This is a genomic window from Pseudomonas sp. AB39(2026), from assembly GCF_059831485.1.
In genome coordinates, this window is the sequence record NZ_CP195212.1 from 115344 (window position 1) to 225738 (window position 110395).

Sequence of the window (110395 nt, forward strand, 5' to 3'; positions counted from 1 at the left end):
CGCCTAGGGACCAGTTCAGGCATTGCCATTGTGACCGGTGCGCAGGGCGGTAGCGGTTACTGAGCCGAGGTTCCTGGCCTTCGCCTTTGGCTATGTCCGGTCCAACAGGCAACGCGTAGGCCTGTAGGAGTTCGCGCAGCGGACGAACCCGATCAGGCGCCACACCTCGGCAATCTGTTCCCGGCCTCCGCCTTCGGCTACGACCGGTCCCACAGGAAGGTGGCGGCTTGCCCTGGCAGAGCCGGGGAACAGGCGGCGTTAGTCCTTCTTCATCAGCCCCGCCAGTGCGGCGAAGGGATTGTGGGTGGCTTTGGCCACTTTCGGTGTGCTGAGCGAGCCTTCGCCGAAATACTGCTGGTCGGTATAGCGGGCGTGTTCGTTGTCATGGCAATACAGGCACAGCAGCTCCCAGTTGGAGCCGTCTTGAGGGTTGTTGTCATGGTTGTGGTCGCGATGGTGCACCGTCAACTCGCTCAGGCGTTTACCGGCGAACTCACGGGCGCAGCGGCCGCACACGTGGGGGTACATCTTGAGCGCTTTGTCGCGGTAGCCGCTTTCGCGCTCGCGCTGGGTTTCGGCGAGGATTCGGTCGAGTTTGGACGTATCGGTGGCCATGGTGCACCCGTAGGGTAGAAGACCCCGCTATCTTATAGCCAATAGCGCTACAAAAAGTAGGGCCGGGTGAGCCCTACTTTTTTTTCTTGCCCTTCATGGCTTTCATCCGTTCATGGGCGCGCTTGACCACGGCGGCCTTGTCGGGGCGCTTGAGGCTTTTCCAGCTTTTGATCTCCTCCTTGGAGCGACCGCAACCTCGGCAGACACCGTCACTGAGTTTGCAATTGGAGGTACAGGGGTTTTCGACGTCTTTAGCCAAAGGGGCCTCGCTGAGGCAATGGGGGAATAGCCTGAACGGGCCCTGTCACAGATGCCCGTTCAGGCAAGGTGTTACTGCGTGCGAGTAACCCGCCAGATGATACCGGCCAAGTCATCGGCCACAATCAGGGCACCACGTGGGTCGACGGTCACGCCCACCGGGCGGCCACGGGTCTTGCCATCCTGGCCGCGGAAGCCCGTGGCGAAATCAACCGCGTCGCCCGATGGCTTGCCATTGGTAAAGGGCACAAAGACCACCTTATAGCCCACCGGGTTGTCCCGGTTCCAGCTGCCGTGTTCGCCTACAAATACACCGCTGCCGTATTTATCACCCATGGCGGGTAACGAGAAGTCCAGCCCCAATGCCGCCACGTGGGAGCCCAGGCTGTAGTCCGGCTTCACGGCCGAAGCCACTTTTTCAGGGTTCTGAGGCTGGGCACGGGTGTCCACGTTCTGGCCCCAATAGCTGTACGGCCAGCCGTAGAAAGCCCCTTCGCGGATGGAGGTCAGGTAATCAGGTACCAGGTCCGGGCCCAACTCATCCCGTTCGTTGGCCACGGCCCACAGTTGTTCGGTACCGGGCTGGATTTTGAGGGCGGTGGGGTTGCGCGTGCCTGTGGCGTAGGGCCTGTGCGCGCCGGTAGTGGCGTCGATCTGCCAGATCTGTGCACGGTCGATTTCCACTTCCATGCCGCGCTCGGTCACATTGCTGTTGGAGCCTATGCCCACATACAAGAAGCGACCGTCCGGGCTGGCTGCCAGGGACTTGGTCCAGTGGTGGTTGATCTCCGAGGGCAGGTCCGTGACCTTGGTGGGCGCGCTGGCTGCCTTGGTCTGGCCGTCGGTGTAATCAAAGCTCACCAAGGCGTCCTGATTGGCCACGTACACCTTGCCATTGGCAAACGCCAGGCCGTAGGGCGCATTCAGATTTTCCGCAAACACCGTGTTCATTTCATACACGCCATCGCCGTCGGCATCCCGCAGCAGGGTCAGGCGGTTGCCACCTTTGACCTTGGTGTTGCCCTGGGCCTTGATGTAGCTGGCGATCACGTCCTTGGGCTTGAGCTTGGCGGCACTGCCACCCTTGCCTTCGGCCACCAGAATGTCGCCATTGGGCAGCACCAGGGTCTGGCGCGGCACCTTCAGGTCGGTGGCGATGGCTGACACCTTAAAGCCGTCTGGGACCGTGGGCTTCTGGTCACCCCAGGCCACGGGTTCGGCGATTTTCATGCTGGGCAGCAAGCCCCGTTGAGCTTCGGGCATCTTTGGGTCTGCCCCGTGGGACTGGACGCTGTCCGCTTCACCCCCGCAGGCGCTCAACAAAAGGGCCATGCTCAACGCCGTCAATGCGTGTGTCTGTTTCATGCTTCACCCTCCGACCGCAGGTTGCTCATGCCGACCCAGGTGGCGATGCACGCCAGTACTGTGACAACGACTGAAAGGATCAGGCCCGAGGGCATGACAGCCCAGGCATCCTTGGCATGCTCGAAGGCGTTCACCAGCCCCAGTACCCATGTGACCACCAGCAACAGCAGATACGCCACCGGGCGCCCGGCTTTGTGCCGAGCACGCACCAGGTTGCCCAGTGCAAACAGCACGGCCAGGCCGCAGAACAGCAGGCCCCCGGCAATCAACCAGGCGGCGAAGTTGCTCCACTGGATCTGGTAGCTGTTGTAGTAGGCGATATCGCTCAGCAGGCCGCCCAGAAACAGCGGCACTGTGCCGGCGAGCAGGGTCCCGTGAAGCGGGCCCGGCGTGTGCCGGAAGGCAAGGTGAGGGGACGTGGTCATGGCAGCTCCTTGACGGTCAGCACACCGGCTGGCCTGTGAGGTTCTTGTTCAATGCGCACAAGGAAGGATTGCCATACCTAAACGTTAGTTCACCTTTATTTCATGCCCAAGGCGCGGAACCCTGCGCGCCGTCTTGCGCCAGCCCGGTGCAACCCAGGGGAGGCCGCACTGGCTTGGCGCTGCGTTGCCCAGTCAGAACAAGGTACCTGGCCGGGGCATAGCAGTTGACTACTTGGTCAGCTTCTTGCTTTAAATTCACTACAGTTCAACCAATATTCAGGACGACCATGCAAAACCTCACTGTGGTAATCGCCGGCGCCGGCATGGGCGGGTTGTGTGCAGCTATCGCCTTGCGCCAGGCAGGGCATCAGGTGCACCTGTATGAACGCGCAACCACCCTGGCGCCGGTAGGCGCAGCCATTTCCATCTGGCCCAATGGCATGAAGGTGCTACACGCCTTGGGCGTGGGTGCAGCAGCCGAGGCGGTGGCTGGGGACATGCGGGCCATGAGCTATTTCAGCCATACCGGCGGGCTGCTGACGCGGTTCAGCCTGGCGCCGCTGTACCAGCAGGTGCAGCAGCGCGCCTGCCCCATTGCCAGGGCCGCCTTGCAGCAGCTGCTGCTGGAGGCCGTGGGTGAGGAGGCAGTTACCCTGGGCGTAGGGTGCGAAAGCTATACCGAAACCGCCGAGGGTGTTTGCGTGCACTTGTCCAACGGCGAGGCCGTTACCGCCGACCTATTGGTGGCGGCTAATGGCACGCACTCCACCCTACGCAGTGCTGTGGCCGGTGAGGCCATCGACCGGCACTACTGCGGGTATGTGAACTGGAACGGCCGTATACGCATGGATGCGGCGCTGGGTGATCCCTACGAATGGGCGCAGTTCGTGGGTGAGCACAAGCGGGTCTCGCTCATGCCCATGGGCACTGACGAATTCTATTTCTTTTTCGACGTCCCTCTGCCTGCAGGTACGCCCAATGTGCGTGAGCAGTATCGCGCCGAACTGCAAAAGCATTTCGAGGAATGGGCCACACCGGTGCAACAGTTGATCGAACAGCTGGACCCCGCTGCCGTGGCACGGGTAGAAATCCACGACACCCGTCGCGTACCCCGCCTAGTGACGGGCCGAGTGGCGTTGTTGGGCGATGCCGCCCACGCTATGACACCCAACATCGGCCAGGGCGGTTGCCAGGCCATGGAAGACGCCTGGGTACTGGCACGCTGCCTTGAACGCGCCGATACACTTAACACCGGCTTGACTGCCTATGAACATGAGCGCGCTGACCGTGTGGCTGGGCTGGTGCTCAAAGCGCGCGAGCGTGCGGCAATCATCCATGGGGAGGACCCAGCCGCCACTCAAGCCTGGTACCGGGAGCTGCCTGGGAGCGAGCGCGACATTCTGGGCGGGCTGATTAAAACCGCCCAGGGAGGGCCACTGTAGGCGCTCCCCGCGAGGCTATCGATGGGTCAGGGGATAAGCTTGCGCGCTCGCATGCCTTCCAGATGAGCGATAAAAGCGTCATCGGAGCGTAGCACCATGTTCGAAAAGCCGGCCTGGCGGGCCTTGGTCACATCGAAGATAGCGTCCGTTTCCACATGGAAGATAAAGTCCCCGAAAGCGCCTAGGGCAATGCGGTCAATGTCCGTTTCGGCAAGGCCTTCACGGGCCGCCAGCTGCTGCCAGACCGGCCGCATGGCTTCGATTCGCTGAGCCAGTGAAATGGGCTGCGGTTCGCCGACCTCCACACCAAACCAGGCCGCCAGCTTGGGCCATACGTGACTCCAACGGAACACGTCACCGTTGGTGATGTTATAGGCACCGTCTGCCTTGTTTTCCACGGCCCACAGGGCCGCCTCACCAATCAGCTCGGCCGAGGTCACATTCACCAGGGCGTTGCGGTAGGCCCGTTCGGGGCCGGGGAACTGCATGGCAGTACCCGTCTCCCGGCAGAGTGCCCCGTACAACCCGATCAGGTTGCCCAGGTTCATGGCCGAACCCAGCGAGTGCCCCACCACAATGTCTGGGCGCAGGGCGGTCCAAGGAATACCTTCAGCTTCCAGGGCGCGGGCGAAATCCTCATGGCGGAAGTAGAGGTTGGGCGGGAAGTGGCGGCTGTCGTCTTCACGGGCGGGGGTCTTGTATACCCCCAGGTGAGCGCCATACACCTTGCCACCCTGCACGAAGGTGATGCGCTCCAGCTTCGCACCCGCCGTACGCAAGGCGTTCACCAGGTGTTCGAACATGGCGGCGTTTTCATTGGCTTCGGTCGCCGGGTCCGGATCAGGCTTGAGCGCGCTGTAGAACAGGTGCGTCACGCTGGCCAGGGCTTGGGTATGACGGGCCAGGCTGGCCGGGTCTGCCAGGTCCGCCGAGAGGTGGGGCTGGGCACTGGGTGGCGTGGTAGAGCGGCTCACCGTGCTGGTTTTCCAGCCAGCCGCCACGAAGGCGTCCAGTACAGCTTGGCCGATCACGCCACTGGCGCCGGCAATGAGTATGTGGTTGGTCATGGGGATACTCCGTCTGCGCGGTAAACGCGCACTGCCGTGAAGGGCCGTGCGTCTGTAACAGCGTGGACAGACGAGGGCTGGGTAAATTCGATCCCTTTCAGGCATCACGTTTTTTTGACAAACCACGCTTTACCCTTCGCTTCGCTTTGGGGAGTAGCCTGTACCTGGCGTGAGCGCCTGGTGCGTTCGTATCAACATTCTCGGCAGCCGCCGTGGTACGAACACCGCTTTGGTTGGCGAGACCAACGACCTGTCGTGGCCAGTCGGGCCTGCGGTGAGTCGTTGTCTTCGTTGCCCGGCCGGAGCGGTTGCGTTGAATCCCATTTCCCTGTTTTTTCTAGCCATGGCCATGTCCACCGACGCCTTTGCGGCCGCTGTTGCCAAAGGCTCGGCGCTGCATAAGCCGCGTTTTTCCCAAGCGTTGCGTACAGGCGTGATCTTCGGCGCCATCGAAGCGATCACGCCGGTGATCGGCTGGCTGCTTGGGCGCGCCGCTTCCAGTTTTGTGGAAAGCTGGGACCACTGGATCGCGTTCACGCTATTGCTGTTGCTGGGCGCCCACATGATCTACAACGGGCTGCAGGGGGATCACGAGGAAGAAGAAAAAGCCTCGCACCATTCCTTCTTCATGCTGGCAACCACGGCGGTAGCCACCAGTATCGATGCACTGGCGGTAGGTGTAGGGCTGGCGTTCATCAACGTGAATATCCTGGTGGCAGCGGCGGCCATTGGCGTGGCGACCACCGTGATGGTCACGGTTGGCACCCTGTTGGGACGCGTGCTAGGCACCTTGGCCGGGCGCCGTGCAGAAATGGCGGGTGGGGTGATGCTGATCCTGATTGGCGCGACCATTTTGTACGAACACTTGTCGGCAGCATGAAGCTTGGAGGCGTTAGCGCAACGGCAGTGGCGAAAGCCTGCAATATCCCGTAAAAAGCGAAGGCGGGTGGCGTGGCTTCAGGCGCTGCGCGGCCACTTGAGCACCCACGTGTTCATAGGCCGTTTCGTTCCTCCTGCATACCTGATTAGGCCGACCTGGTGATGTCTCATACGTTCTTATCTGGCGGCGGCGATATGGCTGCCCTGATCGAAGCCAAGGACTGGGCGGCTACCCCATTGGGGCCGATCGATCAATGGCCACAAAGCCTGCGTACGGCCGTCAGCCTGTGCCTGGCCGCCGATGCCCCCATCAGCATCACCTGGGGAGACGAGAATACTCAGCTTTACAACGACCGCTACCGCGCACTGTGTGGCGAGCGACACCCCCAGGCGCTCGGCGAGGCGTATCACGTCACTTGGGCCAGTGCCTGGGAGGCCACCCGTGATCTCTTTGCCAGGGCCAAGGCCGGGCAGGCTGTACACTTGGAACCGCAACACATAGGTGTTGAGCGCGCCGCGCACGGGGGAGGCGCCTCCTTTACCGTGTCCACCTCACCCATCCGCGACGAAAGCGGGGGCGTTGGCGGGTTGTTTCACCTGGTGACAGACACCACTGCTACCGCGCTCGCCGGTGCCGCTCAGCACGAGTGGCTGGCCACGCTGCGGGACAGCGAAACACGGTTGCGCCTGGCTGTAGAGGCCGGCCAGATAGGCGAGTGGGAACTGGACGTGCTCACCAACACCTCGGTGCGTGCCCTGCGGCACGATCAGATTTTCGGCCACCCTGAGCCTGTGGCGGAGTGGGGGTTCCCCACCTTCCTGAGCCATGTACTGCCCGAAGACCGCGATGCGGTGGAATCAGCTTACCGACAGGCGGCTGAACACGGCACGGGCTGGAACTTCGAATGCCGCATTCAGCGCGCGGACGACCATGCTGTGCGCTGGATACGCGCCCATAGCACCTCTCAGGTGAATGCCATGGGCCAAGTGGTGAAAATGTTCGGGCTGGTGCAGGACATCACGGATCAGAAACTGCTCGAAATTGGCATGGCCGAACTGAACAGTACGCTGGAGCAGCGTATTTGCGAGGCGGTGGAGGAACGCGCCAAGGCTGAAGACCAGCTTCGCCAGGCCCAGAAACTGGAGGCCCTGGGCCAGCTCACGGGCGGCGTCGCCCATGACTTCAACAACCTGTTGACCGTGGTGCGCTCTTCGGTGGACCTGCTCAAACGCCCGAACCTGCCTGAGGAGCGCCGCAGCCGTTACATGTCCGCCATCTCCGACGCGGTGAACCGCGCCACCCGCATTACTTCCCAACTGTTGGCCTTTTCCCGACGGCAAAGCTTGAAGCCCGAAACGTTCGATGTCTCGCAAAGCGTGCGCAACCTTGTAGAAATGATCGAAACCCTCACAGGGTCGGGCATCGAGACCACGCTCGCTCTCAGCGTGCCGGCCTGTTTCGCCCATGCCGACACGGCTCAGTTCGATGCGGCACTGATCAACCTGGCCGTTAATGCCCGTGACGCCATGAATGGCAAAGGTCAGCTGAGGCTTTCGGTGCAGGTGGTGGCGGATATACCAGAAGTGGGCGGCCAACCGGCCGTGGCAGGCCCCTTCGTGGCCATTTCCATGAAAGACACCGGCAGCGGCATTGCTCCCGACCATGTGGACCGTATTTTCGAGCCGTTTTTCACCACCAAAAGCGTTGGGCACGGCACCGGCCTGGGCTTGAGCCAAGTGTTCGGCTTTGCCAAGCAGTCTGGGGGTGATGTACGGGTGTTCACCACGCCGGGGGCGGGCGCCGAGTTCGTGCTCTACCTTCCCCGGACCCTGGCATGCCTTACCAGTGACCAAGGCCCAGTGAATGATCACCCCGCCAGCCCCAGCCGTCCCTTGCGAGTGCTGGTGGTCGAGGACAACGCGGACGTAGGCACCTTTGCAACCCAGGCACTGTTGGAACTGGGCTACAAGACCACATGGGCCGGCCATGCCGAACAGGCCCTGACTGAACTGCGTGAGCACCCTGAGGCTTTCGATGTGGTGTTCTCCGATGTGATGATGCCAGGCATGGACGGTATCGCACTGGGCCGGGAGATACGCCGCCTGTACCCTGGGCTGCCTGTGGTACTCACCAGTGGCTATAGCCAGGTGATCGCCCAGGAGGGCACCCACGGTTTCGAGTTGCTGGACAAGCCCTATTCGGTAGAGCAGTTGCTGCAGGTATTGCACGCCGCGGTACAGTGCCCGACAGTGACCTAAGAGTAGGGCTAGCAGCATTTGACAGTTCCAGTCACGACGTTTACGTTAACGTAAACCTTGAGGCGAGTGATGCTGTGAACCAGACCTACACCATTTCCGACCTGGCCCGCGCCCTGGACGTAACCCCGCGTACCATTCGTTTCTACGAAGAGCAGGGCATGCTGGCGCCAGAACGTCGCGGCCAGGAACGCATCTTTTATCCGCGGGACCTGGTGACGCTCAAGTTGATCCTGCGCGGAAAACGCCTTGGTTTCTCCCTGGCCGAATGCAAGGAACTGATCGACCTCTACGACCCGGCAGGCAACCGCAAGCAGCTGGCCCGGTTCCTGGAGAAAATCGAAGAGCGCCGTCACCAGCTCCGGCAGCAGATGCTGGATATCGAGCAGATGAACCTGGAACTGGATACCGCCGAAGACCGCTGCCGCGCGGCCCTTGAACAGGTGGCCGACCTTTCCTGACGCTTCCTCACGCTCACGCAACAGCCGCTCATACAACAGACGCTCATACAACAATGACAAGAGTGCCCAGTGATGACCCCGACCCTCGGCTTGAATTTTTTTCTTGGTGAAGACATCGACATGCTCCGCGATTCGGTCGCGGGGTTTGTGGCCAAGGAGGTTGCACCCCTGGCTCAGGAGGCCGACCGCACCGACCAGTTCCCCATGCCCCTATGGCGCAGGTTCGGCGACATGGGCTTGTTGGGGCTCACCGTGCCAGAAGCCTATGGCGGTGCCGGCATGGGCTACCTGGCCCACATGGTGGCCATGGAAGAAGTCTCCCGTGGCGCAGGGGGCATTGGCCTGTCTTATGGCGCGCATTCCAACTTGTGCGTGAACCAGATCAACCGCAACGGCACCCACGAACAGAAGCAGCGCTTTCTGCCGCGGCTGATCTCCGGTGAACACATAGGCGCCCTGGCCATGAGCGAGCCCAACGCAGGGTCGGATGTGGTATCCATGCGCCTGAAGGCCGAGCGGGTAGGGGACGGCTATCGCCTCAACGGCACCAAGATGTGGATCACCAACGGCCCGGACTGCAACGTGTTGGTGGTCTATGCCAAGACAGACCCAGGGGCCGGGGCCAAAGGCATCACGGCGTTCATTCTCGAGACCGACACCCCTGGTTTCTCCGTGGCGCAGAAGCTGGACAAGCTGGGCATGCGCGGCTCGCACACCGGCGAACTGGTATTCGATAACGTGCTGGTGCCTTTGGAAAATGTGTTGGGTGAGGTCAACCAGGGCACGAAGGTGCTCATGAGCGGCCTCGACTACGAACGCGCCGTGCTGTCAGGCGGGCCTCTGGGCCTGATGCAAGCTGCCATGGACGCTGTGGTGCCCTACCTCCATGACCGCAAGCAGTTTGGGCAAAGCATCGGCGAGTTCCAGCTGATTCAGGGCAAGGTGGCGGACATGTACACCACCCAGCAAGCCTGCCGAGCCTACCTCTATGCCGTGGGCCGGCAACTGGACGCGCTGGGCGAAGGCCATGCGCGCCAAGTGCGCAAGGATTGCGCCGGGGTGATTCTCTACGCAGCGGAAAAGGCCACTTGGCTGGCCGGGGAGGCCATCCAGATCCTGGGGGGCAATGGCTACATCAATGAGTTCTCCGTAGGGCGGATCTGGCGTGACGCCAAGCTCTACGAGATCGGTGCGGGCACCAGCGAGATCCGGCGCATGTTGATCGGCCGTGAACTGTTTAACGAAACCCGTTAAGCCCTGGCAAAGGAGTGACAGATGACGATCTTGAACACGGGCCTTGATGTTCGGTCCCCGGCCTACTTGGCCAACCGTGACGCCTTGCTGGCCCAGGTGAACCATGTGTACGAATTGCTGGCGCAGGTGCGGCAGGGTGGTGGGGCAGCGGCCCAGGCTCGCCATACCGGCAAGGGCAAGTTATTGCCCCGCGAGCGCATCAACCTGTTGCTGGACCCCGGTTCTCCCTTCTTGGAAATCGCACCGCTGGCGGCCCATGAGGTGTATGACGAGCAGGTGCCGGCGGCTGGGCTGGTTACCGGCATTGGCCGTGTGGAAGGCATCGAATGCATGGTGATCGCCAACGATGCCACGGTCAAAGGCGGCAGTTATTACCCGCTGACAGTAAAAAAGCACCTGCGCGCCCAGGCTATCGCACGGCAGAACCGTTTGCCCTGTCTTTACCTGGTGGATTCGGGCGGGGCCAACCTGCCACGTCAGGATGAGGTGTTCCCGGACCGCGAACACTTTGGCCGCATTTTCTTCAACCAGGCCACCCTCAGCGCCGAGGGCATTGCACAGATCGCCGTGGTGATGGGCTCCTGCACGGCGGGCGGTGCCTATGTACCGGCCATGAGCGACGAAACCATCATGGTGCGCGAGCAGGCCACGATCTTCCTCGCGGGCCCACCCTTGGTGAAGGCCGCGACCGGGGAGGTAGTGACCGCTGAAGACCTGGGGGGCGCCGATGTACACTGCCGCACTTCTGGCGTGGCGGACCACTATGCCGAAAACGATACCCATGCCCTGGCCATTGCCCGCCGCTGTGTCGCCAACCTGAACCTGCAACCGGCTGCCAGCCTGCAACCCGCTGCGCCTATAACCCCACGTTACCCCGCAGACGAACTGTATGGCGTCGTCCCGGCAGACCCGCGCCAACCCCTGGCGGTGCGTGAAGTGATCGCTCGGGTGGTGGATGATTCACGCCTGGATGAATTCAAGGCGTTGTTCGGCACTACGCTGGTGTGCGGGTTTGCCCGCATCGGTGGCTACCCGGTCGCGGTACTGGCCAACGAGGGCATTCTCTTTGCGGAGGCCGCCCAAAAAGGCGCGCACTTCATCGAGCTGGCATGCCAGCGCAAGATCCCGTTGCTGTTCCTGCAGAACATCACCGGCTTCATGGTGGGGCAGAAATACGAAGCCGGTGGCATCGCCAAGCACGGCGCCAAGCTGGTCACCGCCGTGGCCTGTGCCCAGGTGCCCAAGTTCACCGTGATCATAGGCGGCAGTTTTGGCGCGGGTAACTACGGCATGTGCGGCCGTGCCTACGATCCGAATTTTCTGTGGATGTGGCCCAACGCGAAAATCGGTGTGATGGGCGCCGCCCAGGCGGCTGACGTGCTTGCACAGGTCAAGCAGGAGCAGGCTGCACGCAGCGGTCAGGCCTTTACTGAACACGATATCGAGGCCGTGAGGCGGCCGCTGGTGGACCAGTACGAGCACCAGGCAACCGCCCTGTACTCCACCGCCCGGTTATGGGACGACGGCATCATCGACCCGGCACAGACCCGGGACGTGCTGAGCCTGGCGCTGGCCGTTGCAGCCAATGCTCCTATCGCCGACACCCGTTTTGGTGTGTTCCGCATGTAACCCGCGCCGCTTGCCAAGAGGCTTTGCCATGACACGCTTTTCTACCCTTGAACTGCTCACTGATGACGGCGGCGCAGCTACCCTGTGGCTCAACCGGCCGGCGGTCAATAACGCCTTCAACGCCCAGATGATCGAAGAACTGCATGACGCGTTGGCGCAAGTGGAAATTGATAGCCAGGTGCGCCTGCTGGTGCTGCGCGGCCGTGGCCGCCACTTCAGTGCAGGCGCCGACCTGCAATGGATGCAGGCCAGCGCTCAATTGGGCCTGGAGGCCAACCTGGCTGAAGCCCGGCGGCTTAGTGACCTGATGCATAGGCTGTACACCTTGCCGTGTCCTACCCTGGCGGTGGTGCAAGGTGCAGCGTTTGCAGGGGCCCTTGGGCTGTTGAGCTGCTGCGACATGGCCATTGCCGCAGAGGATGCACGCTTTTGCCTGTCCGAAGTGCGCCTGGGCCTGGCACCGGCTGTCATCAGCCCCTATGTGGCCCAAGCATTGGGCAGCCGAGCCACGCGACGCTATACCCTGACGGGTGACCTGTTCACGGCAACCGAGGGGTTGGCCCTGGGTTTGTTGGCGGAAGTCTGCGTGCCCGCAGCATTGGATGACTACGCAGCACGCTGGGTACGCAACCTGCTGCGCAACGGGCCGCAGGCCATGCGGGCCAGCAAGGCGTTACTGCTGGAAGTGGGCGAAGGCGGCCTCAGCGAACCGCTGCGTCGGCGCACTGAACAGGTGATTGCCCAGCTGCGTGCCAGCCCTGAAGGCCAGGAGGGCATTTGCGCCTTTCTGGGGAAACGCGCGCCCGCCTGGCAGCCCGCCTGGCAGGAGATGCAGCCATGAGCACGTTTGACACCGTATTGATCGCCAACCGTGGCGAAATCGCCTGTCGCATCCTACGCACGGCCAAGGCCATGGGCTTTCGGTGCGTGGCGGTGTACAGCGACGTGGACCGCCACGCGCGCCATGTGCGCGAAGCCGATCAAGCGATCGCCCTAGGCGGCGAAACACCGGGGGAGAGTTACCTGGCCATGGACAAGGTCCTGGCTGCCGTAGAGGCCAGCGGTGCCCAGGCCGTGCACCCTGGGTACGGCTTTCTGTCCGAGAACCCCGCCTTTGCACGGGCCCTTGAAGCCCGAGGGGTGACGTTCATTGGCCCGCCTGCCAGTGCCATCGAAGCCATGGGCAGCAAAGCGGCGGCCAAGGCCTTGATGGCTGCGGCTGGGGTACCGCTGGTACCGGGCTACCATGGTGAAGACCAGGCCGATGAGTGCTTCCGCACTGCTGCGCGGGAGATAGGCTACCCCGTGCTGCTCAAGCCCAGCGCTGGGGGTGGGGGCAAAGGCATGAAGGTGGTGGAAGACGACGCTGCGCTGGCCGAAGGGTTGGCGTCCGCGCGGCGCGAAGCCCTGTCGGCGTTTGGCGATGCGCGGTTATTGGTGGAAAAATACGTGCTAGCGCCCCGCCATGTGGAAATCCAGGTGTTTGCTGATCAGCAGGGCAACGGGCTCTACCTGCATGAGCGCGACTGTTCCATCCAGCGGCGGCACCAGAAAGTGATCGAAGAGGCGCCTGCGCCCGGCTTGCCTATGGCACTGCGACAGGCCATGGGTGAGGCGGCGGTACGAGCAGCCAACGCCATCGGTTACACCGGTGCCGGGACGGTGGAGTTTCTGCTCGATGCCCGGGGCACGTTCTATTTCATGGAAATGAACACCCGGCTTCAGGTGGAACACCCGGTCACAGAAGCCATCACCGGCCTTGACCTCGTGGCCTGGCAACTGCGAGTAGCCAGCGGTGAGCCCCTGCCCATCGGCCAGGCTGACGTGCCCTTGCACGGCCATGCCATCGAAGCACGGTTGTATGCTGAAGACACAGACCAGGATTTTCTTCCCGCCAGCGGCCGGTTGGCCGTGTACCAGGAACCACCGCCCGGCGAGGGGCGCCGGGTGGACAGTGGCGTACAGGAGGGGGATGAGGTCTCACCGTTCTACGACCCCATGCTGGCTAAGCTGATTGCCTGGGGGGAGAATCGCGAAGAGGCCCGGCGGCGCCTGCTGGCCATGCTTGAACAGACCACGGTAGAGGGCGTGAAGACCAACCGCAGGTTTGTGCAGCGTGTGCTGGCCCATGACGACTTTGCCCAGGCTCGGTTGGACACGGGGTTCATTGCGCGGCACCAGGCACAGCTGTGTCCCCCAGCCCCGGCGCTGACTGAGGTGTTCTGGCAACAGGCCGCACAGCTTTACCTAGCGACCTTTGAACCACCTACCAACGGCTCGCCCTGGGCCCGGCGTGAGGGTTGGCGTAGTGCCGGGCCAGCCGAAGTAGTGCTGCACCTGCGGTGTGGCGAGCAACAGCAACGGGTGGTGCTCTTGCCGGATACACCCGTACAGGCCACAGGCGTACGCCGGGGCGATGTGCTGTACCTGCAGTGGCAGGGCAGGCACTACGAGGTGCAGGCGGTGGACCCGCTGGCCCTGGTAGGGCGGCACCATGCCGCGTCAGGCAGCCTGGCGGCGCCCATGAATGGCCGCGTGGTCAGCGTGCTGGTTGACGTAGGCCAGGTTGTGGAGGCAGGCGCCCCGCTGGTGGTGCTTGAGGCCATGAAAATGGAACACACGGTGAAAGCTCCGGCAGCGGGTACGGTAAGCACCGTGCTGTGCGCCCAGGGGGACAAGGTGAGCGAAGGCACTGTGCTCGTCGCCGTGGAGGACACCGCCCATGCGCCTGCCTGACGCCGTACGAATTGTGGAAGTGGGACCACGGGACGGCCTGCAAAACGAAGCCGGCCACGTGTCGACCCAGGCGAAGGTGGAGCTGATCGATGGCCTGGCGAACGCTGGGCTGGCGTATATCGAAGCCGGTAGTTTCGTGGCCCCGGCCTGGGTACCACAGATGGCGGACACCGCTGCGGTGTGGGCAGCCATGCGCCAGGCGCCCGGCGTGACCTATGGGGCCCTGGTCCCCAACCTGCGCGGGCTCGAAAACGCCCTGGCGTGTGGTGTGCGCGAGGTGGCCGTCTTTGCCTCGGCGTCCGAAGGGTTTTCCCAGCACAACATCAACTGTTCCATTGCCCAAAGCCTGGCCCGTTTCGAGCCTGTGCTGGCGCGGGCGTTGAGTGAAGGGGTCAGGGTGCGGGGCTATGTCTCCTGTGTGATGGGCTGCCCTTACGACGGCAAGGTCACACCGGAGCAGGTACGCCCTGTGGCCTTGGCGTTGTTGGAAATGGGGTGCTATGAGGTCTCCCTGGGCGACACCCTCGGAGTTGGCACGGCCACCCAGACCCGGCGGTTGATCGACGTAGTGGGCCAGGCTGTACCACGCGCGCAACTGGCCGGGCACTATCACAATACCTATGGCCAGGCCTTGGCCAATGTCTACGCCAGTTTGCTGGAAGGCATCAGCGTATTCGACAGCGCCTTGGGTGGCCTTGGGGGCTGCCCCTATGCCAAGGGCGCCAGCGGCAACCTCGCTACTGAGGACCTGGTGTACCTGTTGCAGGGGCTGGGGATTGAAACGGGTGTGGCCTTAGACACCTTGATAACCCTGAGCTGGACCTTTAACCGCGTGCTGGGCCGCGTCCCGGACGCCAAGGTAAGCCTGGCACGGCCAGCATCGGGTGTAGGGCCCTAGGGCAAAGGCCGCTTAGCCGGTGCTGCGGCCCAGTTGATCGGCAATGGCGGCTTTATCGATGACCGACCACACGCGCCGGATCTTGCCTCGTTCGTAGGCGTAGAACACGTTCTCGGTGAATTGCACGCGTTGGCCGTTGACGGGCAGGCCAAACAGCTCGCCTTTAGGGGTGCAGTCAAAATGCAGCCGACAAGCGATGTTGGGCGGCTCAGTAACCAGAAACACCCGGCGAAATGCTAGGTCGGGAATGGCCTCGAAATCCCGCTCCAGCATGGCGCGGTAACCTACCAGGCCTATGGGCGTACCGTTGTATTCCACATTTTCCGCTACCAACTCTGCCAAGCCAGCCAGGTTGCGCGTGTTCAGGCAATTCAGGTACGCATCGTAAAGGGTTGGCAGTTCGTGCAAAGGCATCGCGATTCCCGGTCAGTATCGAACATCCACATGAATGGCCTGCCCATCGGCCTGCCGCTCTACGTAACAGACTACACGCTTGCCAATGCGTTGGAAGGTCAGGTCCACGCTGGCTTGCCCAAAGCCCAGGTGGCGCACGTCCAACCGGGCAATGCCAAACGGCAGCTGGGGGCGGGTGATGGTGATCTTGTTGCGTTGCGCGTCGATGGCGATCCCCAGGCACGCCTGGAGCAACATGAAGACCGAACCGGCTGCCCAGGCTTGGGGCAGGCAGGCGACCGGGTAGGCAATGGGCGTTTCGCCGGGCGCCCGCTCAAAACCACAGAACAGCTCTGGCAGGCGCATGTCGAAATGGCTCGCCGCTTCGAATACGCCCCCCAGCAGCCTGACCACACCGTCGTGTTGGCCATACCGGCCAATACCCAAGGCACAGAGCGCCACATCGTGGGGCCATACCGAGCCATTGTGGTACGACATGGGGTTGTAGCGCACGGCTTCCCGCGCCAGGGTGCGCACGCCCCAGCCATTGTGAAACGCACTGCCTAGAAGCTGTTTGGCCACAATACGCCCACGTTCTGGAGACGGCAGGCCGCTGGCCAGAAGGTGGCCTGCATTGGAACCACGTACCTTGCAGGGGCGCTGTGCCCCGTCCAGTGCAACGGCATAAAACTGTTGGTCATCCAGCCAGAAATGACGCTCCACCGCCTGCTGCATGCGCTGCGCCTGCTGTGCCCAATGCAGGGCAAGGGCGGGATCCCCGCGGCCTTCAGCCATATAGGCCAGGCTGTGATAAGCCTCGTAGGCATACCCTTGCACCTCCACCAAGGCAATGGGGCCCTCCGGGTTATCGCCGTTCTGATGGAAGATGGAATCATGGCTGTCCTTCCAGCCCTGGTTGGCCAGCCCTGTGGCTTCGCCTCGGGCATAGCTGATAAAGCCCTTAGGGTTACGTTGAGCATTCTGGGCCAGCCAGCCAGCAGCAGCTTCCAGGTGGGGCCACAGCGAATCGATAAAAGCCCAGTCGTCTACCCGGCGCACGTAGGCACCGGCCAGGGCGATAAACAACGGCGTGGTGTCGACCCCTCCGTAGTAGCGCCCAAAGGGCAGCTCATTGAGCCGGGACATCTCACCCTGCCGTGTCTCGTGCATGATCTTGCCCGGTTCGGCATCACGGAACGCCGAGGTTTCCTGCGCCTGATGGGCCGCCAGGTAACGCAGTACACCCCGCGCCAACCCAGGGTCTAGCCACAGTAATTGGCGCGCGGTGATGATGGCGTCCCGGCCAAAAGGTGTGGAGTACCAAGGAATACCAGCATACGGGTAAGGCCCGGTGGGAAACTCGGCAGTCAGCAAGGCAACGTCTGCACGGGACTTGTCTATCCAGTGCTGGAACAGCCGGCCTGAAGCTACCAACCGGGCACCTTGGCGCTGTTTCCTGCGCATGGCCATCCGCGCACGTGCGGCACAGGCGCGAAAGTACCCGCGGCCTGGTGCCTGGCTGCCTGGCCCTACAAGTACATACAGTTCGCTGTTGGCATGGGGAGGTAACGCTACCCTGAATTCGGCCACCGTATCGCTGAGCGTTTCGGGCGTATGGGAAAACCGGATCACGCTGTTTCGCACATAAGCGTCTAGGCCTGTATACCGCATGGCGACGCGGTCACTGCCCACTACCGCAGGTTCCAGGGTGCCACGGTGTGCCCGTGGCGCACCTCGCACCTCGAACATGTCACGAAAGTCGCCAGCGAAGTGCAGGGCCAGAGCAAGGTCGGCAGGCGCATCGCTGTAATTGGTGATCACGATGCATTCGTGCATGCTGCCGTCCCACAGAAAGCGCCGTCGCTCGATGTGCAGTACCCCTTGAGGGGCTGAGGTTTCCCCGATGACCGGCAAGGGGTGGTTGGTGAAATGTGAAGTGGAGTACACGTTGTCCTGGCTCACCGACGCCGACAACAGGCAGGGTTGCTGGCCAGCGACGCTCAGGCGGTAATCGGAGAGCACCCGGGTGTCCTGATAAAACAGGCCATCGGCGCTTCCGGTGATGTCACCGAAGGCATTGGTGACCAAAAACATGTCGCCTTCCACCAAGACATAGTCTTTCTGGCTGCTTGTACTGTTCATGGCGATCTACCTGTATCACGCATCAAAGCGCGGTAAGCCCAAGGCTGGTCAGCGAGTGTTCGGAAGGTGCGGGCATCAGGGCATGGGGCATGCCGTCTACCAAGTGGCCTGTCAGCCGCTCGGTACATAGCCTTGCATATAAGGCGGCGTATTGTCGGGCCATGGTCTGAGACGAAAAGCGTTGTTCAAATGCGGCTCGGACAGCCTTGCGGTCCAGCGCCCCCACCGCTTGGATCGCCTGTATCGCCTGGTCTATGGACTCCACGATATAACCGGTGCGGCCGTGTTCGACCACTTCGGGCACTGCCCCGTGGTTCCAGGCAATCACGGGGGTACCGCAGGCCATAGCCTCGATCATGACCAGCCCGAAGGGCTCTGGCCAGTCGATGGGAAACAGCAATGCACGCGCATTGCCCAGGAAGGCACTTTTTTCGTGGTCGCTGATTTCGCCTAGAAACTCGATCAGCGGATGCGCCAGCAGAGGCTGTATCACCTGATGGAAGTAGGCACGGTCAGCACTATCGACCTTGGCGGCTATCTTGAGGGGGATGCCTGTGGCGATGGCAAGTCGAATGGCGCGCTCAGGCCCTTTTTCCTCGGAAATGCGCCCCAGGAACGCCAAGTAGCCTTCGGGCTGCGCGCTGAAGGGGTAATGGGTATCCGCTAGCCCATGGTGGATCATGCCATACCAGTTGGCAGTGGGCAGTGGGCGGCGCTGGTCGTGAGAAATGGACACCAGTGGGTAAGCCTGCCACAGATGATAAGCCAGCGGCAGGTCGATAATGTCCAAGCGCCCGTGCAGGGTGGTCAGGGTTTTGGACGCTTGTGTTTCAAAGAAAGGGAAATGCAACAGGTCGATGTGGAAATGCAAGATGTCGAAGTTATCGGCCTGTTCTCGAACTCGGTGCAGCATGCTTAGGTGGCTGGCGTGGTCTGATTTAAGCGGGGCGCTGTCCAGGCGCAGAGCCTGAGCGCGGCAATCCACCTCCGTGGCACGTGTCTGTGCTCCCGCCGCTGAGAACAGTGTGACTTCATGGCCCAGTTCGACCAGGGCATCCGTGAGGTGGGCAACCACGCGTTCGGTACCGCCATACAACTGCGGAGGTACTGATTCATACAAAGGTGCGATCTGAGCAATCTTCATACCTGTCTCCGACGAGCAAGGGGTGCACGTCGGTGCAAGGCGCTGAAATCCAGGAAACACTGCAGGCAGCGCTGTTTGCAGGTGACGTAAAAAGTGGACTGGCCCCAGGCGCTTATCGTTCAGGTACTTCGGATCAAAGGCGGGCTTCAGCCCTCGGGACCAGGTTCTACCGTTGCGTCACGTCGGGCGCGACGCTGCCGTGAGCTGCCGGGCACAGACGCATCAGGCAGCGCTGTGGAAGGGTACTCGGCCTCCCACACGGCCTCCCCCCACACGGCCTCTTCAGGCAGTGGTTCGGGGGAGGGCTGTGCGCTGGGTGGCGCACGGCGATGTCGAAACTCGCCGAACAACGCCATGCACCCGAAAACGGCCAGCATGATAACGGCCACCATACCACCGCCTACCTTGTAACCGCGGTGGCGCGTGTGGGGGCTGCCCCGTTCCTTGTCATCGGCCGTCGCCTGCCCGGCGAGCGCCAGTATCCCGAGCACGATCAGCCCGCGCCGGGTCATCACTTGTCTGTTCATACGTGAGTGTTCATCAAGGCTTGTTTAGTGCGCCGAGGGTTTGTACGAAAAGGCGGCATGCTACCGCCCCTGAATACACTTGTATGCATCGTCGGACGAATCACCCCATGCGCAAGGCAGCACCGCCGTCACGCGACCTTGGGTTCGCGGGCCAATAGCAACCTGCTACCCTTTGGCGACTTTGCTGCTGATGCCTACCTTCACAAGGACGCCCCGCCCGATGCCTGCCGTAGACGGTCTTGCACGCCCACAGTTGATCCCTGCCGTTATTGCCGTCTGCCTGGCCGTGGGCATGGCGACCCTGGATACCGCCATCATCAATACTGCTTTGCCGACCGTAGCGGCCGGTATCGGCGCCACGTCGGCGTCCGTGATCTGGGTGGTAAACGCCTATCAATTGGCGATGATCGCCACCTTGTTGCCCTTTGCCGCCTTGGGGGAAGTGCTGGGGCCACGGCAAGTCTACCTGGGTGGCCTGCTGGTGTTTGTGCTGGCGTCCCTGTTCTGTGGGTTGGCCTGGAACCTGCCAAGCCTGGCCATAGCACGTGTGGTCCAGGGCTTGGGCGCTGCGGCCTTGATGAGCGTGAACGCGGTACTGCTCAAGCATATCTACCCTGCTGCCCGGCTGGGCCGTGGCATGGGGATCAACTCCTTGGTAGTGGGCCTGGCCTTTACACTCGGCCCAACCTTGGCCTCGGCGATTCTCTCGATCACCAGCTGGCACTGGCTGTTCCTGATCAATGTGCCCCTTGGGTTGATGGCCATGTGGATGGCCAGCCGCAACCTGCCGATGATCACACCGGCGACCCATCCTTATGACCGTGTGGCAGCCGTGCTGTGTTCGGGGTTGTTCGGGTTCTTGGTGCTGGCGCTCAGTTCCGCTGCCCAAGGCACCCACAGCGCCGTGATTGGCACGGAGCTGGTTGTGGCGCTGGTGTGCGGCGTGTGGCTGAGCCGCCGGCAGGCTGGCCACCATGCACCCATGTTGGCTGTGGACCTGTACCGTATTCCCCTGTTCGCCTTGTCTTCACTGACCGCTGTGTGTGCCTTCTGCACCCAAGGGCTGGCCTTTGTGGCACTGCCGTTTCTGCTGCAGGAGCAGCTCGGCCATAGCCAGGTGGCCACGGGGTACCTGATTACCCCCTGGCCTGCAGTGGTCGCGCTGATGGCGCTGGTGGCGGGCCGGCTGTCTGACCGGTTCGCACCTGGGCTGCTAGGGGGGCTGGGCCTACTGGTGTTGGGGATGGGCATGGGGGCATTGGCGCTGTTGTCTCCCGGCGCCAGCGCGCTGGATATCGGCTGGCGCATGGCGCTGTGTGGCGCCGGCTTCGGGTTTTTCCAGTCGCCCAACCTCAAGGCGCTGATGACCAGTGCGCCGGCGTCCCGTAGCAGCGGTGCCAGTGGTGTTGTGGCAACCTCGCGGCTTGTGGGGCAAACCCTGGGTGCGGCGCTGGTGGCGCTGTGTTTCCACCTGTTTACCACAGCGGGCGCGCAGCTGTGCCTATGGCTGGGGTGTGGCTTTGCGCTCGCAGGGGCCTGTGCCAGTGCGGCGCGGTTGTACGCCGCAGGGCCAAGCCCTGCCAGGCGATAATGGCAGGGCCGTAGATGAAAGAATAGTTACACAGGTTTGAATCCCTGCCAGCCACGGTAATCAAAAAAAGGGTCTTATAGTCAACGAGTGCTGTGCGCATGGACCTTCCCGAAGCGGTTGTCGAAGACCTCGAGGCCATGGTTGCCTACCTGATGGCGAACAAACTTTATCTGGCCACGGCCGAGTCCTGCACAGCAGGGCTGATAGCCGCCGCATTAGGGTCGGTACCCGGCGGTGGCAAGGTCATGGAAAGCGGCTACGTGGTGTATTCCCCTACAGCCAAGCAGCGCCTGCTAGGCGTATCACTGGCCACGATCAATCAGTTTGGCCTTACCAGCGAAGAAGTCGCCCGGGAGATGGCCAAAGGCGCATTGGAGGACAGCGAAGCCAATGTCGCAGTGGCTACCACCGGTGTGGCCGGGCCGGACCCTATGGACGACATTGTCCCCGGTACGGTCTGTTTTTCCTGGGCGTTTACCGTCCAGGGGCAGACCAGGCTGTTTTCCTTGACCCATCGGTTCAAAGGCGATCGCCAGCAGGTGATACGCCAGGCGACCTGGCATGCACTGGGTGAACTCAAGCGGTTCCATCAGCAAGTACTGTGCAAGTGACCTTACCTGCGTGCATCAATGACGAACCCCTGCCAAGGGACAGGGGTTCAGGGGTCGTGCGAAGGTTAGCGTTGCGGGCTTACAACGGTTTAGGTGCGCCCAGTTTGCCCAAGTCCGCGCCGGTCATCGGGTCCGCTTCAGGGTTGGAGGCGGTGCGCAGCTTCATGGCTTCTACCACTTCCAGGTCCTGGGAAGGCAGGTCCACAGTAGCCAGGCCATCACCGCCATCCACGGCAGGCGTGGCTTCGCGAATTTCCCATGTGCCTACGGGGTTATCACCTGTGTTCCACGGGCCGGTCATGTCATTACCCTGGGACATGTTGTAGTACACCGAGGCAAATTCAGGCTTGCCGGGCAGTTTGCCCTGCGGGAAGTTTGGCTGAATGGCATGCAGTGCCTTTTCAAACGACATCTGGTGGGCGATTTCGCGGGTCATGAGGAAGCCCAAAGCGTCTTTGATACCCGGATCATCGGTGACATTGATCAAACGCTCATACACGATCTTTGCCCGGGCTTCTGCGGCAATGTTAGAGCGCAGGTCCGAAGTAGGTTCACCGATGGTGTCGATATAGCTGGAGGTCCATGGCACGCCACCGGAATTCACCAACGCAGCACCGCCTCCGTACAACAGGCTGGTGATGTGTGAATCGTTGCCAGCACCGGTCAATGAACGGTACAGCTCGCCTTCTTGCTGCACACCCTCTGCCAGCTGGCCACGACCGCCTTTATTCAGCATCACGATAATCGAGCCGATGATCTCCAAGTGGCTCAGTTCTTCCGTGGCAATGTCGTAAAGCATGTCTTTACGGCCAGCGTCTTCCTCGGTCACTGCTTGAGTGAAATAACGCATAGCTGCGGACAGTTCACCTTGGGCGCCGCCGAACTGTTCAAGCATCAGGTTGGCCAGGCCTGGGTTAGGTGCCGCAACGCGTACGGTATATTGGAGACGCTTGTTATGTACGAACATGCTTTTTTCCTCATTATCACGGAGTTAAAGGGTGTCGAAGTACAGGTGTTACCTGCTTCGCCCTTTTGCACCCACTGCTCATGACAGTGGCTTGTGCTGTGTGAGGCCACGCTATTGAAACTTACTTAAATTCCAATCTTTAGCGTGCCAGTGTTTCCTCATCTTAAACAGTTCTCAGCGTCTAGGATGCTGGTCACAGGAATATAGTGAGGCTGACACGCCGATCGTTCATTTAAATTGGGCGTAATATTTTTTGAACATAACCAAACGCGCTTCAAGTTCGTGTAATGCTTGAATTAAGGACAAAAAAAACCTGTCCGAAGACAGGCTAAAGTAATGTCCAATTATTGGTCCGCTAAACGTTAGCCCTTCTTGGGCGTATGTTCTACAGCCAGTTTGTAAAAGGTAGCGGCACCGCCTTCTGTGGCGTAACCGGTGTTGTCTTGGGTGTACACGCCTGCCTTGAAGTACAGGTCTTCGGAGGCCCAACTGCTGGCGACCTTGGCGCCCCACTGGAACCCGGCTGCATTGACCGTCAATGCACCCGATGGCGTGAGGTGAATGGTGTACGTGAAGCGCTGGTTCATCGGGACCTTCTCGGCCACGGTGATCACTGCAGGCTCCGAGTCTGGGGTGACGCGGAATTTGGCGACAATGTTGCCAAGGCGCTTGGCGTCTTTCCATTGGTACTCAAGCTTGAGCATGGGCTCTGTGCTCTGGAAGCAATGGATCTGCCCAATCACGATCTTGCCGGAGGAGGGCACCTGGTTCACGGCAACTGCTGCCCGCAGCATGTTGTCTGCCGCGCTGTATTTCCAGTTGTACAAGCTGCCATCGGCTTTGGTCTCACGCAGCTCGGTACGTGGGTACTTGGCACTTTTGGTGACCGAACCTGTGACGGGTGCCCAGAAGAACAGGGTGTCGCCCGATTTGAAGAAACCGTCCTTGTAGCCAGTGGCCAATTTAGGGGTGTCGATGGTGATGGCCGGGCTTCCAACAGGAATGCTCAGGTTCCAAGTGTCGAGGTCGATCATGGTGAACTCCAGGTAACTGTATTCGTGGGTGCCGGCAAGCTGTTGCTCACCATCTCGTTGATTGTTGTTTCGGCACCTGTTGAAAAGCCTGAAGCCCCCTGAATTTGGGGGGTTCGCCAGAAAAGCGACTTTATTGGAGGGTTGATGGCTCCTTGATATTATTGCTCGGAATCGAGCTTTTTGACGCCAAGCCAGCAACGGCGCGGTCGCCATGGTTTTATATTGGCGCCATATTATTGGCTATTCACCCCGGCGAACCTGTTTCAAGCCCCAAAACAAAGGCCGGACACCAGACGAACGGTCATTAAATTGAGTAATGAAATCACATCTTTCGGAATGTTATTACCGGAAAACTACGGGAAACTGGCGGTGTGCTATCATTCGGACTGCTCAGGTAAGTTCAGCCCTGATGTAATAAAGCCGACGAACGGTAATCAGGTGTAATCGCTTGTACACCAAGGGTTGCAGTGCTGTGCCAATGTGCAGGCGTCAAAGCTATGGCGTGCCATCATATTCAAAAAGGGCTCGCCCCTATATAAAACCCGCCGCTCCTGCTTAGCTCCGAACGGTGCTAGGTCTTATCCGCTAACGGCGCGCGCTAACGGTTAGGCCCGCCGCATCACTGGTAACGCCTGTCATGATCGATCTCTCCACATGGAACCTCAGCGTCCCGGTTGGCTCGCCTGCAAAAATCATCGAAACCCCAACCTTGGTGAAGGGTTACAAGGACAAGTACTTTCGCAAGGACGGCAGCCGCCTGTACTTCTGGGCGCCCGTTACAGGGTCCACCACTGAAAGCGCTAAGTACCCACGCAGTGAATTGCGCGAAACCTATGCCGACGGCTCACTGCGGAATTGGAAATACACCGAGGCGGACAATTACCTGCGCGCCAAGCTGAAAGTGACCGAGGTGCCCTCCAGTGGCCGGGTAGTGATCGGGCAGATTCACCAGTACAACAGCAATGACCCTTTGCTAAAGGTCGAGTACCAGTTCATGGACAAGGAGCGGCAAGGCAACATTGTCGCAAAGCTGCGCAAGACGCCTGGCCAGGATGATCCCACCGTCATCACCGTTGCTCAGAACGTGCCGTTGAATAAACCTTTTTCTTACGTGATCACCCTCATGAAAAGCGGAAAGCTGGCGATAAAGGCAGCTGACTACGGTTGGAATACCGAGCTGAGCTCAAGCTGGAAACAGAAGCCGCTGTACTTCAAGGCGGGGGTGTATACCCAGGATCACACCGGCTATACCAGTGAAGGCGGGCGGGTGGTGTTTGAAAACCTCTCGGTTTCCCACAAGCACAAGAGCTGAGGGGGGACTGAAAGGCTGGTGAAAGGTTCACGAAAGTTTTGAGATTTAACCTTGCCGCATGTTGGCGCAATGCCAGCTGTGATGCCTCTGTCGATCAGGTGGCCATGGGTTGAGACCCCCATGGCCTCATTAATGTGGAAGTAGATATGTTGAAAAAAGCAAGCGGTGCGCTACTTGCCCTGGCTGTATCGGTCGCCAGCGGCTCTGCCCTGGCTGCCGAAACGAAACGGGTTGATGTGTTGCTCATCGGCGGCGGCATCATGAGTTCTACGCTGGGTGTCTGGCTCAACGAGCTGGAACCAAGCTGGTCCATGGAGATGATCGAGCGCCTTGACGGCGTGGCCGAGGAAAGCTCCAACGGCTGGAACAATGCGGGCACGGGTCACTCGGCTTTGGCCGAACTGAACTACACCCCGGAAAACAAGGACGGCAAGGTTGAGATCCCTAAAGCGGTCGAGATCAACGAAGCCTTCCAGGTCACTCGGCAGTTCCTGTCGTGGCAGGTGCGCAACGATGTGCTGAAAAACCCGCACTCGTTCATCAACTCCACGCCGCACATGAGCTTTGTGTGGGGCGACGAAAACAGGGCCTTCCTCAAGAAGCGCTATGAAGCCCTCAAGGCCAGCCCCCTGTTTGCAGGCATGCAGTATTCCGAAGACCCTGAGCAGATCAAGAAATGGGTGCCGCTGATGATGGAAGGCCGGGACCCGGCCCAGAAAATCGCTGCCACTTGGTCACCGCTGGGCACTGACGTGAACTGGGGCGAAGTCACTCGCCAGTACGTCAGCCACTTGCAGACACAGCCTGGTTTCGATTTGAAGCTGTCCACCGAAGTGGAAGACATCAAGCGTAACGAAGACGGCAGCTGGCACGTTGAGTACAAGCACTTGAAAGACGGCACCACATCGGCTACTGATGCCCGTTTGGTATTCATTGGCGCAGGCGGCGGGGCGCTGCACTTGCTGCAGAAGTCCGGCATTCCTGAAGCCAAGGACTATGCCGGCTTCCCGGTGGGTGGTTCGTTCCTGGTCACCGATAACCCCACCATTGCCGAGCAGCACCTGGCCAAGGCCTATGGCAAGGCGTCGGTAGGTTCGCCACCCATGTCCGTGCCGCATCTGGACACCCGCATGCTGGACGGCAAGCGCGTGATCCTGTTTGGGCCATTCGCGACCTTCTCCACCAAGTTCCTGAAGAACGGCTCGTACTTCGATTTGCTGACCAGCACCACGCCACACAACATCTGGCCCATGACCAAGGTCGGCATTGCCGAATACCCCTTGGTGGAATACCTGGCTGGCCAGCTGATGCTGTCTGACGAAGACCGCATGAATGCACTGCGCGAGTACTTCCCCAACGCCAAGAAAGAAGACTGGCGCCTGTGGCAGGCCGGTCAGCGCGTACAGATCATCAAGCGTGACGCCGACAAAGGCGGTGTGTTGAAGCTGGGGACCGAAGTGGTCACCTCTGCAGACGGCACCATGTCCGGCCTGCTGGGTGCTTCACCAGGTGCCTCGACTGCAGCCCCAATCATGCTGAACGTGCTGGAAAAGGTGTTCAAGGACAAAGTGGCCACCCCGGCCTGGCAGGAGAAGATCCGCCAGATCGTGCCTAGCTACGGCACTCACCTGAACGACAACCCTCAGCGCGTTGCCGAGGAGTGGGCCTACACAGCCAAGACCTTGCAACTGGACACCCCACCCCCAGTGGGCCCGGCTGTGACCCCTGCTGCGGCCACGCCTGCCAGCCCGGCTGCGCCTGCCGCACCGGCCCATGACATGGCGCTTTGATCTTGCAGTAGCTCGCAGTAGCTTGCAGTAGCCCGCAATAAACTTGCCCGCTACCCCTTCGGGGTGTGGCGGGCAACCAGCGATTCCCCAATCCCGTAGAACTGACCACCCGCCACGTAGTGAATACTGCGCAGCTGCGGGTCCGCGTCCTCGAATTTCCAGTGCCCGTTCTCGAATACCCGGCGGTCTGCCCAGGCCCCTGTCACTTGGGCGATAAACAGGTCGTAGGTGTGCTGGATGTGCGGCTCGGGTATCACTTCGCAGGTTAGCCAGGCACAGCAACCTTCTACAAAGGGCTGGTCATGCCCATCGAACGCCAACAGGGACACACCACACTGGGCCAGCTTGTTCGGGTCATCGGCCAGCGAACGGTTGCCCACCTCATAGGTGAGTTGCACCTGCGCCGCCGTTGGCACCTGAATCACGAACGTGCCAGCGCGCTCGATCAGCGCGCGGGTGCGCGTGCTTTTGTCCAAGACCACGCTCAGCCGAGGGGGTGAAAAGTCCAGTGCGCATGCCCAGGCGGCAGCCATCACGTCCTGCTCCTCTCCATAGCGCGCCGACACCAGTACGGTGGGGCCATGATTGAGTAGCCGGTAGGCTTTCTCCAGGTCTACTGGGTGGATGTTGTCATTCATGCGCGAAGGTCCGGTCTAATTTTACGTGACCTTCAGACCCTTGGGGCACTGATTCTATCCAGTGTCGTTACGCCCTATACCACCTTGTGCTTAATGTTTTAGAACTGGGGCAGCTTCATTGCCTCTATATCTTTCACACCCGTTCTGCAAATGCACCGATCAGGAGGTTTTCATGGATAACTATCACATCACTAAAGTGAACGACCATTGGGAGCTTAAGAAGCAGGGCGCTACTCGGGCCTCCCACACTGCACCTACTAAAGATGAAATAGTGGAAAAAACCCATACCTTCCTGGAGGGAAAAACCGCTTCGGTAAAGATTCATAAACTTGATGGCACGCTTCAAGAAGAGCGCACATATCCGCGCAGTGCTGACCCAAGCCGTAGTAAGGGTTAATGCGCCAACGTTAATTGCCATCTGTCCGGGTTCTGTGAGGTAGATGCAGTCACCCGTATAGAGAATGGTCTAGCAAATGGCTATAGGGATAGGAATGCGCTGATTACCCAGTGCGTTCAACACTTGGAGAACACGAACATGGCATCGGTACATGACAATTTGCTCGACTGGTTGAGGGACGCACACGCCATGGAGCAGCAAGCTGAAAAAATGCTGACAGCCCAAGCCGAGCGGCTAGAGCATTACCCTGATCTTAAGCAACGCATTCAGCAACACATTGAAGAAACCCGGTGGCAGCAGAGCGTAGTAGACGACGCTATCCATCGCCTGGGTGGCAGCCCGTCGACCTTGAAGGACATGGGCGGGAAACTGATGGCCTGTGGGCAAGCCATGGCGGGTATGACCATGCCTGATGAAGTGATCAAAGGCTCCATGAGCGGGTATGTGTTCGAGAACCTTGAGATTGCCACGTACACCGTGATTATTGCCGCCGCAAAGGCTGCCGGCGATACCCAGACGGCAGAGGCGTGTGAGCAGATCCTGGCCCAGGAAAAAGCCATGGCTCAGTGGATACTGGAGCACTTGGCGCCTACCACACAGCAGTTCCTGGGGCGTTCGGCTCATCCGGACCTTGAGGCCAAACGCTAAATAGCCATCCATCTTACATGGCCGCGCGCACGGCCTTGCATTGGGCGCAGCTGCACCGCTTGGCACTCCGACGTTTGAAGTAGAAGCTGCTGGCTACAGCAGCTTCTAGCGCCTGGTCAGCCTCCGAAACTGCATCAGGCTCATTAGGGCGTACGAGCTGAGCCATTACGCTGTCGCTTAACAGGTTCATCAGGCTTTTGTGCGCCTCGGTGTATGAACCTACATGGTTGCTGTGTTCCATTGCGCGCCCTCCGGCAGTAGCGTTGAGACCTGTGGCCGCCTGACAGGCGGCTTTTTGCACTGGGCTCGTTAACGCTATCGGCACAAGGCCCATCCGGCTTGAGTGTGTTCTGCAACCATTGAGCTATTGTCTTCCTGCTTGTGGTTCTGACGCTCCTTGGCCTGTGCTTGCGGCGTCACGTATGCTGGTGCAGTATCCTTGCTGACAGGCCCCTATGCCGTACCCCATCGAGAAAAAACTGGTAATTGGCGTTGCTTCCAGCGCTTTGTTCGACTTGTCCGAGTCCAACGAGGTCTACCTGAACGAGGGGGTAGAGGCCTATCGGCTGCACCAGCAACGCAACGCTGATCAGCCCTTCGACAGAGGGGTGGCGTTTCCCTTCATTCGCCGCTTCCTGAGCCTCAATACAGGTTTTTCAGCGGAGCCCCCGGTGGAAGTGGTGCTGCTCTCCCGGAACTCGCCAGAAACGGGTGTGCGCGTGTTCAGGTCCATCCGGCATTATGGGCTGGACATCAGCCGCGCGGCATTCATGACTGGCCGCTCTCCTCATGAATACATACCGGCATTCAACGCCTCATTGTTTCTCAGCGCCAATGAGGGCGACGTGCAGCGGGCCATCGATGCAGACTACCCGGCGGGCGTGGTATTGCCTTCCCGGGTGTACGACGACGAGATCGATACCGAGTTGAGGGTAGCGTTCGACTTCGACGGTGTGATCGCAGACGATGAAGCTGAAACGGTCTTCAAGCGCAACCTGGACCTTGCCGAATTTCAGACTTATGAAAGCGAGCACCAGGCCATTGCTCACCAGCCTGGGCCGCTGGCCGACCTGTTTCGCAAGCTGGCCTTTCTGCAACAGCTTGAAGCACAGCGGCTGAGCGAAGACCCTACCTATAGCAAGATCCTGCGGATCGCCATCGTAACGGCTCGCAACGCGCCCTCCCATGAACGGGTGGTCACAACACTCAAGGCGTGGGGGGTATCGCCCGACGAGGCGTTTTTCCTGGGCGGCATGGAAAAGAGCAGGGTGCTGTCGGTGCTCAAGCCACATATGTTCTTCGATGACCAGCGCAGCCACCTGGCCTCAGCTGCAGGAAATATCCCCATGGTGCATGTGCCGTTTGGCATTGCCAATCGGCCTGTAAACCCTACCCCGTGAGGCGAGGGCCTAACCGCAATGCTTTGCCTGAGGGTCGGGCTTGGGTTGGTCGGAAGGGGTATACAGGAAGGCCCGCAGCCAGTCGCGCACCTGGGTAATGGACGCCGGCGAACGCTCCACACCAAACAGGCTGCGCGCAGTGGCCTGGTCCAGTTCGAAATAGGCAGCTACCGCCTCCCAGCCTTTCACCAGCCGGGCATGGGTACGGGCAGTGCCTGGGAGCCGAGTGCAGGGTTCCAGGCCATCCAGGTAAAGCCCTTCGAAGCGCTCATCCAGGCAGGCAAAGCCAATGGCACAGGCGGCGTGGCCTAGCGGATCGTCCATTGGCGTCACCCACACGTCTGGCAAAAACGAGGGTCGCCTGTGTCCGGACCCGGCGTAGCCTTTGCGGCTCACTTGCCAACGGCCCGCCGCAAGTTCTTCAAGCATCTGGAGCATGAACTCCAATCGTTTCCTGTGCACCTCGAACCCCTTCGGCACCCTGGCGCCAAGACCCATTGACCCGTTTCGGACTCAATAGTGGCATTCTGGTTCCGCTTGGGGCCAGCGCAATAGGGCCTTTAGGGGCTGCATAGGTAGCCCGACATGCGATTTTGTGACGGCTATCACAGCGAAGCGGGCCCTGTGGCCTGTGCCTGTTTGCGTATGTATTAATACACGCGACACGCGCAGGCAGCATTTACCCTGCTCGGCCACCCAAGGTAGCATCGGCGCTGATCTATACCTGTATGCCCCCTCATAATAATCAGACCGCACACCCGCTATGGCCTGTGGTCCATAGCCGCGTGCCCGACCTTGCATCGGGTTGTCCCGTTTTACCGTTCTGCGCCAGTGCCTGCTGGCCGAGCCCCTGATTCAGAGTGAGTAGCATGAGTTCACAAGCACCATCGAGCCCCGAAAGCTGGCTGGGCGTCATCGCCCTGGCGTTGGGCGCCTTTATTTTCAATACCACCGAGTTCGTTCCGGTGGGGCTGTTGTCTTCCATTGGGGACAGTTTCGCCATGACCACGGCTCAGGTAGGGCTGATGCTGACCGTGTATGCCTGGATCGTGACCCTGATTTCACTGCCCATCATGCTGCTGACCCGCAACATGGAACGCCGAAAGCTGCTGGTGATCATTTTTGGCTTGTTTGTGGGGTGCCACCTGTTGTCCGCGTTCGCCAACAGTTTTGCCATGCTGCTGGCCTGCCGCATCGGCATTGCCTTCGCCCATTCAGTGTTCTGGTCCATCACCGCCTCGCTGGCGGTGCGGGTAGCCCCACCCGGCCGACAAGTGCAGGCCCTGGGGCTGCTGGCCACTGGCACATCGCTGGCCATGGTGCTGGGTATTCCGCTGGGCCGGGTACTGGGCGAAGCGTTCGGTTGGCGGACCACCTTCGGGGTGATTGGGCTGGCGGCCTGCGCCACCCTGGTGGTGCTGGTGCGTGCCTTGCCGTCGCTGCCAAGCCAGAATTCAGGCTCCTTGCGCAGCCTGCCCATTCTGTTCAAGCGGCCAGCCTTGATGCTGCAGTATGTGTTGACTGCCTTAGTGGTGACCGCACACTTCACGGCCTATACCTACATCGAGCCCTTCGTGGCCACGGTGGCCAAGCTTCGGGGCGAAACCACCACGGGCCTGCTGCTGGTGTTCGGCGGCGCAGGTATCCTGGGTTCCTTCGTGTTCAGCCGCTACAACAATCGCTACCCACGTAGCCTGCTGTTGACCGCAATCGCAGGCCTGACCCTGTGTCTGCTGCTGATGACCCCGGTAGCCAACGTGCTGCCTGCCTTGACGCTGCAAAGTGCGTTGTGGGGGATCTTCATCATGTGCTTTGGCCTGGTGTTGCAAGCCCGTGTGCTGAACCTGGCACCCGATGCCACGGACGTGGCCATGGCACTGCATTCAGGCATTTACAACATTGGCATTGGTGGCGGTGCCTTGCTGGGGAGCGTGGTTACCAGCCAGTTGGGTGTGGGCCATGTGGGGCTGGTGGGCGGCCTGCTGGCCCTGGGTGGCCTGGTGCTGTGCGCGTGGTCCACGCGGCGTTATGGCGTGCCTGAGCCTCAGGCAGGCGCGGCGCCTGTGGCCATGCACTGAACAGGAGAATACCTGGGCCACTGGCGCCTTAACGCAGCCTCGCTACGCTGTAACGCTACCTCTTCGTCAAGGAGCGTTCCATGCAACTACACGGCAAAACTGCACTCGTCACCGGCTCCACCAGCGGTATTGGCTTGGGTATCGCCACCGTGCTGGCCCAGGCAGGCGCCAACCTGGTGCTTAACGGGCTCGGCGACCCGGCGCCTGCCCTCCGAGCCGTGCAGGCCCACGGCGTGCAGGCTATCCACCACCCGGCGGATGTGGGCCAGCCAGGCGAAATTGCAGCCATGGTGGCCTTGGCCGAAGCCACCTTTGGTGCGGTGGACATTCTGGTCAACAACGCCGGCATTCAGCATGTGGCCAGCGTGGAGCATTTTCCGGTGGAGCGTTGGGACGCCATCATCGCCATCAACCTGTCGTCGGTCTTCCATGGCACGCGCCTCTGCCTACCAGGGATGAAGGCGCGTGGGTGGGGGCGCATCGTCAATATCGCCTCCGCTCATGGCCTGGTGGGGTCGGTGGGAAAGGCGGCCTATGTGGCGGCCAAGCATGGGGTGGTGGGGCTTACCAAGGTGGTTGCCCTGGAAACAGCCGAGCTGAACATTACCTGCAATGCCCTTTGCCCCGGCTTTGTGCTCACGCCGCTGGTGCAGCAGCAGATCGACACTCGGATCGCACAGGGCCTTTCCCCTGAAGCGGCCAAACAGGCCTTGCTGGCGGACAAGCAGCCTTCGCTGGAGTTCGTCACGCCTGAACAGTTGGGCGAGCTGGTAGGGTTCCTGTGTAGTGACGCGGCACGCCAGGTAAGGGGCGCGGCCTGGAGCATGGATGGCGGCTGGACCGCTGGCTAACCCTGGCACTTCAGGTGTTGAGACCGGCAAGTGGCCGGCGCATATGCTTATGCATTAAAGATATTTAAATCTTGATGCTTATGCTTTTATGCTGGCGCCGCCCTGTCATCCTGGGCTTTGAAACCTTACTGGAGAGCCCCATGGTTTCGTTACGTATTCTCACGCTGCTCGGTGCATTGGCGGGTAGCTTGGTGGCAGGCGGTGCCCAGGCTGAAGGTAAGATCAGCATTGCCCAGCAATTCGGGATTGGCTACCTGATATTGGATGTCGTCCGCGATCAACACCTGATCGAGAAGCATGGCAAGGCCCTGGGCCTGGACATCAATGTGGACTGGAGCAGCATTTCCGGGGCTACGGCCATGAACGAGGCACTGCTAGCCGGTGCGCTAGACGTTGTGTCAGCCGGCGTGCCCCCTATGCTCACGGTCTGGGACCGCACCCGTGGCAAGCAGAACGTGAAAGCCATCGCTTCCCTTGGGTCCATGCCCAACTACCTGTTGAGCAACCGGGCAGAGGTGAAAACCCTTGAGGATTTCACTGACCAGGATCGCATCGCCGTGCCTGCGGCTGGCGTAGGGTTCCAGTCCCGCACCTTACAGATCGAAGCCGCCAAGCGGTTCGGCAAAGACAATTTCAAACGCTTCGATACATGGTCGATAAGCCTGCCACACCCCGACGCCACCTCGGCCCTGATTTCCGGGGGCCTTGAGGTGACTGCCCACTTCTCCAGCCCACCGTTCCAGTACCAGGAACTGGAAAACCCTAAGGTGCACAAGGTCATCAGTTCCTATGACATCCTGGGCGGGCCGGCGACGTTCAACGTGCTGTACACCACCGAAAAATTCCACGACGAAAACCCGAAAACCTACAAGGCGTTCTACGAGGCGCTGGTGGAAGCCGCGCAGATCATCAAGGCCCACAAGGCCGCAGCCGCGCAGACCTACGTGCGTGTGGAACAGTCCAAGCTGCCGCTGCCGTTTGTGGAAAAAATCATCCAAGACCCTGAAATCGACTTCACCGTGGTCCCGCAGCGTACGTTTATCTATGCCGAAAAACTGCAGGAGCTGGGCGTGCTCAAGAACAAGGCTGGCAGCTGGAAGGACTATTTCTTCCAAGAGGCTCACGGTGATGCAGGCAGTTGACGTTAGGCGGGCTTGCCGGGTGAATGGCTTGCCCAAGCCACTGCGCCCAGAATAAGTGCGCCGCCTGCGGCCATGGCCAGGGTAGGGCGGTTGCCGAACAGCAGCCAGGCGCCGGCAATGGCATACACCGGCTCCAAGGCGATTACCACGGCAGCCGTATTGGCGCTGACATGCTGGAGTGAACCGATAAACAAGGTGTAGGCCAGCCCTGTACACAGTACCCCCAGCCCTGCCAGCAACAGCCAGCCCATAGGCGTGACGCCTGCCCACTGGCCACCTACGAACGGCAGCGTGACCAGTACAATCCCGAGCATTTGCCATAGGCTTAGGGTGAAGCCGTGGGCCTGAATGTTTAGGCGTTTATTGGCAATAGCGATACCGGCGTACACCGCACCGCTGAGTACGCCCCAGGCCAGGCCTGTCAGGCTGGCGGGGCAAGCATCGGCTCCTGGGCCTACCAACGCGAGCCCCAAGGTGGCCAAGGCGATAATGGCCCAGGCTTTGGGGCCCATGGGGTACCCGAATACCAGCCGTTCCGTCACCGCCGTAAACATAGGGAAGGTAGCAAAACCCAAGGTAGCCACTGCCACGCCGCCGGCCTGGATGGCCATGAAGAACAGCACCCAATGCCCTGCCAATGCGCAGCCCAGCAACATGAGCGTCGCTTTGCTGGCCGCGCCCAGCGGCGGGAACGCTGAGTGCTCAGGTAAGCGCCTGGCCCAAAGGCAAAGGGGCACAAGCACCGCCAAAGCGAACAAGCCTCGGCCACAGACGATCACCACCGGTGGCACCTCGAGTGCCTGGCCGAATAAGGCGGACAGCCCGTACAGCAGGGCGGCTACGTGCAGGTGAAGGTAAGCCTGGGAGGGGATCATCGGGTGCTTGGAGGAGCCGCCCGCTGAGCGCGGGCGGCAAGTGCAAGATGGTCAGATCAGGCCTTCTTCCTTCAAGGCCTGTTGTACGGAAGGGCGCTCACTCAGGCGCTTGTGGTAGGCCACCAATATTGGCCAGGGGCTCAAGTCGAACTTCGCTTTGCCGGACCAGTTCAAGACCGTGAACAGGTAAGCATCGGCTACTGTGAACGTGTCGCCAAGCACGAAGGCCTTGCCGTCCAGTTGAGTGGTGACGTAGTCCAGGCGTTTGCCCAGCAGGGCCGCGACGGTTTCACGCCATTCGGGGGTTTGCTTGGGGTTGAAGAACGACCCCATGTTCTTGTGCAGTTCGGTGGAAATGAACCCCAGCCATTCCTGCAGCTTGTAGTGATCCTGGCTTCCGGCGGCAGGCGAAAGCCCGCTTTGAGGGGCATGGTCGGCCAGGTATTGCAGCACGACCTGGGCTTCGGTGATGACCGTACCGTCATCCAGGGCGATAGCCGGTACGTAGCCTTTTGGGTTCACCTCAAGGAAGTTCTCACCGGTGTCTGTTTGTTTGGTGTTGCGGTCGACCTTGGCCAAGGTGACTGCCGTACCGGTTTCGCGCAGTACGATATGAGGGGCCAGTGAACAAGCGCCAGGCAGGTAATACAGTTTCATGGCAGATCCTTGTGGTAGGCGGTGCCGCAAAATGGGCAGCGGCCAGCGTGTCAGCAGCCGTGCGGCATTGGAATGAACCCAGGGTACGGGTGGCGACTCAGAGCAACACACCCTCTTGTTCGAGCCCAGGGCCTTATGAACATAGCGATCGATGAAGCGCATATCAATACCGCCGACCTAAGGGGCGCCACTGAGCTGTGGCTGGTGCCGCCTGAAGCCGACCCCCAGGCCAGTACTCACCCGGACGGGCAATGCCTATGGCGAGGCGGGCCGGTAGCCAGCCATGACATGCTCAGTGAAGGTACTCATGAGCAGAACGTTCGGCGTGTCTGGCTGCGAGTGGCCAACCCCAAAGAACACACCACTGGAGAGCGTATGCGCCCGCTGGTGGAACAGCGCTTGCTGGAGCAAGGGCTGGAAGGTGAGTTCTATCCTGCCGACCTGATGGAATGACAGCGCGTACTACGGCGCCATAAGGCGCCTCACCTCGCCCTGCTGCTTCAATTGGTTGAACCCGTCAACGGCCTTCTGTACCACCTCGTCAGGCGTAGCCAGGCTGAAGGCTATGTAGGCGTGGGCAGTAATCTGCTCCAGGTTCATGACCGGTTCCAGGGTATAGAACGGGATGTGCAATTGCTCGCAGAAACGTTGTGCGTCCCGCGGTGACAAGGGAACCAGGTCCACCTGGCCAGCCAGCAGCTTTCGCAGGTTGTCCAGCGCTGACGCCGACACCACCAAGCGGGTAAACCCTGCGTTGCGCAGGTACTGGTCGCGTACATCGTCCCGAACCACCCCCACCGTGTAAGCCTTGGCTTGGTCCAGGTCTTGGAGTTCCACGCCCTCGTGGCCCTGCAGCCGGTACAGCACCGTTTTTATTTCTTCGAACTCTCCCACCCATTTGAACAGGCGTTCGCGTTCTGTAGTTCGGATGATGGGGTAGATCAGCACGTTGGGCTCCGCCCGCGCGATGTCATAGGCCCGCGCCCACGGGTAAAGCGCCAGGTGGTAATCGTTCAGGCCTGCCTGCTCAAGGGTGGCTTTGACCACCTCGCTGGCCGGCCCAGCGACCTTGCCTTCCTCCAGGTAGCTGTACGAAGACGCCTCGGTGACGGCTTCAATAGGGGCTGCAAGGGCAGGGAATGTAGCCTGGTTCAGCAACACCAGGCCGAGCAGGCCCATGCGCAGAGACTGCCAGCGTGTTACTCGCATACGCGATCCCTCCCTGTGTTTTTGGCCCGGTACAAGGCTTCGTCCGCACGCCGTAGCAGGTGGTCGAAGGTGGTCATTGCGCCGGCATCGAGTTCGGCCACGCCAATGCTCAGGGTCAGCCACGGTGACAGCGGGGACGCACCATGGGGCAGTCGCCTGTCGGCCAAGCCCTGGCGCAACCGTTGCGCCGCCTGGAGCGCATGGGGGGTATCGGTGTCCGGCAGCAGTACCGCAAACTCTTCGCCGCCCAGGCGGGCAATCACTTCACCGCTGCGGGTGAATAACGCCTTCATGAGGGCCGCCACTTCTTGCAGGCAAGCGTCGCCGCCCACGTGACCGTGGGTGTCGTTGTAGGCCTTGAAGTAATCCACGTCGCACATCAGTACGGTCAAGGGGTGGCGGGTACGTAGCGCTCGGTTGAATTCGACGTCCTTGAGTTCGTCGAAATAACGGCGGTTGGCCAGCCCGGTCAAAGGGTCCAGGCGCGACAAATTCTGCAGCTGGGTATTGGCACTCATCAGCTCGGCCGTACGTTGTGCCACCTCCAGCGCCAAGTGATCACGGCTGGCGGCCAATGCCCGCTCGGCCTCATGCTGCAGCGCCAGGTACTGGGCCATGTTGTCCTGTAGTGCATTGATGCGTACGGCCAGCAGGTCCAGTTCGTCATTACGGTGCCCCAGCCTGTCCAGCCGCAGGCGAGTGCCAAGGCTGGCCGGGGTGAGCCGCTCCAGGTGGCGGGCAATGTGGCGCACGTGCACCGTCACCAGGCTGTTGAACATCAGCAGGGTGATGCCGGCCAGGGCCAGGGACTGAAGCACCTGAGTGAGGGCGATGGCCCATACCTCTTTCCACAGGCGTTCGCGCAACAGCGTAGGGTCACCCTCAATCGTAAGTGTGCCGACTGGCTGAACCGCCCCTGGGTAGGGCGAAACGGTCAACGCGCGGGTGAGTGCAGGTGCCGGGCCTGCACCCAGGAAGCCGTCACGCTGATGGACCAGTACTTCTTCGGCACGTTCGGTGCGAGGGATACGCAACGTCACGCGGCCTACCGGCCCAGCCTGTGAGACGCTCTGCAACTGAGCCTCCAGGCTCTCGCGATCCATTTCCCAGATCGCCTTGGACAGCGAGCCCTGGAACACCTGGTCGATCAGGGCGAGCTCGGCATTCATGGCGTGCTCGCCACTGCGCCACGCGAACCAGGTACGCACGCCCACCGTGATACAGGTAAAGGCCAGGCAGAACACCAGCGTTGCCACAACCAGCCGGTGCGCCAGCGGGCGCTCGGTCGTCATGCCTGGGTGGGTGGGATCGTCATAGGAATGGGTGTTCAAAGCGCCGTCCATTTACGCACGATGGCTTCGTAGCGACCGTGTTCATGCACGCGCGACAACGCTTTACGGAAAGCGTCGACCGTTTCTAGGGGGGTATTGCGGCTGAAGGCGGCGCTCAAGCCTCCACCCTCCAGCTCGGGCACCACCTGCAGCGGGGCTACCTCGCTGGCACCTGACAGGCAGGCCAGAAGCGCGGCGGCAGCATAGGCAGCGCGTAAAAGGCACGTGGGCCAGGCTGGGGGCATGCTCGCGCTCCGTGGGCTGGGTGGTGAAGGTGTGAAGGTCGTGCCCAGGCTATCGGCATGAACGGGCGCAACTTGACCGCTGGCCACACCGGCATCAACAGGCAGCCAGCATGGATGCTAGACTCTCGGCCCCTGCTCTTCAGAGGCCTGTCATGACCCAACCTGTTCGCTTGACTCAATACAGCCATGGTGCTGGCTGCGGCTGCAAGATATCGCCCCAGGTGCTGGAGGTGATCCTGGCAGGCAGCGGCGCCCAGGACCTGGACCCGGCCCTGTGGGTAGGCAATGCGTCGCGCGACGATGCGGCGGTGTATGGCATTGACGAGGAACGCGGGGTGGTCTCCACCACCGACTTCTTCATGCCTATCGTGGATGATCCCTTCGACTTCGGTCGCATCGCTGCCACCAATGCCATCAGCGATATCTATGCCATGGGCGGCACGCCCTTGATGGCCATTGCGATCCTCGGCTGGCCTGTGAACGTGCTGGCCCCGGAAATTGCCCGTGAGGTGATCCGTGGCGGCCGCGCGGTGTGCGAGGCAGCAGGGATCACGCTTGCCGGTGGCCACTCCATCGATGCGCCGGAGCCGATCTTTGGCCTTGCCGTCACAGGGCTGGTGGAAAAGGCCCACCTCAAGCGTAACGACACCGCCACAGTGGGCTGCCAGCTGTACCTGACCAAACCGCTGGGCATCGGCATTTTGACCACAGCAGAGAAGAAAGGCCTGCTGCGCGACGAGGACGTGGGTGTGGCCCGGGATTGGATGTGCACCCTCAACCGTGCCGGTAGCCGCTTCGCGCGGCTGGCGGGCGTACGCGCCATGACGGACGTAACCGGCTTTGGGCTGATCGGGCACCTGCTGGAAATGGCCAATGGCGCGGGCCTCACCGCCCGCCTGAACGCACAGGCCGTGCCGCGCCTGCCAGGGGTTGAACATTACCTGGCCCAGGGCTGCGCGCCGGGTGGCACCCTGCGCAATTTCGACAGCTATGGGGCAAGCGTCAGCCCCCTGGACGAAGCCACTCGCCTGTTGCTGTGCGACCCTCAAACCAGCGGTGGTTTGCTGGTGGCTGTGGCGCCGAGCGAGGCACCTGCTTTCCTGGCTACTGCCAGCGAGTTGGGCATGGCCCTGCAACCGATTGGGGAAATGGTTGCCCGGGGCACCCATGCAGTCGAGGTTGTGTGATGGTAGACAACACCACGGACTTTAAGCGCCTGTTCCTGGAAAGCGTCCCCCTGATGGATGTTCGCGCCCCGGTCGAATTCCACAAGGGTGCGTTCCCTGGAGTGGTCAACCTGCCTTTGATGAACGACCGCGAGCGCGAGCGGGTGGGCACTGCCTACAAGCAGCATGGGCAGCAGGCGGCTATCGAACTGGGCCACACTCTGGTAGCTGGCGCCGTGAAGGAAGCCCGTATTGCCGCCTGGGCACAGTTCGCTGAGGCGCACCCCGAGGGTTACCTGTACTGCTTCCGCGGTGGCCTACGGTCGCAGATCACCCAGCAATGGATCAAGGCCGCCACCGGCATCGACTACCCTCGGGTAGTGGGCGGCTATAAGGCGCTGCGCACCTTTCTGATCGAGCAGACCGAGCACAGTGTCGCCACCTGCGATTTCGTGTGCCTTGGGGGCATGACCGGTATCGGTAAAACCGAAGTGCTGGCCGAGCTGGACCATGCTGTGGACCTGGAAGCCCTGGCCAATCACCGGGGCTCGGGGTTCGGCAAGCGTGCCACGGCTCAACCTGCGCCCATCGCTTTCGAAAACGCGCTGGGCGTAGACCTGCTCAAGCGCCGTGCCCAAGGCCAGGCGGCCTTTGTGGTGGAAGATGAAAGCCGAATGATCGGCAGCTGCGCCTTGCCGCTCTCGCTGTACCGGCGCATGCAGGTAAGCCCAATGGTGTGGCTGGAGGACGGCCTGGAATCGCGGGTATCGCGCATCCTCCAGGACTACGTCGTGAACCTGTGCGCCGAGTTCGTAGCACTGCACGGTCAGGAGGCAGGCTTCACCGCTTTTGCCGAGCGCCTGCAGCAGAGCCTGGCGGGCATCGCCAAGCGCTTGGGCGGGGAACGGTATCAGCGCTTCGCCGCCATTCTGCAGGCCGCCTTGGCCGAGCAGGGCGCCCGTGGCGAGGTGAGCGGGCACCGTGGCTGGATCGAAGGGTTGTTGCTGGAGTATTACGACCCCATGTACGCCTTCCAGCGAGACGCCAAAGCCGAGCGGATCGAGTTCGCAGGCGAGCGCGCAGCCGTGCTTGAGTACCTGAAGGCGCGCGTGGGCGGTTGATGCCAAGCTAGGGCGCCGCCAGCTTCAGGCCTCTGCAGCCGGCAGCGCCCCTGGGCGTTACAAGATCGCCACCCCCACCAGCCCCCACACCACACCAAACGCCATCACCAGCCCGCCGACCACCCACAGCACCTTAGCCTCGAAGGATTTGCGCAGCATCAGCAAGGACGGCAGGCTTACGCTGGGTAGGGTCATGAGCAGCGCCACTGCCGGTGCCGTGCTTAGGCCCAGAGCCATCAGGGTTTGAACGATGGGGATTTCTGCAGCCGTAGGAATCACGAACAGAGTGCCCACGATGGCCATGGGCACCAGCCAGCCCAGGCCCTCGCCAAAGCCGCCTTCCACGTGAGGGAACAGCCATACGCGCGCGGCGCCTAGCAGCAACACCGCTACCACATACACCGGGATGGTGCTCCAGAACAGCTGCCACAGGCTCACCGCCCAGCGCTGCAACAGGTGGCCCTGGGGCGGCACTGAGGCCGCTTCTACGGCATTCATGGCCTGTTCCGGCAGCTGCTCAGGCCGAGAAAGGCGCTGGGCAATCAGCGACACACCCAGCACCAGGGCGATACCGCCCACCAGGCGCAAGGCCGCAAACCCCCAGCCCAGCACAAAGCCCATGAACACCAGCGTGGCAGGGTTGAGCACCGGGTTGGCGATCCAGAACGCCAGTGCCGCGCCCACAGAGACCTGTTGCTTGCGCAGCCCCGCTGCCACTGGTGCGGCACAGCAGCTGCACATCATGCCAGGCAGTGCGAACAGCCCGCCGCGCACAGTGGCACCCAAGCCTGCCTTGCCGAACAGGCGCAACAGCCAGTCCCGGGGAATAAGCACCTGCAGCAACGAACCCAGCACAATCGCCAGTACGGCGGCTTTCCAGATCGCCAGGAAATAGACCTGTGCATAGGCCAGTGCTGCGGCCACAGGGGAGGTCAGTTGGTCATTGATGATCGAACCACCAATGCTGTGCTTTTCCGCTGCCACGAAGGACTTGAGGTAATAGGGCGACCACTTCACGTAGTACAGCCCTACCATCGCTACCAACAGGAAAAGCGCCGGTTTCCACCAGAAGGACCAGCCACGGGGCTGAGAGGGCGAGGCCTGGAGATGCATGGGAAGTATCCGAGAAAAAGAACCGGCGCATGATACGGGCAAGGATGCTGCAAAGGACAGCGCCCTATAGCCAGCCGGGGGTTACGCCCGTCGGCCCGGCAGCATGCCCCTGAGTACGCCATCCCGGTCAATCACGTGGTGCTTGAGCGCGATCAGCCCGTGCCCGGTCACCAGCACGCCGCAGGCCCAAGCCACGTAGGTATGAAAGCCCTTTACATAAGGGGCGAGGCTGCTGTGCTCGCCGGTCAGTGGCGGAAGCGGGAAAAGCCCCAGCACCAGAATCGGGCGGCCCACCACCGAACTCCATAGCCAGCCGGACAGCGGCAATGCCATCAAGGCCACAGCGTAGAGCACCAGGTGCCCGTGGTGAGCGGCTTTGCGCATCAACGGGGTCATGTTGCCGGGGAGGGCAGGCGCAGGGTGGGTGAGGCGCCAGGCCACCCGCAAAACAATCAGGAACAGCAGAGTACTGGCGATTGCCTTGTGCCAGAACGTGACTTGGTGGTCTTCATTCACCGCATGCCAGTGCACGGCGCAGAACCCCAGCACCCAGGCACTGATCCAGAGGGCTGCCATCAGCCAGTGCAGCCATTTGGCGGTTTCGGTGTAGTGGGCTGAGTCAGAGGGCATGGGGGCCTCGCTATGGCGGGTGTGCGGTTGTATCTATTCAACAGTGCCTATTGCATGGGGCCATTCATAGCTTCAGCTGCGCATACGCACCCACTGGTCTGCGACTTCGCCAATTGTCGATGCTCCACCCTCCTTGATCCAGGCGATGAGCTCACGATTGAAACAGAAGGCCTCCCCACACTCTGCAATTAGAAAGCGGCGTACGTTCTGCGTATTTCGATAATTCTTGTCGATAGGGGTCGAGCGGGTAATCGATCCTGAGTGCCAGTCAAACGCCATTGCCAGTTCCTTGTGACGGTGTACACCCGAGCATAGAGCATCGCGCTATAAGGCGAGGCACCTTCATTTTTGAGGTCGGATTGCAAAGGAAGCGGACTGGGCCCGCATTCGGGTTTACTGGTTGTAAATTAGCATTCCGACTGGGCTGGCAATTCAGCTGGCTTTTGACACAGCATGGCCGAACGCAGCCAGTTTCGTACAAAGCGTAGACATGTACGAAGCCGCCCAATGCTTGCAATGCTCCCCGTCTCTCAAGGTAAACGATGGCCGCTCCACCCATCAAGCACAGTGCGAAGCACTCTGCACCACAGTATCAGGCCTATCCTCCACGGCCTCATACGGCAACCCCACGTAATTCTCGGCAATGGTGCGTCGCCCGGCTTCGGAGCTTGTGAAATAGTCCAGTTCCGTGGCGCTGATACGCTCGCTGAACGCGTCGGCGCCTGGAAAGCGGTGCAACATCGTGGTCATCCACCAGGAAAAGCGTTCCGCTTTCCATACGCGGCGCAGGCAGATCGCCGAATACTGCGCCAGCAGGTCGGTACGGCCTTCCTGGTACACCTTTACGAGGATATCGAACAACGTGCTCACATCACTGGCGGCCAGGTTCAGCCCTTTGGCCCCGGTGGGTGGCACGATGTGCGCCGCATCGCCTACCAGGAACAGCCGACCATATTGCATGGGCTCCACCACAAAGCTGCGCAGCGGCGCGATGCTTTTCTCGATGGAGGGGCCAGTGACCAACTGCTGGGCAAGCGTTGACGGCAGGCGGGCCTTGAGTTCATTCCAGAAGCGCTCGTCACTCCAGTCTTCTACTTTTTCGTCCGCGTTCACTTGCACGTAATAGCGCGTGCGAGTAGGGGAGCGCAGGCTGCATAAGGCAAAGCCGCGAGGGTGAGCGGCGTAGACCAGCTCATTATTGACAGGCGGCGTATCGGCCAGAACGCCCAGCCAGCCGAAGGGGTATTCCCGCTCGAAGGTCTTGAGGGCGTCAGCGGGAATGGACTGCCGTGCGACGCCATGAAAGCCGTCGCACCCGGCAATGTAGTCACAGGTCAGGTGATGCACCTGGCCATCCTGCTCATAGGCCACCCAGGGGCGCTCGCCCTTGGGGTCATGGATCTGCACATTGCGGGCCTGGTAAACGGTCATGCCTCCAGCAGCCTCGCGTGCGGCCATCAGGTCGCGGGTGACTTCCGTCTGCCCGTAGATCATCACGGTTTTACCCCCGGTGAGGCCCTTGAGGTCGATGTGCACCTGGCGCCCATCGAACGCCAGCTCAAAGCCCTCATGGACCAGGCCTTCGGCGTCCATGCGGTGGTGTACGCCTGCCTTGCGCAGCAGGTCCACCATGCCTTGTTCGAGCACGCCGGCACGGATACGACCAAGGACATAGTCGGGGGCTTGGCGCTCCAGGATGACGTTGGGGATGCCGGCGCGCTGGAGCAACTGGCCAAGCAACAGGCCAGACGGGCCTGCGCCGATGATTGCGACTGAGGTGTGCATGGGGATGTCCTGTTGTCATTATTATGTAGGCTTTGTACGAAAAGTGGCTGCGCTCGCCCATGCTGTGTCAAAAGCCAGCTCGGAATGCTCATTTACAACCAGTAAACTCCGCTTCCTCGCTGGCTTTTTCCTTGCCTGGCCTTCGCTCGCCGACTTTTCGTACAAACCCTCGGCAAGACTTGTATTTTTTGTGGGCGCCGTTGCAGCGCACAGGCCAAATCGGCTAAATAACCGGTACTTTTGCGTAATGCGTTCGATAATCGAACTGTCGAGGTCACCTGTGCGCAACCCTTCGCCTGAACCCGTTCCCACCTTCAAGCTCTATGGCGCGGGGCTGGACTGGCCTGTCGCTGACCTGTTGCACTGCGAAACCATTTCGGCCCGCAGCCAGCTGTTCCAGTGGGAGATTCGCCCCCACCGTCACGCTGACTTGTATCAACTGCTCTACGTACACCGTGGCCGTGCCGAGATCGAAGTGGAGGGGCACCGTGAAACCGTGCGTGAGGCCACCTTGCAGTTCCTGCCGCCCTTGGCCGTACATGGCTTTCGTTTCAGCGAAAACGTGGAAGGTTATGTGGTAACGCTGGCAGCGCCGTGGATCGAACAGCTGCGTACCCAGGCCGGCATGGGGCAGGATCTATTTCAGCAGCCTGTGCGGCTGCCTGCTGGGGCTGAGCGTGGTTACCTCCATAGCCTGTTCAAGGCCTTGCAGCAGGAATACCAAGGGCCGCAACCGGGGCGCGAGCTGATGCTCCATGCGCTGGCCAACGTGGCACTGGTGTGGCTGGGGCGGCGCATTCAGCAGCATCGGGCCGAAGGCCAACGGCCTGATCGCGGGCGTGACGTACTGGGGCGTTTCCAGCAACAGGTGGAGGCCCATTTCCGGGAACAGCCCAGTGTGGAAACCCTGGCCCATCGCGTGGGAGTATCGGTGCCTCAGCTCAACAGCCTGTGCCGGCGCCTGGCGCGGCAATCACCGCTGCAGGTCATCCACCAACGGTTACTGCTGGAAGCCAAGCGCGACCTGACCTATACCAGCATGACCATCAACCAGATTGCCGACACGCTGGGGTTTGCAGACCCGGCCTACTTTGCCCGGTTCTTCCGGCGGCTCACTGGGCTTTCACCCCGGGTGTTTCGGGATAACCTGGCCCGCAGCAGCACACCCTGAGCCTGCCCGCTCCAGTATCCACTGCACAAAGCATTTCACCTTGGGCACCTGCGCCGCGTGCTCCGAATACGCGATGAAGTGTGAACCGACGCTGGGCATGGCCGCGGGTACAGGCGCCACCAACTTGCCGCTGGCCAGTTCGTCCTCCACCAGGTAACGGGGAATCAAGGCCATGCCGCAGCCGGCCACGGCGGCGTGAATGCACATGTAGAACGTGTCGAAACGTGGCCCGTGGTAGCTATTAGGGGAGTGCAGCTGTTGGGCCAGAAACCATTCGTGCCAGGCTTCAGGGCGTGACGTGCATTGCAGCAGCACCACGCCGGTCAGGTCCGCCGGTTGCGTCATGGGGTGCTCAGCCAACCATTCGGGCGCGCACACTGGCACCACTTCTTCGTCGAACAGCGCCAGGCAGGTCGCACCCGGCCAGGTCCCCTGGCCAAAGAAGAACGCGATGTCGGCCCGTGACTGGGACAGGTCGAAAGGCTCCAGGGCGTTGCTGATTTCCAGGTGAATCTGTGGGTACTGCTTGCCGAACCCTTTGAGGGCGGGAATCAGCCAGCGCGCCCCGAACGTAGGTTGGGTAGCGACCCTGAGCACCTCGGTTTCGGCGCCATAGGACAGGATGTACCGGCTGGACATGTCGATCTGGGTCAGGATCTTGTTCACCTCGGCCAGGTACAGGGCACCGGCCGGGGTGAGCTGCAAGCGCCGGCGTACACGCTGGAACAGGGGGTGGCGCAGCAGGTCCTCCAACTGCGCCACCTGTTTGCTGACGGCACTTTGGGTGAGGTGCAGTTCCTGGGCCGCGCGGGTGAAACTCAGGTGCCGGGCTGCCGCTTCAAAGCATTGCAGGGCGGTCATCGAGGGCATCAGGCGGCGTGACATCAGGGCATCCTTCGGGGCAGGTCGGTGCTCAAAGCCTGCGCAATATACGGCACCGGCGTGGGCACTGTCCTCTGCCCAGGGTGTTGCCCACCGGCCGGGCGTAGTAAAATTCACGCCCTCGTACACTGATTTCACGGGCCGGGCTGGCGTTGTAGTGCACAATGCCCACCCGGCCGATGCCCAAGCAGGATGTGCACATGTTCAATTCCATCGCTGCCGCCTTTTCACGCAAAGGGGCGCTGCTGGCCCTTGCCGTGGCCAGCGCTGCAGGGTGTTCTTCGCAAAAGCCGGCGATCTACGAACACGAACACTTCAACGATTCGGGTACGTTTTCCCGCAGCTACCCGGTCAGTGATACAGCGTCCTGTGAAGCCGCGCGGCGGGCACTGCTCAGCCAGGGCTACATCATTACCAGCAGCGACCCCAAGCTGGTCAGTGGCCATAAAAGCTTTCAGCAGAATGGCGACACCCACCTGGAAATCTCCTTCAACGTAGTGTGCGCTGCCGACAGCGAAAGCGGCCGCAGCTCCACCATGTTCGCCAACGCATTGCAGGACCGCTACGCCCTCAAGAAAACCAACAACTCGGCCAGCCTGGGCGTGGGGGTATTGGGTTCGGTATCCATGCCCATTGGCTCTACGGACGACTCCATGGTGAAGGTGGCCAGCGAGACAGTGTCGGCGACCCAGTTCTATGAGCGTTATTTCGGGCTGGTGGAAAGCTTCCTGCCCAAGGCAGCCCACGGTGGAGCCCATCATGTGGCCCAGCCCAAGGAGGCACCCAAGGCGGTGCTGGGCGTGCCTGAGTCGGCAGCAGCGCCTGCCCAGGCCCCTGGGGCGCAAGCGCCTGCACCCGCAACGCCTGCCGAGCCGGCCATCACCCCGGAGCCCCTGGCACCTGTCCCTGCTGAAGGCGCCGAGCCTCTGGCCCCTCCGCCTGAGCAGGCACCGATCAAGGCGGATACCCCTGCCAGTGTAGAGCCCCCCGCACCCGCTACCGATCAGTAGCCTTCTCGCCGTGCCTGCCGGTGCTCACGCCGGTACGCGCCCGGCGGTTGGCCAGCCCAACGTTTGAAGGCACGCTGGAAGGCCTCCGCGGAGGTAAACCCCAGCAGCCATGTGATTTCACCCAGGCTCAGGTCCGTATCGCGGATATAGGCCAGGGCCAGGTCCCGCCGGGTCTGGTTGAGAATTTCGCGAAACCCGGTACCTTCTTCGGCCAGCTTGCGCCGCAGGGTCCAGGGCGGCATCTTCAATCGAGCCGCCACCTGGTCCAGGTCGGGCTCCCGGCGGCCTTCCAGCAAGGGGCCCAGCAGTGCGGCAATACGCTCGCTCAGGGTGCGGGTACGGGTTTGTCGGGCCAGCGCTTCTTCACACAGCCCCAGCAACAACCGCCAAGTGCCAGGGCAGTGGTCAGGGTTGCGCAGGGCCAGCACCGGCTGGCTCAGGCGCAGGCGATTGTGACCCGCCTCGAACGCCACCGGGGTGAGGCTCAGGCCTTCGTAAGCGGTGGCATAGGCAGGCGCAGGGAATTCAATCTGTACCTGTTCAGCCTGGAGCGGTTGCCGGGCCACAACAGACAGCTGTTGTAGCCACCCGCTGAGCAAGGCCTCCACCACGAAACGGTTGAAACCATTGTAGGGGCTGATGGAGTAGAAGCTGAGCCAGGCGCCGCGGGCGTCTTCGTCGAAGCGGGACTGGCCCCGGTAATTGTTTCCATACAACGGCTCAAACCGGACCAGCGTACGGGCCGCTTCCCGTACGTTGGGGGCCTGGGCGGCCGTCACGCCCGCCAGCCCTGCCTGTGCCAAGGTGGCGGCACGGCCCATGGCCAGCCCCAGCGCAGGGTTGCCAGTCAGTTGAATTGCGGCGTGGCCCAGGCGCATGTAGCGCGCAATGGACAGGGTGGCCCCAGGCTGGGCCAGCCGGGCGCTGTCCAGGCCGAATTGCTCCAGCAGGGGGGTAGGGTTGACCCCCTGTTCGTGAAGCGCAGTGGCCAGCCCCTGCAACAGGCCCACCGACACCTCGCCCAGGCGCAGGTGACCGGCCTTTACAGCCACAGGTTGATGATCCCTGCGGTGCCGGGGTCTGCTCGCGGCGTGCCCCGCTGGCCCGCCTGCCAGCTATAGCCCTGGCCAACACCTCGGTGGCTCCAGAACCGACCGTGCAGGTACACCACCAGGCCTGCCGGCGCGGCGTCAGTCAGCGCTGGCGCTTCTGGCGGGGCAGGTGCGTCCACATCGCTGGACACAAAGCCCGGTACGGCCAGCATGCGTACGCCCTGGGCTTTCACCTGGGCCTGCACGTGAGCCATACGGGCATCATCTCCGAGGGCGACCGCTAGAGGCCCGGCAGGGGTTTGCAGTACCTGGAGCGCCGGCCCGGTGCCTGCAGCCAGGAACCTGCGGAAATGAACGCGATGCTGACGTAAAGGCGCAGCCATCGGCAGGCCGTCGGGGCCGAAGGTCACGGTCACGTTATATAAAGGCCCTTTACCCAAGGTCAGGCGGCCCGCCTGCAGGCCAGGCTCGGGGAGCACAATGGAACCGGCGACCAGGGTGACCCCGAATTGCCGCGCCAGCCCCCCAAATACCCGCTGGTAATCTTCAGCCATGCGTGCCGCCTTCATGCGTAACTGGGCTTCGCTCAGGCGACGCTCGCCCTGGCCTTCCACTAACGCACCAAGAAACGCCAGGGGGTTGCTAAGGGTCAGCCAGCCACTGGCCTCGCTCAATTGCTCGGCGCGGTACACCTCATCCTTTTCGCCGCTAAGCCAGAGCCAGGTGCCAATGTGCTCCGGCAACACCACGATGGTCCGTGGCCCCAGCAGGCCTTTGGCGCGTGCCTGGCGCAGGTAGGCTTCGAACTTCATTTGCAGGCGCCGGGCGTCCTGGTAGTCCGCAGGGGTCATGCGTGGCTGCAGGCCCAACAGGTTACCCGCCGCGCCTGGGCGGCCTTGTTCAAGCAAGGGCTCGATGCGAAGGTCGGACAAGTAATGGGCCACGGGCCGCTGTGTGGTCCACCAGGCGTAGGTTGCCAATGCAAACACCGTGAAAGCGGCGCACAGCAGTACAACGATTTTGCGCATAAGGGGCTGGCACAGGGAATAAGGGCCCTAGGGTAGCACCCTGTGCAGAAGGATCAACGAGTTGTCACTTGCGGTCATTGAGTGCCTGCGCTGTGCTCATTACTGTCGCAGCCATTGTGCAGGCGCCGATTCGAGCGGCCGCACCCCCCTGATGATGGAGCGCCCTATGACCACCGCCCACTACCCCCACAAGCCGTATCCCCACTTGCTCGCCCCGCTGGACCTTGGCTTTACCACCTTGCGCAACCGTACGCTCATGGGGTCGATGCACACGGGCCTTGAGGAAGTGGCAGGCGGGTTCGAGCGCATGGCGGCCTATTTCGCTGAACGTGCGCGGGGCGGCGTTGGCCTGATGGTTACCGGGGGCATCGCGCCCAATGCCGAGGGCGGCGTGTACAAAGGTGCCGCCAAACTCAGTACGCAGGAGGAGGCCGAGCGCCACCGTGTGGTGACCCAAGCCGTGCACGCCGAAGGGGGCAAGATCTGCCTGCAGATCCTTCATGCCGGGCGTTACGCTTACAGCCCTGACCTGGTAGCGCCCAGCGCCATCCAGGCCCCCATCAACCCGTTCAAGCCCCACGAACTGGATGAGGCCGGTATCGAGAAACAGATCGCCGACTTCGTCAACTGCGCCCGCCTGGCTCAGCAGGCGGGGTACGACGGCGTGGAAATAATGGGGTCCGAGGGGTACTTCATCAACCAGTTCCTGGCAGCCTGGACCAACCACCGCACTGACCGCTGGGGTGGCAGCTACGAGAACCGCATGCGCCTGGCGGTGGAGATTGTGCGTCAGGTACGCGAAGCCGTGGGCGAGCGCTTTATCATTATTTTCCGCCTGTCCATGCTCGACCTCATCGAAGGCGGCAGCGACTGGCCGGAAGTGGTGCAATTGGCCAAGGCGGTGGAAACGGCTGGGGCCACGTTGATCAATACGGGGATCGGCTGGCACGAGGCGCGCATCCCCACCATCGCCACCAAGGTGCCACGCGCCGCGTTCGCACGGGTCACCGCCAAGCTTCGAGGGGCCGTCAGGGTGCCCTTGATTACCACCAACCGTATCAACACGCCTGACGTCGCCGAGCAGGTTCTGGCCAGTGGTAGCGCCGACATGGTGTCCATGGCGCGGCCGTTCCTGGCCGACCCGGCTTTCGTGGCCAAGGCCGAGCAGGGCCGGGCGGATGAGATCAATACCTGCATCGCGTGCAACCAGGCGTGCCTGGACCACACCTTTGCGGGCAAGCTCACCAGTTGCCTGGTCAACCCCCGCGCCTGTCATGAAACCGAACTGCTGTACCTGCCCACCCTGGCCGCCAAGCGCATCGCGGTCGTGGGCGCGGGCCCCGCTGGGCTGGCGGCCGCCACTGTCGCGGCCGAGCGAGGGCACCAGGTGACGTTGTTCGATTCGGCCAGCGAGGTGGGCGGGCAATTCAACGTGGCCAAGCGTATTCCAGGCAAGGAAGAATTCAATGAAACCGTGCGTTACTTCGGTCGCAAGCTGGAAACAACCGGCGTGGACGTGCGCCTTGGCCAGCGGGTAGGGGTAGCAGACCTGGCTGGGGGCGGCTTTGACGAGGTGATTCTGGCCACGGGCATCACGCCGCGGCTTCCGCCCATTCCCGGCATCGAACACTCGAAGGTGCTGACCTACCTTGACGTGCTGCAAGGCCGCCGCGCAGTGGGCGCTCGGGTGGCTGTCATAGGGGCCGGTGGCATTGGTTTTGATGTGAGTGAGTTTCTGGTGCACCAAGGCACGGCCAGCAGTGTGAACCCCGAGGCGTTCTGGCGCGAGTGGGGTATTGACCCTTCCCTTGAGGCCCGTGGCGGCGTGGCCGGTATTCGCGGCGAAGTCAGCCCCCCGGCACGGCAGGTGTGGTTGCTGCAACGCAAGGCCAGCAAAGTGGGGGATGGCCTGGGCAAGACCACCGGCTGGATTCACCGGGCAGGGCTCAAAAGCAAGCAGGTGCAGATGCTCAACGGGGTGGAATACCTGAAGGTGGATGATCTGGGCTTGCACATACGGGTGGGCGACGGCGAGCCACAAGTGCTGGCGGTGGACAACGTGGTGGTCTGTGCCGGGCAGGACCCCTTGCGCGAACTGGCGCAGGGCCTGGAAGCCGCGGGAATACCGGTGCACCTGATTGGCGGCGCAGACGTGGCCGCCGAGCTGGATGCCAAGCGGGCGATCAACCAAGGCTCGCGCCTTGCCGCTGCATTGTGATCACCGCCAGCCTACTTCCGCCGCCTTTGCAACCGCTGCACCTGCCCTGGCTGGCCGCCGCGGGTATCGAGGTGGCCGTGTTGCGCCTGGACCTGATCGACCCTCTGGTCAGCGGCAACAAGTGGTTCAAGCTGCGCCCCTGGCTGGAACTGGCTCGGCAGCAGGGCGCCCCTGGGCTAATCAGCCTGGGCGGGCCCTGGTCCAACCACCTCCACGCCCTGGCTGCGGCGGGCCAGCGCATGAGCCTGCAAACGGTCGGCCTGCTGCGGGGTGAGCCTCAGGCCACAGCCACCACCGAGGACCTTCAGGCCATGGGCATGACGCTCCATTGGTTAGGTTATGGGGGTTACCGCGCTCGCCATCAGCCGGGGTTCTGGGCACCCTGGCAAGCCCGCTACCCCGGCTGGCTTACCTTGCCCGAAGGCGGTGCGTGTGAGCGTGGCGTGCAGGGCTGCACCGCGTTGAAAGACCTGGCCCAAAGCCGGTTGGCGGCTCTGGGTTGGGACACGTTCGACGCCTGGTGGCTGGCGGCGGGTACGGGTACCACAGCGGCGGGCCTGGTGAGAGCAGAAGCCGGGCAGCGCCGTGTGCACGGTGCCTTGGCCGTGCCACCGGGGCAGGGCGCCGAACGCACGGTAGACACCCTCGCCGGGCCAGGCGGTGTGGAGTGGCATGACGCCAGCCGGGGCGGGTTTGGCAAGGTCGACCCCGTACTGCTTCAGTTCCTTCGTGATACCGAAGCCTCCAGCGGTGTCCCCTTGGAGCCTGTGTACACCGCTAAAGCCCTGCTGGCGTTGCAGGCCAAGGTGGCGGCTGGTTATTTCAAGGCCGGCACACGGCTGATGTTTGTGCATACCGGAGGGTTGCAAGGCCGGCGTGGCCTTCTTAGCCAATCGAGTACGCTAAAATCCCACATAGTGGGATGCTAAATTACATATTGAGATTTCCTGCGTGCTGGCGCTATAGTCGTCGCCTCTACCACTCACACCAATAACAAACAGGTGAGGCGATGCAGGCACGTTTGATCGGGCTGGACTGGGGAACGTCCTCCCTGCGGGCATACCGCATGGGCGATGACGGCGAAGTGCTTGAGGCCCGCGAGCTACCGCTGGGCATCATGCAAGTGGCCGATCAGCGGTTTGAGCAGGCACTGGATTCAGCTTGTGGCGACTGGCGCACCGCGCAGCCAGACGTGCCATTGATCGCTTGCGGCATGGTGGGTAGTGCCCAGGGGTGGCGTGAAGCCCCTTATTGCCCGGCACCGGCCACGCAGCAGGACATCGCCCGCCATCTGGTGACGGTGCCACTGGCCAACGGCAACCGCCTGCAAATCATCCCCGGTGTGTTACAGAACGGTCACCTCCCCAACGTGATGCGGGGCGAGGAAACCCAGGTGTTCGGTGTCCTGGATACCCTGGCGCCAGTCGACCCCGTGCTGATCGGGCTGCCAGGCACCCACAGCAAGTGGGTGAGGGTGGAAGAGGGGTGTATTCGCCACTTCGACACCTTCATGACCGGCGAGCTGTACGCCGCCGCCTGCGCCCATACGATTTTGGGGCGCACCCAACAGCCGTCTGAACAGTTTCAAGCCGCGGCCTTTGACCGTGGCCTGGACGTTGCCCTTTCCAGCGAGGGCGCGCTCGGCCCCTTGGCCACGGTATTCAGCACGCGAACGCTGGGCCTGACCGGTACACTGCGCGCCGATGAACAACCCGACTACCTCTCTGGCCTGATGATCGGCCATGAAGTCGCCGCGCTCGGGGCCATCCGTGCACCTTCCAGCATTGTACTGGTAGGCAATGGTGCGCTGTGCCAGCGCTACCAGCGCGCCCTCGAACGGGCTGGCGTGAGCCGCATACAGACTGCCCACCAAGCTACCGAGCGAGGCCTGTGGTTATTGGCCATAGCCGCTGGCCTGGTTCACCCCTGATTCCCAAGGAGCTTTTCATGTTGCTCAACGATGCCATGGCCATCAATGGCCTGATCGCGATTCTGCGCGGGGTCACCCCTCATGAAGTACTGGAGGTTGGCCAGCAGTTGTACGCCGCGGGGTTTCGCATTATCGAAGTGCCGCTCAACTCTCCGGACCCACTGCGCAGCATTCGCATATTGCGTGACGGCCTGCCCGCCGACTGCCTGATCGGGGCCGGCACGGTGCTCAGCGAGCGTGCGGTGCTGGAGGTCAAGGATGCCGGCGGCGAACTGATCGTGATGCCCCACAGTGATCCCAAGGTGCTGCGTGCCGCCAAGGCGGCCGGCCTGCAGTTGGCCCCAGGCGTGGTCACACCGACCGAGGCCTTTGCCGCGCTGGACGAGGGCGCTGACGCCTTGAAACTGTTCCCCGCCGAAGCGCTCACCCCCGCCATAGTCCGTGCCTTGCTGGCGGTATTGCCCAAGGGCACGCCGCTTGTGCCAGTGGGCGGTATCACGCCTGGCAATATGGGGCCCTTCCTGGAGGCGGGCGTTGCCGGTTTCGGCCTGGGCTCGGGTTTGTTCAAGCCCGGGCTTACCGCCGCGCAGGTGCGTGAGCGCGCCGATGCCTATGCCTTGGGCTGGCAGCAGGCCCGTTGAACACCTCTTCCATCGATAAAAGAGACAAGCGATGAAAATTACCCGACTGAGCACCTTCATTGTTCCTCCACGCTGGTGCTTCCTGAAGATCGAAACCGACGAAGGCATCTGCGGCTGGGGCGAACCGGTGGTTGAGGGCCGCGCCCACACAGTGGCCGCAGCCGTGGACGAACTGAGCGATTACCTGATCGGCAAGGACCCACGCAATATCGAAGACCACTGGCAAGTGCTGTACCGGGGCGGTTTCTACCGGGGTGGGGCGATCCACATGAGCGCCCTGGCCGGTATCGACCAGGCGCTGTGGGACATCAAAGGCAAGGCCTTGGGCGTGTCCGTGAGTGACCTGCTGGGTGGCCAGGTACGCGAGCGTATCCGTGTGTATTCGTGGATTGGTGGGGACCGCCCCTCCGAAACCGCCAAGGCGGCGAAAGAGGCCGTGGACCGTGGCTTTACCGCCGTGAAAATGAACGGCACCGAAGAAATGCAATTCGTGGACAGTTTCGACAAGGTGGACCGCTGCCTGGCCAGCGTGGCCGCTGTGCGTGACGCCGTAGGGCCAAACGTAGGCATTGGTGTGGATTTCCATGGCCGGGTGCACAAACCCATGGCCAAGGTGCTGATGAAAGAGCTAGACCCGTTCAAGCTCATGTTCATCGAAGAGCCCGTGCTGAGTGAAAACTATGAAGCGCTCAAGGAACTGGCGCCGCTCACCAGCACCCCCATCGCCTTAGGTGAGCGGCTGTTCTCGCGTTGGGACTTCAAGCGGGTGCTCAGCGAGGGCTATGTGGACATTATTCAGCCCGATGCCTCCCATGCCGGTGGTATCACCGAAACCCGCAAGATCGCGGCCATGGCCGAAGCCTATGACGTGGCGCTGGCCCTGCATTGCCCCTTGGGGCCCATCGCGCTGGCCGCTTGCCTGCAGCTGGACGCCGCCTGCTACAACGCCTTCATCCAGGAGCAAAGCCTGGGTATCCATTACAACGAAAGCAATGACCTGCTGGACTACATCCGCCAGCCTGAGGTGTTCGACTACAACGATGGGTTTGTGACCATTCCCAAAGGCCCTGGCCTGGGCATCGAGATCAACGAGGAATACGTGCGCGAACGCGCTGCCATTGGCCATCGCTGGCGCAACCCCATCTGGCGCCATGCCGATGGCAGCTTTGCCGAATGGTGACCGGCCAGCTGGCCTTGTAAGGCCAGCGTCACACTCGCCGATTGGGACATAATCACAAGAGACCCAACATGCAAACCCAGACTGCACACTCAGCCACGGCGCACGCCGCCCTGGCGACGCCGAGCCGCAAGCGGTTCTTCATCATGGTGCTGTTGTTCATCACGGTGGTGATCAACTACCTGGACCGTGCCAACCTGTCCATTGCCGCCCCGGCCCTCACGTCGGAGCTGGGGCTGGCGCCTGCCCAGATCGGGCTGGTGTTCTCGGCCTTTGGCTGGACGTATGCCGCCATGCAGATTCCCGGAGGCTGGCTGGTCGACCGCGTGCCCCCGCGTATTCTGTACACCGCGGCGCTGGTACTGTGGTCGGTGGCGACGGTGGCACTGGGGTTTACGGGCAGCTTTGTGGCACTGTTCGTGTTGCGCATGGCCGTAGGTGCGCTGGAGGCGCCTGCCTACCCCATCAATAGCCGGGTCGTGACCACGTGGTTCCCTGAGCGCGAGCGTGCCACGGCCATTGGTGTCTACACCTCTGGGCAGTTCGTTGGGTTGGCGTTCCTGACCCCGGTGCTGGCATGGTTTCAGCAAACCTATGGCTGGCACATGGTGTTCGTGATCACGGGGCTGATCGGCGTGCTGTGGGCGGTGATCTGGTACGCGGTTTACCGTGAGCCTCGGGATTTCTCCGGTGCGAACGACGCAGAGATCGCGCTCATTCAAGCAGGCGGCGGGCTGGTGGACATCGACCGCAAGCCCAAGGCGCAGCGGCTGAACCTGGCAGACCTGAAGGTGATCCTGAGCCAGCGCAAGCTGTGGGGCATTTACATTGGCCAGTTCTGCCTCAACTCCACCTTGTGGTTCTTCCTGACCTGGTTCCCTACTTACCTGGTGAAGTACCGGGGCATGGACTTTATCAAGTCCGGCCTGCTGGGCGCAGTGCCGTTTCTGGCCGCGTTCGTGGGCGTGTTGTGCTCCGGGTTGTTCTCGGACTGGCTGATCCGGCGCGGTACCAGCATCGGTGTCGCACGCAAGGTGCCCATCATCGGCGGGCTGTTGATTTCCACCTGCATCATCGGCGCTAATTGGTTCGACTCCACACCGGTGGTGATCGCCTGCCTGGCCCTGGCATTCTTCGGTAACGGGTTGGCGTCCATCACCTGGTCGCTGGTGTCTACCCTGGCGCCAGCCCGCCTGCTGGGTTTGACAGGCGGCATGTTCAATTTCATCGGCAACCTGGCGGCCATTGTCACACCTATCGTGATCGGGCTGCTGGCCACCGGGGATTCCTTTGCGCCGGCTATTACATATGTGGCGGTCACGGCGCTGGTGGGTGCGCTCAGTTACATCGTACTGGTGGGCAAGGTCGAGCGCATAGAACTGGTGGAAGGGTGACGGGCAGGGCGACTGCCGTCGATAATGGCGGCTGCATCTTCACGACAGGGTTCAACCTATGACAGCCATCGAGACACCTGCCCCGGCAGGGACTCAAACCCTCCTGCGGGGGTTGGCGGTGATCCAGGCCGTGGCCGGCGGTGCACGCGACCTCAAAGCCATTGCCGCCACCCTTGGCACCACCCGCAGCACCACGCACCGGCTGGCCAGTGCGCTGGTGGATGAACGTTACTTGCGGTTGCTGCCCAATAACGGCTACGGCCTGGGCCCTCGGCTGATCGAGCTGGGGTTTCAGGCCAGGGACGAATTTCCCTTGGCGCAATTGGCCGCACCCGTGCTCGATGCCTTGGGAGCGGCCACGGGTGATACCGTTCACTTGGCGGTGCGGGACGGGGATCAAGTGCTTTACCTACATAAGAATCCAGGGCGCAATGGGCCAGAAATGCGCTCGCGTGTAGGGTTGCGCATGCCCTTGACCCGGACGGGTATTGGCAAGGCGCTGCTATTGGACAGCCCGCCTGATGAATGGCGCCGCTTGTTCGAGGCCCAGCCTGCGCCGGCTGCTGTGTGGGGCCCGCGCGAGGAACCGGGCTGGAACGCTTTCGTAGCCCGTATGCAGGCGTACGTGGAAGGTCAGTACGCCTTTGATCTGGAGGACAACGAGCCCTCCATTCGTTGTGTGGCCGCACCGGTGCGTGATGCCAGCCGGCGGATTGTTGCGGCGATCAGCGTAGCCAGTACCGTGCCCTACCTGTCGCTGGAACGTATGGAGGCGCTGGTCCCCTCGGTGCAGGCGGCGGCGTTATCGCTGAGTCGCGAGCTGGGCGGCTGAACCAAGCTGTAACGCAGGCAGTCACAGCTGCAAAATGCCCGAACAGAAGGCCTTTCATGGAACGACGCTGGCTGATTGTACTGTTGGTATGGGGGTTGGCTACAGGCGCCCGGGCAGAGCCGCCCCTTCGCCTGGAGACCCTGGAGCGCTGCGGAGACCTGCTGGACACCCGGCGCCAGGTGTTTTGCCTGAAGGCTGACGGATTGGGGCCAGGCCCTGTCAAAACGTGGCTAGGTACGGTTGAAAAAGCGAACGAGCGGGAAGGCAACCACCTTCGGCTTACGCTTGAAACCGGCAAGGACCCTAGCGGCCCCTTGCACCTGGAGCAGGAGGGGCGCGCCAGCAACAGTGTATGGCTGAGTATGGCCGGTAACCACGTGCTGGCGGCAAAGCCCAATGAGACGGCAGTTAACGCCGAAGGCCTGACCACGTACCTGAACCTGGTGAGCGTGGTGATCGAGGAACGTTACAACGGCCTTGAGCAGGTTCGGAAATTGGCCCAGCAATACGGCGCTACGCTGGTAGGCGCCATCCCCGCCCTGAACACCTGGCAGTTGCGCCTACCGGTCAATACCCTCACTGAACGCGATGCATTGGTCCTTCGGCTCGGCCATGAGGTGAGCGTGGATGCCGTTGTGATTGAAGAGTCCTCGGCCGAGGAAGCGGAGCGCGAGGTGCCACCCCCTGGCCAGGTTCAGGAAGAGTGGGCGGCCAACCGCTTCGTGGATGCCGTGAACTATTACCGCCGCCGAATCGCCGCGAGAGGGGCGCCCATTGACACGGTCCCTGTACGGATCGGGGTCATCGAACGCAATGTGGATTTTGATTCTGAAGATTTCGCCGAATACGTGGGTCCCTGCCAATCGCCTCGCCTGTGTGTGTACGCAAGGGACGCACGCAGCCCTAAGGCACATGGGTCAAGCGTGACGGGGGTATTGGCGGCCCATTGGCTTAAAGCGGGCAATACCGGTTTCCTGCGCGGCCTGGAGGGCGTTAGCAAGGGGTTCGAGATTATCGTGGAGCGTGATTCCGATGCGGGTATCACGGCCAACGTGGCGGCGTCCGTCAACCTGGTAGAAGACGGTGCCAGGGTGCTTAACTGGAGTTGGGGGTTGCACCGGGTAGGGGCTCAGAAGGTCCAGGGCGGTGATATCGACACCCAGGTGCGCTCGGGTGTGGCCATGGCGGGGTACGAAGAGCTGCTCGAAGAATTCTTCCGCTGGTTGAAGGCCAAGCACCCCAATGTGGTGGTGATCAATTCGGCAGGCAACGGGGCTTCGTATGCGGGGCAGGACGACTACAGGCTGCCGTCATCGTTCGTAACGGACCAGTTGCTGGTGGTAGGCGGGCATGAGCGAAGTGAAGCCAGCGCCACGCCTCTTGGGAGTGCCGATTATGCGGTACGTCGGGGGTCTTCCAACCTGGACAGCCGAGTGGATATTTCAGCCGCAGCTTGCGCGCCAGGCGTAGACCCGCAGGTGACGACCCACTGTGGAACCTCCTTCGCCACCCCTTTGGTGACCGGCACGGTCGCAGCCATGTTATCCATCAACCCCCAGCTGACGCCCGCGCAACTGCGCTTGCTGTTGCGCCGCAGCGCCATGCCTATCGGCGCCGATGGCGATTTCGAACCGGCCGATGGGGAAGACCTGACGGCACCTATCCTGCCGTCCGAGCGCAACTTTGACCTTAACCACCCGGACGTAGGCCGTTCCGCACGGCTGGACATGCAAAAAGCGCTGGAGCTGACCGTGCAGAGCCGGGATCGGCGCCGGTAAGGGCAGCTCGCAGCGGGCGCGCCCTTACATATTGGGGTACATGGGCCCGCCAGCGCCTTCAGGGGCTACCCACACGATGTTCTGGGACGGGTCCTTGATGTCGCACGTTTTGCAATGCACACAGTTTTGCGCGTTGATCTGGAACCGCTTTTCGCCGCTCTCCTGTGTCACCACCTCATACACGCCGGCGGGGCAATAGCGCTGCGCGGGCTCATCGTACAGTGGCAGGTTTTTGGCAATCGGAATGCTTGGGTCCTTGAGCTTCAAGTGGCAGGGCTGTTCCTCTTCGTGGTTGGTGCCGGAGAGGAATACCGAGCTCAGCTTGTCGAAACTCAGCAGGCCGTCGGGCTTGGGGTAGTCGATTTTCTTCGAGTCTGCGGCCAACTTGAGGGTAGCGTAGTCGGGTGTGGTGTCGCGCAGGGTAAACGGAATTTTCCCGCCGAACAGGTTCTGGTCGATGAAGTTGAAAGCGTTGCCTTTGATGGCGCCCCATTTATGGATGGCGGCGCCGAAATTGCGGCTACAGAACAGTTCGTCGTACAACCAGCTGGCCTTGAAGCTGTCCGGGTAGGCCGTTAACAGGTCCCCCCCTTCACTGCCCCCCAGCAGACGGTCGACCACGGCATCCGCCGCTAGCATGCCGGACTTCATGGCAGTATGGCTGCCCTTGATCTTGGCGAAGTTCAGGGTGCCCAGGTCGCAGCCGATCAGTGCGCCGCCGGCAAACACCATTTTGGGCAGGGAGTTGAGGCCGCCTTTGACAATGGCTCGGGCGCCGTAGGACACCCGCTTGCCGCCTTCCAGGTACTGCTTGACCACCGGGTGGTGCTTATAGCGCTGGAACTCGTCGAAGGGGGACAGGTAAGGGTTGCTGTAGGACAGGTCCACGATCAGGCCGACAACCACCTGATGGTTTTCCAAGTGGTACAGGAACGACCCGCCCGGGTTGGCGTCATCCAGCGGCCAGCCGGCGGTGTGCACCACCAGCCCAGGCTCGTGCCGAGCGGGGTCGATGTCCCAGATCTCCTTCAAGCCAATGGCGTAATGCTGTGGGTCGGCATCGCTGTCCAGGTTGAAGCGTTTGATCAACTGCTTCCCGATGTGCCCACGGCAGCCTTCAGCGAACAAGGTGTACTTGCCACGCAACTCCATGCCTGGGGTATACATGCCGCCTTTGGGCTGGCCCTCGCGGTCCACGCCCATGTCGCCGGTTAGAATGCCGCGCACCACACCGTGCTCGTCGATCAGCGCTTCTTGGGCGGCGAAGCCTGGGTACACCTCTACGCCCAGGTTCTCGGCTTGCTGGCCCAGCCAGCGGCAGAGGTTGCCCAGGGAGATAATGTAGTTGCCCTCGTTGTGCATGGTCTTGGGTACCAGGGCCCCAGGGATTTTACGAGCACCGTGGGCGTCCTTGAGCACATAGATGTCATCGCGCGTCACGGGCGTGTTCAGCGGGGCGCCCAGGTTTTTCCAATCCGGGAACAGTTCGTTCAGCGCACGGGGTTCGAACACGGCACCGGAGAGAATGTGGGCGCCCACCTCGGCACCTTTTTCTACCACGCAGACGCTCACTTCCTTACCGGCTTCGGCGGCCTTCTGCTTGATGCGGCAGGCGGCGGACAGGCCAGCGGGGCCGGCCCCGACGATGACCACGTCGAATTCCATGTATTCGCGTTCCACAGGTTCTCTCCTAACACAGGCGGGTACGGTTTTTTCTGACAAGGGCGGTTGGGACCCTTCACCGTTGATTGGGCATTATATCTACACCAGTGTGGTGGTCCAAATCAAACGTTTGTTTGAATCCTGTCAGTGCCAATGAATTCGCTGGGTGCGGGCGCGTGACTGGCGGGTTCCGCGTATTGACCAGCCATTGCGGTGCGGTCAAGATACGAGCGGTTTCATGTCAGCTGTTGCTCACGACCGCTGGCCTCGCGCCATGTGGCGGCTTCCGGGCCCAGGGCTTAGGGGCGGGCGATCATGGCCTCGCACGCACAGGCGGCGAGCCCTGTACAAGCGATCGCAAGGCCCGCCCTGCGACATTCTATTCACCGGAGCGTAACGAGGAATCCATGAAGGTTCTTGTAGCTGTCAAACGAGTGGTCGATTACAACGTCAAGGTTCGCGTCAAGGCGGATAACTCCGGGGTGGATCTGGCCAACGTCAAGATGTCCATGAACCCCTTCTGCGAAATCGCCGTGGAAGAAGCGGTACGCCTCAAGGAAAAGGGCGTAGCCACTGAGGTGATCGTGGTTACCGTCGGGCCGGCTACTGCCCAAGAGCAGCTGCGCACTGCGTTGGCCCTGGGTGCCGACCGTGCCGTACTGATCGAAAGCGCCGAAGAGCTTGGCTCACTTGCCATTGCCAAACTGTTGAAGGCGGTAGTGGACAAGGAACAGCCGCAACTGGTGATCCTTGGCAAGCAGGCCATCGACAGCGACAACAACCAGACCGGCCAGATGCTGGCCGCGCTAACCGGTTATGCCCAGGGCACCTTCGCTTCGAAGGTGGAACTGGCCGGCGACACGCTCAACGTGACCCGTGAAATCGATGGCGGCCTGCAAACCGTTGCGCTGACCCTGCCGGCCATCGTAACCACTGACCTGCGCCTGAACGAACCGCGTTACGCCTCGCTCCCCAACATCATGAAGGCCAAGAAAAAGCCGCTGGAAAGCTTCACACCCGATGCCTTGGGCGTGTCCACGGCGTCTACCAGCAAAACCATCAAGGTGCAGGCGCCGGCGACCCGCAGCGCTGGTGTCAAGGTGAAGTCCGTTGCTGAACTGGTCGACAAACTGAAAAACGAAGCGAAGGTAATCTGATGCCTATCCTGGTAATCGCTGAACACGAAAACGGCGCACTGGCAGGCGCTACCCTCAATACTGTCGCCGCCGCCGCAAAAATCGGTGGTGAGGTTCACGTACTGGTTGCAGGGCAGGGCGTCTCGTCTGTTGCGGACGCGGCGGCCAAGGTTGCCGGTGTAAGCAAGGTGCTGCTGGCCGACAACGCTGCCTATGCCCACCAGTTGCCTGAGAACGTGGCCCCGCTGATTGTGTCCCTGGCCTCTGGCTACAGTCACGTGTTGGCACCGGCGACCACCAACGGCAAGAACTTCCTGCCGCGTGTTGCCGCCATGCTGGACGTGGACCAGCTTTCGGAAATCATCAGCGTTGAAAGCGCTGATACCTTCACGCGCCCGATCTATGCCGGCAACGCCATTGCCACCGTGCAGTCCAGCGCAGCCGTGAAAGTCATTACCGTGCGCACAACCGGCTTCGACCCAGTCGCTGCCGAGGGTGGTTCCGCCTCCGTAGAAACGGTTGCCGAGGTGAAGGATGCTGGGGTTTCTGCGTTCGTGGGTGAAGAGCTGGCCAAGTCGGATCGTCCGGAACTCACGGCTGCCAAGGTCGTTGTTTCCGGTGGCCGTGGCATGCAGAACGGTGACAACTTCAAGCACCTCTACGCCTTGGCAGACAAACTGGGCGCTGCCGTAGGTGCTTCGCGCGCGGCCGTAGACGCAGGTTTCGTACCCAACGACATGCAGGTTGGCCAGACCGGCAAGATCGTTGCCCCCCAGCTGTATATCGCCGTAGGTATTTCCGGTGCGATCCAGCACCTGGCGGGCATGAAGGATTCCAAGGTGATCGTTGCGATCAACAAGGATGAAGAGGCGCCCATTTTCCAGGTGGCCGACTATGGCCTGGTGGGTGACCTGTTCGAGGTTATTCCGGAGCTCGAAAAGCTGGTGTGAAACCGCTTTCAATAGCGCACAACCTCAGGAAACCCAGGCATCGCCTGGGTTTTTTCATAGGCTGAACAGCCCCTAGGCGAAGGTATAGCCCCTCATGCGAAGCGTCCTGTACGGGTTGGCGACACTGGCCCTGTTTCCCTCTTTAGGTAATGCAGCCGGCAGCTGCGAGCGCTTGGTAGCCACGGCCAGCCCGGATGCGCCGCCCTATGCCTGGCGCGACCCCGCCGACCCTCGCAAGCTTATCGGTGCCAGCGTGGATGTGCTCACAGGTATCGCTGCCCAGTTGGGGATCGAGATCGAGGTGCTGTATGCCGGTCGGCGCTCCCAGGCGCTGGATGAAGTGCGTACCGGGCGTATGGACCTGCTGGCAGATGCGGTCCTGACGACGGCTGACCTCGAACACTTGGATTATGTCTATCCACCGCTGGCGTTCAACGACTACCTGGTATGGACACGGCAACATTCAGCCGCCAGCTACGCCACGTTGGCCGACCTGGCTGGGCAACGGGGCGCTGTTTCAGCCAAGGCGCGCCTCACACCGACGTTCAGCAGCTTCGCTGCGCAGCATTTGAACCTTGTGCCTTCGCAAAACCTCACTCGCACACTTCAATCCGTGGTGATGGGCCAGGCAGACTATGCCATCGCGCCACGGTATGCCGGTGCGGCCGCTGTGGCGACACTGGGCCCAACGGTAGGGCTGGTGGCACAGGACGTGGTTGTGGACCGCCCAGGTATCTACGTGGCTATTGCGCAGGACTCTGCCTGCAACGATGGCTGGCTACGCGGACAGCTGGCCAAAAAGATGACAGAATTGGCCGCCTCTGGCGGGGTCCAGTCGATCCTGCAGCGTAATGCCGAACGTTGGAAACTCCAGCAACAGGCAATGCCCGAGGCCGCCAAACCATAGGACATGCTGTGAACAAACGATTGATCTGGGCGGGGGCAGTGCTGGCCCTTGCCGGCTGTGCCACCGACCCTGTGCCCGACGAACAACTTCGCCTTACCGAGCAGTCCATCGAGCAGGCCCGTGCAGTGGGCGCGGCCGAGGACAGTGAGCCCTTGGCCACCGCACTGAGCAAGGCCGCCCAGGCGCGCGCCGACATGGCCAGTGGTCACAACAAGGTCGCCCGCATGGCCCTGGAGCAGGCCGAGCTGGATGCCCGTTTGGCTGAGGCGCATGAGCTGACCCGTAAAAGCGCTGCCCAATTGGCTCAGGTAAACCTGCGTATCCAGCGGTTGCGCAAGCAGTTGGGAGAGGCACCATGACCTCGATACGTGTTCCCCTGGCCTTGTGCCTGCTGGCAGCCCTAGGCGGTTGTGCAACGCACTCAGCCGATCAGGCCCTTGACCAGGCCACTGCCCGTTTCCAAGGGATACGGGACAACGCAGAGGTACTTCGCTACGCACCCAAGGATGTGATCCGTGCAGGTGAGTCGCTGGCCCGCGCCGAGCGCTTGTCCAGCTACTGGGGCGCTGCCGACGACGTCCGTCATTATGCCTATCTGAGTACCCGCTACAGCGAAATGGCGCTGGCCCATAGCGAAGCAGCGGGCAACCTTGAGCAACTGCAACGGCGAGAGCTGGAGCGGGAACGCCTGCAGCTGGCGCTGCGGGAATCCCGGCTAGCCAGCGTGCAGCGTCAGGGGCAATGGCTCGAAGACCAACTGCTGGCTTTGACCACGACCGACGCTGATCGCGGCCTGGTACTCACTTTGGGAGATGTGTTGTTCGACACAGGCGCAGCGGACCTTAAACCGTCGGCCAACCGAACACTCCTCAAGCTGGCGCAGTTTCTTCAAATGAACCTACGGCGCACCATACGCATAGAAGGTTACACGGACAGCACCGGGGCAGCTGGTGAAAACCTGAGCCTGTCACGCGACCGTGCGCAATCCGTAGCGGACATGCTGGTAGACCTAGGAGTCGAGGAAAAGCGTATTGCTGTTGAAGGGTACGGCGACCAGTACCCGGTGGAGGCCAATGCCACGGAACGGGGCAGGGCGCTCAATCGCCGTGTTGAAATCGTGATCTCGGACAAGTTAGGTGCATTAGGCGCAAAACGATAGGCACTTGCTGCACAGTGCCCCTCGCACTGAGGGTGCACTGGCGGTATTCTCTCCTCTGGCTGGATAACTGTTCCCGTACAGTTCTCTACTGTTCCGGTGCTTCAGGGTCAGAGACGCTTGCCCATGACGAACCTTCTGCTCTACCAGCGCATTGCCCAGCAATTGGCTGAGGATATTCGCAAAGGCGTCTATCAGCCCGGTGAACGTGTGCCCTCAGTGCGCAAGATGAGCGCACAGCTGAACGTAAGCCATGCCACTGTGCTTCAGGCTTATGCCAACCTGGAGGACCAGGGGCTTATCCGGGCACGTCCGCAGTCGGGTTACTACGTGCATCAAACCCCCGCACTTACAGCCCCTACGCCTGATATTGCTCGCGTGGAACGCCCAGGCCTGGTCACGCGCAGCAGCATCATTCAGCAGGTGCTGGACGAGTCCCGGCGCGAGGGCGTGTTTGCACTGGGTACAGCGGTGCCTCACGTGGACTACCTGCCCGTCCGGGCCCTGCACCAGCAGCTCGCCAAAGTGACTCGCTTCCATAGCCCACGTGCGTTCAGCTATATGTTCAGCCCAGGCTACGAGCCGCTGCGCCGGCAGATTGCGATTCGCATGCGTGATGCCGGTGTAGTGGTAGACCCTTCCGAAGTCGTAATCACCCACGGCTGCGTCGATGCGCTGCAAATGGCGTTGAGGGTACTCACTCGGCCGGGGGACCTGATCGCTGCCGAATCCCCTACGTACTACGGCTTGTTGCAGTTGGCAGATCTGCTGGGCTTGAAGGTCATCGAGATTCCCAGCGATCCCACGGCAGGCATCAGCCTGGAAGCGCTACAGCTGGCAGCCAATCAATGGTCGATCAAGGTTGTGCTGATGACGTCCCGTCTAAGCAACCCCCTGGGCGGGGTAGTGCCCGAGGAACGGCAGAAGCAGCTTTTGAGGCTGGCGGCGGAATTCAACATGCAGATTGTCGAAGACGATATTCACGGCGAATTGATGTTCGAGCCGGGCCGTTACAAAGCCTTGAAAGCTTATGACCGTCAGGGCCATGTGGTGTACTGCTCAAGCTTTTCCAAAACGCTTTCGCCTGGTGTGCGTATCGGCTGGATGCTGGCGGGCCGGCACCAGGAAGAGATTCAGCGGCTGCAAACCTTCAGCACTCATTCGGCCTGCAGCGTGACCCAGATGGCGATTGCCAGCTACCTGGAAAACGCAGGCTATGATCGCCACCTGCGGCACGTTCGGCAGGAGTACCGTAAGAACCTCACGGCCTGCCAACTGGCCGTGCAACAGCACTTTCCTGCAGGCACTCAAATGACTCGGCCCTTGGGCGGTTTCATCCTCTGGGTCAGCCTGCCTGGCCGTGTGAATACCCAGGAGTTGCATGTGCGTGCCTTGGAACAGGGCATCAGCATTGCGCCTGGCCTTATTTTCAGTAATACCGAGCAGTTCAACCACTGCATCCGCCTCAATTGCGGGATCCCGTGGAACCGTGAGGCCGAGCGGGCGCTGATGACGTTAGGGGTGCTGGCCACGCAGCTCTGCGAGGATACGGGGAACGGTACGTGGTACTGAACGGTCGCAGTTACGGGTTGCTCGCCTATTGCCAACTACCTGAGCAAGGGTGAGCATAAAGGTATACGAAGGTAGCTGGTCGTACGCATGAATCACTTTAAGTGTTTGCTTGGCTTGGGTTGTATGCTGTTGACCTCGCTAGCCGCGGGGCCGGCCCCTGCTGCCACGCCAGAACCCTTTGTGCTAGGGGCGCCCGTGCCCTTGCCCGCGGCGATTCCTGCGGCTCCGACACCAGATGCCAAAGGCCCCGGCGCGAAGGGAAAAACCGCCGCCAAGGCGTCGCCCAAAAAAGCGGGCAAAACTGCCGCCAAAGCACCCAAACGCACTAACCGAGTCGCTACCAAAAGCCGGTCGCGCAAGTCTTCCGACGCGATTGCTTCCAACATCCCTCCTGCAAAAATCGACCTCACCCTACCCAAGGACATGGTCAATCAACTCCAGCCGCCTGGAAAACCTGCTGCTGTGAAGCCCGTACAAGCGTCCACAGACGGCAAGCCCTTGTTGCCTTCTATGTTCAATGACAAAGGTAGCGCCGAGCCCTTTGAGCTTAACGGCAGGCTACTCACCAATGAAATGGACCTTCAGCTGCGCAACGAGCGTCGCGATGTGGAGGGTGCGGCGCTGGATTTCAAATTCAAGCAGTGACAAGGCAGCGTTGAACAGAGGTTTCAAACGCTCGTTTAGGCGGTTACTATCGCTGAGTCTGTAGCCTTTGCCTAAGCCCGGAGTCGCTTGTCCATGTTGTGCCGTGTTGGCTGTGGAGCCTGCTGCATCGCTCCTTCCATTTCCTCCCCCATACCCGGCATGCCAGAAGGCAAGCCTGCAGGTAAGCGTTGCATCCAGCTGGGTGCAGACAACCTGTGTCGTATCTTTGGCCTGCCCGAGCGTCCCAAGGTATGCGCCGCATTCCAGGCGGATGCGGCCTTCTGCGGTGTCGACAGCGACGATGCCATACGGATTCTGGGGTGGTTGGAAGGCGCAACGGCCCAGGTAAGGGTAGTGAACCGCATCTCGTGAACAAAAAGGAAAAGAACGATGAGCGCAATGTATCGATTGGCAGCCCTATGTGTACTACCGTGGATGAGCATGCAGGCCCATGCCGAAGCATGGCAGGTGGCCAAGGACGAAGGCGGCATTACCGTGTCTTTAAGTAGCGTTCCAGGGTCGGACTACAAGGCCTATAAAGGCACCGCTATTATCCACGCGAGCATTGCCCGGTTACGTGCCTTGCAAGAGGATGCCAGCGGTGCTTGTGCCTGGATTCACGAGTGCAAATCCCAGAAGCTGCTCAAGCATGACGGTGGCCAGACCTGGACCTACACCCAATTCAATACACCATGGCCTGTCACGCCACGCGACTCGGTGTTGCTGGTAACAACGACGGAAGGTGCAGACGGTAGCCTCACGCGCACACTCAAAGGCCTGCCCAATTACCTTCCCGAAGAAAAGGGCTATGTTCGCGTTGCCCAAGTGGAGGGGTTCTGGAAGATGGAGCCTAAGGGGCCTGATACCTTGGTGACTTACCAGGTCCACACGGAGCCGGGCGGAAGTGTTCCGTCTATGGTTGCCAACAAGTTCGTGGTCGATGCACCCTTCAATACATTGAAAAACCTGAAGGCTCGGGCTGAACAGCCCTGAGTGTTGAAGCCTGAAGCCTGAAGCCTGGCGCTGCAGTAGCGGCGCCGGGTGCCAATGACCTCACCGGGCAATTTTCGAAGTGTGATTTAGGCGGTGCAGGAAGGAGGGACAACTTCGCCAGCAGAAGAGGGCTGGCGAAGTCGGGCTATAACTTATTTGCGGTCTTCGAGCTTTTGCAGATCGCGCTGTGTTTCGCCGGTATACAACTGGCGTGGGCGGCCGATCTTGTACGGGCTGGAGAGCATTTCCTTCCAGTGTGAAATCCAGCCAACGGTGCGCGCCAGGGCGAAGATCACCGTGAACATGCTGGTAGGAATACCAATGGCTTTCAGAATGATCCCCGAGTAGAAGTCCACGTTCGGGTAAAGGTTGCGCTCCTTGAAGTAAGGGTCATTGCGCGCGATCTCGTCCAGGCGCATGGCCAGTTCCAGCTGCGGGTCGTTCTTGATACCCAGCTCGGCCAGCACTTCATCGCAGGTCTGTTTCATGACCTTGGCGCGCGGATCGAAGTTTTTGTACACCCGGTGACCGAAGCCCATGAGCTTGAACGGATCGTTCTTGTCCTTGGCCTTGGCGATGTAGGTGTCGATGTTGGAGACATCCCCAATTTCGTCCAGCATGGCCAGCACGGCTTCGTTGGCGCCCCCGTGTGCGGGGCCCCAGAGCGCTGCGATACCCGCGGCGATGCAGGCGAACGGGTTGGCGCCGGACGAACCGGCGAGGCGCACGGTGGACGTGGACGCATTCTGCTCATGGTCGGCGTGCAGAATGAAAATCCGGTCCATGGCGCGGGCCAGCACCGGGCTGATCGGTTTGATTTCGCACGGGGTGTTGAACATCATGTGCAGGAAGTTTTCGGCATACGACAGGTCGTTGCGCGGGTACATCATGGGCTGACCCATGGAGTACTTGTATACCATCGCGGCCAGGGTCGGCATTTTCGCCACCAGGCGAATGGCCGAGATTTCTCGGTGCTGGGGATTATTGATGTCCAGGGAGTCGTGGTAGAACGCCGACAGGGCACCTACGACGCCGCACATGATCGCCATGGGGTGTGCATCACGACGGAAGCCGTTGAAGAAGGTCTTCAACTGCTCGTGCACCATGGTGTGGTTCTTCACATTGCTGACGAAACTCGCCTTTTGCTCGGCGTTTGGCAGTTCGCCGTTAAGCAGCAGGTAGCAGGTTTCCAGGTAATCGGAGTGTTCGGCCAACTGCTCGATGGGGTAGCCGCGGTGCAGCAGGATGCCTTGGTCACCGTCAATGTAGGTGATTTTCGACTCGCACGAAGCGGTGGACATGAAGCCTGGGTCGAACGTGAAGTGACCTGAGGCGGTCAGGGTTCGCACGTCTATGACTTCGGGACCAACGGTGCCGGTTAAAATCGGCAGGTCAACGGGGGCGGCGCCCTCGATGATCAACTGCGCTTTCTTGTCAGCCATGTGGCCTCCTGTTAATGCTTCGAATCATCTGACAGACCCCCCACGCAGGGCCCGCACCACTATAGTGGGATAAATACTAAAGTCAATTTGCCGCACCCCCCGCCCTGCAAGCCCCGTGGCAGCAGCGTTGGAGGGTCCCTTCACATTTATTTACGCCTTTTGTAGTGCCGCCGCAACGCGGTTTCAGGAACAGTCCTTTACGTTGTCATTAGTATCCTAACTGTCTATACTCGGCGTCCGACCGTCAGGGGCTTTTGGCCCGTTTCCGCTGGCGTCGTCACTCCCCGGGTGGTGGGTACCTGACCAGTACACTTCCCTACAACTTTGCCCTGCTTGCTGGGGGCTCTTCAGTGTGAAAAAAGCCGTGAATAGCCAACGACCTGTAAACCTAGACCTAAGGACCATCAAACTTCCCGTCACTGCTTACACGTCCATTCTCCATCGCGTTTCCGGTGTCATCCTCTTTGTCGGCATTGCCATCGCGCTCTACGCGCTGGGCAAATCGCTGGGCTCCGAGGAAGGCTTTGGCGAGGTGAAGGCGTATCTGACCAGTCCGCTGGCCAAGCTCGTGATGTGGGGCCTGCTCTCCGCTCTGCTTTACCATCTGGTGGCCGGCGTTCGCCACCTGATCATGGATACCGGGGTGGGCGAGACGCTCGAGGGCGGCAAGCGCGGCTCCAAGATCGTCATCGTCGTTTCTGTAGTGCTGATCGTTCTGGCAGGAGTCTGGATATGGTAACCAACGTCACTAACCTGTCCCGTTCGGGCCTTTACGACTGGATGGCGCAGCGGGTTTCGGCTGTCGTTCTCGCGGTGTACTTCATTTTTCTGATCGGCTACCTGGTCGTGCACCCCGGCCTGGACTTTGCCCAGTGGCATGCCCTGTTCTCCAACAACTGGATGCGCATCTTCAGCCTGTTGGCCCTGGTGGCCCTCAGCGCCCATGCGTGGGTCGGCATGTGGACCATCTCCACCGACTACCTCACGCCCATGGCGCTGGGCAAGTCGGCCACTGTCGTGCGGTTCCTGTTCCAGGCGGTATGTGGCGTAGCAATGTTCGCCTACTTCGTCTGGGGTGTGCAGATTCTCTGGGGTATTTGATCCATGTCCAACATCCGTACGCTCAATTATGACGCCATCATCATCGGTGGTGGCGGCGCCGGCATGCGTGCCGCGCTGCAGCTGGCTCAAGGCGGCCACAAGACTGCCGTAGTCACCAAGGTGTTCCCAACCCGTTCTCACACCGTTTCGGCCCAGGGTGGCATTACCTGTGCGATCGCCTCGGCGGACCCGAACGATGACTGGCGCTGGCACATGTACGACACCGTGAAAGGGTCGGACTACATCGGTGACCAGGACGCAATCGAATACATGTGTCAGGAAGGCCCGGCAGCCGTTTTCGAGCTGGACCACATGGGCTTGCCGTTTTCCCGTACTGAAACCGGCCGCATCTATCAGCGCCCGTTCGGTGGTCAGTCCAAGGACTTCGGCAAGGGTGGCCAAGCTGCGCGTACCTGCGCTGCTTCGGACCGTACCGGTCACGCTCTCCTGCACACCCTGTACCAGGGCAACCTGAAAGCGGGTACCACCTTCCTGAACGAGTGGTACGCCGTGGATCTGGTCAAGAACCAGGACGGTGCCTTTGTTGGCGTGATCGCTATCTGCATCGAGACCGGCGAAACCGTCTATATCCGTGCCAAGGCCACGGTATTGGCTACAGGTGGGGCAGGCCGCATCTATGCATCCACTACCAATGCCCTGATCAACACCGGTGACGGCGTAGGCATGGCGTTGCGTGCTGGCGTGCCGGTGCAGGACATCGAAATGTGGCAGTTCCACCCCACCGGCATTGCCGGCGCAGGTGTACTGGTCACCGAAGGCTGCCGTGGTGAAGGGGGTTACCTCATCAACAAGCACGGCGAGCGTTTCATGGAGCGTTATGCGCCCAACGCCAAGGACCTCGCGGGCCGTGACGTAGTGGCCCGCTCCATGGTCAAGGAAATCATTGCCGGTAATGGCTGTGGCCCCAACGGCGACCATGTGATGCTCAAGCTCGACCACCTGGGCGAGGAAGTGCTGCACAGCCGCTTGCCGGGTATCTGCGAGCTGTCCAAAACCTTCGCGCACGTGGACCCTGTAGTAGCGCCTGTGCCGGTTGTTCCTACCTGCCACTACATGATGGGCGGCGTTGCCACCAACATCCATGGCCAGGCCATGACCCTCGATGCCGAAGGCAAGGACGTTATCATTCCTGGCCTGTTTGCAGTGGGTGAAGTGGCGTGCGTGTCGGTTCACGGCGCCAACCGCTTGGGTGGCAACTCCTTGCTGGACCTGGTCGTATTCGGCCGTGCCGCTGGCCTGCACCTTGAGAAGGCGCTGAGCGAAGGTATCGAGTACCGCGATGCCAGCGCGACCGACGTGGACGTGGCTTTGGCCCGCTTGAGTGGCCTGAACGAGCGCAGCACGGGTGAAGACGTTGCCACGCTGCGCCGCGAACTGCAAAGCTGCATGCAGAACTTCTTTGGTGTGTTCCGTACCGGTGAATATATGCAGCAGGGCATTGCCCAGCTGGCCAGCCTGCGTGAACGAATCGCCAATGTGAAGATCAACGACAAGAGCCAGGGGTTCAACACCGCCCGTATCGAGGCACTTGAACTGCAGAACCTACTGGAAGTCGCCGAGGCCACTGCAATTGCGGCCGAGGAGCGCAAGGAGTCGCGCGGTGCCCATGCACGCGAAGACTACGAAGACCGTGACGATGAGAACTGGCTGTGCCACACCCTGTACTTCCCGGGTGAGAAGCGAGTCGCCAAGCGTGCCGTGAACTTCGCGCCGAAAACCGTGCCGGCTTTCGAACCTAAAATCCGGACCTACTAAGGGTGATGACCGCTATGTTGCAAGTCAGTGTTTATCGTTACAACCCGGACCAGGACGCCGCGCCGAAAATGGTCGACTTCCAGGTCGACACCGGGGGCAAGGACTTGATGGTGCTGGACGTACTGGCCCTTATCAAGGAACAGGACGAAGGCTTTTCGTACCGTCGCTCGTGCCGTGAGGGCGTGTGCGGTTCCGATGGCATGAACATCAATGGCAAGAATGGCCTGGCTTGCATTACGCCGCTCTCGGCGGTGGTCAAGGGCAACAAGCTGGTCTTGCGGCCACTGCCGGGGTTGCCAGTCATTCGTGACCTGGTCGTCGACATGAGCATCTTCTACAAGCAGTACGAGAAGGTGAAGCCTTACCTGCAGAACGATACGCCCGCGCCGGCTATCGAGCGCCTTCAGTCCCCTGAAGACCGTGAGAAGCTGGATGGGCTGTACGAGTGCATTCTGTGCGCCTGTTGCTCCACGTCGTGCCCATCGTTCTGGTGGAACCCGGACAAGTTCCTGGGGCCCGCTGCACTGCTTCAGGCCTACCGTTTTCTGGCTGACAGCCGTGATACCCGTACCGATGAGCGCCTGGCTGCCATGGACGACCCGTTCAGTGTGTTCCGCTGCCGTGGGATCATGAACTGTGTGAACGTGTGCCCCAAGGGTCTGAACCCTACCAAAGCCATCGGCCACGTGCGGAACATGTTGCTGCAAAGCGGTATCTGATACACCCGTTGCACCCGAAAATGCCATGCCCGGGCTTGTAAGCCCGGCTACGGCTACGACTTGAGCGGTGGGCTTGTACCGCTGCTCTTACTTGAAGAAATAGACCAGCAGGGGCATCCGGGCTGGTACCCGGACTATCTGCGAGACCTTGGTGGCCGTGTTCGAGTCGCTGCACCAGACTTGTTCAGGCACGCCCTGTTCGCGCCGATGGTGGCCCCTAACCGAGGGTGACCAAGCATGCAAGAAAGCGTGATGCAGCGCATGTGGGATAGCGCCCACCTTTCAGGTGGTAACGCTGCCTATGTGGAAGAGCTCTATGAGCTTTACCTGCACGACCCTAACGCTGTGCCAGAAGAGTGGCGCACCTACTTTCAGAAGTTGCCCGCCGAAGGCAGCACCGCCCCCGATGTTTCGCACTCCACCATTCGCGACCATTTCGTGCTCCTGGCCAAGAACCAGCGGCGCGCTCAGCCGGTTTCCGCCGGGAGCGTGAGCAGTGAGCACGAGAAAAAGCAGGTGGAAGTGCTGCGCATGATTCATGCGTACCGGATGCAGGGCCACCAGGCCGCCCAGCTGGACCCGCTGGGTTTGTGGCAACGGCCCGCTCCGGCAGACCTTTCAATCAATCATTACGGCTTGACCAATGCCGATCTTGACACGACCTTCCGTACCGGCGACCTGTTCATCGGTAAGGAGGAGGCGAGCCTACGCGAGATCCAGGAAGCGTTACAGCTGACATATTGCCGCACCATTGGCGCCGAATTCACTCACATCGTCGATTCCGAACAGCGCGCCTGGTTCCAGCAGCGCCTGGAAAGCGTCCGTGGCCGGCCTCAATACTCGCCTGAAGTGCAAACCCATGTGCTGGAGCGAGTGACCGCTGCCGAGGGCCTGGAAAAGTACCTGGGCACCAAATACCCTGGCACCAAGCGCTTCGGCCTGGAAGGGGGTGAAAGCCTTATTCCCATGCTGGACGAGATCATTCAGCGGTCCGGCTCCTACGGCACCAAGGAACTCGTCATCGGCATGGCCCACCGGGGCCGGCTCAACGTGCTGGTCAATACGTTCGGCAAGAACCCGCGCGACCTGTTCGATGAGTTCGAAGGCAAGAAGAAGGTTGAACTGGGCTCCGGTGACGTGAAATATCACCAGGGCTTCTCGTCCAACGTGATGACGTCCGGTGGCGAAGTGCACCTGGCGCTCGCATTCAACCCGTCTCACCTTGAAATCGTGTCCCCTGTGGTCGAAGGGTCTGTGCGCGCCCGTCAGGATCGCCGCAACGATGCGGTGGGTGACAAGGTAGTACCCGTCTCGATCCACGGGGATGCGGCCTTCGCTGGCCAAGGCGTGGTGCTCGAAACCTTCCAGATGTCACAGACCCGCGGTTTCAAGACCGGCGGCACTGTGCATATCGTGATCAACAACCAGGTTGGCTTCACCATCAGCAACCCGCGCGACTCTCGCTCTACCGAGTATTGCACCGACGTTGCCAAGATGATCCAGGCTCCGATCCTGCACGTGAACGGCGATGACCCGGAAGCCGTGCTGTTCGTGACCCAGCTTGCCATCGACTACCGCATGCAGTACAAGCGCGATGTAGTGATCGACCTGGTGTGCTACCGCCGTCGTGGCCATAACGAGGCTGACGAACCTAGCGGCACCCAGCCACTGATGTACCAGCAGATCGCAAAGCAGCGCACCACCCGCGAGCTGTACGCCGAGCATCTGGTGCAGAGCAATGCCCTGACCGCCGACGTGGCTCAGTCCCAAGTGGACGAGTACCGCAGCGCCCTGGACAACGGCCTTCATGTGGTGAAAAGCCTGGTCAAGGAGCCCAACAAGGAACTGTTCGTCGACTGGCGTCCTTACTTGGGCCATGCGTGGACCGCACGCCATGACACCAGCTTCGACCTCAAGACGCTGCAACAGCTGTCCTCCAAGTTGCTGGAAGTGCCGGACGGCCTGGTTGTTCAGCGCCAGGTGGCAAAAATCTATGAAGACCGCCAGAAGATGCAGGCCGGTGGCTTGCCTATCAACTGGGGTTACGCCGAAACCATGGCGTACGCCACCCTGCTGTTCGAAGGCCATCCGGTCCGGATCACCGGCCAGGACGTAGGCCGTGGTACCTTCTCGCACCGGCATGCCGTGCTGCACAACCAGAAGGATGGCAGCGCCTACACCCCTATGCGTCACCTGTTCGCAGGCCAGCCGAGCTTCGAACTGTACGACTCTCTGTTGTCCGAGGAAGCCGTACTGGGCTTCGAGTACGGCTATGCAACCACGTCGCCCAACTCACTGGTGATCTGGGAAGCGCAGTTCGGTGACTTTGCCAACGGCGCTCAAGTGGTCATCGACCAGTTCATCACCAGTGGCGAGAACAAGTGGGGCCGGCTGTGTGGCCTGACCATGCTGCTGCCGCACGGTTATGAAGGCCAAGGCCCTGAGCACTCCTCTGCACGCCTTGAGCGTTACCTGCAGCTGTGCGCCGAGCACAACATCCAGGTGTGCGTGCCGACCACCCCGGCCCAGATCTACCATCTGTTGCGTCGCCAGGTGATCCGCCCGCTGCGCAAGCCGTTGATCGTGCTCACGCCCAAGTCGCTGCTGCGTCACAAGCTGGCGGTATCGACCCTGGAAGACCTGGCTCAGGGTTCCTTCCAGACCGTCATTCCGGAAGTCGACACCCTGGACCCGGCGAAGGTCACGCGGCTGGTGCTGTGCAGTGGCAAGGTGTACTACGACTTGCTGGAAAAACGCCGTGCCGATGGGCGTGAAGACACCATCATTCTGCGCCTGGAACAGCTCTATCCGTTCCCGGACAACGACCTGGCGGACATCCTCGCACCCTACACCAACCTGCAGAACGTCGTATGGTGCCAGGAAGAGCCGATGAACCAGGGCGCGTGGTACAGCAGCCAGCACCACATGCGCCGTATCATCGGCAACCACAACAAGGCGCTGGTGCTTGAATACGCGGGCCGTGATGCTTCGGCAGCGCCTGCGGTCGGTTACGCCTCGATGCACGTGGAGCAGCAGGAAAAACTGCTCAACGATGCTTTCTCCGTCTAACGCCACGCGCACTGAAACCGAATTAAGGAACCACTGATAATGGCTATCGAGATCAAAGCCCCTACTTTCCCGGAATCGGTCGCCGACGGTACCGTAGCCACTTGGCACAAGAAGCCAGGGGACGCCGTCAAGCGTGACGAGTTGATCGTCGACATCGAAACCGACAAGGTTGTGCTGGAGGTGCTTGCAACGGCCGATGGCGTGCTGGGTGCTATTGTCAAGAACGAAGGCGATACCGTGCTTTCTGATGAGCTGCTGGGCTCCATTGAAGCGGGCGGTGCCGCCGCAGCGCCTGCTGCTGCGCCGGCCTCTGCTTCGGCCGAGGCTACCGTGGCTGCTGCAGCTGCAGCGCCTGCAAGCGCTGATGACGACGCCATGGGCGGCCCGGCTGCCCGTAAGCTGGCTGAAGAAAATGGCCTGGCCTTGAACAGCATAAAGGGCACCGGCAAGGACGGCCGTATCACCAAGGAAGACGTTGTCGCTGCGGTCGAAGCGAAGAAGAACGCACCCGCTCAGGCACCTGCTGCCAAGCCAGCCGCTGCGGCTGCTCCGATTACGGCTGCTGCCGGTGACCGTACTGAAAAACGCGTTCCAATGACCCGCCTGCGTGCCAAGGTGGCGGAACGCCTGGTCGAAGCACAATCGAACATGGCCATGCTTACTACGTTCAACGAAGTGGACATGACCGAAGTCATGGCACTGCGTTCGAAGTACAAGGACCTGTTCGAGAAGTCCCACAATGGCGTGCGCCTGGGCTTCATGTCCTTCTTTGTGAAGGCTGCTACCGAGGCCCTCAAGCGCTTCCCGGCTGTCAACGCTTCCATTGACGGTTCAGACATTGTCTACCATGGCTATGCAGACGTCGGCGTTGCCGTTTCCAGCGACCGTGGCTTGGTCGTACCCGTGCTGCGCAATGCCGAGCAGATGAGCCTGGCTGAAATTGAAAACGGCATCGCCACCTTTGGCAAAAAGGCCCGTGATGGCAAGCTGTCCATCGAAGAGATGACCGGCGGCACCTTCACCATCACCAATGGCGGAACCTTCGGTTCGATGATGTCCACGCCTATCGTGAACCCACCTCAGGCGGCGATCCTGGGCATGCACAACATCCTGCAGCGCCCCATGGCCATCAATGGCCAAGTGGTCATTCGGCCGATGATGTATCTGGCCCTCTCGTACGATCACCGTTTGATTGATGGCAAGGAAGCGGTAACCTTCCTCGTTACCATCAAGAACCTGCTGGAAGACCCAGCTCGTCTGCTGCTCGACATCTAAATCGCAGCTGCAAGCTGCGAGCGGCAAGTTGCAAGCGGCAAGCAGCAAGTTGATAGCGGTGGTGCGACTTGCCCTGTTGCATGTTTCACCCGCGTCAACTTGTCGCTTGAAGCTTGAGGCTTGTAGCTCGAAACCTGTAGCGCTAAGGAACCCATATGACCCAGAAATTCGACGTCGTTGTGATTGGTGCCGGCCCTGGTGGCTACGTAGCGGCCATCAAGGCGGCTCAGCTTGGCCTGAAAACCGCCTGTATCGAGAAATATCAGGACAAGGAAGGCAAAACCGCACTAGGCGGTACCTGCCTGAACGTCGGCTGCATTCCCTCAAAGGCACTCCTGGACAGTTCCTGGAAGTTCCACGAGGCCGAGCATGGTTTCAAGGCCCATGGCATCAACCATGCGGGCATGAGCATGGACGTGCCGGCAATGGTCGGGCGCAAGTCCCAGATCGTGAAGAACCTCACCGGCGGCGTGGCGACCTTGTTCAAAGCCAACGGCGTGACCCTGCTGGAAGGCCACGGCAAGCTGATCGCTGGCAAGAAGGTTGAAGTCACTGGCAAAGATGGCAACGTTGAAGTGGTGGAAGCGGACAATGTGATCCTGGCATCCGGTTCTCGCCCGATCGACATTCCACCCGCCCCGGTGGATCAGAATGTGATCGTGGACTCCACGGGCGCCTTGGAATTCCAGACCGTGCCCAAGCGCTTGGGTGTGATCGGTGCCGGTGTTATCGGCCTGGAGCTGGGTTCCGTCTGGGCTCGCCTGGGTGCTGAAGTCACCGTGCTCGAGGCGTTGGAGAAATTCCTGCCAGCCGCTGACGAAGCGGTGTCCAAGGAAGCCTTCAAGACGTTCACCAAGCAAGGCCTGAACATCAAGCTGGGCGCGCGCGTCACCGGTTCCAAGGTCACGGGCGAAGAAGTTGAAGTGACCTACACCGATGCCAACGGCGAACAGAAAATCGTCTTCGACAAGCTGATCGTTGCTGTAGGCCGTCGCCCGGTGACCACCGACCTGCTGGCTTCGGACAGCGGCGTGGACATCGATGAGCGCGGTTTCATCTTTGTCGATGATTACTGCGCTACCAGCGTGCCTGGCGTATATGCCATCGGTGACGTGGTACGCGGCCTGATGCTGGCGCACAAGGCGTCGGAAGAGGGCATCATGGTGGTAGAACGTATCAAGGGCCACAAAGCCACGATGAGCTACGACCTGATCCCATCGGTTATCTACACCCACCCAGAGGTGGCATGGGTAGGCAAGACCGAGCAAACCTTGAAAGCCGAAGGCGTGGAAGTCAACGTCGGGACCTTCCCATTCGCGGCCAGTGGCCGTGCCATGGCGGCCAATGACACCGGTGGTTTCGTCAAGGTGATCGCCGACGCGAAAACCGACCGTGTGCTGGGCGTTCACGTGATTGGCCCAAGCGCCGCCGAGCTGGTACAGCAAGGGGCTATCGGGATGGAGTTCGGCACCAGTGCAGAAGACCTCGGCATGATGGTGTTCTCGCACCCCACCTTGTCCGAAGCGTTGCATGAAGCAGCCCTGGCCGTGAATGGCGGTGCCATTCACATCGCCAACCGCAAGAAGCGTTAAACAACAAGAAACCACAGTGTGCTGCCCGTCGTACGCCACCATGGCGCACCGCGGAACGCACGCTGGACTCACCCCGCGACAGCCAGGGGCGCAAAGCCTGCTTTGCATTCCAGGCAATGGTCGCGGGCAGCAGTCACAGGTGGTGCGGCACTCCCATGAGTGCAGCGCCGAAAGTGCAGTACCTAACGAAGACGGTAATAAGCATGAACCTTCACGAGTATCAGGGTAAGCAGCTGTTCGCTGAATACGGCCTGCCAGTATCCACAGGTTTCGCAGTAGACACCCCGGAAGCGGCAGCCGAAGCGTGCGACAAGATTGGCGGCACCGAGTGGGTCGTCAAGGCACAGGTCCACGCCGGTGGCCGTGGCAAGGCCGGCGGCGTCAAGCTGGTCAAAAGCCGCGAAGACGCCAAGGCGTTCGCAGCACAGTGGTTGGGCAAGCGTCTGGTCACTTATCAAACTGATGCCAACGGCCAGCCAGTGACCAAGATTCTGGTCGAGTCGTGCACCGACATCGCCAAGGAACTGTACCTGGGCGCTGTGGTTGACCGTGCAAGCCGTCGCATTGTGTTCATGGCTTCCACCGAAGGTGGTGTGGACATCGAGAAGATCGCCCACGACACGCCGGAAAAAATCCTCAAGGCTACGGTTGATCCATTGGTAGGCGCTCAGCCGTTCCAGGGCCGTGACCTGGCGTTCCAGCTGGGCCTGGAAGGCAAGCAAGTGGCTCAGTTCGCCAAGATCTTCACTGGCCTGGCCAAGCTGTTCAAGGACCACGACCTGGCCCTGCTGGAAGTGAACCCGCTGGTGATCAAGGCTGACGGCGACCTGCATTGCCTGGATGCCAAGATCAACATCGACGCCAACGCCATGTACCGTCAGCCAAAGCTCAAGACGTTCCATGACCCGTCTCAGGACGACCCGCGCGAAGCCCACGCTGCCAAGTTCGAACTGAACTACGTTGCCCTGGAAGGCAACATCGGCTGCATGGTCAACGGCGCTGGCCTGGCCATGGGCACCATGGACATCGTCAACCTGCATGGCGGCAAGCCAGCCAACTTCCTCGACGTAGGCGGTGGCGCCACCAAGGAACGTGTGACCGAAGCGTTCAAGATCATTCTGTCCGACGCCAACGTGGCTGCAGTACTGGTTAACATCTTCGGCGGTATCGTTCGTTGCGACATGATTGCCGAAGGCATCATCGGCGCGGTGAAAGAAGTCGGCGTGAAAATCCCGGTAGTGGTTCGCCTTGAAGGCAACAACGCTGAACTGGGCGCCAAGGTGCTCGCAGAAAGTGGTTTGAACATTATCGCGGCTACCAGCCTGACCGACGCTGCTCAACAAGTCGTCAAAGCCGCGGAGGGCAAGTAATGAGCGTCCTGATCAATAAAGACACCAAAGTCATCTGCCAGGGCTTCACCGGCTCGCAGGGTACCTTCCACTCCGAACAAGCCATCGCCTACGGCACCAAGATGGTTGGCGGCGTGACCCCGGGCAAGGGCGGCACTACCCACCTTAACCTGCCCGTGTTCAATACGGTCAAGGAAGCGGTAGAAGCCACCGGCGCTGAGGCTTCGGTCATCTACGTACCGGCTCCGTTCTGCAAGGATTCCATCCTTGAAGCGGCGTTCGGCGGCATCAAGCTGATCGTCTGTATTACCGAAGGCATTCCTACCCTGGACATGCTGGACGCCAAGGTTAAGTGCGACGAACTGGGCGTACGCCTGATCGGCCCGAACTGCCCAGGTGTCATCACCCCAGGCGAATGCAAGATCGGCATCATGCCAGGTCACATTCACTTGCCAGGCAAAGTGGGTATCGTTTCCCGCTCCGGCACCCTGACCTACGAAGCGGTCAAGCAGACCACTGACGCCGGTTTCGGTCAGTCCACCTGCGTAGGTATCGGTGGCGACCCGATCCCAGGCTCTACCTTCATCGACATCCTGAAGCTGTTCCAGGAAGACCCGAAAACCGAGGCGATCGTGATGATCGGCGAAATCGGTGGTTCGGCTGAAGAAGAAGCCGCTGCCTTCATCAAGGCTAACGTAACCAAGCCTGTTGTTTCGTACATTGCCGGTGTTACTGCACCGCCTGGCAAGCGTATGGGCCACGCTGGCGCAATCATCTCCGGCGGTAAAGGCACTGCAGACGAGAAGTTTGCTGCCTTGCAGGACGCTGGCGTTAAAACCGTGCGTTCGCTGGCGGACATCGGTAAGGCCTTGGCCGAACTGACCGGCTGGGCTGTGAAGTAATTCACCGCTCGCTGCAAGCAGAGGCCACCTTCGGGTGGCCTTTGTTTTTTCCAGGCTGCGCAATCGTATAGACTGACGATCCCCGGCATTGGCTACTCAGGCCAGTACCTGAAACACGAACAAAGAGATGAGCCATGGGCGCACAGTGGAAAGCAAAACACAGAGAAGCAGCAGCCAACGCCAAAGGGCGTATTTTTGGCAAGCTGGCCAAGGAAATCCAGATTGCTGCCCGTGCTGGTGCAGACCCTGACATGAACCCGCGCCTGCGCTTGGCAGTGGAGCAGGCTAAAAAAGCTTCCATGCCCCGTGACACCCTTGAGCGTGCCATCAATAAAGGGGCAGGCCTCAGTGGCGAAGCCGTTCAGTACACCTTGGTGAAATACGAAGGGTTTGCCCCTCACCAGGTGCCTGTGATCGTGGAATGCCTGACTGACAACGTAAAGCGTACTGTGGCGGAAATCCGTGTACTGTTCCGCAAAGGCCAGCTGGGCGCTGAAGGCTCCGTCTCTTGGGATTTCAGCCACCTAGGCATGATCGAGGCGGCGCCTGACACAGCCGACGCTGATCCGGAACTGGCCGCAATCGAGGCCGGTGCCCAGGATTTCGAGCCAGCCGAAGAGGGCGCTACCCTGTTCCTGACTGAAGCCACGGATGTGGATGCGGTCCAGAAGGCCCTGCCGGAGCAAGGCTTTACGGTGCTGTCTGCCAAGATCGGCTACGTTGCCAAGAACCCGGTCGCGCTGTCGGATGAAGCTCAATTGGCCGATGTCGAGGCGTTTCTGGACGCGATCGATGGCCACGACGACGTCCAGAACGTTTACGTAGGCTTGGCCGGTTAACAAGTGCACTCGCAGGCAAGCGCTCGCTGTTGGGCGCTTGATACCTGGCACTGTCAGCGGCTTACAACCTTTAGCCTGCGAGCAACCGGTGCTCCACGTCGTTAAATAGCGGCCGGGCTGTAGGGTCTGGTTGCTGGCAGGCAACGCTCAATGCGGTCCAGTCGGCCGGTGCCTCCGCGCATCGCATGGCCACTTCCTCCAGCAGTATCCCGAATGCTCGTACTTCCAAAGCCTCCAGGCCCCGTGCGAACGGGCCTGCGTCGGGTACATACCGGCAAGCAGCACCGAAGTCCCCCAGCAGCGCGTGACCATCCTCTCTATACAGCACGTTGTGCCCGTACAGGTCGCCATGCATCACGCCCCGTGCATGGAGATGGCGTGCAGCGCCTGCGATGCTGGTGAGCAGGGCGTGGGCAGTGGCGGCTTCAAGGTGCAGGCCAGGTGTGTAGTTATCGCGGGTACAGCTGCTCAGGCTGGGCGGCCCTGCCAGCACCTGGTAGGCCGGGTCGATCAGGTCCATCACAAGCCCAGGTAACCCGGTAGGCTGTCCTTCCAGTTGGCCACGCAAAGGCACCAGGCTGGGATGGCTGCCCGCGTGCAGGCAAGCTGCGATCTCATCTTCGGGTGAGCCGTCACTGGTGCGGTGCCCCTTGAAACACTTCACGGCAACCGGCGTCCCAGTAGGCAGCAAGGCGCGGTACACCATTCCAGACGCGCCTTCACCAAGGGTATGTTGCAGCGTTAACGTGCTCCAGGGCACCCGAGCGCTCTCATGCTCACTCGCCGGTACAGCGGAAAAACGGTTACCCGCACACGCTAGCCACGCCAACCGTGGCAGCGTGAGCAGTTCGGCCGGCAGGCGCTCTAACTGATTACAGGCAATGCGCAACAATTCCAGTTGGCTGCAGGTTTCCAGCGTAGGGGCCAGCGCAGTTAGCCGGTTACCGGCCAGCATCAGTTTTTGCAAGCCAGGGCAGCGATCGAACACGTCGGGCAGATGCGTAATATGGTTGTCCGTCAGGATCAGCCAACGGAGCGTGCCAGGTAGTGAGGCTGCGGGTATGTCGACCAGCTCGCACCCTTTGAACCCAATCATCTCCAAGGCCGGGCACAAGCCCAGCACTTCGGGCAGCCGCTTGAAAGGGTTGCCCGAACAGAAGATCACCTTCAACCGCTTCAGCTGAGGCAGCCACGCAGGCAAGGTCGTCAGGCGATTACCGCTGAGGTTGAGTATTTCCAGCGTATCGGCCAGGCCCAGCACGTCGTGGGGCACTTCTGCCAACCCCAGTTGGAGGTCCAGCCGGGTGGCACCGGCCATCGCGCCGGCGCGCAAGCGTTCCAGTGCGGTCATGCTGTTACAGGCCTGCAAGACCCTTGGCCCAGAGGGCTGCGGCTCGCTATGTGGCCCTTGTACTGAGGGTGGATCGTGAATAGGTTGATGGCCAGGGCTGTCATCGGCGCTGTCTCGGGATAGCATTCAAGGCGCAGATTATAAGCTAGATGCCTTCCCCCATGGCCTGTTCGAGTGCCTGGCGGGTCGATAGCCCTACGCTGCTGACCATGGCGTAGTTGTAGGTGCGGTCTGACCAATAATCGGCCTGCAGTTCGCCATCCCTGCGCGTGCCACGCGGCAGCCTGTGATAACCCGGCCCCGGCGGCCTGACATAGAAACTGGCATGCTCGCCACGGGCGTTGGTATACACCACCATGACAGCAGGCCCCTGGTCGGTGTTGAGAAGGCGTGCGCTTCCAGGCTCGAACCCAGCCGCTGACAGGTCCGGCAGGCGCTGCGCGTGGTTGAAATACCGGTCAAGCCAGGCCTGGAGGTCGTGACGCTGCTGTGTGGTGTAATCGGCGGGCAACACGCCTTGCACGGCAAACAGGCGATAAGCTTGAAGGGCATCGGTCATTGGCGCCGCAGCCAGCCGCGTGCTGTCAGGGCCACGTGCTTGCCAGCCGCCTACAGCGCCGGCGCCTATAGCGATCACCAGCGCGGCGGCCTGTGCCAGTTCACGGGAGCGTCGCTGCCAAACCCGGTGCCTGAGCATCGCAGGGTCCAGAGGGCTGTCTATCATGCTTTGAAGGGGGCCGCTCCACGCAGCCCGCAGGCGGTTGGCGTCACGTTGCCACGCGTGCACCTCCTCGGCCGTTTCGGGATGTTCAGCCAGCCAGGCCTCCAGTCGCTGGCGGTCCGCTGCACTTAAGTGCTGGTCAACGTAGGCATGAAGGTCATGTTCGCTAGGGGGCAGGGCGATCATTTGTAAATCCGCAGGGCAGGTGAGGTGATATCACCGTCAGTGAGTTTGTGTAGGGCTTTGCGGGCCCGGGACAGCCGCGACATGACGGTGCCCAGGGGCACTTCCAGCATCACAGCGGCCTGCTGGTAACTAAGCCCTTCTACCGTAATGGCGAACAGCAGTGCTCGCTGCTCTGGCTTCAACTGATTGAAAGCGCCCAGTGCTGCCTGGGCCACTACGGTGCGTTCAGCGGATGGCAGGGCATCATCGCGCTGGCTAAACAGCGCCAGCATGCGGGCATAGCGCTTGGCGCTGCGGTGGTTGTCTACAAACCGACGGTAGAGAATCGAAAAGAGCCAGGCCCGAAGGTCACCCTCTGCGCGCTTGCCTTTCCACCGGGTGAACGCGCGTTCCAGGGTAGCCTGCACCAGGTCCTCAGCGTCGTGGCTGTTGCGGGTTAGCGACAGTGCGAAGCGCCGCAGCCGAGGCAACAGCTCACGGAGTGAATCCTCAAGGTCGTTCATGGCATCACGCATAACGGGGCGAGTCAGCTAGACGCCCCTTTGGCCGGTTTATTCCCGCCTGCGCTGTGGATCAGTCGCGAAGCAGAGGGGCGAGGGTGCTTATGACCTTGAGCATGTCTTGCGCCAATTGCGCCGAGCGTGCACCTGACCAACCCGTCCGGGTATTGGGTGCGTCCAAGTGGTCCTTGAAAGGCATTTCCAGGGTCATCGACAGGCAATCAAAACGTTGGCCTATGGCATTGCAGGCCAGTGTCATGTTGGCCTGGCCGGGCTCATCTCGTGTATAGCCATGCACCTGCTGGAAATCGGGAGTCTGCTCGCACAGCGCCTGGCGAAACCGGGCTTCCAGGCGGGCGATACGCGGGGTATACCCAGGGTTGCCTTCGCAGGCGGCGGTAAACACGTGGGGGATCTCTTCGTCGCCGTGGGCGTCAATGAACAGATCGACCCCGTAGTGCACCATATGCTGCAACGCAAAGTGGACTTCAGGCGTTTCCCCAGGCGTTGCGTTCTGCCAGGCACGGTTGAGGTCCCTCCCAGCCGCATTGGTGCGCAAGTGGCCATGGAACGCGCCATCAGGGTTCATGTTCAGGATCAGGTAGAGCTCCACCTGTTGCAACAGCGTCTGCATCCATGGTTCGGCACGCTCCAATGCGGTGACAATGCCTTCCATAAACCATTCGGCCATGTGCTCCCCAGGGTGCTGCTGTGCGATCAGCCATACCTTGCGTTTGTGTGCGGCCCCGTTCCCCATGCGGAACAGGGGTAAGGCGCGGCCTTCGAGTGAGTGGCCAACCGCTAGCTGCTGCATGCCCGCCACCTGACGGGCACGCTCCAGCAAGGCCAGGTGACGCGCTTCCCGGTAGGGCTCGAAGTAGGCGAACGACATGGCCATGCCCTGTGCTTCGGTGCTGAACCGCAGGGATTGCCCATCGTAGTGGGTCGGCACCCTGAACCACTGCTCGCCGTCGACCGAGGCAACAGCTTGGTAGCCTGACCAGGCATTGGGGTAGGAGGACTGGCTGGCGTTGCCAAGCACGAAGGTATATTGCTGGCCGAGGGTAAGCCCCTCGGCACGGAAGTGAAACCATTGCAGATGCGCGCTTTGGCTGTCCGGGCGGATTGCCAGGCGGAGGTTGGCCGGGTCGGTAGTATCCAGTACCTGGATGTTTCCAGTGTCAAAATTCGCGTGAATATCGATACGGGTAGCCGTGGCATGCATGGTAATTTTCGCTCGAGAACAAAATCGGAGTGTACACCCGCTACCTGCCTTGGCTCACCCCCATCCCCTTCACTCGCTGCCCGGGGTGGGTGGTGCATCCTTCCCATCGGCAGGTTGTTCGAGGCTGCGCACTACGAGTGCCCTGGCCATGTCCACCAAATGCACCACACTCAGCGCCAGATGCCGGGATTGCCCATGTCGCTGGTCGGCGCTTTCGTAGGCCACGGCAGAGGCACAGTGTAACAAGGCGTCAGCGTGGGCAAGCACCTCGGACAGTGGCAGCGAGGCAGCGAGGGCTGAAGGCTCGAACGTTGAATGTGTAGGCATGGTCGGCATATAGGCTCCATAGGCAGTAGGCGAAACAGGCAGGTCGCAGTATAAATTACGGACAGTAGTGATTGAGTCGATAATCTATTACAGGGGATGTATGGCTCTTGGCATTTCGGCCAGTAAGGTACGCGCCATGGACACTTGGATCGATATAGTCAAAGACAGAATGCGCCAGCGGCGCCTGACACAGGAACAACTGGCAGAACGTGTCAATTGTTCGCAAGGCGCGATCAATCACTGGCTCAGTGGCAGGCGCAAGCCAGACCTGGATACCATGAACCGCATTCTCAAAGAGCTGGGTGAGAAAGACCTGGAAGTCGTTCAGGTGCTGCGCGTGAATGAACAGTCCGGTCGCTATGACCTTGGAGCTTCCGGGAGCATGCCACCAGGGGTCTTCACTCAGCCAGGGTTTCGCTATCCCTTACTGAAGTGGGCGGCAGCTGCAGACGACAAACCCTCTATTGCGGCCTACAGTACTGGCCTGAGCTACCTGTCGGACTACCAGGCGGCCGGGCCGGCATTCTTGCTGGAAGTCACTGGAGAGAGTATGAGCGCAGCCCATGGCAGAAGCGTACCTGCAGGCTCGCTGATTCTGGTTGACCCTTTCGCGAGCCCTGAAGTCGGCCAACTGGTGCTGGTAAGCGTACCGAACCAGCAGCAAGCTGTTTTTCGTGAGCTCCAGGAAGAGGGTGGGCGCCGTTACCTGCGCGCGCTGAACCCAACCTGGCCAGTGCTAAGCTGGGAAGACGGCTGGCAGCTGAAGGGCACAGTGGTAAGAGCGATGCTGGTACTGGCCTGACGAATGCAGAGAGGGGAGCCGAAGCTCCCCTCAAGGTATGTCGCGATCGCTGTTCTTATTGTTTTCAGGCCACCTGTTATTGTTTTTGAGCGGCGAGCCCGTGCAGGTATCGCAGGCCCCAGTCAGGCCTAATAGCAAACGTATTTTTTTGAGCGCTGATCCGCCTTCACCTCAAGTCCAACTTCGCACCGGCTGCCTCAGGGCAGTTTTATTCTTGTGTGGTCAGTCGTGGGCAAAGCCCTGGAAAACACATCCTCCTCAAAAAAATCTGCTGGCTTCGTCTCTGCCGTGGTTGTTCTTGTTATGTCAGAGCCGTTCGTGTTGTTTTTATTATGGGGTACAGGGTTTTTCTTGTTGTTGTGCCAGAGATATAGCAGGCGGCGTGCCAACTTGCCCAAAGCCAATAAATTCAACAGGTTGAATAAAGCCCCGCATTGCGGTTTGGGCCTGCGTAGGCGCTAGGTGTTTCCAGGTTACCCGTTCAACCCACGTTGGCGGACCACAGGTAACACTTGTTTCACCCACGCACCGGGGCAGGGCTGGAGGGCTCCTGTTCCGGCGCCATGATGCCGGCGCACAGCTCAATGATCTGCTCGCGCATCCACCGGTTGGCAGGGTCCTGGTCGGTACTTTCATGCCAGTACAAGTGGGTTTCTATGGTGTTTACGCTTGGCAGAGGCAATGGGGTGAATGGCAAGTCATGCCGCCTGGCAAAACGTTCGGGCACCGTAATGACCATGTCCGTCTGCTGCAGCACCTGGGCCGCCATCATGTAGTGCTGGGAGCGCAAAGTGATCTTGCGCTGCCGGCCCATCTTGCCTAGTGCCAGGTCCACTTCACCTAGCCCGTTTCGGCGGCTGGAAATATGAATGTGCCCTTGGGCCAGGTATCCCTCAAGGGTAAGTGGTTTGCCCTCCAGAGGGTGGCCCCGGCGCATTGCACAGACATAGCGGTCTTCTGTGAGCTTCACGTGCCTGACCTGCGGGTCGGTATTCAACGGCGCATCTACAGCAAAGTCCAACCGGCCTGCGGCCAGCTCCTTGGTGGTATCTCGCCGCTTGCACAGGAAACTTTCAATCACCAGCGCCGGCGCGTGGCGGCGAAGCCGGCGCATCAGGGGCGGTAACACCACGGCTTCTATGAGGTCAGCCATGCTGATGCGAAAGGTCTTGCCAGCATCAGCTGGGTTGAATACTCGGCTTTCCTGAACAGACACGCGCAACAGGGACAACGCGTTTCGGACATCCCCAACAATGTTCTGCGCCATGGGCGTCGGCACCATGCCTTGAGCTGTGCGCACGAACAGCGGATCGTTGAAGGTTTCCCGCAACCGCGCCAGTGCATTGGAGACCGCAGGTTGGGTGATGCCTACAATCTGCCCGGCGCGGGTAAGGTTGGCTTCGGTGTAGATCGCATCAAAGACGACGAACAGGTTCAGGTCGATCTTGCTCAGGTTCATGCTCGGCTCACTGTTGTCCCTGATGGGCTTGATGTTGCTTATGAATGTTTATATACCAGGATAATAGGCTCGCCAAATGATACGAGTGCGCCCTAGGATCATTCGCTCCGGCCAACAGTTGTGTTTTAGGCGAGCGTTACATGGACTTCGCGTATTCCCCTCGGGTTCAAGCACTGCGCGCGCAGGTTGCGCGTTTCATGTCCACGCATGTCGTACCGGCAGAGGCCCGGTTTCTTCAAGAGCTGGCCCAAGGTAACCGGTGGCAACCTACGGCGACCATGGAGGCACTCAAGCGCCAGGCGCGCATTGAGGGCTTGTGGAACCTTTTTCTTCCCAAGTCTGAGTTTGGGGCAGGCTTGACTAACCTTGAATATGCCCCTCTCGCTGAGCTGATGGGGCGCTCGGTGTTGGGCTCAGAGCCTTTCAATTGCTCAGCGCCTGATACGGGCAATATGGAAGTGCTGGTGCGCTACGGAACAGCCGAGCAGAAGCGCCAGTGGCTGGAGCCTCTGTTGCGCGGAGACATCCGTTCGGCCTTCGCTATGAGCGAGCCGGATGTTGCCTCATGCGATGCTACCAATATGCGCGCTACCGCGATCCAGAAGGGCGACCACTGGGTGCTGAACGGGCGCAAGTGGTGGACATCCGGCGCCTGTGACCCCCGGTGCCGGGTGATCATTTTCATGGGCCTTACCGACCCTGGTGCGCCGCGTCATTGCCAGCATTCCATGGTGCTCGTACCCATGGATACGCCGGGGCTGAGGGTGGTCCGGCCCTTGTCGGTATTCGGTTACGACGATGCGCCTCACGGCCACGCTGAAGTCTTGTTCGAGCAGGTCAAAGTGCCGCTGAGCAACGTGATATTAGGGCCGGGAAGGGGGTTCGAGATTGCCCAGGGCCGGTTGGGCCCGGGCCGGATTCACCACTGCATGCGCTCGCTGGGCATGGCCGAGCGAGCGTTGGAGCTGGCGTGCCGGCGTGGCCTGTCACGTGAGGCGTTTGGCAAACCCCTGGCAATGCTGGGGGGCAACGGCGACCTGATTGCCGAGTCGCGCATGGAAATTGATATGGCACGCCTGCTCACGTTGCGGGCTGCCTATATGATGGACACGGTTGGCAACAAGGTGGCACGCAGCGAAATTGCCCAGATAAAAGTAGTAGCCCCCAATATTGCACTCCGGGTGATCGACCGGGCTATCCAGCTGCACGGCGCTGCTGGGGTAGGCGGTGACACCCCCTTGGCCTATATGTATGCCATGCAGCGAAGCCTGCGCCTGGCCGACGGCCCTGACGAAGTACACCGTGCCGCTATCGCCCGGCATGAATTGGAGCGTTATCACCCTGCCGGTTGAAACCAAGGGCGGCCTGGCGGCTACCGACATTCGGGTATCGGCCGTGACTGCTGATCCGCCCTTAGGCCAGCTCCAGCCATATGGGAGCGTGGTCAGACGGCTTGTCCATGCCTCGCAACTCATGGTCGATCCCGGCGCCTTTCACACGAGGCAATAGCCCGGTGGAGGCCAGTATCAGGTCAATTCTCAGGCCGCGTTTTGGAACGTCCTCGAAGCCACGGCTGCGGTAATCGAACCAGCTGTAGAGGTCGCTGACGTCAGGGTTCAGGTGGCGCCAGGTATCCACCAGGCCCCACTGCCTTAGCCGCCCAAGCCATTCACGCTCTTCTGGCAGAAAGCTGCATTTGCCCGTGCGCAACCAGCGTTTGATGTTTTCCGGACCAATACCTATATCGCTGTCTTCAGGTGAAATGTTCATATCCCCCATTACCACCACCGGTTGCGAGGGCTGGTACCTAGCCTCCAGCAGCCGTTGCAGGTCGGCATAGAACTTTGACTTCGCGGGGAACTTGGTAGGGTGATCACGGCTTTCCCCTTGAGGAAAATAGCCGTTCATGACCGTGATGGGGTTGCCATTGTGGTCTTCATACAGACCCTGGATAAACCGGCGTTGTGCGGTCTCGTCATCCCCTTCAAAACCCTTTTCCAGCGCCAGCGGGGGCTTGAGTGACAGGAGCGCGACGCCATAGTGGCCCTTCTGGCCATGGATATGAACGTGATACCCAAGGTCGCGGATGCTTTCTACAGGAAACTGATCGTCAGCCACCTTGGTCTCTTGTAGCCCGATCACATCGGGGCGGTGCTTTTCGATCAAGGCAGCCAATTGGTGCGGTCGCGCGCGAAGGCCATTGATATTGAACGAGACGATTTTCATGACGCGACCACCTTGCAAGAAAAACGCAGATGCTAACGGAGCCGGCTTGCGCAGGCTAGCGCGCGGATCCGTGATAGGATCGCGCCCATGAGGTATCCAGGACGAACGGGCGGCAGTGTGATACTTGCCTGCCTGGCAGCAAACGCCGCGGCAGAAAGCCGCCTTCAGGTGGACGTGACCCCGCCCGATGCTGCGTTGCGGGCCAATATCGAGGCGTATATCGGCAGTGTCGCAGACCGTGATGAACCTGCCTTGCAGCAGATGCGCCGAACCGTTGAAGCCCAGGCCCATAGCGCCTCCGAAGCGCTGGGTTATTATCAGGCCCAAGTCGATACCGAAGTGACGGCTGGCCAAAAGCCAACCCTCCACGTGCGGGTAAAGCCAGGAACGCCCGTTCACCTGCGCGATGTTGTGATTGCGGTGCAAGGGCCGGCGTTGGCGCTGCCTGAATTCAAGGTGCCAGGCAGCTATGCCCTGGCGCCGGGCGCGCCGCTCAATCATGGGCATTATGAGGACGCCAAGCGGCTGATCCAGACCCAGGCTTCACGGTTCGGCTTCTTCGACGGTCACTTTGAGCAGCAGCAACTACGGGTGGACCCCGAGGCTGGCGTTGCGGACATTGCCCTGCAATACCAGAGCGGCCCTCGCTATCGGTTCGGCGACGTGCGTTACAGCGGCGACTCGATCATAGACCCGGGCTTGCTGCAGCGCCTGGTGCCGTTTCATGCAGGCGACCCCTATAACGCAGACCTGGTTGCGCAGCTCAACCGAGACCTTCAAACAAGCGGCTACTTCCAAGGCGTCGCCGTGGATGCTTCGCCCCAGAATGCTCAAAAGCAAGTGGTGCCGGTAAACGTGGCGCTCACGGCCCGTGCCCCACGCACGCTAGGCCTGGGCGGTGGGTTCTCCACTGACGTAGGCCCCCGGCTGAGGGCCAATTGGACACGCCACTGGGTCAACCCGCAAGGCCACAGCTACGGTGCCGAGGCAGAGTTGTCTGCGCCTCGGCAGAATGTAGGCCTATGGTATGACGTACCCCTGGCCTCGCCCCTGACGGACAAGCTGCGCTATGCCGCCGGCTACCAGTATGAAGAAATCGCCGATACCGACAGCCTGAGCAAGCTGCTGACGCTAGGCCCCGAATGGCATACCAAGCTGGACAGTGGCTGGCAGCGGGTCATCTCCTTGAAGTGGCAGCGCGAACAGTATCGCCTGGGTGACGACACGGGTTTGAGTAACCTGGTTATGCCCGGCATCAGTTATAGCTACTTGCACAGCGACAATAAAGTGGACCCCAGCCATGGCTATCGCTTGGAATTCGATGCCCAGGTGGCCAAGGAGGGGCTGCTCTCCGATGCCAACCTGCTCCACGGCAATGTCCAGTGGCGAGGGCTGACCACCGTGTTCGAGAAACACCGTTTCCTTGGCCGGCTGCAGGTAGGCGGTAGCGCCACCAATGGCTACAAGGCCATTCCACCCTCCCTGCGCTTCTTCGCCGGGGGCGACCAGACCGTGCGTGGCTATGACTACCAGAGCCTGTCTCCGGAAAACAGCGATGGCGACAAGATCGGCGGCCGCTACATGGTGGCAGGAACCGCTGAATACCAATACAGCGTGGCGCCTAAATGGCGGCTGGCAGCTTTTATCGACCAAGGCAATTCATTCAACAGCCTGGACCTGCCCAGTTTGAAAACGGGGGTTGGCGTGGGAGTACGTTGGGTATCGCCTGTAGGGCCTATACGGGTAGACATAGCCCAAGGCCTGGACGACGACGGGGGCGTGCACCTGCACTTTTCCATGGGGCCTGAACTATGACGCGCCGCAAGCGCTGGGCCCTCGGAGCAGGGTTAACCATCATTGGCCTGATCACGGTGCTGCTAGCGGCGGTTACAGCGGCTTTGACTACCCAGATGGGCAGTCGCTGGATACTGGGCAAGGTGCCAGGCCTTGAGGTCGAGGGCTTCGAAGGGCGGCTGGGTGGCCATTGGCAAGCCGACCGCTTGAGCTGGGCGGGGGCGGGCGGGCTGAAGGCTGAAGTCATCGCCCTGGGCATGACGTGGACACCCGGCTGCCTTTGGCGGCTCACCCTATGTATCGATCATCTGCACGCCGAACAGGTCAATGTCACGCCAGGCACGCCCGTAGCCGCCACAGAGAGCAACAGCCCATTCCAGCTGCCTGATCTGGATATGCCGGTAAGCCTTGAGCTGGGTGAGGTCCATATCGGCCAGGTCAACTACGCCGGGCAACCCTTGTTGAGCCAAGTCAACCTGGCGGCCAACTGGGGCACTGCAGGCTTGCAACTGCGCCAATTACAGATGATGTATGGAGACATGCGGCTGGGCCTGGAGGGTACCCTGCGTCCACAGGGCCAATGGCCAATGGATGCACAGCTCAGCCTGGCCTTGCCTACCGTAGATAAACGAGCGTGGCAGTTGCAAGGCACGCTCAAAGGGGAGGTTGCCAGCACGCTCGCACTGGCCGCCAAGAGCACGGGTTATCTGGACGCCACGCTGGCAGCCTCCCTACAGCCTTTGGCGGACCACCTGCCAGCACAGGTGGTCGTGACTGCCGAACGCTTCACGGCCGAGCAGTCCTTGCCTGCGACCCTGACGCTGGAACAGATTGCCCTGAAGGCTGAAGGCAATCTCAAGGATGGGTATGCCGTCCGGGGCGATGCACATCTACCGGGCGAACAAGGCGTGGTGACGTTGCTACTTAAGGGCAATGTCAGTGCAGAACACGCCAGGGTGGACGAGCTGAGCCTGGCTCAGGATGCAACCCACCGTGTGCAGATCACCGGCAACGCCACCTGGGCCGACGGGCTAGCGGCCGAGGCCAACCTGGACTGGCTCGACTTTCCCTGGGCTAGCCTGTATCCACAGCCTTCGCCGCCCCCGGTCAGCGCCCGCAACCTGAAGGCTATGGTTCGTTATGGCCATGGCAACTACGTGGGCAACCTGGCCGGTGACTTCCAGGGGCCTGCCGGGCCATTCACGTTCACCACACCGTTCAGTGGGGACACGCAGCGCGTGGTGTTACCGCAATTGCAGTTGGTGGCGGGGCAAGGCCAGTTGGCAGGGCAGCTCAAGCTTGGGTTCGCCGAGGGTTTGTCCTGGGGCGCTGACCTTAGCCTTTCCAACCTGAACCCGGCGTATTGGGTGGCCGCAATGCCTGGGAAGCTGGGCGGCACCCTCACCAGCGAAGGCCGCTGGGAAAACGGCATACTCGACCTGGCTGCACAGTTTGGAATCACCGGCCAGTTACGCGGGCAGCCCGCCAATGCCAAAGGCAGTGTGAATGGCAAGGGTAGCCAGTGGCAGGTGGCTGGCGTGGATGTGGGCATGGGGCTGAATCACCTGACGGGCTCCGGTCGTAGCAGTGAGGGCTTGGAGGGTATGTTTGCCATCGCCGCACCTCGTCTGGATCAGCTTTGGCCTGGCCTGGCAGGCGCCGTCAAAGGCCAACTGAACCTGGCCGGCAGCCTTGTGCGGCCCCAGGGCAAACTAGTGCTGCAAGGGCAACAGTTGGCCTGGCAGGACAACCGCATTCGTGGCTTGTCTCTGGACGCCCAGCTTGACGGCCAGCAACAGGGCACCCTGAACCTGACTGGTATAGGGCTGGCCGCCGGTACCACCAGCCTTGGGACGTTGTCGCTCAAAGGCAACGGCGATGCCAAGCGGCATTCGCTTCAAGCTGGCTTGGAAGGGCCCGAACTGGTGCTGGCTCTGACCGCAGCAGGTAGTTGGCTTGATGGGGCGTGGAAAGGGCAATTGAGTAGCAGCCGGATAGCCAGCCATGGCCAAGCCTGGGCGTTGCAGTCGCCCGCTTCGCTGCAGCGCCTGGCAGACGGTACAGTAACGCTGGGTGCCCATTGCTGGCGTTCCGGGCGTGCAAGCCTGTGTGCCGATAATCAGCAGTTGGCCCCGGAACCGCGCATTCGCCTGCACCTCAATGATTTCCCCATGGCCAGCCTGCAGCCGTGGTTGCCTGACACCCTGAGCTGGGAAGGCAGCGCCAACGCTGACGTGAAACTGGACATGGGCAAGGCTGGCCCACAAGGCCAACTGAAGGTCGATATCAGCGGCGGAACGCTGTCCACCCAGCAGGGTACGGAACGGTTACGGTTCCCCTACGACACGCTACGCCTGGTCAGTAACATCACGCCTCGCAACGTAGACAATGCCCTTGATTTTGAGGGGCGCAGGCTGGGGCAATTGCATGTGAAGGCCAGCGTTGATCCCTTTGGCGGGCAAAAGGCGTTGAGTGGCAGCTTTAGCCTCGGTGGCCTGGACCTGGCGATACTGCAGCCTATGATTGAACAGGCAGACCAGGTTGCAGGCCAGCTTGACGGCAGTGGGCAACTGGGTGGCACGTTACAGGCCCCTCGTATAGACGGCCTGTTCAACCTGGCCAACGGCCGGGTATCGGGGCCAGGCTTGCCCCTGAACATCGAGGCCTTGAACCTTCAGGCACGCATGGGTGGCGACCACCTGGAATTGGAGGGCGGTTGGCGCAGCGGAGCGCAGGGGCAGGGCACCATTGCAGGCGAGTTGGACTGGAGCCAGGCCTTGCGCCTGGACATGGCCGTACGTGCCAGCCAGCTACCGGTGGACGTGCCACCCTACGCCCAAGTGGAAGCGGGTGCAGACCTTCGGCTGGTCATGGCGAACCAGAAGCTCGCCGTCAGCGGCACCGTGAACATTCCTAAAGGCACTGTGACGGTACGCCAGCTACCGCCCTCCACAGTCAAGGTATCTCAAGACACGATAGTGGTAGGGCGAGAGGCACCTGCCTCCGTACAGGCCGGCATGGCCATGGACATCAACGTGATCGTAGGGGAAGAGAAGCTGGCGTTCAGCGGTTTCGGCTTGCAGGCCGACATTGCCGGGCGGTTGCACATCGGTAACGACTTGGACACGCGTGGCGCTTTGGAGCTGCGTAACGGGCGTTATCGTGCGTATGGGCAACGCCTCACGATACGCCGGGCACGCCTGTTCTTTACCGGCCCTGTGGACCAGCCTTACCTGGACGTGGAAGCCGTTCGCCAAACGGACGATGTGACGGCGGGTATTCGTTTAAGTGGCAGCGTTCAGCAGCCCTCTAGCGAAGTGTTCGCCGAGCCTGCCATGAGCCAAGAGCAAGCGTTGTCCTGGCTGATTCTTGGCCGCCCGCTCAACAGTGACGGCGGAGACAACAATGTACTGGCCCAAGCTGCGCTTGGCCTAGGCCTGATGGGCAGTGCGTCGACTGCAGGGACGCTGGCAAAAAACCTGGGCATCCAGGATTTCCAACTGGACACGCAAGGTAGTGGCAATACAACCAGTGTGGTCGCCAGCGGAAACCTTACTGACCGACTGACGCTGCGCTATGGCGTAGGGGTGTTTGAACCGGCCAGTACAGTCGCACTGCGCTATGCACTTACACGTCAGTTATACCTGGAAGCCGCCAGCGGTGTGGCGAGTTCCCTGGACCTGTTTTACAAGAAAGATTTCTAATCTCCGGAATGCTCCACATCCTGCACCTCGTCAGGCAAAGGTGTGGTTTAGGGGGGCTGATCTGCGCAGGGGTGTGATGAGCTGGGTATATTCCTCTAGCAATCGCTGCACGCCTTCTGGCGGATCACACGCTTTGAAGCTCAGACTGATCTGTACTTCGTCAGGGTTGCGCTGGGCCGGGTCTCGGCGCAAGCCACCCAGCGTCACATAGAAGCGTTCGGAATTAAGTTCGCCGTTTTCCAAGGCATGGGTGACCGCCTCGGCTTCGGTTCCGGTGACCTTGACAGAAAGGTCGACATTCATCGCTTCCAAGGCCAGCCCACGTGGCGCGACCAGTGTGATCAGCGGTACCTGCATGTAATGCTGGGCATCCAGCGCTACTTCAACCATCTTGGCCCGCATAGGGGTTCCGAGGTCGTCTGGATCGTAATCGAAGAATTGATCAAAGAGTTTGATGTACTGCTGAGCGATGAGGGAATTGGCACTGCTGGCGGCCTCATGCAGCCCCCGGGTAATGTCGCGCAGGTCGCTGGAGACCATGGGTTCTTTTCTGGAAAACAGTCCCATCAGGGAGTCTCCTTGGCAAGGGGTAACGCCGCAGTAGCGGCGTTACCAGATCACGCAGAATAGGCCTCGGCGTTAGAGTGCCGTGTCATTTGCCTGCGCTATACAGCGTCTTTACCAGCTTCGGTGGTCGGTGGCACCAGGGAATTGCTACCAAGCCTGGCCTCATCGCTGTCCAGAGTCGATGTACCCAGGCGGACAGGTTTTGCTGCCGCTTCGGTCAAGGCATCCATTACCCTCATCAAGGCCTCAGGCGGCTCCAGGCGAACCACTTTGGTATTGAACGCATAGCGAGCACGCGTATCTGTCTTGCGGGTTTGTGTGCTCTTGTGACTCATCTGGCCTTTGACAGCCATTTTGAACGGTCCCCAGCCAAGCGAAGCGGCCAATTCGCCACTGTGGCTCTTCTCGCTGGCATCTTCCGCCGCTTGGGTTATGGTCAGCTCGAACTCGACTGTACCCTCGCTGATGGCGATATTGGGGTGAGTGACCGCTGCCAGCAGCGGTATCTGCATCGACTTGGCAACGGTCCCTTTATAAGTGCCGTTTTCGTCAGTGACCGTTTCGTCGTAGTCGAACTTGACCGCGACGGCCTTGCCGTCCTTGATGCATACGCCCAAGAGGAAATCCGCATAGGATTTGCTAGCGGCCGTCTGGGCCTGGATCATGGCTTGCAGTGGGCCTGCAATCATACGGTCCAGGGGCAACGCATTGATTACCGAGCCAATCAGCTCGTTGTCGATCGTAGACATTATGGATTTCCTTTCCATAAGTGGAGGTAGCGACTTATAGCCGCACGGCTACAGTGCGGCTATTTGCACATGGGGTTAAGACGGAAAGCCTACGCAGGCATGGCGCCTTGGCTGCGGCGGATATTACCGATCTGCCGCAGGCTCAATCCGTAGCGATTTGCCAGCTCTGCACGTGACCACCCTTGGGTGCTTTCCTCAGCAATACGACGATCGCGCAGTTGGCGTTCGAAATGGTCAGCCTTGGGGATCTCCAGGGATGTTCCGGCGAAGCGCGCCGTCAAGGCGGCGAGGGCAGCGGGCGGCAGGAGGTTGGCCAGCGCGGAGCGTTCTGGGTTCTTTGGAATGTAGCGAGGCCGACCACCATACAGCTGCGTCAGGCGGTAAGCATGTTCCACCCCGACACAATCGATCAAGGCGCGCAGAGAAAGCGGGAGGCGTGTGGTATCAACCTGGTTTAATTCAGCAGTATCCATGATGAAGTCCTTTCAAAGGGATCCGTGAGTGCCCTGTGGCGTGATGCATTTTGCGCAGGCCCCCTGACCTCCTGCAGCGTCAGGATGTACGCCCAACGCACATGAAAATGCTCCGCGCTACGTCCGAAGCAAACATTGGCTGCGTAGGAAAATGTTCATTGGCAGGGTCGGGTGCTGTGCAGGCTGACGAAGGTGAGCGCTGAGTCGTCAGGGCGGGCATTTCGCGTGCTGTCTGGGGCACCTCTCCAGTCAACGGTCAGGCACACTGCCGTCAGTACCTGGCCATCTGCTGTCCCTGTGACCCGAGGAGAAAAGTCCCTACGCAATTGCACACGTGTCTGCCCTCGTACCTGAACCTGATGAGGGTCCACGAGGGTGTGACGCACCACCGCAGGTACCTCTCGCATGGGCAAGGTGAACCGTGGTTGGCGCCCTGCGGGTTCGAAATGCCCCGCTGCACGGGTTCTAGACCACATTTGCTGCCATTGTGAACTGCCTGCGCGGTCGGCCAGGCGTGCACTGGCTTCCCGCAGTTCGGTCTCGGTCAAGGTGTGAACAGACAACGCCGCTGCAGGTGCCGCAACGCTCGCAAACAGTACTGCAGTGAAAAGAGAAGTACGCATGGAGAGGGCCTTCCTTGAAGTGAGCCAATGAGCCTGCACTCCAACGGAAGGCGTAGTAAGCGGGAATAGATTGGTCTGGAAGTGTGGTGTAACACCCTTCAACGAGGCTGTGTGAAGCCAGGGCCGCCGTGGCCACCACCGCCATGACCGCCGCCACCGCCTGGTGGCATAAACAACCAGCAACCACTAAGGCTGGCGGTCAACAGCACTGGGATCAGCCAGCTGATTGGACGCAACATTGCATAGCCCTCTTGATGTAAAGCCCGCACTGCATGAGCGGGCGCGGTACTATGACGCCGGTGCGGTAGAAATATTGCCCAGTGTTGGTTTCCACTTGGTAAGTATCTGGATACAAGCAAGAGTACCTTATGACAAACATGCAACGCCTGAAATACTCCTTACTGCTGTCTCTGGTGATCGTCGCCATCATGCTGGGCCTGTCTTGGTTGCAAGTTCAGGGGCGCATCGATGAGAAAACGTTTCAGTACCTGGCCATCGGGGTAGCGGTGGTCGCCGTTATCATCAATGGGGTGATGCGGCGCAAGGTCCGCCGATAACCTAAACGTGCGGATTACATGAAACCGCGGTAAACAGAGGTAAAAGCCGTGCCGGACGAACTGACCCTGAGCTACAGCGAACTTGAATCATTGCTGGCGACTATCTTCCACAAGCACGGCGCCTCACCCGCCGTGGCAGCGGTGTTGGCTGCCAACTGTGCTGGCGCCCAGCGCGACGGCGCAGAGAGTCATGGCGTGTTCCGCATGGCGGGGTATCTTTCCACCCTGGCAAGCGGCTGGGTGAGCCCGGCGGCGGTGCCGGTGGTAGAGGACGTGGCGCCAGGGGTAGTGGCAGTGGACGCCTGTAACGGTTTTGCTCAGCCGGCATTGGCGGCAGCGCGCTCGCTACTGACCCATAAGGCCAGGAGCGCGGGCATTGCGGTGCTTGCCATCCGCAACTCCCACCATTTCGCGGCGCTGTGGCCAGATGTGGAGCCCTTGGCTGAAGAGGGGCTGGTGGCCTTGAGCGTGGTGAATAGCATGACCTGCGTGGTGCCGCACGGTGCTGTGCGCCCCGTCTTTGGCACCAACCCTATTGCGTTCGCAGCCCCCTGTGAGGGGCGCGAGCCATTGGTGTTTGACATGGCGACCAGCGCGCTGGCCCATGGCGATGTACAGATTGCAGCCAGGGAAGGACATGACCTGCCGGAAGGTGCCGGCGTAGACGCTTCCGGGCAGCCTACGCAAGACCCTCGTGCGGTCCTGGACGGTGGGGCCTTGTTGCCATTCGGGGGTCACAAGGGCTCGGCCTTGTCGATGATGGTGGAACTGCTGGCCGCTGCACTGACCGGCGGCCATTTTTCATTCGAGTTCGATTGGGCAGAGCACCCCGGCGCCAAGACGCCTTGGACGGGCCAGTTGATGATTGTAATCGACCCTTCAAAAACCGGGGGCAACCGGTTCGCGGCGCGTGCGCGTGACTTGGTACAACAGATGACAGAGGCGGGTGTAAGCCGCCTAGCCGGTGATCGGCGCCATCGCCAACGGCAAGCAGCCTTGCGCGAGGGCATTACGCTTGCGCCCGACTGCCTGGCGCAGTTGCAGGCATGGGCGCAGTAAGCGGGGGGCGTGAAAGGGTCAGTCGCGGCGGTTGATCAGCATCGCCGCCATGGCACCCACGGCTGTAGCAATGCCCAGCGCTTTGAGCGGGTTGGCCCTCACATAGGCCTCTGTACCTTGCAGCGCAGGCGCCGCACGCTCGCCTAGCTGGCGCACCAGTACCGAGGCCTGTTGCATTGCCTGGTCCAGTTGTCGGCGTGCTGCACGGCCACGCGGGTAACCGGAACGGCCTTCAAGCAAGGCTTCGGATTCATTCACCAAGGCCGCCAGTTCACTGAACGCCTGGTCCATGATTTGCTCATCCATCAAAGGGTTAGAAGGTTTACGGGCCATGGCGGCTTCCTCGTTTGCGGCTGTGGTCAATCGGATTGCCTGCAGCCCTGAAAGTTGCAGAGAGGTGTAGACTACGCGGCTTTGAACAATCCCAGGAGGTAGGGTGCATGAGTTTGAATCTTGCCAACAAGTCATTCGATGAACGTTTGGCCATTGAGACTGAAAAGGCTCGCCATTTCGAAAACTGGAAGGCCAACCTGGGCCGTGCAAAGGCCGAGGCCGCACGGCTGATTGGTGAAAAACCTCGCCGTAAGGGGAAGTGGGCAGAGTGGGTACGCTCGGAGCTCGACCAGATGTCACCGCCCGACTATGCCAGTCTTGTGCGCACCGAAGTCAACAAACTGATGAGTGCGGCTCGCTAGGCTCAGGGCTTCGGCCCTTGCGGCGACAACAGGCGCGTGTCCAGCTTACCGCTGTCGGTGAAGCGCACAGCGCCTGACCACCCAGGTGTATCCAGCTTGCCATCCACTCGGTAAGGCATACCTTCCCCTACCTGAAGGCTGGCCAGCCCAACCGCCTGGCGCAGCACGGAAAAAGCCGACACCGTGACCGGTACGCTTATCAATGCTTCACTGTACCCGGCCAGCGTGCCTTGTGCCGGGCTGACGCCGCTGGCCAGCGGCTGGCCGTTCAACTGCAATGCCAGGGCTACCCCGGAATAATCAATAGCCTCGCGGTTTGGGTTCTGCACGCGCAACTGTACCTGCAGGCGCCATTCGAGGTCGGCACTGGGGGCCGGGTTGATACCCGCCACCTGCACTACCAATGGGTCCCTGGGCGGGAACAAGGCGCAGGCACCAAGGCTCAGACACAGCAACGACAGCAGTAGGGCTTTCATGGCCACCTCCGTAAACAGTGCTACTGCGACCCCGACAAGCGCCCCTGCGTTCGACCCATTCGAGGAGACCACATGAAACGTGCACGGTTGATCTTGTCTGCCTTGATGTGGGTACTGGTGGTGCCGGCCGTTTGTGCAGCACCGGCACAACCGTCTGGCCAGCCTCAAGCCCGGCCTGGGGTCAACGCTAACCCGATGGGCAGCCCTATACGGCGCATCAATCCCAATAGCCGGCAGGGCACAGTACCCAGCAACCCGGCCCGGCCAGCGGCCTCCCAAGGTCGGCCGCCTACGCTGGAGAATGGAGGTATCGGCAATGGGCAGCGCTTTCCTGCACCGGCCTCGACACCTGGCCAGCCAAGCGAAAAACGTTAAGCAGCACAGCCTGCTCCTAGTGCGCGCTTAGTACACGTACCGGGCGACCTTGGTGCCAGGCGATGATGTCTTCGATCATGGCCGTAAAGAAGGCCCTGTAGTTGTTTTCGGTGACGTAGCCGATATGGGGCGTTGCCAGCACCTTGGGCAGCCGGCGGAACGGGTGGTCAGCAGGCAAAGGCTCCTGATCGAACACATCCAGTGCTGCGCCGCCCAAGCGTTCGGCTTCAAGCGCCGCGATCAGGGCGTGCTCATCCACGATAGGCCCGCGTGACGTGTTAATGAGCAGCGCGCCTGGCTTCATCCAGGTCAAGGCCTGAGCATCTACCAAGTGGCGGGTGCGGCCGCTGAGCACCAAGTGGATACTCACGGCATCGGCCTGTTCAAACAGGGCTTGCTTACTAACCCGCTGCGCACCAGCCGCCTGCGCGCGTTCCTCCGTGAGGTTTTCGCTCCAGGCGATTACCCGCATACCAAAGGCTTTCGCATAGCCGGCCACAGTGCCACCTATGCTGCCAAGGCCTAGCAGGCCTAGGGTTTTGCCGTGCAAGTCGCTACCCAGGCTTGTCTGCCACCCGCCCGTGCGTACGGATTGAGCCTCCTGCACCAGGTTGCGACTGAGTGCCATGAGCAGCGCCCAGGTCAGCTCCGGTGCCGCCTGGCGGTAGCTGTCTCCGCCACAGACTGTAATGCCTTGCGCTGCTGCTGCCTTGAGGTCGATGGCCGCATTACGCATGCCTCCGGTTACCAGCAGTTTGAGGTTTGGCAGGCGGCGAATGAGGTCGGCATTGAACAGCGTGCGCTCACGCATCACACAGATCACCCCATAGGGCGCCAGTCGTTCAGCCAGGGTGTCTTCATCGGCAGGGTAATCGTGGAGAAACACCACTTGGCCCACCGCCGCCAAAGGGCTCCAGTCCACCACCCCTTGGGCCACACGTTGCCAATCATCCAGTACTGCAATGCGCAGTTCGCTCACGGGTTACTCCTGTTTATCGACAAGGGCAGGAACAGGTTGGGCCAGCCAGGCCAGCATAGCCTTGTGGAACTGGTCTGGCTGCTCCATTTGCGGGGCGTGGCCCAAGCCTGGGAACTCCACCAGGGTTGCCCCAGGAATGCGCTGGCTGGCCTGTTTGCCCAGTACGTCATAGTGCCCGAGCTTGGCCTTGACCTCAGGTGGAGCGATGTCGCTGCCGATGGCCGTGGTATCGGCGGTGCCGATGAGCAGAAGTGTCGGTACCTTGAGGCGGTCGAGCTCATAGACGACAGGCTGGGTGAAAATCATGTCGTAGATCAACGCCGAGTTCCACGCCACCACGTTATGGCCAGGGCCTTGGTTGAGGCCCGCCAGCATGGTTATCCAACGCTCGTAGGCGGGTGCCCAGCGGCCCCCATAGTACGTCTTGCGCTCGTAATCACGGATGCTGTCGGCCGTCAGCCTGGTTTCTCGAGCAAACCAGTCATCCACGGTGCGGTAGGGCACGCCCAGTGCTTTCCAATCCTCCAGCCCGATAGGGTTCACCAGCATCAGGCGCTCGGTGTCTTCCGGGTACATCAAGGCGTAGCGAGTGGCAAGCATGCCGCCAGTAGAGTGGCCCAGCACAGCGGCTTCCTTGATGCCCAGTTCATTGAGCAAGGCGTGGGTATTGCTGGCCAGTTGCTGGAAGCTGTACTGGTAATGCTCTGGTTTGCTTGAAGTACAGAAACCTATCTGGTCTGGGGCGATGACCCGGTAACCGGCGCCTGTCAGTATCTTGATGGTGGCCTCCCAGGTCGCCGCGCAAAAGTTTTTGCCGTGCAGCAGCACAAGGGTGTGGCCGTTGGCTTTGCCCGCAGCGGCAACATCCATGTAGCCCATCTGGAGGGTTGTACCCTGAGACTCGCAGCGGTAATGCTGCAAGGTGTAGGGGTACTCGAACCCTTCCAGTTGGGCCCCGTAGACCGGGGGCGTGTCTGCCGCGTGGGCAGTGGAAGCGAACAGCCCGGCGAGGGCATAGGCGATCAGGCGCAGGCGCATTGCAACGTTCCTTGGGCAGGGGATACAAGGCAGGACCAGCAAAGCGGTTCAGGGTTCAGCACTGACTTTCCGGCTGCCGCACTCTACCATGGACGCCTTATAGCCCAGGCATACCCCTGTGACCAAGGACACCATCTCTATCGCTCTGGTGCGCGAAGCACTGCTGGCAAGCCCCGAAGCGCATGCCGCACAGGCCCTTTCGCAGGCGGCCATCCCTATGGCCTGGCTGGAAAATGCTCAGGCCAGGGTGCCGGTCGGTACCTACGCTTCACTGTGGCGTGCGCTGGCCGAAGGGCTCGACGATGAATTCTTCAACATGGGTGCTCGGGCGCTGCCGGTGGGCAGCCTGGCCTTTGTCTGGCGCGCCGCACAGGGCCAGGGCAGCGTAGCCCAAGGCCTGACCTTGGCGCTTGAAGGTCTGCGCCTGATGCTGGGGCTTTCGTCAGTGCTTGAGCAGCAACACAGCCTGGCCCAGGTCTGCTTCAGCGAGTCGACAGCACCGACGCGCCCGTTCGCCTGTTTCACCTTCTGGATGATCGTGCATGGCCTCACCTGTTGGCTGGCGGGGCGCCGGGTGCCCATCCTCGCCGTTGACCTGCAAGCCCAGGCCCCCGAGTGCTGCGACGATTACCGGCGCTTCTTCGGCGACAACCTGCGCTTTGGGCAACCCCACACGCGGCTGGTATTTTCTGCCGACTGCCTCGATCAGCCGATACGACGCGCCGACGCCGACCTGCACGGTTTCTGCGCTCAGTTACCTGGCAACCTGCTGGTCAGGTATCGAAACACCGGCGGCCTGGCGCAGCGCGTACGCGAGCGCTTGCAAGCTGCGGGAGCGGCCGATTGGCCAGATGCTCCAGCGTTGGCTGCCGGCTACGGCCTTTCGGTAGCTACATTGCGCCGGCGCCTTGCGCAGGAGGGGCAGAGCCTTCAGCGGCTAAAGGCCAGTGTACGCAAAGCCCGCGCCGTGGCCTGGCTAGCGGAAGAGGGGTGCAGTATTGGGCAGGTGGCCGAACGGCTGGGCTTTGCCGATGAGAGTTCGTTCTACCGGGCCTTCCGGCAGTGGTTTGGCTGCAACCCCGGCCACTACCGGGCGCTCATCCAGGGTACTGGCCAAACCGCTCAAGGCAGGTGAGCGCTGGGGCTATTGTGCGTGGCTGTGTTTAGCCCGAGCATCAAGCCTCTCGTACCTGGCGGAGCGCTCCATGGATATTCGGAACAACAGCTTCATCGTCAGTGGGGCGGCCTCAGGGTTGGGGGCCGCGACTGCACAGGCGTTGGTTGAGGCCGGAGGGAAGGTTGTGCTGGTAGACCTGAACGCGGCGGCAGTCGCGGCCATGGCAGGCACCCTAGGGATGCCCCATGTAGCGGCGGACGTCACGGATGCTGCTCAAGCACAGGCGGCCGTGGACAAGGCCCTGGAGGCCTTTGGCGCAGTTCATGGGCTGGTCAACTGTGCCGGTATCGTGCTGGGCGAACGCATACTGGGGCGTGATGCCCCTCATGGGCTGGAGGCGTTTGCCAAGGTAATACAAGTAAACCTGATAGGCAGCTTCAACCTGCTGCGCCTGGCGGCAGCGGTGATGGCGAACAATACGCCCGATGCCAACGGTGGGCGGGGTGTGATCATCAATACGGCGTCGGTGGCGGCCTTCGACGGGCAGATCGGCCAGGCCGCCTACGCCGCCTCCAAAGGGGCTGTGGCCAGCCTTACGCTACCGGCGGCACGGGAGCTGGCACGGCATGGCATCCGTGTGATGACCATTGCCCCGGGGCTGTTCGAGACGCCCATGATGGCTGGCATGACTGACGACGTAAGGGCGTCGCTAGCCGCAGCCGTGCCGTTTCCACCACGCCTGGGCAAGCCGGCCGAGTACGCCGCCCTGGCCCTTCAGATTGTCGCTAATGACATGCTCAATGGCGAAGTGATTCGCCTGGACGGCGCCCTGCGTATGGCCGCGCGCTGAAGGAGTACCACACGATGAATGATGACCCGGTTGTGATCGTTAGTATTGCCCGTACCCCTATGGGTGGGCTTCAAGGGGTGTTGAGTGGGTTGAGCGCCACCCAGCTGGGTAGCGCAGCCATTGCCGCTGCCGTGGAGCGAGCCGGGGTGGCGCCTGAGTTTGTCGACGAGGTGCTGATGGGTTGTGTGCTGTCTGCCGGCCTTGGCCAGGCGCCGGCTCGCCAGGCCGCGCTGGGCGCAGGCTTGAGCAAGACGACGCCTTGCACCACGTTGAACAAGATGTGCGGGTCGGGTATGCAGGCCGTCATCTTCGGCCACGACCGGCTGATCGCAGGCAGCGCCACCACGGTGGTCGCCGGCGGCATGGAAAGCATGTCCAACGCGCCGTACCTGCTAGCCAAGGCACGCCAGGGCTACCGCATGGGGCATGGGACCATCCTTGACCATATGTTCCTCGACGGCTTGGAAGACGCTTATACGCCTGGCCGTCTCATGGGCACGTTCGCCGAAGACTGTGCCAGTGGCGAAGGCATCAGTCGCCAGGCCCAAGACACCTACGCCTTGGCCTCACTGGCGCGTGCACAACACGCCATGCACGCGGGGGAGTTTGCGATGGAAACCGTGCCGGTGACGGTACAGGTAGGCAAGGTGAGCCAGCTCGTCGACCAGGATGAGCAGCCTCCCAAGGCCAGGCCCGAGAAAATCCCTACCCTGAAGCCGGCCTTCCGGGAAGGCGGTACGGTCACGGCGGCCAACGCCAGTTCAATCTCTGACGGCGCGGCCGCGCTGGTGCTGATGCGCCAAAGCCAGGCCCAGGCACAAGGGCTTGAGCCGCTGGCGATGATTCGAGGCCACGCGGCCTTCGCTGATGAGCCCGCGTTGTTTCCCCTGGCGCCGGTCGGGGCCATCAACCGCCTGATGGCACGTACGGGGTGGTCGCTGGCAGACGTCGACCTGTTCGAGATCAACGAAGCCTTCGCTGTGGTGGCGCTGGCGTGCATGCAGCGGCTGGAGCTGCCCCACGAAAAAGTGAATGTACGGGGCGGTGCCTGCGCCTTGGGACACCCGATTGGTGCCTCAGGCGCACGCATTCTTGTTACGCTGGTGGCAGCTCTGCGCCATCGCGGGCTGAAACGCGGCGTGGCCGCCATCTGCATTGGTGGTGGCGAAGCCACGGCCGTGGCGGTGGAAAGCCTGGCTTAACCCTCAATAAAGGAGCATGTGATGTCCGAGTTTGAAACCATTGTGCAGGCGGTGCATGGGCGTGTGGGGCTGCTCACTCTAAATCGCCCGCAGGCACTCAATGCCTTGAATGCCCAAGTGGTAGATGAGTTGAACCAGGCGCTGGACCGTTTTGACCAAGACCCTGGCATCGGGTGTGTGGTGTTGACCGGATCGGAAAAGGCTTTTGCCGCCGGTGCGGATATCAAGGAAATGGCCGGGCTCACGTATCCAGGTATCTATGTGGATGGCCTGTTCCGTGAAGCTGACCGCATCGCTGCCCGCCGTAAACCCCTGATCGCTGCGGTTGCGGGTTACGCGTTAGGCGGCGGCTGCGAGTTGGCCATGATGTGCGATTTCATTCTGGCGGCGGACAACGCCCGCTTCGGGCAGCCGGAAATCAACCTGGGGGTGCTTCCGGGCATGGGCGGTACCCAGCGCCTCACCCGCGCCATCGGTAAGGCCAAGGCCATGGAACTGTGCCTTACCGGCCGCTTGATGGGTGCCGAGGAGGCCGAGCGTGCTGGGCTGGTGGCTCGTATCGTTCCCACCGCCGAGCTGCTGCAGGAAGCTTTAAAGGTGGCCGCCGTGATCGCTGAAAAATCCCTGCCCATGAGCATGATGGTAAAGGAAAGCGTAGAGCGGGCCTTCGAAGTCAGCCTGGCCGAAGGCGTACGCTTCGAGCGGCGGCTGTTCCATGCGGCCTTCGCTACCCAGGACCAGAAAGAGGGCATGGCTGCCTTTATCGATAAGCGCACACCTGGGTTTACTCACGAGTGACCCTAGGGTTTGTACCAAAAGTCGGCGAGCGCAGCCACTTTTCGTACAAAGCCTAGTCTGTGCGCAGCCGCAGGCTCTCGCTTAGACAATAACCATACCCCCGCAACGTCTGCAGGGCATACGGTGCGCCCAGCTCGGTCAGCTTACGCCGCAGGTTGCAGATGTGGCGTTCGATCAAAGGCCCCCGGGAGGGCTCTGCCGAACCCCACAGGTGACCCTCGATCGCATGACGGCTGATGGGTTCTGCGTGCTGGGCCAGCAAGGCCAGCAGGCGTTGCTCGGTGACGGTCACGCTTTGCTGAGCGCCGGCACGGCCTAACAAAAGCCGGTTGCTGGACAGCCACAGCCCTGGCCCAGGGTCGCTGGCCGGTACAGGATAATGCCGGGTCAGGGCCTGCATGCGCGCTTGAAGCTCTTCGGCGCTCAGCGGGCGAGGCAGGCAAAGGTCTGCCCCCGCTTGTAGCACCCGGGCACGGATGCTCGAATCGCTTTGCCCCAGCAATACCAGCAGCCTCGCGCGGCCTCGGCGGTCTACAGCCTTATGCAAGAGGTCTGCACGGGCCATGGGCAGGTCCAGCACGATATAGCCGTATTGGCCGTGCAAGTGCACATCGGCCTGTTCAGGCACGGTGCTGACAATGTCACCGGCATGGTCGGCAAACATCTGCATCAGGGCGTGGTCGGGCTGCTCGGTAATGTAGAGAAGGTTCATGTGGCAACCAGTGCGTTGGTGGGTCGGCAATCAAGGACCAGGCGAGCACCGCCCAGAGGGCTGTCTGTGACTTCAAGGCCGAAGCCATGCAGGTTCACGACTGCGCCTGCGATAGACAGGCCCAGGCCAAAGCCGCCCTGGGCAGACTCGTCGCTACGGTAGAAACGCTGGAAAATGGCCTGGCGTTCTGCTTCTGGAATCCCGGGGCCAGAGTCGTCCACGCTGATACGTGTTGCGTTTTGATAGCGCTCTGCACGCAATATGACCTGGCCCCCTGGCGGGGTGAACTTGATCGAATTGCCGAGCAGGTTGCCAATGGCCTCGAACAGCAGCGCACGGTCACCGGTCAGAGGCGGAACGTTATCTGGCACATCCAGCAGCAGTGCCAACTCGCCTTCTTCGGCCAGGGGCAGATAGAAATCGTGGAGCTCTTGCAGCAATTCAAGGGGGTCCATTTCCACGAAGCCCGAGCGGCGGCGGTGGTCTTCGATTTCAGAAATCCGTAGCAGGCCACGGAAGCGCGCCATCAACGTGTCGGTATCGGCAATGGCTTGGTCCAAGGCCTGCGCCTGCCCTGAACTGTCTTCGGTCTGCTGCTTGATGCGATACAACTGTGCTCGCAGCCGAGTCAGCGGCGTACGCAGGTCATGGGCAATGTTGTCACACACGCCCTTGACCTCGAACATGAGCTTTTCAATGCGGTCCAGCATGGCATTGACGATAGCGGCCAGCATGTCCAGTTCGTCACGCCGGTCGGACAACGGCAGGCGCCCAGCCAGATCTCCGGCCATGATCGCTTCGGCACTGGCCTGGATCTGGCGGATACGCCGCAGCGGCCGGCGCCGCAGCAGGTGCCAGCCTGCCGCACCCGGAAGCACGGTCAGCGAAATGCCCCACAGCAAGGCGCGCAGAATGATGTGCGTCACCGCGAACACGGAGCCGTTGTCCCGCACCAGTACCAGCCAGCGCCCATCACGTGTAGGCATGGCAACAGCGGCACAGCTGTCTTGCGGGAGTTTCAGGTCGTTGGAGTCTACGCAGTCATCCAGCTCATAGATTTCTCCATCCAGCGCCAGCCCGCGAGGGATGCGGTGCAGCTCGCCGGCAACCGGGTATAGCTCGTCGTCGAACAGGCCATAGGCGTCGAAGGCGCGGTCGTCGAAGGCCTGGCTGGCCGCCAGGGCATCTTCCAGGTCCTGCCCACCGAACCTTGCAAACAGGTGCTGGCGCTGCATCAAGGATTGCCGGGCCAGGCTGTTGAGGTAGTCCGACACTTCGAAGTACAGCACGCCCAGCAGAATGCTGCTCCAGGCCACGAACAGGAAACTGTATAGCGCCAGCAAGCGGCTGCTGGAAGAGCGCCACCCCTTAGAGGGGTTCGGCAATGACATAGCCAGACCCTCGAACGGTCTTGATCAGCGGCGGGGTACCGGCCGGGTCGATTTTCTTGCGCAAGCGCCCGATGTGCACATCGATCAGGTTGGTGCCGGGGTCGAAATGATAGCCCCACACTTCTTCGAAGATCATCATGCGGGTGAGCACCTGGCCGG

At 61.1% G+C, this 110395-nt stretch carries 111 protein-coding genes and 1 riboswitch (2 of these 112 only partly in view); of the genes, 64 read left to right on the forward strand and 47 right to left on the reverse strand.

Features of this window, described 5'->3' with window-relative positions; translation table 11 throughout:
• Window positions 1-63, forward strand: the 3' end of a protein-coding gene (gene deoC, locus ACSAMW_RS00415) for a deoxyribose-phosphate aldolase (protein WP_500592156.1). Its footprint begins 618 nt before the window's first position; 63 of the gene's 681 nt are visible here — the last part of the coding sequence; the start codon falls outside the window, past its left edge; it ends in the stop codon at window positions 61-63.
• A 195-nt stretch (window positions 64-258) separates the two neighbouring features.
• Here the strand turns inward: deoC and ACSAMW_RS00420 are convergent, their stop codons facing one another.
• The 4 genes from ACSAMW_RS00420 to ACSAMW_RS00435 all read right to left on the reverse strand — a co-directional run bounded on the left by ACSAMW_RS00420 (window position 259) and on the right by ACSAMW_RS00435 (window position 2663).
• Window positions 259-615 (reverse strand): YajD family HNH nuclease, encoded by a 357-nt coding sequence (locus ACSAMW_RS00420; protein ID WP_168080406.1) that lies wholly within the window; start codon window positions 613-615, stop codon window positions 259-261.
• 73 nt (window positions 616-688) lie between these two features.
• A complete protein-coding gene (locus ACSAMW_RS00425) occupies window positions 689-874 on the reverse strand; it encodes a DUF1289 domain-containing protein (protein ID WP_168080408.1) in 186 nt (61 codons plus the stop codon).
• A 71-nt stretch (window positions 875-945) separates the two neighbouring features.
• Window positions 946-2238, reverse strand: coding sequence for a PQQ-dependent sugar dehydrogenase (locus tag ACSAMW_RS00430; RefSeq protein WP_500592157.1), 1293 nt, complete (start codon window positions 2236-2238; stop codon window positions 946-948).
• The gene (locus ACSAMW_RS00435) at window positions 2235-2663 is read right to left on the reverse strand and encodes a DUF2231 domain-containing protein (protein ID WP_500592158.1); all 429 of its coding nucleotides are present in this window, start codon (window positions 2661-2663) and stop codon (window positions 2235-2237) included. The genes ACSAMW_RS00430 and ACSAMW_RS00435 overlap by 4 nt, the downstream gene beginning before the upstream one ends.
• 287 nt (window positions 2664-2950) lie before the next feature.
• Here ACSAMW_RS00435 and hpxO point away from each other — a divergent pair, with 287 nt between their 5' ends.
• Entirely contained in the window at window positions 2951-4105 is a 1155-nt protein-coding gene (gene hpxO / locus ACSAMW_RS00440) for an FAD-dependent urate hydroxylase HpxO (RefSeq protein WP_500592159.1), read from the forward strand.
• 26 nt (window positions 4106-4131) lie between these two features.
• On the opposite strand, the gene ACSAMW_RS00445 is transcribed toward hpxO, so the two are convergent.
• The gene (locus ACSAMW_RS00445; RefSeq protein ID WP_500592160.1) at window positions 4132-5172 is read right to left on the reverse strand and encodes an SDR family oxidoreductase; all 1041 of its coding nucleotides are present in this window, start codon (window positions 5170-5172) and stop codon (window positions 4132-4134) included.
• Window positions 5173-5308: 136 nt separating this feature from the next.
• Window positions 5309-5482, forward strand: a riboswitch (yybP-ykoY riboswitch).
• Between the two features lie 3 nt (window positions 5483-5485).
• On the opposite strand from ACSAMW_RS00445, the gene mntP reads away from it, so the two are divergent.
• The 8 genes from mntP to ACSAMW_RS00485 all read left to right on the forward strand — a co-directional run bounded on the left by mntP (window position 5486) and on the right by ACSAMW_RS00485 (window position 15285).
• Window positions 5486-6052 carry a manganese efflux pump MntP gene (mntP, locus tag ACSAMW_RS00450; RefSeq protein ID WP_500592161.1) on the forward strand — a complete coding sequence of 189 codons (567 nt, stop codon included), beginning with the start codon at window positions 5486-5488 and terminating at the stop codon, window positions 6050-6052.
• 194 nt (window positions 6053-6246) lie between these two features.
• Window positions 6247-8310: a response regulator gene (locus ACSAMW_RS00455; protein ID WP_500592162.1), complete on the forward strand. Its 2064-nt coding sequence runs from the start codon at window positions 6247-6249 to the stop codon at window positions 8308-8310.
• 74 nt (window positions 8311-8384) lie between these two features.
• Complete coding sequence (locus tag ACSAMW_RS00460; RefSeq protein WP_500592163.1) at window positions 8385-8768, forward strand: MerR family transcriptional regulator; 384 nt, start codon at window positions 8385-8387, stop codon at window positions 8766-8768.
• A 72-nt stretch (window positions 8769-8840) separates the two neighbouring features.
• Window positions 8841-10022 carry an isovaleryl-CoA dehydrogenase gene (locus ACSAMW_RS00465; protein ID WP_500592164.1) on the forward strand — a complete coding sequence of 394 codons (1182 nt, stop codon included), beginning with the start codon at window positions 8841-8843 and terminating at the stop codon, window positions 10020-10022.
• Window positions 10023-10043: 21 nt separating this feature from the next.
• The gene (locus ACSAMW_RS00470; protein ID WP_500592165.1) at window positions 10044-11651 is read left to right on the forward strand and encodes a carboxyl transferase domain-containing protein; all 1608 of its coding nucleotides are present in this window, start codon (window positions 10044-10046) and stop codon (window positions 11649-11651) included.
• Window positions 11652-11679: 28 nt separating this feature from the next.
• Window positions 11680-12492: an enoyl-CoA hydratase-related protein gene (locus ACSAMW_RS00475; RefSeq protein WP_500592166.1), complete on the forward strand. Its 813-nt coding sequence runs from the start codon at window positions 11680-11682 to the stop codon at window positions 12490-12492.
• Window positions 12489-14387 carry an ATP-binding protein gene (locus tag ACSAMW_RS00480; protein ID WP_500592167.1) on the forward strand — a complete coding sequence of 633 codons (1899 nt, stop codon included), beginning with the start codon at window positions 12489-12491 and terminating at the stop codon, window positions 14385-14387. The genes ACSAMW_RS00475 and ACSAMW_RS00480 overlap by 4 nt, the downstream gene beginning before the upstream one ends.
• A complete protein-coding gene (locus ACSAMW_RS00485) occupies window positions 14374-15285 on the forward strand; it encodes a hydroxymethylglutaryl-CoA lyase (protein ID WP_500592168.1) in 912 nt (303 codons plus the stop codon). The genes ACSAMW_RS00480 and ACSAMW_RS00485 overlap by 14 nt, the downstream gene beginning before the upstream one ends.
• 12 nt (window positions 15286-15297) lie before the next feature.
• On the opposite strand, the gene ACSAMW_RS00490 is transcribed toward ACSAMW_RS00485, so the two are convergent.
• The 4 genes from ACSAMW_RS00490 to ACSAMW_RS00505 all read right to left on the reverse strand — a co-directional run bounded on the left by ACSAMW_RS00490 (window position 15298) and on the right by ACSAMW_RS00505 (window position 19491).
• On the reverse strand, window positions 15298-15699 hold the full coding sequence (locus ACSAMW_RS00490) for an ester cyclase (RefSeq protein WP_500592169.1): 402 nt from the start codon (window positions 15697-15699) through the stop codon (window positions 15298-15300).
• 12 nt (window positions 15700-15711) lie between these two features.
• Window positions 15712-17820, reverse strand: coding sequence for an amylo-alpha-1,6-glucosidase (locus tag ACSAMW_RS00495; RefSeq protein WP_500592170.1), 2109 nt, complete (start codon window positions 17818-17820; stop codon window positions 15712-15714).
• Window positions 17821-17842: 22 nt separating this feature from the next.
• Window positions 17843-18964, reverse strand: a complete 1122-nt coding sequence (locus tag ACSAMW_RS00500) for a glycosyltransferase family 4 protein (RefSeq protein WP_500592171.1) — start codon at window positions 18962-18964, stop codon at window positions 17843-17845.
• Window positions 18965-19110: 146 nt separating this feature from the next.
• Entirely contained in the window at window positions 19111-19491 is a 381-nt protein-coding gene (locus ACSAMW_RS00505; protein ID WP_500592172.1) for a hypothetical protein, read from the reverse strand.
• A gap of 220 nt (window positions 19492-19711) precedes the next feature.
• Between ACSAMW_RS00505 and ACSAMW_RS00510 the strand changes: the two genes are divergently transcribed.
• Window positions 19712-21082: an MFS transporter gene (locus tag ACSAMW_RS00510; protein ID WP_500592173.1), complete on the forward strand. Its 1371-nt coding sequence runs from the start codon at window positions 19712-19714 to the stop codon at window positions 21080-21082.
• A gap of 98 nt (window positions 21083-21180) precedes the next feature.
• A complete protein-coding gene (locus ACSAMW_RS00515) occupies window positions 21181-21693 on the forward strand; it encodes a CinA family protein (protein WP_500592174.1) in 513 nt (170 codons plus the stop codon).
• Between the two features lie 79 nt (window positions 21694-21772).
• Here the strand turns inward: ACSAMW_RS00515 and ACSAMW_RS00520 are convergent, their stop codons facing one another.
• Both ACSAMW_RS00520 and ACSAMW_RS00525 read right to left on the reverse strand, forming a co-directional pair.
• Complete coding sequence (locus ACSAMW_RS00520; RefSeq protein WP_500592175.1) at window positions 21773-22660, reverse strand: manganese catalase family protein; 888 nt, start codon at window positions 22658-22660, stop codon at window positions 21773-21775.
• 362 nt (window positions 22661-23022) lie between these two features.
• Window positions 23023-23694 (reverse strand): polysaccharide lyase family 7 protein, encoded by a 672-nt coding sequence (locus tag ACSAMW_RS00525; protein WP_500592176.1) that lies wholly within the window; start codon window positions 23692-23694, stop codon window positions 23023-23025.
• Window positions 23695-24331: 637 nt separating this feature from the next.
• Between ACSAMW_RS00525 and ACSAMW_RS00530 the strand changes: the two genes are divergently transcribed.
• Window positions 24332-25006 carry a polysaccharide lyase family 7 protein gene (locus ACSAMW_RS00530; protein WP_500592177.1) on the forward strand — a complete coding sequence of 225 codons (675 nt, stop codon included), beginning with the start codon at window positions 24332-24334 and terminating at the stop codon, window positions 25004-25006.
• A gap of 146 nt (window positions 25007-25152) precedes the next feature.
• Window positions 25153-26796: a malate dehydrogenase (quinone) gene (mqo, locus tag ACSAMW_RS00535; RefSeq protein WP_500592178.1), complete on the forward strand. Its 1644-nt coding sequence runs from the start codon at window positions 25153-25155 to the stop codon at window positions 26794-26796.
• 50 nt (window positions 26797-26846) lie between these two features.
• Here the strand turns inward: mqo and ACSAMW_RS00540 are convergent, their stop codons facing one another.
• A complete protein-coding gene (locus ACSAMW_RS00540; RefSeq protein ID WP_500592179.1) occupies window positions 26847-27434 on the reverse strand; it encodes a flavin reductase family protein in 588 nt (195 codons plus the stop codon).
• Window positions 27435-27606: 172 nt separating this feature from the next.
• On the opposite strand from ACSAMW_RS00540, the gene ACSAMW_RS00545 reads away from it, so the two are divergent.
• Window positions 27607-27831, forward strand: a complete 225-nt coding sequence (locus ACSAMW_RS00545; RefSeq protein ID WP_168080456.1) for a DUF2188 domain-containing protein — start codon at window positions 27607-27609, stop codon at window positions 27829-27831.
• Between the two features lie 138 nt (window positions 27832-27969).
• Complete coding sequence (locus ACSAMW_RS00550; RefSeq protein ID WP_500592180.1) at window positions 27970-28479, forward strand: ferritin-like domain-containing protein; 510 nt, start codon at window positions 27970-27972, stop codon at window positions 28477-28479.
• Window positions 28480-28492: 13 nt separating this feature from the next.
• Here the strand turns inward: ACSAMW_RS00550 and ACSAMW_RS00555 are convergent, their stop codons facing one another.
• Window positions 28493-28720, reverse strand: coding sequence for a hypothetical protein (locus ACSAMW_RS00555; protein WP_500592181.1), 228 nt, complete (start codon window positions 28718-28720; stop codon window positions 28493-28495).
• A 214-nt stretch (window positions 28721-28934) separates the two neighbouring features.
• On the opposite strand from ACSAMW_RS00555, the gene ACSAMW_RS00560 reads away from it, so the two are divergent.
• Window positions 28935-29879: a 5'-nucleotidase gene (locus tag ACSAMW_RS00560; RefSeq protein WP_500592182.1), complete on the forward strand. Its 945-nt coding sequence runs from the start codon at window positions 28935-28937 to the stop codon at window positions 29877-29879.
• A 9-nt stretch (window positions 29880-29888) separates the two neighbouring features.
• Here the strand turns inward: ACSAMW_RS00560 and ACSAMW_RS00565 are convergent, their stop codons facing one another.
• Complete coding sequence (locus ACSAMW_RS00565; RefSeq protein WP_500592183.1) at window positions 29889-30317, reverse strand: hypothetical protein; 429 nt, start codon at window positions 30315-30317, stop codon at window positions 29889-29891.
• A 431-nt stretch (window positions 30318-30748) separates the two neighbouring features.
• On the opposite strand from ACSAMW_RS00565, the gene ACSAMW_RS00570 reads away from it, so the two are divergent.
• The 3 genes from ACSAMW_RS00570 to ACSAMW_RS00580 all read left to right on the forward strand — a co-directional run bounded on the left by ACSAMW_RS00570 (window position 30749) and on the right by ACSAMW_RS00580 (window position 33950).
• Window positions 30749-31957 carry a sugar transporter gene (locus ACSAMW_RS00570; RefSeq protein ID WP_500592184.1) on the forward strand — a complete coding sequence of 403 codons (1209 nt, stop codon included), beginning with the start codon at window positions 30749-30751 and terminating at the stop codon, window positions 31955-31957.
• An 80-nt stretch (window positions 31958-32037) separates the two neighbouring features.
• Window positions 32038-32808 carry a 3-hydroxybutyrate dehydrogenase gene (locus ACSAMW_RS00575; protein WP_500592185.1) on the forward strand — a complete coding sequence of 257 codons (771 nt, stop codon included), beginning with the start codon at window positions 32038-32040 and terminating at the stop codon, window positions 32806-32808.
• Window positions 32809-32948: 140 nt separating this feature from the next.
• Window positions 32949-33950, forward strand: coding sequence for an ABC transporter substrate-binding protein (locus ACSAMW_RS00580; RefSeq protein WP_500592186.1), 1002 nt, complete (start codon window positions 32949-32951; stop codon window positions 33948-33950).
• Between the two features lie 2 nt (window positions 33951-33952).
• Here the strand turns inward: ACSAMW_RS00580 and ACSAMW_RS00585 are convergent, their stop codons facing one another.
• Together ACSAMW_RS00585 and gstA are read right to left on the reverse strand one after the other, a co-directional pair.
• Window positions 33953-34825: a DMT family transporter gene (locus ACSAMW_RS00585; RefSeq protein WP_500592187.1), complete on the reverse strand. Its 873-nt coding sequence runs from the start codon at window positions 34823-34825 to the stop codon at window positions 33953-33955.
• 51 nt (window positions 34826-34876) lie between these two features.
• Window positions 34877-35482, reverse strand: a complete 606-nt coding sequence (gene gstA, locus ACSAMW_RS00590; RefSeq protein ID WP_500592188.1) for a glutathione transferase GstA — start codon at window positions 35480-35482, stop codon at window positions 34877-34879.
• Window positions 35483-35617: 135 nt separating this feature from the next.
• Between gstA and ACSAMW_RS00595 the strand changes: the two genes are divergently transcribed.
• A complete protein-coding gene (locus tag ACSAMW_RS00595; protein WP_500592189.1) occupies window positions 35618-35935 on the forward strand; it encodes a hypothetical protein in 318 nt (105 codons plus the stop codon).
• Window positions 35936-35944: 9 nt separating this feature from the next.
• Here ACSAMW_RS00595 and ACSAMW_RS00600 read toward each other — a convergent pair whose 3' ends face one another.
• From ACSAMW_RS00600 to ACSAMW_RS00610, 3 genes are read right to left on the reverse strand one after another with little or no spacing between them, the layout of a single operon-like run.
• Window positions 35945-36691, reverse strand: coding sequence for a substrate-binding periplasmic protein (locus ACSAMW_RS00600; RefSeq protein WP_500592190.1), 747 nt, complete (start codon window positions 36689-36691; stop codon window positions 35945-35947).
• Window positions 36682-38022, reverse strand: a complete 1341-nt coding sequence (locus ACSAMW_RS00605; protein ID WP_500592191.1) for a GGDEF domain-containing protein — start codon at window positions 38020-38022, stop codon at window positions 36682-36684. The genes ACSAMW_RS00600 and ACSAMW_RS00605 overlap by 10 nt, the downstream gene beginning before the upstream one ends.
• Window positions 38019-38267, reverse strand: a complete 249-nt coding sequence (locus tag ACSAMW_RS00610; protein WP_500592192.1) for a hypothetical protein — start codon at window positions 38265-38267, stop codon at window positions 38019-38021. The genes ACSAMW_RS00605 and ACSAMW_RS00610 overlap by 4 nt, the downstream gene beginning before the upstream one ends.
• Window positions 38268-38419: 152 nt before the next feature.
• Between ACSAMW_RS00610 and selD the strand changes: the two genes are divergently transcribed.
• Together selD and mnmH are read left to right on the forward strand one after the other, a co-directional pair.
• Window positions 38420-39454 (forward strand): selenide, water dikinase SelD, encoded by a 1035-nt coding sequence (gene selD / locus ACSAMW_RS00615; protein WP_500592193.1) that lies wholly within the window; start codon window positions 38420-38422, stop codon window positions 39452-39454.
• Entirely contained in the window at window positions 39454-40554 is a 1101-nt protein-coding gene (gene mnmH / locus ACSAMW_RS00620) for a tRNA 2-selenouridine(34) synthase MnmH (protein WP_500592194.1), read from the forward strand. Before selD ends, mnmH begins: the two co-directional genes overlap by 1 nt.
• 57 nt (window positions 40555-40611) lie before the next feature.
• On the opposite strand, the gene ACSAMW_RS00625 is transcribed toward mnmH, so the two are convergent.
• The 4 genes from ACSAMW_RS00625 to pobA all read right to left on the reverse strand — a co-directional run bounded on the left by ACSAMW_RS00625 (window position 40612) and on the right by pobA (window position 44082).
• A complete protein-coding gene (locus ACSAMW_RS00625; RefSeq protein WP_500592195.1) occupies window positions 40612-41667 on the reverse strand; it encodes a permease in 1056 nt (351 codons plus the stop codon).
• 81 nt (window positions 41668-41748) lie between these two features.
• A complete protein-coding gene (locus ACSAMW_RS00630; protein WP_500592196.1) occupies window positions 41749-42297 on the reverse strand; it encodes a cytochrome b in 549 nt (182 codons plus the stop codon).
• A gap of 72 nt (window positions 42298-42369) precedes the next feature.
• Window positions 42370-42576, reverse strand: coding sequence for a DUF6434 domain-containing protein (locus ACSAMW_RS00635; RefSeq protein ID WP_500592197.1), 207 nt, complete (start codon window positions 42574-42576; stop codon window positions 42370-42372).
• Between the two features lie 279 nt (window positions 42577-42855).
• Window positions 42856-44082, reverse strand: a complete 1227-nt coding sequence (gene pobA, locus ACSAMW_RS00640; protein WP_500592198.1) for a 4-hydroxybenzoate 3-monooxygenase — start codon at window positions 44080-44082, stop codon at window positions 42856-42858.
• 247 nt (window positions 44083-44329) lie between these two features.
• On the opposite strand from pobA, the gene ACSAMW_RS00645 reads away from it, so the two are divergent.
• Window positions 44330-45253, forward strand: coding sequence for a helix-turn-helix domain-containing protein (locus ACSAMW_RS00645; RefSeq protein WP_500592199.1), 924 nt, complete (start codon window positions 44330-44332; stop codon window positions 45251-45253).
• On the opposite strand, the gene gcvA is transcribed toward ACSAMW_RS00645, so the two are convergent.
• Window positions 45206-46138 (reverse strand): transcriptional regulator GcvA, encoded by a 933-nt coding sequence (gene gcvA, locus ACSAMW_RS00650; protein WP_500592200.1) that lies wholly within the window; start codon window positions 46136-46138, stop codon window positions 45206-45208. The two genes, ACSAMW_RS00645 and gcvA, sit on opposite strands and share 48 nt — an antisense overlap.
• Window positions 46139-46166: 28 nt before the next feature.
• Entirely contained in the window at window positions 46167-46337 is a 171-nt protein-coding gene (locus tag ACSAMW_RS00655; RefSeq protein ID WP_500592201.1) for a hypothetical protein, read from the reverse strand.
• Here ACSAMW_RS00655 and ACSAMW_RS00660 point away from each other — a divergent pair.
• Window positions 46336-47145 (forward strand): DUF2242 domain-containing protein, encoded by an 810-nt coding sequence (locus ACSAMW_RS00660; protein WP_500592202.1) that lies wholly within the window; start codon window positions 46336-46338, stop codon window positions 47143-47145. The genes ACSAMW_RS00655 and ACSAMW_RS00660 overlap by 2 nt on opposite strands.
• Here the strand turns inward: ACSAMW_RS00660 and ACSAMW_RS00665 are convergent.
• The gene (locus ACSAMW_RS00665) at window positions 47139-48197 is read right to left on the reverse strand and encodes an AraC family transcriptional regulator (protein ID WP_500592203.1); all 1059 of its coding nucleotides are present in this window, start codon (window positions 48195-48197) and stop codon (window positions 47139-47141) included. The two genes, ACSAMW_RS00660 and ACSAMW_RS00665, sit on opposite strands and share 7 nt — an antisense overlap.
• Window positions 48188-49225, reverse strand: coding sequence for a carbon-nitrogen hydrolase family protein (locus tag ACSAMW_RS00670; RefSeq protein ID WP_500592204.1), 1038 nt, complete (start codon window positions 49223-49225; stop codon window positions 48188-48190). Before ACSAMW_RS00670 ends, ACSAMW_RS00665 begins: the two co-directional genes overlap by 10 nt.
• Before the next feature lie 166 nt (window positions 49226-49391).
• Here ACSAMW_RS00670 and ACSAMW_RS00675 point away from each other — a divergent pair, with 166 nt between their 5' ends.
• The 8 genes from ACSAMW_RS00675 (at window position 49392) to ACSAMW_RS00710 (ending at window position 59195) form a co-directional block, all read left to right on the forward strand.
• On the forward strand, window positions 49392-51443 hold the full coding sequence (locus ACSAMW_RS00675; RefSeq protein ID WP_500592205.1) for an oxidoreductase: 2052 nt from the start codon (window positions 49392-49394) through the stop codon (window positions 51441-51443).
• Complete coding sequence (locus ACSAMW_RS00680) at window positions 51443-52372, forward strand: 1-aminocyclopropane-1-carboxylate deaminase/D-cysteine desulfhydrase (protein ID WP_500593927.1); 930 nt, start codon at window positions 51443-51445, stop codon at window positions 52370-52372. The genes ACSAMW_RS00675 and ACSAMW_RS00680 overlap by 1 nt, the downstream gene beginning before the upstream one ends.
• Window positions 52373-52452: 80 nt before the next feature.
• Window positions 52453-53373 carry a 2-dehydro-3-deoxygalactonokinase gene (locus tag ACSAMW_RS00685; protein ID WP_500592206.1) on the forward strand — a complete coding sequence of 307 codons (921 nt, stop codon included), beginning with the start codon at window positions 52453-52455 and terminating at the stop codon, window positions 53371-53373.
• Between the two features lie 20 nt (window positions 53374-53393).
• Window positions 53394-54014 carry a 2-dehydro-3-deoxy-6-phosphogalactonate aldolase gene (locus ACSAMW_RS00690; protein WP_500593928.1) on the forward strand — a complete coding sequence of 207 codons (621 nt, stop codon included), beginning with the start codon at window positions 53394-53396 and terminating at the stop codon, window positions 54012-54014.
• Window positions 54015-54045: 31 nt separating this feature from the next.
• Window positions 54046-55194 (forward strand): galactonate dehydratase, encoded by a 1149-nt coding sequence (gene dgoD / locus ACSAMW_RS00695; protein WP_168080510.1) that lies wholly within the window; start codon window positions 54046-54048, stop codon window positions 55192-55194.
• A 68-nt stretch (window positions 55195-55262) separates the two neighbouring features.
• Window positions 55263-56585, forward strand: a complete 1323-nt coding sequence (locus tag ACSAMW_RS00700; protein ID WP_500592207.1) for an MFS transporter — start codon at window positions 55263-55265, stop codon at window positions 56583-56585.
• Window positions 56586-56643: 58 nt separating this feature from the next.
• Entirely contained in the window at window positions 56644-57417 is a 774-nt protein-coding gene (locus ACSAMW_RS00705; RefSeq protein WP_500592208.1) for an IclR family transcriptional regulator, read from the forward strand.
• Window positions 57418-57473: 56 nt separating this feature from the next.
• Window positions 57474-59195, forward strand: a complete 1722-nt coding sequence (locus tag ACSAMW_RS00710) for a S8 family peptidase (protein WP_500592209.1) — start codon at window positions 57474-57476, stop codon at window positions 59193-59195.
• Window positions 59196-59219: 24 nt separating this feature from the next.
• Here ACSAMW_RS00710 and ACSAMW_RS00715 read toward each other — a convergent pair whose 3' ends face one another.
• A complete protein-coding gene (locus tag ACSAMW_RS00715; protein WP_500592210.1) occupies window positions 59220-60875 on the reverse strand; it encodes an electron transfer flavoprotein-ubiquinone oxidoreductase in 1656 nt (551 codons plus the stop codon).
• 389 nt (window positions 60876-61264) lie between these two features.
• On the opposite strand from ACSAMW_RS00715, the gene ACSAMW_RS00720 reads away from it, so the two are divergent.
• From ACSAMW_RS00720 to ACSAMW_RS00760, 9 genes are all read left to right on the forward strand, one after another.
• A complete protein-coding gene (locus tag ACSAMW_RS00720; protein ID WP_168080520.1) occupies window positions 61265-62014 on the forward strand; it encodes an electron transfer flavoprotein subunit beta/FixA family protein in 750 nt (249 codons plus the stop codon).
• Window positions 62014-62943, forward strand: coding sequence for an electron transfer flavoprotein subunit alpha/FixB family protein (locus tag ACSAMW_RS00725; protein WP_500592211.1), 930 nt, complete (start codon window positions 62014-62016; stop codon window positions 62941-62943). Before ACSAMW_RS00720 ends, ACSAMW_RS00725 begins: the two co-directional genes overlap by 1 nt.
• Window positions 62944-63037: 94 nt before the next feature.
• Window positions 63038-63850 carry a substrate-binding periplasmic protein gene (locus ACSAMW_RS00730; RefSeq protein ID WP_500592212.1) on the forward strand — a complete coding sequence of 271 codons (813 nt, stop codon included), beginning with the start codon at window positions 63038-63040 and terminating at the stop codon, window positions 63848-63850.
• Window positions 63851-63858: 8 nt separating this feature from the next.
• Window positions 63859-64209 (forward strand): DUF4398 domain-containing protein, encoded by a 351-nt coding sequence (locus tag ACSAMW_RS00735; RefSeq protein ID WP_168080526.1) that lies wholly within the window; start codon window positions 63859-63861, stop codon window positions 64207-64209.
• Entirely contained in the window at window positions 64206-65009 is an 804-nt protein-coding gene (locus ACSAMW_RS00740; protein ID WP_500592213.1) for an OmpA family protein, read from the forward strand. The genes ACSAMW_RS00735 and ACSAMW_RS00740 overlap by 4 nt, the downstream gene beginning before the upstream one ends.
• 123 nt (window positions 65010-65132) lie before the next feature.
• A complete protein-coding gene (locus tag ACSAMW_RS00745) occupies window positions 65133-66578 on the forward strand; it encodes an aminotransferase-like domain-containing protein (protein ID WP_500592214.1) in 1446 nt (481 codons plus the stop codon).
• Window positions 66579-66701: 123 nt separating this feature from the next.
• Window positions 66702-67223 carry a hypothetical protein gene (locus tag ACSAMW_RS00750; protein WP_500592215.1) on the forward strand — a complete coding sequence of 174 codons (522 nt, stop codon included), beginning with the start codon at window positions 66702-66704 and terminating at the stop codon, window positions 67221-67223.
• Between the two features lie 93 nt (window positions 67224-67316).
• Entirely contained in the window at window positions 67317-67595 is a 279-nt protein-coding gene (locus tag ACSAMW_RS00755) for a YkgJ family cysteine cluster protein (RefSeq protein WP_500592216.1), read from the forward strand.
• An 18-nt stretch (window positions 67596-67613) separates the two neighbouring features.
• On the forward strand, window positions 67614-68216 hold the full coding sequence (locus ACSAMW_RS00760; RefSeq protein WP_500592217.1) for an START domain-containing protein: 603 nt from the start codon (window positions 67614-67616) through the stop codon (window positions 68214-68216).
• A gap of 152 nt (window positions 68217-68368) precedes the next feature.
• Here the strand turns inward: ACSAMW_RS00760 and gltA are convergent, their stop codons facing one another.
• A complete protein-coding gene (gene gltA, locus ACSAMW_RS00765; protein ID WP_168080538.1) occupies window positions 68369-69658 on the reverse strand; it encodes a citrate synthase in 1290 nt (429 codons plus the stop codon).
• 352 nt (window positions 69659-70010) lie between these two features.
• On the opposite strand from gltA, the gene sdhC reads away from it, so the two are divergent.
• The 10 genes from sdhC (at window position 70011) to ACSAMW_RS00815 (ending at window position 82280) form a co-directional block, all read left to right on the forward strand.
• Window positions 70011-70397 carry a succinate dehydrogenase, cytochrome b556 subunit gene (sdhC, locus tag ACSAMW_RS00770; RefSeq protein ID WP_500592218.1) on the forward strand — a complete coding sequence of 129 codons (387 nt, stop codon included), beginning with the start codon at window positions 70011-70013 and terminating at the stop codon, window positions 70395-70397.
• The gene (gene sdhD / locus ACSAMW_RS00775) at window positions 70391-70759 is read left to right on the forward strand and encodes a succinate dehydrogenase, hydrophobic membrane anchor protein (RefSeq protein ID WP_168080540.1); all 369 of its coding nucleotides are present in this window, start codon (window positions 70391-70393) and stop codon (window positions 70757-70759) included. Before sdhC ends, sdhD begins: the two co-directional genes overlap by 7 nt.
• 3 nt (window positions 70760-70762) lie before the next feature.
• Window positions 70763-72535, forward strand: coding sequence for a succinate dehydrogenase flavoprotein subunit (sdhA, locus tag ACSAMW_RS00780; RefSeq protein ID WP_500592219.1), 1773 nt, complete (start codon window positions 70763-70765; stop codon window positions 72533-72535).
• Between the two features lie 14 nt (window positions 72536-72549).
• Window positions 72550-73254: a succinate dehydrogenase iron-sulfur subunit gene (locus ACSAMW_RS00785; protein ID WP_500593929.1), complete on the forward strand. Its 705-nt coding sequence runs from the start codon at window positions 72550-72552 to the stop codon at window positions 73252-73254.
• A 237-nt stretch (window positions 73255-73491) separates the two neighbouring features.
• A complete protein-coding gene (locus tag ACSAMW_RS00790) occupies window positions 73492-76323 on the forward strand; it encodes a 2-oxoglutarate dehydrogenase E1 component (RefSeq protein ID WP_500592220.1) in 2832 nt (943 codons plus the stop codon).
• A gap of 39 nt (window positions 76324-76362) precedes the next feature.
• Window positions 76363-77598 carry a 2-oxoglutarate dehydrogenase complex dihydrolipoyllysine-residue succinyltransferase gene (odhB, locus tag ACSAMW_RS00795; protein ID WP_500592221.1) on the forward strand — a complete coding sequence of 412 codons (1236 nt, stop codon included), beginning with the start codon at window positions 76363-76365 and terminating at the stop codon, window positions 77596-77598.
• Window positions 77599-77753: 155 nt separating this feature from the next.
• The gene (gene lpdA, locus ACSAMW_RS00800) at window positions 77754-79190 is read left to right on the forward strand and encodes a dihydrolipoyl dehydrogenase (RefSeq protein ID WP_500592222.1); all 1437 of its coding nucleotides are present in this window, start codon (window positions 77754-77756) and stop codon (window positions 79188-79190) included.
• 203 nt (window positions 79191-79393) lie between these two features.
• The gene (gene sucC / locus ACSAMW_RS00805) at window positions 79394-80560 is read left to right on the forward strand and encodes an ADP-forming succinate--CoA ligase subunit beta (RefSeq protein ID WP_168080550.1); all 1167 of its coding nucleotides are present in this window, start codon (window positions 79394-79396) and stop codon (window positions 80558-80560) included.
• The gene (gene sucD, locus ACSAMW_RS00810) at window positions 80560-81441 is read left to right on the forward strand and encodes a succinate--CoA ligase subunit alpha (protein ID WP_040262774.1); all 882 of its coding nucleotides are present in this window, start codon (window positions 80560-80562) and stop codon (window positions 81439-81441) included. Before sucC ends, sucD begins: the two co-directional genes overlap by 1 nt.
• A 134-nt stretch (window positions 81442-81575) precedes the next feature.
• Window positions 81576-82280 (forward strand): YebC/PmpR family DNA-binding transcriptional regulator, encoded by a 705-nt coding sequence (locus ACSAMW_RS00815; protein ID WP_500592223.1) that lies wholly within the window; start codon window positions 81576-81578, stop codon window positions 82278-82280.
• Between the two features lie 70 nt (window positions 82281-82350).
• Here the strand turns inward: ACSAMW_RS00815 and ACSAMW_RS00820 are convergent, their stop codons facing one another.
• From ACSAMW_RS00820 to ACSAMW_RS00840, 5 genes are all read right to left on the reverse strand, one after another.
• Window positions 82351-83631: a leucine-rich repeat-containing protein kinase family protein gene (locus tag ACSAMW_RS00820; protein WP_500592224.1), complete on the reverse strand. Its 1281-nt coding sequence runs from the start codon at window positions 83629-83631 to the stop codon at window positions 82351-82353.
• 145 nt (window positions 83632-83776) lie between these two features.
• The gene (locus tag ACSAMW_RS00825) at window positions 83777-84538 is read right to left on the reverse strand and encodes an anti-sigma factor family protein (RefSeq protein ID WP_500592225.1); all 762 of its coding nucleotides are present in this window, start codon (window positions 84536-84538) and stop codon (window positions 83777-83779) included.
• Window positions 84535-85041, reverse strand: a complete 507-nt coding sequence (locus ACSAMW_RS00830; protein WP_500592226.1) for a sigma-70 family RNA polymerase sigma factor — start codon at window positions 85039-85041, stop codon at window positions 84535-84537. The genes ACSAMW_RS00825 and ACSAMW_RS00830 overlap by 4 nt, the downstream gene beginning before the upstream one ends.
• A gap of 70 nt (window positions 85042-85111) precedes the next feature.
• Window positions 85112-86263 (reverse strand): M14 family metallopeptidase, encoded by a 1152-nt coding sequence (locus ACSAMW_RS00835; RefSeq protein WP_500592227.1) that lies wholly within the window; start codon window positions 86261-86263, stop codon window positions 85112-85114.
• A gap of 69 nt (window positions 86264-86332) precedes the next feature.
• Complete coding sequence (locus ACSAMW_RS00840; RefSeq protein WP_500592228.1) at window positions 86333-86590, reverse strand: DUF6124 family protein; 258 nt, start codon at window positions 86588-86590, stop codon at window positions 86333-86335.
• 136 nt (window positions 86591-86726) lie between these two features.
• Between ACSAMW_RS00840 and ACSAMW_RS00845 the strand changes: the two genes are divergently transcribed.
• Complete coding sequence (locus ACSAMW_RS00845; RefSeq protein ID WP_500592229.1) at window positions 86727-87392, forward strand: helix-turn-helix domain-containing protein; 666 nt, start codon at window positions 86727-86729, stop codon at window positions 87390-87392.
• Between the two features lie 517 nt (window positions 87393-87909).
• Here ACSAMW_RS00845 and ACSAMW_RS00850 read toward each other — a convergent pair.
• Entirely contained in the window at window positions 87910-88851 is a 942-nt protein-coding gene (locus ACSAMW_RS00850; protein WP_500592230.1) for a LysR family transcriptional regulator, read from the reverse strand.
• Window positions 88852-88991: 140 nt separating this feature from the next.
• On the opposite strand from ACSAMW_RS00850, the gene ACSAMW_RS00855 reads away from it, so the two are divergent.
• Complete coding sequence (locus tag ACSAMW_RS00855; RefSeq protein WP_500592231.1) at window positions 88992-90203, forward strand: acyl-CoA dehydrogenase family protein; 1212 nt, start codon at window positions 88992-88994, stop codon at window positions 90201-90203.
• A gap of 61 nt (window positions 90204-90264) precedes the next feature.
• On the opposite strand, the gene xthA is transcribed toward ACSAMW_RS00855, so the two are convergent.
• Window positions 90265-91077 (reverse strand): exodeoxyribonuclease III, encoded by an 813-nt coding sequence (gene xthA, locus ACSAMW_RS00860; protein ID WP_500592232.1) that lies wholly within the window; start codon window positions 91075-91077, stop codon window positions 90265-90267.
• Between the two features lie 87 nt (window positions 91078-91164).
• Here xthA and ACSAMW_RS00865 point away from each other — a divergent pair, with 87 nt between their 5' ends.
• Window positions 91165-92892, forward strand: a complete 1728-nt coding sequence (locus ACSAMW_RS00865) for an autotransporter assembly complex protein TamA (RefSeq protein WP_500592233.1) — start codon at window positions 91165-91167, stop codon at window positions 92890-92892.
• Entirely contained in the window at window positions 92889-96575 is a 3687-nt protein-coding gene (locus tag ACSAMW_RS00870; RefSeq protein ID WP_500592234.1) for a translocation/assembly module TamB domain-containing protein, read from the forward strand. Before ACSAMW_RS00865 ends, ACSAMW_RS00870 begins: the two co-directional genes overlap by 4 nt.
• A gap of 30 nt (window positions 96576-96605) precedes the next feature.
• Here the strand turns inward: ACSAMW_RS00870 and ACSAMW_RS00875 are convergent, their stop codons facing one another.
• The 4 genes from ACSAMW_RS00875 to ACSAMW_RS00890 form a co-directional block, all read right to left on the reverse strand.
• Window positions 96606-97142, reverse strand: coding sequence for a DUF2589 domain-containing protein (locus tag ACSAMW_RS00875; RefSeq protein ID WP_500592235.1), 537 nt, complete (start codon window positions 97140-97142; stop codon window positions 96606-96608).
• A 98-nt stretch (window positions 97143-97240) separates the two neighbouring features.
• Entirely contained in the window at window positions 97241-97891 is a 651-nt protein-coding gene (locus ACSAMW_RS00880) for a DUF2589 domain-containing protein (protein WP_500592236.1), read from the reverse strand.
• 89 nt (window positions 97892-97980) lie between these two features.
• Window positions 97981-98364, reverse strand: coding sequence for a Mor transcription activator family protein (locus ACSAMW_RS00885; protein ID WP_500592237.1), 384 nt, complete (start codon window positions 98362-98364; stop codon window positions 97981-97983).
• Between the two features lie 155 nt (window positions 98365-98519).
• Window positions 98520-98987: a hypothetical protein gene (locus tag ACSAMW_RS00890; protein ID WP_500592238.1), complete on the reverse strand. Its 468-nt coding sequence runs from the start codon at window positions 98985-98987 to the stop codon at window positions 98520-98522.
• Window positions 98988-99355: 368 nt separating this feature from the next.
• On the opposite strand from ACSAMW_RS00890, the gene ACSAMW_RS00895 reads away from it, so the two are divergent.
• Together ACSAMW_RS00895 and ACSAMW_RS00900 are read left to right on the forward strand one after the other, a co-directional pair.
• Window positions 99356-99544 carry a hypothetical protein gene (locus ACSAMW_RS00895; protein ID WP_168080585.1) on the forward strand — a complete coding sequence of 63 codons (189 nt, stop codon included), beginning with the start codon at window positions 99356-99358 and terminating at the stop codon, window positions 99542-99544.
• Window positions 99545-99592: 48 nt separating this feature from the next.
• Entirely contained in the window at window positions 99593-100603 is a 1011-nt protein-coding gene (locus tag ACSAMW_RS00900; RefSeq protein WP_500592239.1) for an Ldh family oxidoreductase, read from the forward strand.
• Between the two features lie 18 nt (window positions 100604-100621).
• On the opposite strand, the gene ACSAMW_RS00905 is transcribed toward ACSAMW_RS00900, so the two are convergent.
• Window positions 100622-100936, reverse strand: coding sequence for an ElaB/YgaM/YqjD family protein (locus tag ACSAMW_RS00905; protein ID WP_500592240.1), 315 nt, complete (start codon window positions 100934-100936; stop codon window positions 100622-100624).
• 107 nt (window positions 100937-101043) lie between these two features.
• Between ACSAMW_RS00905 and ACSAMW_RS00910 the strand changes: the two genes are divergently transcribed.
• Window positions 101044-101298, forward strand: a complete 255-nt coding sequence (locus tag ACSAMW_RS00910) for a hypothetical protein (protein WP_168080591.1) — start codon at window positions 101044-101046, stop codon at window positions 101296-101298.
• 2 nt (window positions 101299-101300) lie between these two features.
• Here the strand turns inward: ACSAMW_RS00910 and ACSAMW_RS00915 are convergent, their stop codons facing one another.
• On the reverse strand, window positions 101301-101774 hold the full coding sequence (locus tag ACSAMW_RS00915; protein ID WP_500592241.1) for an LEA/WHy family protein: 474 nt from the start codon (window positions 101772-101774) through the stop codon (window positions 101301-101303).
• A 72-nt stretch (window positions 101775-101846) separates the two neighbouring features.
• On the opposite strand from ACSAMW_RS00915, the gene ACSAMW_RS00920 reads away from it, so the two are divergent.
• Entirely contained in the window at window positions 101847-102149 is a 303-nt protein-coding gene (locus ACSAMW_RS00920; protein ID WP_500592242.1) for a hypothetical protein, read from the forward strand.
• Window positions 102150-102165: 16 nt separating this feature from the next.
• Here the strand turns inward: ACSAMW_RS00920 and ACSAMW_RS00925 are convergent, their stop codons facing one another.
• Both ACSAMW_RS00925 and ACSAMW_RS00930 read right to left on the reverse strand, forming a co-directional pair.
• Window positions 102166-103119, reverse strand: a complete 954-nt coding sequence (locus ACSAMW_RS00925; protein WP_500593930.1) for a D-2-hydroxyacid dehydrogenase family protein — start codon at window positions 103117-103119, stop codon at window positions 102166-102168.
• 12 nt (window positions 103120-103131) lie between these two features.
• Complete coding sequence (locus ACSAMW_RS00930; RefSeq protein ID WP_500592243.1) at window positions 103132-104166, reverse strand: alpha/beta fold hydrolase; 1035 nt, start codon at window positions 104164-104166, stop codon at window positions 103132-103134.
• A gap of 118 nt (window positions 104167-104284) precedes the next feature.
• On the opposite strand from ACSAMW_RS00930, the gene ACSAMW_RS00935 reads away from it, so the two are divergent.
• The 4 genes from ACSAMW_RS00935 to ACSAMW_RS00950 all read left to right on the forward strand — a co-directional run bounded on the left by ACSAMW_RS00935 (window position 104285) and on the right by ACSAMW_RS00950 (window position 108133).
• Entirely contained in the window at window positions 104285-105301 is a 1017-nt protein-coding gene (locus ACSAMW_RS00935; RefSeq protein WP_500592244.1) for an AraC family transcriptional regulator, read from the forward strand.
• Between the two features lie 70 nt (window positions 105302-105371).
• A complete protein-coding gene (locus tag ACSAMW_RS00940; protein ID WP_500592245.1) occupies window positions 105372-106133 on the forward strand; it encodes an SDR family NAD(P)-dependent oxidoreductase in 762 nt (253 codons plus the stop codon).
• 14 nt (window positions 106134-106147) lie between these two features.
• On the forward strand, window positions 106148-107335 hold the full coding sequence (locus ACSAMW_RS00945) for an acetyl-CoA C-acyltransferase (RefSeq protein ID WP_500592246.1): 1188 nt from the start codon (window positions 106148-106150) through the stop codon (window positions 107333-107335).
• 21 nt (window positions 107336-107356) lie between these two features.
• Window positions 107357-108133 (forward strand): enoyl-CoA hydratase, encoded by a 777-nt coding sequence (locus tag ACSAMW_RS00950; RefSeq protein ID WP_500592247.1) that lies wholly within the window; start codon window positions 107357-107359, stop codon window positions 108131-108133.
• 52 nt (window positions 108134-108185) lie between these two features.
• Here ACSAMW_RS00950 and ACSAMW_RS00955 read toward each other — a convergent pair whose 3' ends face one another.
• The 3 genes in view from ACSAMW_RS00955 to ACSAMW_RS00965 are tightly spaced (each overlapping or abutting the next) and all read right to left on the reverse strand, a layout consistent with a single transcriptional unit that may run on beyond the window.
• Window positions 108186-108845, reverse strand: coding sequence for a response regulator transcription factor (locus ACSAMW_RS00955; protein ID WP_500592248.1), 660 nt, complete (start codon window positions 108843-108845; stop codon window positions 108186-108188).
• Window positions 108842-110236: a sensor histidine kinase gene (locus tag ACSAMW_RS00960; RefSeq protein WP_500592249.1), complete on the reverse strand. Its 1395-nt coding sequence runs from the start codon at window positions 110234-110236 to the stop codon at window positions 108842-108844. The genes ACSAMW_RS00955 and ACSAMW_RS00960 overlap by 4 nt, the downstream gene beginning before the upstream one ends.
• Window positions 110214-110395: the 3' end of a response regulator transcription factor gene (locus ACSAMW_RS00965; RefSeq protein ID WP_168080611.1), read on the reverse strand. Its footprint extends 502 nt past the window's final position; only the last 182 of its 684 coding nucleotides appear in the window; its start codon lies off the right edge, out of view — the gene reads right to left on this strand; it ends in the stop codon at window positions 110214-110216. The genes ACSAMW_RS00960 and ACSAMW_RS00965 overlap by 23 nt, the downstream gene beginning before the upstream one ends.

Coding starts and splice junctions, on each gene's coding strand:
- ACSAMW_RS00420 (WP_168080406.1), bottom strand. CDS start 615: ATGGCCACCGATACGTCCAAACTCGACCGAATCCTCGCCGAAACCCAG.
- ACSAMW_RS00430 (WP_500592157.1), bottom strand. CDS start 2,238: ATGAAACAGACACACGCATTGACGGCGTTGAGCATGGCCCTTTTGTTG.
- ACSAMW_RS00435 (WP_500592158.1), bottom strand. CDS start 2,663: ATGACCACGTCCCCTCACCTTGCCTTCCGGCACACGCCGGGCCCGCTT.
- hpxO (WP_500592159.1), top strand. CDS start 2,951: ATGCAAAACCTCACTGTGGTAATCGCCGGCGCCGGCATGGGCGGGTTG.
- ACSAMW_RS00445 (WP_500592160.1), bottom strand. CDS start 5,172: ATGACCAACCACATACTCATTGCCGGCGCCAGTGGCGTGATCGGCCAA.
- ACSAMW_RS00455 (WP_500592162.1), top strand. CDS start 6,247: ATGGCTGCCCTGATCGAAGCCAAGGACTGGGCGGCTACCCCATTGGGG.
- ACSAMW_RS00465 (WP_500592164.1), top strand. CDS start 8,841: ATGACCCCGACCCTCGGCTTGAATTTTTTTCTTGGTGAAGACATCGAC.
- ACSAMW_RS00470 (WP_500592165.1), top strand. CDS start 10,044: ATGACGATCTTGAACACGGGCCTTGATGTTCGGTCCCCGGCCTACTTG.
- ACSAMW_RS00475 (WP_500592166.1), top strand. CDS start 11,680: ATGACACGCTTTTCTACCCTTGAACTGCTCACTGATGACGGCGGCGCA.
- ACSAMW_RS00480 (WP_500592167.1), top strand. CDS start 12,489: ATGAGCACGTTTGACACCGTATTGATCGCCAACCGTGGCGAAATCGCC.
- ACSAMW_RS00485 (WP_500592168.1), top strand. CDS start 14,374: ATGCGCCTGCCTGACGCCGTACGAATTGTGGAAGTGGGACCACGGGAC.
- ACSAMW_RS00490 (WP_500592169.1), bottom strand. CDS start 15,699: ATGCCTTTGCACGAACTGCCAACCCTTTACGATGCGTACCTGAATTGC.
- ACSAMW_RS00495 (WP_500592170.1), bottom strand. CDS start 17,820: ATGAACAGTACAAGCAGCCAGAAAGACTATGTCTTGGTGGAAGGCGAC.
- ACSAMW_RS00500 (WP_500592171.1), bottom strand. CDS start 18,964: ATGAAGATTGCTCAGATCGCACCTTTGTATGAATCAGTACCTCCGCAG.
- ACSAMW_RS00505 (WP_500592172.1), bottom strand. CDS start 19,491: ATGAACAGACAAGTGATGACCCGGCGCGGGCTGATCGTGCTCGGGATA.
- ACSAMW_RS00510 (WP_500592173.1), top strand. CDS start 19,712: ATGCCTGCCGTAGACGGTCTTGCACGCCCACAGTTGATCCCTGCCGTT.
- ACSAMW_RS00515 (WP_500592174.1), top strand. CDS start 21,181: ATGGACCTTCCCGAAGCGGTTGTCGAAGACCTCGAGGCCATGGTTGCC.
- ACSAMW_RS00520 (WP_500592175.1), bottom strand. CDS start 22,660: ATGTTCGTACATAACAAGCGTCTCCAATATACCGTACGCGTTGCGGCA.
- ACSAMW_RS00525 (WP_500592176.1), bottom strand. CDS start 23,694: ATGATCGACCTCGACACTTGGAACCTGAGCATTCCTGTTGGAAGCCCG.
- ACSAMW_RS00530 (WP_500592177.1), top strand. CDS start 24,332: ATGATCGATCTCTCCACATGGAACCTCAGCGTCCCGGTTGGCTCGCCT.
- mqo (WP_500592178.1), top strand. CDS start 25,153: ATGTTGAAAAAAGCAAGCGGTGCGCTACTTGCCCTGGCTGTATCGGTC.
- ACSAMW_RS00540 (WP_500592179.1), bottom strand. CDS start 27,434: ATGAATGACAACATCCACCCAGTAGACCTGGAGAAAGCCTACCGGCTA.
- ACSAMW_RS00545 (WP_168080456.1), top strand. CDS start 27,607: ATGGATAACTATCACATCACTAAAGTGAACGACCATTGGGAGCTTAAG.
- ACSAMW_RS00550 (WP_500592180.1), top strand. CDS start 27,970: ATGGCATCGGTACATGACAATTTGCTCGACTGGTTGAGGGACGCACAC.
- ACSAMW_RS00555 (WP_500592181.1), bottom strand. CDS start 28,720: ATGGAACACAGCAACCATGTAGGTTCATACACCGAGGCGCACAAAAGC.
- ACSAMW_RS00560 (WP_500592182.1), top strand. CDS start 28,935: ATGCCGTACCCCATCGAGAAAAAACTGGTAATTGGCGTTGCTTCCAGC.
- ACSAMW_RS00565 (WP_500592183.1), bottom strand. CDS start 30,317: ATGCTCCAGATGCTTGAAGAACTTGCGGCGGGCCGTTGGCAAGTGAGC.
- ACSAMW_RS00570 (WP_500592184.1), top strand. CDS start 30,749: ATGAGTTCACAAGCACCATCGAGCCCCGAAAGCTGGCTGGGCGTCATC.
- ACSAMW_RS00575 (WP_500592185.1), top strand. CDS start 32,038: ATGCAACTACACGGCAAAACTGCACTCGTCACCGGCTCCACCAGCGGT.
- ACSAMW_RS00580 (WP_500592186.1), top strand. CDS start 32,949: ATGGTTTCGTTACGTATTCTCACGCTGCTCGGTGCATTGGCGGGTAGC.
- ACSAMW_RS00585 (WP_500592187.1), bottom strand. CDS start 34,825: ATGATCCCCTCCCAGGCTTACCTTCACCTGCACGTAGCCGCCCTGCTG.
- gstA (WP_500592188.1), bottom strand. CDS start 35,482: ATGAAACTGTATTACCTGCCTGGCGCTTGTTCACTGGCCCCTCATATC.
- ACSAMW_RS00595 (WP_500592189.1), top strand. CDS start 35,618: ATGAACATAGCGATCGATGAAGCGCATATCAATACCGCCGACCTAAGG.
- ACSAMW_RS00600 (WP_500592190.1), bottom strand. CDS start 36,691: ATGCGAGTAACACGCTGGCAGTCTCTGCGCATGGGCCTGCTCGGCCTG.
- ACSAMW_RS00610 (WP_500592192.1), bottom strand. CDS start 38,267: ATGCCCCCAGCCTGGCCCACGTGCCTTTTACGCGCTGCCTATGCTGCC.
- selD (WP_500592193.1), top strand. CDS start 38,420: ATGACCCAACCTGTTCGCTTGACTCAATACAGCCATGGTGCTGGCTGC.
- mnmH (WP_500592194.1), top strand. CDS start 39,454: ATGGTAGACAACACCACGGACTTTAAGCGCCTGTTCCTGGAAAGCGTC.
- ACSAMW_RS00625 (WP_500592195.1), bottom strand. CDS start 41,667: ATGCATCTCCAGGCCTCGCCCTCTCAGCCCCGTGGCTGGTCCTTCTGG.
- ACSAMW_RS00630 (WP_500592196.1), bottom strand. CDS start 42,297: ATGCCCTCTGACTCAGCCCACTACACCGAAACCGCCAAATGGCTGCAC.
- ACSAMW_RS00635 (WP_500592197.1), bottom strand. CDS start 42,576: ATGGCGTTTGACTGGCACTCAGGATCGATTACCCGCTCGACCCCTATC.
- pobA (WP_500592198.1), bottom strand. CDS start 44,082: ATGCACACCTCAGTCGCAATCATCGGCGCAGGCCCGTCTGGCCTGTTG.
- ACSAMW_RS00645 (WP_500592199.1), top strand. CDS start 44,330: ATGCGTTCGATAATCGAACTGTCGAGGTCACCTGTGCGCAACCCTTCG.
- gcvA (WP_500592200.1), bottom strand. CDS start 46,138: ATGTCACGCCGCCTGATGCCCTCGATGACCGCCCTGCAATGCTTTGAA.
- ACSAMW_RS00660 (WP_500592202.1), top strand. CDS start 46,336: ATGTTCAATTCCATCGCTGCCGCCTTTTCACGCAAAGGGGCGCTGCTG.
- ACSAMW_RS00655 (WP_500592201.1), bottom strand. CDS start 46,337: ATGTGCACATCCTGCTTGGGCATCGGCCGGGTGGGCATTGTGCACTAC.
- ACSAMW_RS00670 (WP_500592204.1), bottom strand. CDS start 49,225: ATGCGCAAAATCGTTGTACTGCTGTGCGCCGCTTTCACGGTGTTTGCA.
- ACSAMW_RS00675 (WP_500592205.1), top strand. CDS start 49,392: ATGACCACCGCCCACTACCCCCACAAGCCGTATCCCCACTTGCTCGCC.
- ACSAMW_RS00685 (WP_500592206.1), top strand. CDS start 52,453: ATGCAGGCACGTTTGATCGGGCTGGACTGGGGAACGTCCTCCCTGCGG.
- dgoD (WP_168080510.1), top strand. CDS start 54,046: ATGAAAATTACCCGACTGAGCACCTTCATTGTTCCTCCACGCTGGTGC.
- ACSAMW_RS00700 (WP_500592207.1), top strand. CDS start 55,263: ATGCAAACCCAGACTGCACACTCAGCCACGGCGCACGCCGCCCTGGCG.
- ACSAMW_RS00705 (WP_500592208.1), top strand. CDS start 56,644: ATGACAGCCATCGAGACACCTGCCCCGGCAGGGACTCAAACCCTCCTG.
- ACSAMW_RS00710 (WP_500592209.1), top strand. CDS start 57,474: ATGGAACGACGCTGGCTGATTGTACTGTTGGTATGGGGGTTGGCTACA.
- ACSAMW_RS00720 (WP_168080520.1), top strand. CDS start 61,265: ATGAAGGTTCTTGTAGCTGTCAAACGAGTGGTCGATTACAACGTCAAG.
- ACSAMW_RS00725 (WP_500592211.1), top strand. CDS start 62,014: ATGCCTATCCTGGTAATCGCTGAACACGAAAACGGCGCACTGGCAGGC.
- ACSAMW_RS00730 (WP_500592212.1), top strand. CDS start 63,038: ATGCGAAGCGTCCTGTACGGGTTGGCGACACTGGCCCTGTTTCCCTCT.
- ACSAMW_RS00740 (WP_500592213.1), top strand. CDS start 64,206: ATGACCTCGATACGTGTTCCCCTGGCCTTGTGCCTGCTGGCAGCCCTA.
- ACSAMW_RS00745 (WP_500592214.1), top strand. CDS start 65,133: ATGACGAACCTTCTGCTCTACCAGCGCATTGCCCAGCAATTGGCTGAG.
- ACSAMW_RS00750 (WP_500592215.1), top strand. CDS start 66,702: ATGCTGTTGACCTCGCTAGCCGCGGGGCCGGCCCCTGCTGCCACGCCA.
- ACSAMW_RS00755 (WP_500592216.1), top strand. CDS start 67,317: ATGTTGTGCCGTGTTGGCTGTGGAGCCTGCTGCATCGCTCCTTCCATT.
- ACSAMW_RS00760 (WP_500592217.1), top strand. CDS start 67,614: ATGAGCGCAATGTATCGATTGGCAGCCCTATGTGTACTACCGTGGATG.
- gltA (WP_168080538.1), bottom strand. CDS start 69,658: ATGGCTGACAAGAAAGCGCAGTTGATCATCGAGGGCGCCGCCCCCGTT.
- sdhD (WP_168080540.1), top strand. CDS start 70,391: ATGGTAACCAACGTCACTAACCTGTCCCGTTCGGGCCTTTACGACTGG.
- sdhA (WP_500592219.1), top strand. CDS start 70,763: ATGTCCAACATCCGTACGCTCAATTATGACGCCATCATCATCGGTGGT.
- ACSAMW_RS00785 (WP_500593929.1), top strand. CDS start 72,550: ATGTTGCAAGTCAGTGTTTATCGTTACAACCCGGACCAGGACGCCGCG.
- ACSAMW_RS00790 (WP_500592220.1), top strand. CDS start 73,492: ATGCAAGAAAGCGTGATGCAGCGCATGTGGGATAGCGCCCACCTTTCA.
- odhB (WP_500592221.1), top strand. CDS start 76,363: ATGGCTATCGAGATCAAAGCCCCTACTTTCCCGGAATCGGTCGCCGAC.
- lpdA (WP_500592222.1), top strand. CDS start 77,754: ATGACCCAGAAATTCGACGTCGTTGTGATTGGTGCCGGCCCTGGTGGC.
- sucC (WP_168080550.1), top strand. CDS start 79,394: ATGAACCTTCACGAGTATCAGGGTAAGCAGCTGTTCGCTGAATACGGC.
- sucD (WP_040262774.1), top strand. CDS start 80,560: ATGAGCGTCCTGATCAATAAAGACACCAAAGTCATCTGCCAGGGCTTC.
- ACSAMW_RS00815 (WP_500592223.1), top strand. CDS start 81,576: ATGGGCGCACAGTGGAAAGCAAAACACAGAGAAGCAGCAGCCAACGCC.
- ACSAMW_RS00820 (WP_500592224.1), bottom strand. CDS start 83,631: ATGACCGCACTGGAACGCTTGCGCGCCGGCGCGATGGCCGGTGCCACC.
- ACSAMW_RS00825 (WP_500592225.1), bottom strand. CDS start 84,538: ATGATCGCCCTGCCCCCTAGCGAACATGACCTTCATGCCTACGTTGAC.
- ACSAMW_RS00830 (WP_500592226.1), bottom strand. CDS start 85,041: ATGAACGACCTTGAGGATTCACTCCGTGAGCTGTTGCCTCGGCTGCGG.
- ACSAMW_RS00835 (WP_500592227.1), bottom strand. CDS start 86,263: ATGCATGCCACGGCTACCCGTATCGATATTCACGCGAATTTTGACACT.
- ACSAMW_RS00840 (WP_500592228.1), bottom strand. CDS start 86,590: ATGCCTACACATTCAACGTTCGAGCCTTCAGCCCTCGCTGCCTCGCTG.
- ACSAMW_RS00845 (WP_500592229.1), top strand. CDS start 86,727: ATGGACACTTGGATCGATATAGTCAAAGACAGAATGCGCCAGCGGCGC.
- ACSAMW_RS00850 (WP_500592230.1), bottom strand. CDS start 88,851: ATGAACCTGAGCAAGATCGACCTGAACCTGTTCGTCGTCTTTGATGCG.
- ACSAMW_RS00855 (WP_500592231.1), top strand. CDS start 88,992: ATGGACTTCGCGTATTCCCCTCGGGTTCAAGCACTGCGCGCGCAGGTT.
- xthA (WP_500592232.1), bottom strand. CDS start 91,077: ATGAAAATCGTCTCGTTCAATATCAATGGCCTTCGCGCGCGACCGCAC.
- ACSAMW_RS00865 (WP_500592233.1), top strand. CDS start 91,165: ATGAGGTATCCAGGACGAACGGGCGGCAGTGTGATACTTGCCTGCCTG.
- ACSAMW_RS00870 (WP_500592234.1), top strand. CDS start 92,889: ATGACGCGCCGCAAGCGCTGGGCCCTCGGAGCAGGGTTAACCATCATT.
- ACSAMW_RS00875 (WP_500592235.1), bottom strand. CDS start 97,142: ATGGGACTGTTTTCCAGAAAAGAACCCATGGTCTCCAGCGACCTGCGC.
- ACSAMW_RS00880 (WP_500592236.1), bottom strand. CDS start 97,891: ATGTCTACGATCGACAACGAGCTGATTGGCTCGGTAATCAATGCGTTG.
- ACSAMW_RS00885 (WP_500592237.1), bottom strand. CDS start 98,364: ATGGATACTGCTGAATTAAACCAGGTTGATACCACACGCCTCCCGCTT.
- ACSAMW_RS00890 (WP_500592238.1), bottom strand. CDS start 98,987: ATGCGTACTTCTCTTTTCACTGCAGTACTGTTTGCGAGCGTTGCGGCA.
- ACSAMW_RS00895 (WP_168080585.1), top strand. CDS start 99,356: ATGACAAACATGCAACGCCTGAAATACTCCTTACTGCTGTCTCTGGTG.
- ACSAMW_RS00905 (WP_500592240.1), bottom strand. CDS start 100,936: ATGGCCCGTAAACCTTCTAACCCTTTGATGGATGAGCAAATCATGGAC.
- ACSAMW_RS00910 (WP_168080591.1), top strand. CDS start 101,044: ATGAGTTTGAATCTTGCCAACAAGTCATTCGATGAACGTTTGGCCATT.
- ACSAMW_RS00915 (WP_500592241.1), bottom strand. CDS start 101,774: ATGAAAGCCCTACTGCTGTCGTTGCTGTGTCTGAGCCTTGGTGCCTGC.
- ACSAMW_RS00920 (WP_500592242.1), top strand. CDS start 101,847: ATGAAACGTGCACGGTTGATCTTGTCTGCCTTGATGTGGGTACTGGTG.
- ACSAMW_RS00930 (WP_500592243.1), bottom strand. CDS start 104,166: ATGCGCCTGCGCCTGATCGCCTATGCCCTCGCCGGGCTGTTCGCTTCC.
- ACSAMW_RS00940 (WP_500592245.1), top strand. CDS start 105,372: ATGGATATTCGGAACAACAGCTTCATCGTCAGTGGGGCGGCCTCAGGG.
- ACSAMW_RS00945 (WP_500592246.1), top strand. CDS start 106,148: ATGAATGATGACCCGGTTGTGATCGTTAGTATTGCCCGTACCCCTATG.
- ACSAMW_RS00950 (WP_500592247.1), top strand. CDS start 107,357: ATGTCCGAGTTTGAAACCATTGTGCAGGCGGTGCATGGGCGTGTGGGG.
- ACSAMW_RS00955 (WP_500592248.1), bottom strand. CDS start 108,845: ATGAACCTTCTCTACATTACCGAGCAGCCCGACCACGCCCTGATGCAG.
- ACSAMW_RS00960 (WP_500592249.1), bottom strand. CDS start 110,236: ATGTCATTGCCGAACCCCTCTAAGGGGTGGCGCTCTTCCAGCAGCCGC.